The organism is Sulfurimonas sp. HSL-1656, from assembly GCF_039645585.1.
GTDB lineage: Bacteria > Campylobacterota > Campylobacteria > Campylobacterales > Sulfurimonadaceae > Thiomicrolovo > Thiomicrolovo subterrani.
This window is the reverse complement of sequence record NZ_CP147915.1, coordinates 1-113,028: the sequence shown is the minus strand read 5'-3', so window position 1 is coordinate 113,028 and position 113,028 is coordinate 1. Positions and strand designations below refer to the sequence as shown.

At 60.1% G+C, this 113,028-nt stretch carries 112 protein-coding genes and 1 tRNA gene (1 of these 113 only partly in view); 67 read left to right on the top strand and 46 right to left on the bottom strand.

From position 1 onward, the window contains the following. The 4 genes from WCX49_RS00565 to WCX49_RS00550 all read right to left on the bottom strand — a co-directional run. A protein-coding gene (locus WCX49_RS00565) for a hypothetical protein (RefSeq protein WP_345985640.1) crosses the window boundary here: on the bottom strand, positions 1 to 53 show its beginning. Its footprint begins 331 nt before the window's first position; the window shows 53 of its 384 coding nt (coding positions 1-53); the start codon lies at positions 51 to 53; the stop codon falls past the left edge of the window. 38 nt (positions 54 to 91) lie between these two features. After that, complete coding sequence (gene rpsU / locus WCX49_RS00560; protein ID WP_231019645.1) at positions 92 to 304, bottom strand: 30S ribosomal protein S21; 213 nt, start codon at positions 302 to 304, stop codon at positions 92 to 94. Between the two features lie 72 nt (positions 305 to 376). Continuing rightward, entirely contained in the window at positions 377 to 1,249 is an 873-nt protein-coding gene (locus WCX49_RS00555) for a rhodanese-like domain-containing protein (protein ID WP_345985639.1), read from the bottom strand. A 14-nt stretch (positions 1,250 to 1,263) separates the two neighbouring features. Continuing rightward, complete coding sequence (locus WCX49_RS00550; RefSeq protein ID WP_345985638.1) at positions 1,264 to 1,911, bottom strand: ferritin family protein; 648 nt, start codon at positions 1,909 to 1,911, stop codon at positions 1,264 to 1,266. Between the two features lie 207 nt (positions 1,912 to 2,118). Between WCX49_RS00550 and dnaG the strand changes: the two genes are divergently transcribed. The 3 genes from dnaG to WCX49_RS00535 all read left to right on the top strand — a co-directional run bounded on the left by dnaG (position 2,119) and on the right by WCX49_RS00535 (position 4,949). Continuing rightward, a complete protein-coding gene (gene dnaG / locus WCX49_RS00545; RefSeq protein WP_345985637.1) occupies positions 2,119 to 3,777 on the top strand; it encodes a DNA primase in 1,659 nt (552 codons plus the stop codon). 38 nt (positions 3,778 to 3,815) lie between these two features. Then, positions 3,816 to 4,805, top strand: a complete 990-nt coding sequence (locus WCX49_RS00540) for an argininosuccinate synthase domain-containing protein (protein ID WP_345985636.1) — start codon at positions 3,816 to 3,818, stop codon at positions 4,803 to 4,805. A gap of 68 nt (positions 4,806 to 4,873) precedes the next feature. Beyond that, positions 4,874 to 4,949: transfer RNA gene (locus WCX49_RS00535), tRNA-Ala, on the top strand. A gap of 76 nt (positions 4,950 to 5,025) precedes the next feature. On the opposite strand, the gene WCX49_RS00530 is transcribed toward WCX49_RS00535, so the two are convergent. The 3 genes from WCX49_RS00530 to WCX49_RS00520 form a co-directional block, all read right to left on the bottom strand. Continuing rightward, entirely contained in the window at positions 5,026 to 6,246 is a 1,221-nt protein-coding gene (locus WCX49_RS00530) for a diguanylate phosphodiesterase (protein WP_345985635.1), read from the bottom strand. Positions 6,247 to 6,344: 98 nt separating this feature from the next. Continuing rightward, positions 6,345 to 6,797, bottom strand: coding sequence for a hypothetical protein (locus WCX49_RS00525; RefSeq protein WP_345985634.1), 453 nt, complete (start codon positions 6,795 to 6,797; stop codon positions 6,345 to 6,347). Positions 6,798 to 6,912: 115 nt separating this feature from the next. Next, positions 6,913 to 7,401 carry a GNAT family N-acetyltransferase gene (locus WCX49_RS00520; protein WP_345985633.1) on the bottom strand — a complete coding sequence of 163 codons (489 nt, stop codon included), beginning with the start codon at positions 7,399 to 7,401 and terminating at the stop codon, positions 6,913 to 6,915. A gap of 287 nt (positions 7,402 to 7,688) precedes the next feature. Between WCX49_RS00520 and WCX49_RS00515 the strand changes: the two genes are divergently transcribed. The 4 genes from WCX49_RS00515 to WCX49_RS00500 are packed head-to-tail and all read left to right on the top strand — an operon-like array spanning position 7,689 to position 12,874. Then, positions 7,689 to 8,264, top strand: coding sequence for a GNAT family N-acyltransferase (locus tag WCX49_RS00515; RefSeq protein WP_345985632.1), 576 nt, complete (start codon positions 7,689 to 7,691; stop codon positions 8,262 to 8,264). Continuing rightward, positions 8,264 to 10,378, top strand: coding sequence for a TonB-dependent receptor (locus WCX49_RS00510; RefSeq protein WP_345985631.1), 2,115 nt, complete (start codon positions 8,264 to 8,266; stop codon positions 10,376 to 10,378). The genes WCX49_RS00515 and WCX49_RS00510 overlap by 1 nt, the downstream gene beginning before the upstream one ends. Continuing rightward, a complete protein-coding gene (locus WCX49_RS00505) occupies positions 10,378 to 10,938 on the top strand; it encodes a hypothetical protein (protein ID WP_345985630.1) in 561 nt (186 codons plus the stop codon). Before WCX49_RS00510 ends, WCX49_RS00505 begins: the two co-directional genes overlap by 1 nt. Then, a complete protein-coding gene (locus WCX49_RS00500) occupies positions 10,904 to 12,874 on the top strand; it encodes an EAL domain-containing protein (protein ID WP_345985629.1) in 1,971 nt (656 codons plus the stop codon). Before WCX49_RS00505 ends, WCX49_RS00500 begins: the two co-directional genes overlap by 35 nt. Here the strand turns inward: WCX49_RS00500 and WCX49_RS00495 are convergent. Together WCX49_RS00495 and WCX49_RS00490 are read right to left on the bottom strand one after the other, a co-directional pair. Then, positions 12,861 to 13,568 carry an HlyD family efflux transporter periplasmic adaptor subunit gene (locus WCX49_RS00495; protein WP_345985628.1) on the bottom strand — a complete coding sequence of 236 codons (708 nt, stop codon included), beginning with the start codon at positions 13,566 to 13,568 and terminating at the stop codon, positions 12,861 to 12,863. The genes WCX49_RS00500 and WCX49_RS00495 overlap by 14 nt on opposite strands. 30 nt (positions 13,569 to 13,598) lie before the next feature. Beyond that, the gene (locus tag WCX49_RS00490) at positions 13,599 to 16,703 is read right to left on the bottom strand and encodes an efflux RND transporter permease subunit (protein ID WP_345985627.1); all 3,105 of its coding nucleotides are present in this window, start codon (positions 16,701 to 16,703) and stop codon (positions 13,599 to 13,601) included. An 88-nt stretch (positions 16,704 to 16,791) separates the two neighbouring features. Here WCX49_RS00490 and WCX49_RS00485 point away from each other — a divergent pair, with 88 nt between their 5' ends. After that, positions 16,792 to 17,190: a hypothetical protein gene (locus WCX49_RS00485; protein ID WP_345985626.1), complete on the top strand. Its 399-nt coding sequence runs from the start codon at positions 16,792 to 16,794 to the stop codon at positions 17,188 to 17,190. 16 nt (positions 17,191 to 17,206) lie between these two features. Here WCX49_RS00485 and WCX49_RS00480 read toward each other — a convergent pair whose 3' ends face one another. After that, positions 17,207 to 17,467: a DUF6471 domain-containing protein gene (locus tag WCX49_RS00480; RefSeq protein WP_345985625.1), complete on the bottom strand. Its 261-nt coding sequence runs from the start codon at positions 17,465 to 17,467 to the stop codon at positions 17,207 to 17,209. A gap of 147 nt (positions 17,468 to 17,614) precedes the next feature. On the opposite strand from WCX49_RS00480, the gene WCX49_RS00475 reads away from it, so the two are divergent. The 3 genes from WCX49_RS00475 to WCX49_RS00465 are packed head-to-tail and all read left to right on the top strand — an operon-like array spanning position 17,615 to position 20,664. Further along, positions 17,615 to 18,262: a hypothetical protein gene (locus WCX49_RS00475; protein ID WP_345985624.1), complete on the top strand. Its 648-nt coding sequence runs from the start codon at positions 17,615 to 17,617 to the stop codon at positions 18,260 to 18,262. After that, on the top strand, positions 18,255 to 18,899 hold the full coding sequence (locus WCX49_RS00470; protein WP_345985623.1) for a YqiJ family protein: 645 nt from the start codon (positions 18,255 to 18,257) through the stop codon (positions 18,897 to 18,899). The genes WCX49_RS00475 and WCX49_RS00470 overlap by 8 nt, the downstream gene beginning before the upstream one ends. Positions 18,900 to 18,927: 28 nt before the next feature. Then, entirely contained in the window at positions 18,928 to 20,664 is a 1,737-nt protein-coding gene (locus WCX49_RS00465) for a flotillin domain-containing protein (protein ID WP_345985622.1), read from the top strand. A 224-nt stretch (positions 20,665 to 20,888) separates the two neighbouring features. Here WCX49_RS00465 and WCX49_RS00460 read toward each other — a convergent pair whose 3' ends face one another. Together WCX49_RS00460 and WCX49_RS00455 are read right to left on the bottom strand one after the other, a co-directional pair. Further along, positions 20,889 to 21,440, bottom strand: a complete 552-nt coding sequence (locus WCX49_RS00460) for a 6-carboxytetrahydropterin synthase (RefSeq protein ID WP_345985621.1) — start codon at positions 21,438 to 21,440, stop codon at positions 20,889 to 20,891. Between the two features lie 10 nt (positions 21,441 to 21,450). Further along, positions 21,451 to 22,242 (bottom strand): GTP cyclohydrolase I, encoded by a 792-nt coding sequence (locus WCX49_RS00455; protein WP_345985620.1) that lies wholly within the window; start codon positions 22,240 to 22,242, stop codon positions 21,451 to 21,453. Positions 22,243 to 22,349: 107 nt separating this feature from the next. On the opposite strand from WCX49_RS00455, the gene WCX49_RS00450 reads away from it, so the two are divergent. Further along, complete coding sequence (locus WCX49_RS00450; protein WP_345985619.1) at positions 22,350 to 22,916, top strand: NUDIX hydrolase; 567 nt, start codon at positions 22,350 to 22,352, stop codon at positions 22,914 to 22,916. On the opposite strand, the gene WCX49_RS00445 is transcribed toward WCX49_RS00450, so the two are convergent. Genes WCX49_RS00445 through WCX49_RS00435 form a run of 3 tightly spaced genes read right to left on the bottom strand, consistent with a single transcriptional unit; the run spans position 22,917 to position 24,784 of the window. Then, positions 22,917 to 23,315: a thioredoxin family protein gene (locus WCX49_RS00445; protein ID WP_345985618.1), complete on the bottom strand. Its 399-nt coding sequence runs from the start codon at positions 23,313 to 23,315 to the stop codon at positions 22,917 to 22,919. Positions 23,316 to 23,326: 11 nt separating this feature from the next. Continuing rightward, positions 23,327 to 24,034: a cytochrome c biogenesis protein CcdA gene (locus WCX49_RS00440; protein WP_345985617.1), complete on the bottom strand. Its 708-nt coding sequence runs from the start codon at positions 24,032 to 24,034 to the stop codon at positions 23,327 to 23,329. Positions 24,035 to 24,043: 9 nt separating this feature from the next. Further along, complete coding sequence (locus WCX49_RS00435) at positions 24,044 to 24,784, bottom strand: DUF4395 domain-containing protein (RefSeq protein ID WP_345985616.1); 741 nt, start codon at positions 24,782 to 24,784, stop codon at positions 24,044 to 24,046. Positions 24,785 to 24,934: 150 nt separating this feature from the next. Between WCX49_RS00435 and WCX49_RS00430 the strand changes: the two genes are divergently transcribed. The 8 genes from WCX49_RS00430 to WCX49_RS00395 all read left to right on the top strand — a co-directional run bounded on the left by WCX49_RS00430 (position 24,935) and on the right by WCX49_RS00395 (position 30,214). Beyond that, positions 24,935 to 25,393, top strand: a complete 459-nt coding sequence (locus tag WCX49_RS00430; RefSeq protein WP_345985615.1) for an ArsI/CadI family heavy metal resistance metalloenzyme — start codon at positions 24,935 to 24,937, stop codon at positions 25,391 to 25,393. Positions 25,394 to 25,395: 2 nt separating this feature from the next. Then, complete coding sequence (locus tag WCX49_RS00425) at positions 25,396 to 25,722, top strand: metalloregulator ArsR/SmtB family transcription factor (RefSeq protein WP_345986816.1); 327 nt, start codon at positions 25,396 to 25,398, stop codon at positions 25,720 to 25,722. Continuing rightward, a complete protein-coding gene (locus WCX49_RS00420; RefSeq protein WP_345985614.1) occupies positions 25,719 to 26,126 on the top strand; it encodes an arsenate reductase ArsC in 408 nt (135 codons plus the stop codon). Before WCX49_RS00425 ends, WCX49_RS00420 begins: the two co-directional genes overlap by 4 nt. Then, positions 26,127 to 27,071, top strand: coding sequence for a permease (locus tag WCX49_RS00415; RefSeq protein ID WP_345985613.1), 945 nt, complete (start codon positions 26,127 to 26,129; stop codon positions 27,069 to 27,071). 9 nt (positions 27,072 to 27,080) lie between these two features. After that, positions 27,081 to 28,064 (top strand): hypothetical protein, encoded by a 984-nt coding sequence (locus WCX49_RS00410; protein WP_345985612.1) that lies wholly within the window; start codon positions 27,081 to 27,083, stop codon positions 28,062 to 28,064. A 12-nt stretch (positions 28,065 to 28,076) separates the two neighbouring features. Next, positions 28,077 to 28,307 carry a thioredoxin family protein gene (locus WCX49_RS00405; protein WP_231019620.1) on the top strand — a complete coding sequence of 77 codons (231 nt, stop codon included), beginning with the start codon at positions 28,077 to 28,079 and terminating at the stop codon, positions 28,305 to 28,307. A gap of 380 nt (positions 28,308 to 28,687) precedes the next feature. After that, positions 28,688 to 29,284: a hypothetical protein gene (locus WCX49_RS00400; RefSeq protein ID WP_345985611.1), complete on the top strand. Its 597-nt coding sequence runs from the start codon at positions 28,688 to 28,690 to the stop codon at positions 29,282 to 29,284. Between the two features lie 291 nt (positions 29,285 to 29,575). Further along, positions 29,576 to 30,214 (top strand): hypothetical protein, encoded by a 639-nt coding sequence (locus WCX49_RS00395; RefSeq protein ID WP_345985610.1) that lies wholly within the window; start codon positions 29,576 to 29,578, stop codon positions 30,212 to 30,214. A 141-nt stretch (positions 30,215 to 30,355) separates the two neighbouring features. Here WCX49_RS00395 and WCX49_RS00390 read toward each other — a convergent pair whose 3' ends face one another. Together WCX49_RS00390 and WCX49_RS00385 are read right to left on the bottom strand one after the other, a co-directional pair. Continuing rightward, positions 30,356 to 31,090: a phytanoyl-CoA dioxygenase family protein gene (locus tag WCX49_RS00390; protein WP_345985609.1), complete on the bottom strand. Its 735-nt coding sequence runs from the start codon at positions 31,088 to 31,090 to the stop codon at positions 30,356 to 30,358. Beyond that, a complete protein-coding gene (locus WCX49_RS00385) occupies positions 31,087 to 32,889 on the bottom strand; it encodes a menaquinone biosynthesis decarboxylase (RefSeq protein ID WP_345985608.1) in 1,803 nt (600 codons plus the stop codon). The genes WCX49_RS00390 and WCX49_RS00385 overlap by 4 nt, the downstream gene beginning before the upstream one ends. A 143-nt stretch (positions 32,890 to 33,032) precedes the next feature. Between WCX49_RS00385 and WCX49_RS00380 the strand changes: the two genes are divergently transcribed. Beyond that, positions 33,033 to 33,215 carry a DUF2892 domain-containing protein gene (locus WCX49_RS00380; protein WP_345985607.1) on the top strand — a complete coding sequence of 61 codons (183 nt, stop codon included), beginning with the start codon at positions 33,033 to 33,035 and terminating at the stop codon, positions 33,213 to 33,215. Positions 33,216 to 33,257: 42 nt separating this feature from the next. Here the strand turns inward: WCX49_RS00380 and WCX49_RS00375 are convergent, their stop codons facing one another. After that, positions 33,258 to 34,427 carry an MFS transporter gene (locus WCX49_RS00375; RefSeq protein ID WP_345985606.1) on the bottom strand — a complete coding sequence of 390 codons (1,170 nt, stop codon included), beginning with the start codon at positions 34,425 to 34,427 and terminating at the stop codon, positions 33,258 to 33,260. Positions 34,428 to 34,607: 180 nt separating this feature from the next. Here WCX49_RS00375 and WCX49_RS00370 point away from each other — a divergent pair, with 180 nt between their 5' ends. The 32 genes from WCX49_RS00370 (at position 34,608) to WCX49_RS00215 (ending at position 69,701) form a co-directional block, all read left to right on the top strand. Further along, a complete protein-coding gene (locus tag WCX49_RS00370; RefSeq protein ID WP_345985605.1) occupies positions 34,608 to 36,563 on the top strand; it encodes an LTA synthase family protein in 1,956 nt (651 codons plus the stop codon). A 6-nt stretch (positions 36,564 to 36,569) separates the two neighbouring features. Then, positions 36,570 to 37,463 (top strand): cation diffusion facilitator family transporter, encoded by an 894-nt coding sequence (locus WCX49_RS00365; protein WP_345985604.1) that lies wholly within the window; start codon positions 36,570 to 36,572, stop codon positions 37,461 to 37,463. Between the two features lie 57 nt (positions 37,464 to 37,520). Further along, positions 37,521 to 37,877, top strand: a complete 357-nt coding sequence (locus tag WCX49_RS00360) for a hypothetical protein (protein WP_345985603.1) — start codon at positions 37,521 to 37,523, stop codon at positions 37,875 to 37,877. Next, entirely contained in the window at positions 37,874 to 38,695 is an 822-nt protein-coding gene (locus tag WCX49_RS00355) for a hypothetical protein (protein ID WP_345985602.1), read from the top strand. Before WCX49_RS00360 ends, WCX49_RS00355 begins: the two co-directional genes overlap by 4 nt. An 8-nt stretch (positions 38,696 to 38,703) precedes the next feature. Continuing rightward, complete coding sequence (locus tag WCX49_RS00350; protein WP_345985601.1) at positions 38,704 to 39,339, top strand: response regulator transcription factor; 636 nt, start codon at positions 38,704 to 38,706, stop codon at positions 39,337 to 39,339. Next, entirely contained in the window at positions 39,326 to 40,372 is a 1,047-nt protein-coding gene (locus tag WCX49_RS00345; protein WP_345985600.1) for a HAMP domain-containing sensor histidine kinase, read from the top strand. The genes WCX49_RS00350 and WCX49_RS00345 overlap by 14 nt, the downstream gene beginning before the upstream one ends. Positions 40,373 to 40,460: 88 nt before the next feature. Then, positions 40,461 to 41,237 (top strand): TOBE domain-containing protein, encoded by a 777-nt coding sequence (locus WCX49_RS00340; protein ID WP_345985599.1) that lies wholly within the window; start codon positions 40,461 to 40,463, stop codon positions 41,235 to 41,237. A 361-nt stretch (positions 41,238 to 41,598) separates the two neighbouring features. After that, positions 41,599 to 42,933 carry a cytochrome c gene (locus WCX49_RS00335; protein ID WP_345985598.1) on the top strand — a complete coding sequence of 445 codons (1,335 nt, stop codon included), beginning with the start codon at positions 41,599 to 41,601 and terminating at the stop codon, positions 42,931 to 42,933. A 10-nt stretch (positions 42,934 to 42,943) separates the two neighbouring features. After that, on the top strand, positions 42,944 to 44,134 hold the full coding sequence (locus tag WCX49_RS00330; protein WP_345985597.1) for a hypothetical protein: 1,191 nt from the start codon (positions 42,944 to 42,946) through the stop codon (positions 44,132 to 44,134). A 297-nt stretch (positions 44,135 to 44,431) separates the two neighbouring features. Beyond that, a complete protein-coding gene (locus tag WCX49_RS00325; RefSeq protein ID WP_345985596.1) occupies positions 44,432 to 45,004 on the top strand; it encodes a globin in 573 nt (190 codons plus the stop codon). 36 nt (positions 45,005 to 45,040) lie between these two features. Then, the gene (locus WCX49_RS00320; protein ID WP_345985595.1) at positions 45,041 to 45,814 is read left to right on the top strand and encodes an energy transducer TonB; all 774 of its coding nucleotides are present in this window, start codon (positions 45,041 to 45,043) and stop codon (positions 45,812 to 45,814) included. 9 nt (positions 45,815 to 45,823) lie between these two features. Beyond that, the gene (locus tag WCX49_RS00315; protein WP_345985594.1) at positions 45,824 to 46,828 is read left to right on the top strand and encodes an ABC transporter substrate-binding protein; all 1,005 of its coding nucleotides are present in this window, start codon (positions 45,824 to 45,826) and stop codon (positions 46,826 to 46,828) included. Next, positions 46,825 to 49,062 carry a TonB-dependent receptor gene (locus tag WCX49_RS00310; RefSeq protein ID WP_345985593.1) on the top strand — a complete coding sequence of 746 codons (2,238 nt, stop codon included), beginning with the start codon at positions 46,825 to 46,827 and terminating at the stop codon, positions 49,060 to 49,062. Before WCX49_RS00315 ends, WCX49_RS00310 begins: the two co-directional genes overlap by 4 nt. Beyond that, complete coding sequence (locus tag WCX49_RS00305; RefSeq protein WP_345985592.1) at positions 49,062 to 50,078, top strand: iron ABC transporter permease; 1,017 nt, start codon at positions 49,062 to 49,064, stop codon at positions 50,076 to 50,078. Before WCX49_RS00310 ends, WCX49_RS00305 begins: the two co-directional genes overlap by 1 nt. After that, positions 50,069 to 50,857, top strand: a complete 789-nt coding sequence (locus WCX49_RS00300) for an ABC transporter ATP-binding protein (RefSeq protein ID WP_345985591.1) — start codon at positions 50,069 to 50,071, stop codon at positions 50,855 to 50,857. The genes WCX49_RS00305 and WCX49_RS00300 overlap by 10 nt, the downstream gene beginning before the upstream one ends. Further along, entirely contained in the window at positions 50,854 to 51,843 is a 990-nt protein-coding gene (locus WCX49_RS00295) for an ABC transporter substrate-binding protein (protein WP_345985590.1), read from the top strand. Before WCX49_RS00300 ends, WCX49_RS00295 begins: the two co-directional genes overlap by 4 nt. Positions 51,844 to 51,916: 73 nt before the next feature. Continuing rightward, the gene (locus tag WCX49_RS00290) at positions 51,917 to 52,558 is read left to right on the top strand and encodes a class I SAM-dependent methyltransferase (RefSeq protein WP_345985589.1); all 642 of its coding nucleotides are present in this window, start codon (positions 51,917 to 51,919) and stop codon (positions 52,556 to 52,558) included. A gap of 10 nt (positions 52,559 to 52,568) precedes the next feature. After that, the gene (locus tag WCX49_RS00285) at positions 52,569 to 53,615 is read left to right on the top strand and encodes an LLM class flavin-dependent oxidoreductase (protein WP_345985588.1); all 1,047 of its coding nucleotides are present in this window, start codon (positions 52,569 to 52,571) and stop codon (positions 53,613 to 53,615) included. Further along, entirely contained in the window at positions 53,588 to 55,528 is a 1,941-nt protein-coding gene (locus WCX49_RS00280; RefSeq protein ID WP_345985587.1) for a TonB-dependent receptor plug domain-containing protein, read from the top strand. The genes WCX49_RS00285 and WCX49_RS00280 overlap by 28 nt, the downstream gene beginning before the upstream one ends. Positions 55,529 to 55,621: 93 nt before the next feature. Further along, positions 55,622 to 57,592: a TonB-dependent receptor gene (locus WCX49_RS00275; RefSeq protein ID WP_345985586.1), complete on the top strand. Its 1,971-nt coding sequence runs from the start codon at positions 55,622 to 55,624 to the stop codon at positions 57,590 to 57,592. Then, positions 57,592 to 58,410, top strand: coding sequence for a substrate-binding domain-containing protein (locus WCX49_RS00270; protein ID WP_345985585.1), 819 nt, complete (start codon positions 57,592 to 57,594; stop codon positions 58,408 to 58,410). Before WCX49_RS00275 ends, WCX49_RS00270 begins: the two co-directional genes overlap by 1 nt. Then, entirely contained in the window at positions 58,407 to 59,204 is a 798-nt protein-coding gene (locus WCX49_RS00265) for a class I SAM-dependent methyltransferase (RefSeq protein ID WP_345985584.1), read from the top strand. The genes WCX49_RS00270 and WCX49_RS00265 overlap by 4 nt, the downstream gene beginning before the upstream one ends. A 72-nt stretch (positions 59,205 to 59,276) precedes the next feature. Continuing rightward, positions 59,277 to 60,548: a DUF2202 domain-containing protein gene (locus WCX49_RS00260; protein WP_345985583.1), complete on the top strand. Its 1,272-nt coding sequence runs from the start codon at positions 59,277 to 59,279 to the stop codon at positions 60,546 to 60,548. Positions 60,549 to 60,610: 62 nt separating this feature from the next. Then, entirely contained in the window at positions 60,611 to 60,916 is a 306-nt protein-coding gene (locus tag WCX49_RS00255) for a hypothetical protein (RefSeq protein ID WP_345985582.1), read from the top strand. Between the two features lie 76 nt (positions 60,917 to 60,992). Beyond that, positions 60,993 to 62,180: a hypothetical protein gene (locus tag WCX49_RS00250; protein ID WP_345985581.1), complete on the top strand. Its 1,188-nt coding sequence runs from the start codon at positions 60,993 to 60,995 to the stop codon at positions 62,178 to 62,180. Further along, a complete protein-coding gene (locus WCX49_RS00245; RefSeq protein WP_345985580.1) occupies positions 62,177 to 63,223 on the top strand; it encodes an efflux RND transporter periplasmic adaptor subunit in 1,047 nt (348 codons plus the stop codon). Before WCX49_RS00250 ends, WCX49_RS00245 begins: the two co-directional genes overlap by 4 nt. Then, positions 63,220 to 66,291: a CusA/CzcA family heavy metal efflux RND transporter gene (locus tag WCX49_RS00240; RefSeq protein ID WP_345985579.1), complete on the top strand. Its 3,072-nt coding sequence runs from the start codon at positions 63,220 to 63,222 to the stop codon at positions 66,289 to 66,291. Before WCX49_RS00245 ends, WCX49_RS00240 begins: the two co-directional genes overlap by 4 nt. Before the next feature lie 12 nt (positions 66,292 to 66,303). Next, positions 66,304 to 66,741, top strand: coding sequence for a heme-binding domain-containing protein (locus WCX49_RS00235; RefSeq protein ID WP_345985578.1), 438 nt, complete (start codon positions 66,304 to 66,306; stop codon positions 66,739 to 66,741). Positions 66,742 to 66,763: 22 nt separating this feature from the next. Continuing rightward, on the top strand, positions 66,764 to 67,585 hold the full coding sequence (locus WCX49_RS00230) for a DUF4405 domain-containing protein (RefSeq protein WP_345985577.1): 822 nt from the start codon (positions 66,764 to 66,766) through the stop codon (positions 67,583 to 67,585). 103 nt (positions 67,586 to 67,688) lie between these two features. Beyond that, positions 67,689 to 68,138 (top strand): MarR family transcriptional regulator, encoded by a 450-nt coding sequence (locus WCX49_RS00225; RefSeq protein WP_345985576.1) that lies wholly within the window; start codon positions 67,689 to 67,691, stop codon positions 68,136 to 68,138. 125 nt (positions 68,139 to 68,263) lie between these two features. Next, entirely contained in the window at positions 68,264 to 68,971 is a 708-nt protein-coding gene (locus WCX49_RS00220) for a pirin family protein (protein ID WP_345985575.1), read from the top strand. A 67-nt stretch (positions 68,972 to 69,038) separates the two neighbouring features. Beyond that, a complete protein-coding gene (locus WCX49_RS00215; RefSeq protein WP_345985574.1) occupies positions 69,039 to 69,701 on the top strand; it encodes a hypothetical protein in 663 nt (220 codons plus the stop codon). A gap of 6 nt (positions 69,702 to 69,707) precedes the next feature. On the opposite strand, the gene WCX49_RS00210 is transcribed toward WCX49_RS00215, so the two are convergent. The 5 genes from WCX49_RS00210 to WCX49_RS00190 all read right to left on the bottom strand — a co-directional run bounded on the left by WCX49_RS00210 (position 69,708) and on the right by WCX49_RS00190 (position 72,380). After that, positions 69,708 to 70,118, bottom strand: coding sequence for a DUF1566 domain-containing protein (locus WCX49_RS00210; protein ID WP_345985573.1), 411 nt, complete (start codon positions 70,116 to 70,118; stop codon positions 69,708 to 69,710). 131 nt (positions 70,119 to 70,249) lie between these two features. Continuing rightward, a complete protein-coding gene (locus WCX49_RS00205) occupies positions 70,250 to 70,696 on the bottom strand; it encodes a DsrE family protein (protein ID WP_345985572.1) in 447 nt (148 codons plus the stop codon). Further along, the gene (locus tag WCX49_RS00200; RefSeq protein WP_345985571.1) at positions 70,693 to 71,223 is read right to left on the bottom strand and encodes a carboxymuconolactone decarboxylase family protein; all 531 of its coding nucleotides are present in this window, start codon (positions 71,221 to 71,223) and stop codon (positions 70,693 to 70,695) included. Before WCX49_RS00200 ends, WCX49_RS00205 begins: the two co-directional genes overlap by 4 nt. Positions 71,224 to 71,271: 48 nt before the next feature. Continuing rightward, complete coding sequence (locus WCX49_RS00195) at positions 71,272 to 71,871, bottom strand: YeeE/YedE thiosulfate transporter family protein (protein WP_345985570.1); 600 nt, start codon at positions 71,869 to 71,871, stop codon at positions 71,272 to 71,274. Continuing rightward, entirely contained in the window at positions 71,868 to 72,380 is a 513-nt protein-coding gene (locus tag WCX49_RS00190; RefSeq protein WP_345985569.1) for a YeeE/YedE thiosulfate transporter family protein, read from the bottom strand. Before WCX49_RS00190 ends, WCX49_RS00195 begins: the two co-directional genes overlap by 4 nt. Before the next feature lie 91 nt (positions 72,381 to 72,471). Between WCX49_RS00190 and WCX49_RS00185 the strand changes: the two genes are divergently transcribed. Continuing rightward, entirely contained in the window at positions 72,472 to 73,164 is a 693-nt protein-coding gene (locus WCX49_RS00185; RefSeq protein ID WP_345985568.1) for a MerR family transcriptional regulator, read from the top strand. A 37-nt stretch (positions 73,165 to 73,201) separates the two neighbouring features. Here the strand turns inward: WCX49_RS00185 and WCX49_RS00180 are convergent, their stop codons facing one another. Both WCX49_RS00180 and WCX49_RS00175 read right to left on the bottom strand, forming a co-directional pair. Then, complete coding sequence (locus tag WCX49_RS00180; protein WP_345985567.1) at positions 73,202 to 74,572, bottom strand: 4Fe-4S binding protein; 1,371 nt, start codon at positions 74,570 to 74,572, stop codon at positions 73,202 to 73,204. Positions 74,573 to 74,584: 12 nt separating this feature from the next. After that, the gene (locus WCX49_RS00175; protein WP_345985566.1) at positions 74,585 to 76,681 is read right to left on the bottom strand and encodes a TonB-dependent receptor; all 2,097 of its coding nucleotides are present in this window, start codon (positions 76,679 to 76,681) and stop codon (positions 74,585 to 74,587) included. A gap of 253 nt (positions 76,682 to 76,934) precedes the next feature. Between WCX49_RS00175 and WCX49_RS00170 the strand changes: the two genes are divergently transcribed. From WCX49_RS00170 to WCX49_RS00145, 6 genes are read left to right on the top strand one after another with little or no spacing between them, the layout of a single operon-like run. Then, positions 76,935 to 77,144 (top strand): hypothetical protein, encoded by a 210-nt coding sequence (locus tag WCX49_RS00170; RefSeq protein ID WP_345985565.1) that lies wholly within the window; start codon positions 76,935 to 76,937, stop codon positions 77,142 to 77,144. Between the two features lie 60 nt (positions 77,145 to 77,204). Further along, a complete protein-coding gene (locus WCX49_RS00165) occupies positions 77,205 to 79,091 on the top strand; it encodes a mechanosensitive ion channel domain-containing protein (protein WP_345985564.1) in 1,887 nt (628 codons plus the stop codon). Positions 79,092 to 79,129: 38 nt separating this feature from the next. After that, complete coding sequence (pgm, locus tag WCX49_RS00160) at positions 79,130 to 80,833, top strand: phosphoglucomutase (alpha-D-glucose-1,6-bisphosphate-dependent) (protein WP_345985563.1); 1,704 nt, start codon at positions 79,130 to 79,132, stop codon at positions 80,831 to 80,833. After that, a complete protein-coding gene (locus WCX49_RS00155; RefSeq protein ID WP_345985562.1) occupies positions 80,834 to 81,622 on the top strand; it encodes an inositol monophosphatase family protein in 789 nt (262 codons plus the stop codon). Positions 81,623 to 81,646: 24 nt separating this feature from the next. Beyond that, on the top strand, positions 81,647 to 82,468 hold the full coding sequence (locus WCX49_RS00150) for a CorA family divalent cation transporter (protein WP_345985561.1): 822 nt from the start codon (positions 81,647 to 81,649) through the stop codon (positions 82,466 to 82,468). Positions 82,469 to 82,481: 13 nt separating this feature from the next. After that, a complete protein-coding gene (locus WCX49_RS00145) occupies positions 82,482 to 84,305 on the top strand; it encodes a mechanosensitive ion channel domain-containing protein (protein WP_345985560.1) in 1,824 nt (607 codons plus the stop codon). Between the two features lie 4 nt (positions 84,306 to 84,309). On the opposite strand, the gene WCX49_RS00140 is transcribed toward WCX49_RS00145, so the two are convergent. Then, positions 84,310 to 84,789, bottom strand: a complete 480-nt coding sequence (locus WCX49_RS00140; protein ID WP_345985559.1) for a haloacid dehalogenase — start codon at positions 84,787 to 84,789, stop codon at positions 84,310 to 84,312. A 94-nt stretch (positions 84,790 to 84,883) separates the two neighbouring features. Between WCX49_RS00140 and selD the strand changes: the two genes are divergently transcribed. The 4 genes from selD to WCX49_RS00120 all read left to right on the top strand — a co-directional run bounded on the left by selD (position 84,884) and on the right by WCX49_RS00120 (position 88,501). Continuing rightward, positions 84,884 to 85,915, top strand: a complete 1,032-nt coding sequence (selD, locus tag WCX49_RS00135) for a selenide, water dikinase SelD (protein WP_345985558.1) — start codon at positions 84,884 to 84,886, stop codon at positions 85,913 to 85,915. A 123-nt stretch (positions 85,916 to 86,038) separates the two neighbouring features. Then, positions 86,039 to 87,190 (top strand): tRNA 2-selenouridine(34) synthase MnmH, encoded by a 1,152-nt coding sequence (mnmH, locus tag WCX49_RS00130; protein ID WP_345985557.1) that lies wholly within the window; start codon positions 86,039 to 86,041, stop codon positions 87,188 to 87,190. Then, positions 87,162 to 87,809, top strand: a complete 648-nt coding sequence (locus tag WCX49_RS00125; protein WP_345985556.1) for a uracil-DNA glycosylase — start codon at positions 87,162 to 87,164, stop codon at positions 87,807 to 87,809. The genes mnmH and WCX49_RS00125 overlap by 29 nt, the downstream gene beginning before the upstream one ends. Beyond that, a complete protein-coding gene (locus WCX49_RS00120) occupies positions 87,800 to 88,501 on the top strand; it encodes a DUF429 domain-containing protein (RefSeq protein WP_345985555.1) in 702 nt (233 codons plus the stop codon). Before WCX49_RS00125 ends, WCX49_RS00120 begins: the two co-directional genes overlap by 10 nt. On the opposite strand, the gene proB is transcribed toward WCX49_RS00120, so the two are convergent. The 4 genes from proB to WCX49_RS00100 form a co-directional block, all read right to left on the bottom strand. After that, positions 88,488 to 89,249 carry a glutamate 5-kinase gene (proB, locus tag WCX49_RS00115; RefSeq protein ID WP_345985554.1) on the bottom strand — a complete coding sequence of 254 codons (762 nt, stop codon included), beginning with the start codon at positions 89,247 to 89,249 and terminating at the stop codon, positions 88,488 to 88,490. The two genes, WCX49_RS00120 and proB, sit on opposite strands and share 14 nt — an antisense overlap. A 93-nt stretch (positions 89,250 to 89,342) precedes the next feature. Next, positions 89,343 to 91,136, bottom strand: a complete 1,794-nt coding sequence (recQ, locus tag WCX49_RS00110) for a DNA helicase RecQ (RefSeq protein WP_345985553.1) — start codon at positions 91,134 to 91,136, stop codon at positions 89,343 to 89,345. A gap of 87 nt (positions 91,137 to 91,223) precedes the next feature. Next, on the bottom strand, positions 91,224 to 91,562 hold the full coding sequence (locus tag WCX49_RS00105; protein WP_345985552.1) for a ferredoxin-thioredoxin reductase catalytic domain-containing protein: 339 nt from the start codon (positions 91,560 to 91,562) through the stop codon (positions 91,224 to 91,226). 220 nt (positions 91,563 to 91,782) lie between these two features. After that, on the bottom strand, positions 91,783 to 92,793 hold the full coding sequence (locus tag WCX49_RS00100; RefSeq protein ID WP_345985551.1) for a hypothetical protein: 1,011 nt from the start codon (positions 92,791 to 92,793) through the stop codon (positions 91,783 to 91,785). Positions 92,794 to 92,923: 130 nt separating this feature from the next. Between WCX49_RS00100 and WCX49_RS00095 the strand changes: the two genes are divergently transcribed. Then, positions 92,924 to 93,940, top strand: coding sequence for an NAD(P)/FAD-dependent oxidoreductase (locus tag WCX49_RS00095; RefSeq protein ID WP_345985550.1), 1,017 nt, complete (start codon positions 92,924 to 92,926; stop codon positions 93,938 to 93,940). A gap of 307 nt (positions 93,941 to 94,247) precedes the next feature. After that, positions 94,248 to 95,444, top strand: coding sequence for an outer membrane protein transport protein (locus WCX49_RS00090; RefSeq protein ID WP_345985549.1), 1,197 nt, complete (start codon positions 94,248 to 94,250; stop codon positions 95,442 to 95,444). A 36-nt stretch (positions 95,445 to 95,480) separates the two neighbouring features. Here the strand turns inward: WCX49_RS00090 and WCX49_RS00085 are convergent, their stop codons facing one another. From WCX49_RS00085 to WCX49_RS00045, 9 genes are all read right to left on the bottom strand, one after another. Further along, positions 95,481 to 95,732 carry a peptide methionine sulfoxide reductase gene (locus WCX49_RS00085; RefSeq protein WP_345985548.1) on the bottom strand — a complete coding sequence of 84 codons (252 nt, stop codon included), beginning with the start codon at positions 95,730 to 95,732 and terminating at the stop codon, positions 95,481 to 95,483. Beyond that, positions 95,719 to 96,198, bottom strand: coding sequence for an MOSC domain-containing protein (locus WCX49_RS00080; RefSeq protein WP_345985547.1), 480 nt, complete (start codon positions 96,196 to 96,198; stop codon positions 95,719 to 95,721). Before WCX49_RS00080 ends, WCX49_RS00085 begins: the two co-directional genes overlap by 14 nt. A gap of 53 nt (positions 96,199 to 96,251) precedes the next feature. Next, on the bottom strand, positions 96,252 to 96,518 hold the full coding sequence (locus tag WCX49_RS00075) for a hypothetical protein (RefSeq protein WP_345985546.1): 267 nt from the start codon (positions 96,516 to 96,518) through the stop codon (positions 96,252 to 96,254). A gap of 343 nt (positions 96,519 to 96,861) precedes the next feature. Further along, the gene (gene eda / locus WCX49_RS00070; RefSeq protein ID WP_345985545.1) at positions 96,862 to 97,488 is read right to left on the bottom strand and encodes a bifunctional 4-hydroxy-2-oxoglutarate aldolase/2-dehydro-3-deoxy-phosphogluconate aldolase; all 627 of its coding nucleotides are present in this window, start codon (positions 97,486 to 97,488) and stop codon (positions 96,862 to 96,864) included. Next, the gene (gene edd, locus WCX49_RS00065; protein WP_345985544.1) at positions 97,485 to 99,317 is read right to left on the bottom strand and encodes a phosphogluconate dehydratase; all 1,833 of its coding nucleotides are present in this window, start codon (positions 99,315 to 99,317) and stop codon (positions 97,485 to 97,487) included. Before edd ends, eda begins: the two co-directional genes overlap by 4 nt. Positions 99,318 to 99,326: 9 nt before the next feature. Continuing rightward, entirely contained in the window at positions 99,327 to 100,022 is a 696-nt protein-coding gene (pgl, locus tag WCX49_RS00060) for a 6-phosphogluconolactonase (RefSeq protein WP_345985543.1), read from the bottom strand. Then, positions 100,009 to 101,475 (bottom strand): glucose-6-phosphate dehydrogenase, encoded by a 1,467-nt coding sequence (zwf, locus tag WCX49_RS00055; protein WP_345985542.1) that lies wholly within the window; start codon positions 101,473 to 101,475, stop codon positions 100,009 to 100,011. Before zwf ends, pgl begins: the two co-directional genes overlap by 14 nt. 15 nt (positions 101,476 to 101,490) lie before the next feature. After that, a complete protein-coding gene (gene pyk / locus WCX49_RS00050) occupies positions 101,491 to 102,981 on the bottom strand; it encodes a pyruvate kinase (protein WP_345985541.1) in 1,491 nt (496 codons plus the stop codon). A gap of 172 nt (positions 102,982 to 103,153) precedes the next feature. Then, a complete protein-coding gene (locus tag WCX49_RS00045) occupies positions 103,154 to 103,864 on the bottom strand; it encodes a YebC/PmpR family DNA-binding transcriptional regulator (protein WP_345985540.1) in 711 nt (236 codons plus the stop codon). A 73-nt stretch (positions 103,865 to 103,937) separates the two neighbouring features. Between WCX49_RS00045 and WCX49_RS00040 the strand changes: the two genes are divergently transcribed. Further along, positions 103,938 to 105,224 carry a hypothetical protein gene (locus WCX49_RS00040; protein ID WP_345985539.1) on the top strand — a complete coding sequence of 429 codons (1,287 nt, stop codon included), beginning with the start codon at positions 103,938 to 103,940 and terminating at the stop codon, positions 105,222 to 105,224. Here WCX49_RS00040 and WCX49_RS00035 read toward each other — a convergent pair. The 7 genes from WCX49_RS00035 to dnaA form a co-directional block, all read right to left on the bottom strand. Next, entirely contained in the window at positions 105,203 to 105,688 is a 486-nt protein-coding gene (locus WCX49_RS00035; RefSeq protein ID WP_345985538.1) for a histidine phosphatase family protein, read from the bottom strand. The two genes, WCX49_RS00040 and WCX49_RS00035, sit on opposite strands and share 22 nt — an antisense overlap. Next, positions 105,688 to 106,029, bottom strand: coding sequence for a hypothetical protein (locus WCX49_RS00030; RefSeq protein WP_345985537.1), 342 nt, complete (start codon positions 106,027 to 106,029; stop codon positions 105,688 to 105,690). The genes WCX49_RS00035 and WCX49_RS00030 overlap by 1 nt, the downstream gene beginning before the upstream one ends. A 95-nt stretch (positions 106,030 to 106,124) precedes the next feature. Further along, complete coding sequence (gene queF / locus WCX49_RS00025; protein WP_345985536.1) at positions 106,125 to 106,508, bottom strand: preQ(1) synthase; 384 nt, start codon at positions 106,506 to 106,508, stop codon at positions 106,125 to 106,127. A gap of 3 nt (positions 106,509 to 106,511) precedes the next feature. Continuing rightward, on the bottom strand, positions 106,512 to 107,918 hold the full coding sequence (locus WCX49_RS00020) for a GGDEF domain-containing protein (protein WP_345985535.1): 1,407 nt from the start codon (positions 107,916 to 107,918) through the stop codon (positions 106,512 to 106,514). 3 nt (positions 107,919 to 107,921) lie between these two features. Then, positions 107,922 to 110,234 (bottom strand): DNA topoisomerase (ATP-hydrolyzing) subunit B, encoded by a 2,313-nt coding sequence (gene gyrB, locus WCX49_RS00015; protein ID WP_345985534.1) that lies wholly within the window; start codon positions 110,232 to 110,234, stop codon positions 107,922 to 107,924. A gap of 118 nt (positions 110,235 to 110,352) precedes the next feature. Then, positions 110,353 to 111,423: a DNA polymerase III subunit beta gene (dnaN, locus tag WCX49_RS00010; protein ID WP_345985533.1), complete on the bottom strand. Its 1,071-nt coding sequence runs from the start codon at positions 111,421 to 111,423 to the stop codon at positions 110,353 to 110,355. 194 nt (positions 111,424 to 111,617) lie between these two features. Then, a complete protein-coding gene (gene dnaA / locus WCX49_RS00005) occupies positions 111,618 to 112,952 on the bottom strand; it encodes a chromosomal replication initiator protein DnaA (RefSeq protein WP_345985532.1) in 1,335 nt (444 codons plus the stop codon). Between the last annotated feature and the right edge of the window lie 76 nt (positions 112,953 to 113,028).

Genomic DNA, 113,028 nt, shown 5'->3' with positions numbered 1-113,028 from the left:
TCTTCTCTGGCATAAGTGGCTAGGCCCTGTTTGTCGATAAGGAGGAGGTTCATAATGAGAGTGTATCCAAAAAGCCCGGAGGCTTTCGGGATTAGAGGCGTGACTCGTAACGGCGCATCATATACAGACGTTTGAGCATTTTCTTGCGTGCAGCAATTTTCTCTTTTTTCAGCTTTTCGGTCGCTGTTTCATGGAAACGGCGAGCGCGCGCTTCCGTAACGACGAGGTTACGGTCAGTCTGCTTTTTGAAGCGACGGTACGCAGCATCGAAGTTGTCATCTTGACGAAGAACGATACCTGGCATTCACATCACCTACTTTCTTTAAAATTTGGACGCGAAGTATAGCATAACCCGCGCCCGATTGCAACCGCGCGGTTATTCCCAGACGAAAACGCGCATCGGCGTGTCGTCGCGGTTGCCCCACTCTTTCATTGACGCATCGTAAAGTTTCGCCTGCTTGAACCCGAGCACGCGGTGGACGACGAAGTAGTTCATCGACGCCTCCAGCCCGCCGGTGCAGTAGACGATGAGCGGCGCGTTCTTGTCCAGCCCGAGCCCCTTTTCAAGCATACCGGAGAGCTCTGTTTTGGGCTTGAGACGGTTTTGCGGTGTCACGTTGTAGCGCCAGAAGTAGCTGTGCGCCCCGCTGATGTGGCCCGCACGCTTGAGCACCCCCTGTTTCTCGGCCCCGAAGTAGAAGTGCGCCGGGCGCGAATCGATCATCGCGACTTTCCCCTGGGAGGCTTTCACCTCGTCCAGCGTCGCGATCATCCCCGCATCGGTCTTGACAGTGTAACTGCCCGCTCCGTCCGCCGTCGCCGTGGCAGAGAGTTTGCCGCCTGCGGCGGTATAGGCGGGGAGGCCGCCATCGAGCAGGGCCGTCTTCGTGAACCCGGCATACTCCATCGCCCAGAGCACGTAGGTCGCACGCAGCAGATCCTTGTTGTCGAGGTGGTGGGCGTAGACGACGACTTCCGTTTCCTTGCCGATCCCCAGTCGGCGCATCTGCGCCTGCAGCTCCGCGGCGCTGCGTACCTCTGCATGCTGCCCCACGCCCCGGCGCCAAAGCTCGATGCTTGCGTTGCGCGCACCCGGGATGTGCCCCTCTTCGTAGGCTTCCGGCGCGGAAACATCCACGATGACGAGGTTTTTCTCCCCTGCATGCTTGACGAGCCACTCGCCCGTCACCACCGGTTCCATCGCCGCGAGCGATGCCGCCAGCGCCAAAAATATGATCAGATTACGCATCAAGTTTTGCCTTTTCAGTAGAGATGTTCACGCTTGAAATACTCCTGCGGTACCCCGCAGAGCGGACAGGCCTTGGGCGGCTTCTTGCCGCGGTGGATATGGCCGCATACCTCGCAGACCCAGATCTCCTCGTCCGCGCTTTGGAAGAAGCCGTCGTCGATCATCGCCTGTTTCAGCGCGGCGTATTCGCGTTCGTGCTCCACCTCGACCTTGGCGATGGCGTTGAAGAGCCGGGCGAGGGCCTTGTGCCCCTCCTCCTCGGCGATGGCGGCGAAGTTGGGGTACATCTCCGTGTGTTCGTAGTGTTCCCCCTCCATCCCCGTCTCGAGGTTCTTCATCGTCGCTTCGACCTCCTGGCCCTCCATCATCTTGTGATAGGCCTTGTATTCGGCCCGGGCATGCCACATCTCGTTCAGCGCCGCTTCGCGGAAGTGGCGTTCGATCGCGTGCCACCCCTCGTCGCGGGCGATGTCGGCGAAGAGGTCGTATTTGTTGCGGGCCATCGATTCGCCGGCGAACGCTTTCATCAGGTTGACCGCCGTGAGGTTATCGGTCGTGCACGCCATCGCCTGGCCGCAGCAGGTCAGCGTTCCGCCGCCGACGTACTGTACTTCCACTTCGTTTCCACAGACACTGCATCTGTAAGTCTGATACTGTTTCATTTTCTTCTCCTTTGCTCCGGACGTGTCATACCGCCCTGCCGTGTATGCCGGCTCTAACCGCCCGGCATACGCCTCAATTCATGTCAAAACAGCCATCATTATAGGGTGATGCGTCTTGTGCGACACTTACCATTAAAGGAAAATAATTATCTTTTAGATTCGATTCATAACCCTTTGTCCTGGACGACTTTGCGCTAAAATGACACCATGATTTCGCAGGACTCCATCGAAGGGCTCAAATCCCGGATCGACATCGTCGATGTTATCGGTAACTATGTCGAACTGAAAAAAGCCGGCGTCAACTACAAGGGGCTCTGCCCCTTTCACGACGAAAAGAGCCCCAGCTTCTCGGTGAGCCCCTCCAAGCAGTTCTACCACTGTTTCGGCTGCCAGGCGAGCGGGGACGCCATCAAGTTCGTCATGGAGTACGAGAAGCTCACCTACCCCGAAGCGATCGAGAAGCTCGCCGGGCAGTACAACTACAGCCTCGCCTATACCCAGGGCGAGCCCCGTCAGCAGCGCTCCCAGCTGATGGAGAAGCTCAACGACTGGTACCGCAGCCTGCTCGATAAAACGCCGCCGGCGATGCAGTATCTGCAGGAACGCGGCATTTACGCGTCGAGCATCGAGCACTTCGGCATCGGCTACGCCCCCGCCTCGCACCTGACCCTGAATTTCATCAAGCAGAACCAGTTTTCCATGGCCGAAGCGGTCGAATTGGGGGTCGCGGGGATCGGCGAAGGGCGAGAATACGCCCGCTTCATCGAGCGCATCACCTTCCCCATCCACGCCCCCAACGGCGCCATCGTCGGCTTCGGCGGCCGGACCATCACCGGCCACCAGGCCAAGTACGTCAACTCGCCGCAGACGAAACTCTTCAACAAGTCCCGCCTGCTCTACGCCTACAACCACGCCAGGGAGAGCATCCATAAGCGCAGGGAGATGATCGTCACCGAAGGGTACCTCGACGTCATCATGCTGCACCAGGCGGGCTTCACCCAGGCCGTGGCGACCCTGGGGACGGCGCTCACCAGCGAACACCTGCCGCTGCTGCGCAAGGGCGAACCGCGTATCATCATGGCCTACGACGGCGATGCGGCGGGGCGCAACGCCGCCCTCAAGGCCTCCAAGCTGCTCAGCGCCGCGGGCTTCGACGGCGGCGTCGTCCTCTTTGAAGGGGGGCGCGACCCGGCGGACATGGTCAAGGAGGGGCGAGTCGAGGAGCTGGGAAGCATGTTCCGGCAGCCCCGCCCCTTCATCGACTTCGTGCTGGAGACGACGCTCGCACAATACGACCTGGCCAATCCCCGCGCCAAAGAACAGGCCCTCGCGGAGACGACGGCCTATCTCAAAACCCTCTCGCCCCTGATGCAGGAGGAGTACAAACGCCACCTCGCCGCGCGCATGGGCATCTCGCCCGGACTGGTGCGCGTCGGGGGCCAGACCGTGCGTACGGCCGCGCCCACGGCCCCCGTCGCGGCACCCGCTGCCCACCGTGACCTCTGGGAGCTCTCCCTCATCAAGACGGTATTGGAACGCCCCGGCGTCGTCGATGCCATGCTGGACTTCATTTCGCCGCAGATGCTGCGTTTCCATGCCCGGGAGTTCGCCACCGCGCTGCAGGGCGACAGCAATACGCCGGAACTTATGCACATCGTCATGGACGAAAGTATCCCCGTTTTCCCCGACGACGAGACGCTCAAGAACGAACTGCTGATCTTTCTGCGCAAATATTACGAGCACCGCCGGCAGGCCGTGATGCGCGATCCCGCCATCTCCAGCGATAAGAAATACTTCTTAAATCGTCAGATTCTCGGTAAAATTGCGAAACTCAAAAAAGGTGAACTGGTAGGAATAGACGCCTAGGCGCTACCCTGCTCCTGTGCCTTACCAAGGAATTACCAATGTCAAAACGCAAAGCCATCGCGCTTTTCTCCGGCGGGCTCGACTCTACGCTTGCCATGAAGCTCATCATCGACCAGGGGATCGACGTCATCGCCTGTAACATCAACACCGGTTTCGGGGCCACCAAGGACCGCCGTGCCCATATGCAGAACATGTGTGACCAGGTCGGCGCGGAACTGCGCATCATCGATATCCAGAGCGAATACCTCCAGGACGTCCTGTTCGACCCCAAATACGGCTACGGCAAGCACTTCAACCCCTGCATCGACTGCCATGCGAAAATGTTCGAAGTCGCCAAGCGCATCATGGAAGCCGAAGGTGCCAGTTTCCTCATCAGCGGTGAAGTCCTCGGCCAGCGCCCGATGAGCCAGAACAAAGACGCCCTCATCAAGGTCCTCAACGAAGCCAACGTCGACGGCCTGCTCTTGCGCCCGATGAGCGCCAAGCGCCTGGCACCGACCATCGCCGAAGAGGAGGGGTGGGTCGACCGCGACAAGCTTGAAGGGATCCTCGGCCGCAGCCGCGAACGCCAGATGGAGCTCGCCGAACAGTTCGGACTCGTCGATTTCGAGAGCCCGGGCGGCGGCTGTCTGCTGACGGACGCCAACTTCGCCATCAAGATCCGCGACTACATCAAGTACGACGAACAGTTCGACGTCCCGGACATCCCGGTGCTCAAATGGGGCCGCCACTTCCGTCTGCCCGATGGCGCGAAAATGGTAATAGGCCGCGACCAGGAGGAGAACGTCAAACTGCAGGAGATCGACAACGCGAAGTTCATCCACATCCGGACCGAAGGCGTTCCGGGGCCGCACGTCCTGCTGAGCAAGAACGCCAGCGAGAGCGACCGCGATTTCGCGCTTCGTAGCATTCTCACCTACTGCAAGACCTCGCCGGACGAAGAGTACACCCTCGACATCAACGGTGAAACCGTCACGACGACCCCCCTCGCCTCTCGCGCCGAGGCGGCAAAGTATTCGATCCTCTGATCAGAGGGGGTCGTTTCAAACTTCCTTAAGTCTGCGGCAAGTATAATTTTGCCTCTTAAAAATCTCCCGGGCCCTTAGCTCAGCTGGGAGAGCGCGTCGCTGGCAGCGACGAGGTCACCGGTTCGATCCCGGTAGGGTCCACCATCCATCCGAATTTTTCCACTCTTTTTTTTTCGAAACACCAAAAATTTTCAAAACGTATCGCACTTTTCCCGCTGCATCAGGGTATTGTAAAGCGCGTCGGTAGCGCTTCAAATGCCGGTTCGGCCAGCAGGTTCCCCTGGTAGAGTACGATCCCCTCGCTGTGCAGCCACCGGTATTCCCCTACCGTTTCGACCCCCTCGGCGATAATATCGATCCCCAGGTCGAAACAGGTCCGGATAATGCCGCGCACAATCGCCTGCCGTGGGCCGTTGTGTTCGATGCCGCGCACCAGCTCCATATCAAGCTTGATCAGGTCGGGCTGGAACTCCGCCAGGAGGTTGAGCCCGGCATAGCCGGAGCCGAAGTCGTCGATGGCAAAGTGCATCCCGAAGCCCCGGTAGGGATCAAGCTTGCTCTTGAAGGCCTCGAAATCGTCAATGATCTCCCACTCCAGGATCTCCAGAACAATCTGGTCCATGCGCAGACCGCACCGCCGGGCCGTTTCGCGTACGGAAGCGACTGCCGTCGGTGAGATGCCGATGCTCCGGGGAAGAACATTGAGATTCAAGCGGGCGGGCAGCCCCAGCCGGGCCGCCATTTCAATGGCAAGGATACGGCTCTCCTCGTCAAAGCGGTGCAGTCTCTTTGCTTCGACCTGACTGAGAACACTCTCGGCCGTTTCGTTGTTCACGCCGCGCAACAGAGCCTCGTAGGAGAAGATCGTACCGTCTCTGACATCGATGATGGGCTGGAAGGCAAAAGTGTAGTCGGGGTGCGGCGGCAGCCCTTCCAGCGGGGCCGACTGTGAGGCCAAGGTATCTTCCGTCGGCAGGGCAACCTCCGCCGGGGCCGCATCGCTGTCGCTCAGCCTGGCACGCCAGCTTCCCTGCTTGAATGCTTCGAGCAGTTTCATTGCGCGGTCCTGCCCCAGGGCGGTAAAGGAGGCCTCCCGGGCAAAGAAGTCGCTGGCGCCAAGGAGCCTATTCACCTCATCGGGGGTGATATCGGCATACCCCATCGTCCACGCCTCGAACGCACGCCTGGCGATGGGTTCGCGTATAATGAGGGTGACCGCGTTGTGGCGCGGGTCGCGCCGGATCGTCTCAAAGAGCGCTTCGACCGTCGCCGCCTCCCCCTCCAGCACCTGGAAGAAGCTCCCCTCCGCATAGAGCAGCATGCCGGAGACGTCGATTTTTTCATTGTTGCTCCGCGAGGCGGCGAGCAGCTGCGCCAGCTCCGCCCGGCTGAAAGGGTGCGCGGCGGCACTGCAGTAGATCAGTTCTATCAGCTGGGACATGGTCTCTCTCCCCCCTCTTGCGATATAACCACTGATACTACTTTACCATACCGCCCGGGAAACGGTTTTCAAATGCAGGAGAGAACGCGTGCGGCCGGTCAGCGAACTTCCAGGACCGTGACGACCGTCTCTCCTTCGGTCGTATAGCCCGTCGCGTAGGTCAGCGTACTCTTGTCGGTGCTCGTGTCACCCTGCTTCTCCAGGCCGAGCAGCGTGAGGCCTGTCAGGTAGGTGCCGACGTTAAGCTGCTCCGTTATCCCTTTGCCCTCGCTCGCTTTTTTGGCCCCGTCCATAATGACGGGCAGATCCGCTTTAAGGGTGATCGTCGTCGTCAGTACCGCGGTGCAACGCCGCATGTTCCCGTCCATCCCCCCGTCGACGATCTTGGAAAGCTCATACCCTTTGTCGATATAGGTTTCAAGCAGACCGTCGTCCTGCAGCAAATAGGCACGGACCCCCTGTGCATCGCATTCGGGCGCCTTTTTGCTGCAGGCCCCGAGGCCGAACACTGCCAGCAGTACCATGCCTGCCGTTATCACGCTCTTCATCATTCTCTTTCCTTCGCATTCATGCCGTTATTGCGGGGAATTGTAACCAAACGGGCGTTACATTCCGCGGGGATCGGCGATAGGGGCACATTGCTCTCCGCCTGCCGTCGCCCGGGCTTCAGGCGAGCGGCCGCACCATGACGTAATCATCCATAACATAGCCGCCCCCGATCTCCTGGACCAGGGGGCCGGCGTTCGTAAACCCCTCACGCTCGTAGAACGCCACGGAGGGGTTGTGGCGGTTGACCGTCAGCACGAGCCGTTTGAGGCCGCGCGCCTTCGCTTCCGCTTCGCAGTGCTCCAGCATCAGGTGCCCGCCGCCTTTGCCCCGGACCGTTTTGAGGACGTAGAGTTTGCTCACTTTGAGCGCATCGTCTTCGGGCACGGTGGCGCAGTAGCCCACCGCCGTCTCGCCGTCGTAGAGAAAACTGTAGCGGTAGCCGTTTTGGATCTGTTCAGTCATCGCACCGGCCGATTGGAAAGCGCGAAGCATGTACGCCACCTGTGCCTCCCCGATGATCGGCGTATAGAACTCGCGCCAGATCGTCTCCGCCAGCGAAGCGCAAAGGGCGATCTGTTCGGGCGAAATAACCGGGACAATACGCATCGTGTCAGCCTTTTATATCGGTGGATTTTTCAATCGTGCAGCGTCCGGCGGCGCCGACCACGGACAAAATAACCAGCATATCGCGTTACCACTCCTGACGGCGGCTTCGCGGCCTTTTGCCGTTCAAGCATAGCCAATTTAGCGTAAAAAAAGCGCTGTCCGCACAGGGAATCGCCGCTGATATCACTGTTTTGAGAGAGAAATTTGATGTTATTTTATGTTTTTCATATTTGCATGCAGTATGCTATGATACTATTCAGCTGATCATTTGGAAAGCGGGAGGGGAAATGACAACCACTTTTGTCGAAGCAACAACCCAGGAGGAACTGGAAAAGGTGTTTGCATTCCGCTACAAGATCGTCTGCGAAAAACTGGGGGTCGACAGCCTCGATTACTGCGAACCCGGCCGTGAAACGGACGAATACGACGCGTACGCCATGCACTTCGCCGCCTTTGACGAGCAGGGGGAGGTCGCAGCCTGCGTCCGGCTCATCCACAACTCCCCCATCGGGTACCCGACGGCGAACCATATGCGGTGCGACATCGACCAGTCCGCATTCGAACCCCACAAAGTCGCCGAACTCTCACGTATCTTCGTCAACGCGGAAAAACGGGGTATCCAGGAGACAAAACGCCTCTTCCAGGGACTTAAAGAGATCGTTTACCTCAAGGGCAAAGCCCTCGGCATCGAGTACACGTACGGCGGCCTGGAGAAGCCGTTTCTCAAACTGCTGAATATGTTCAAGTACCCCTACAAGCCCATCGGGGAGGAGCAGGACTACGTCGGACGGCGCTACCCCTGCATCATGTACACACGGGAGCTCGAAGCCGAAAATCCCGAGCTGCTGCGGAGGGCCGACTGATGCGCGCCCCTCTCTGCGTCTACCTCGCCCTCTGCCTTGCTGCCGGGGCGTCGGCTGAAGTACAGCCCTCCTCCCCGCTCAGGATCGCCTCCCTGACCGACCAGATCGTCCGCGACCTCGACCGCGTGACCGAGGTGGCGACCGTCACGAAAGAGAATGAGCCCTACCAGCCCTACATCATTACGACCCTTGAGGGCAAAGAGCTCGAACGGCTGGGGATTCAGAACCTCAAAGAGGCGCTGGAACTCCTCCCGGGGGTCGATTTCGGCACCAACCTCCTTGACGCCAAAACCCCGATCTTCCGCGGCTCGAACCCCTTTGCCTTCGGGCAGGTCAAACTGCTGATCGACGACATGGTTGCAAACGATCTCCTCTATGACGGATTCGCCGGCTACCTCTACATGCCGATCGAGACCATCAAACGCATCGAAGTGATCCGCGGTCCCGGGAGTATGACCGACGGCGTGAACGCCTACGCCGGTACCATCCACGTCGTCACCTACGAAGAGGAGTTCGCCGTTACCGGCAAAGTCAACCGCGCCTTCGCCAAAGCCGGTTCGTACGATTCCGCTGCCGCCGGGTTTACGACCTCGCTGACCGAAGGGGACCTGCACCTCCACCTCGACGGCTACGTACTCAACGACAACAGACGCATCAGCAGCGGTCCCGACTCCGCCGCGACGGGGGCGTGGAATTTCACAACCCCCTTCTACACCATCGACAATACCCTGCTGGCGCAGACGGGCAAAGCGCCTCTGCAGACGGAAAGCTATGCGCTCGGGCTGAAGCTCGACTACGACGCGTTCTACCTCAAGGCCAGAGGCACCTCCTTCAAGCACGGCAGCGCCTACGGGATCAACGGAATGCTGCCGCGCAGAGACGACCGTATCTTCATTCCGAGCTACCTTGCGGAAGTGGGCTGGCAGCCGGACATAGGTGCACTCAGTGCCGATATCCGGCTCGGGGCGAAGTACGACGCCTTCGAGAGCGATGCCCTGCTGCTGCCTCCGGGCTTCGAGACCCCGAGCCTCAGCAACCCGCTGCTGACGACAACGACCTACCCCGACGGCTTTACCGGGGTCCACAAAGCGAGCCAGCGCGCCTTTTATCAAAGCAGCTACCTCACCTACAGCGGCTTTGACGCCCACAAGATCACGCTGGGCTACCGCCTCACCCGCGAAGAGACCTACCGCGTCGTCACCAAAACAACCAACCGCGATACCGGCGTGGGCATGGTCGACTACAGCGACTTCCTCCCCTTTATCGACCCGGATGCCAAACGCGATACGGTCATGGCCTCTATTCAGGACCAGATGGAACTGGGACCGAGGGTCAGCATTCTCTACGGCATCAACATCGAAAAGACCTTCCTGACGGACACCCAGTTCGATCCCCGGGTATCGCTCGTCTTCCAACAGGACCGGGAACATATCTACAAAGCCATCTACAGCCATTCCCACCGCAACCCTTCATGGCAGGAGCTCTTTGTCATGAATACGGCCTCGGGCCTCGGCAACCCCGACCTCAAACCGGAGACCGTCGATACCTTCGAACTGGCCGCCATCCGAAGATTCGGCGGGCTCAACTATCTGCAGGCGGATCTCTTCTACCTCATCAACAACAACCAGATCGACAAGAACCAGATCGACGAGGCCACCAGGGCGCATATCTTCCGCAATGCCCATGACACCGAACTCTACGGCCTGGAACTGGAACTGCGGACCAACGTCACCTCCCGCGACCGCCTCTACGTAGGCTACTCCTACGTCAACGGCCACTCCGCCGAGGGCAACGCACTGGCCAATGTCGCCCGGCACCTTGCCAAAGGGAGTTATTTCTATGAGTTCACCCCCGAGATCAGCGCCGCGGCGATCGTCAAATACGTCGGGGCGAAAAGCCGGGTCGACGGGGACCCCAGGGAGGACACGGACCCGTACCTGACGGCCGACCTCTCCCTGCGCTACCACAACCCCGCTGCAAGCTTCTCCCTGACGGGCAGCGTAAAAAACCTCGCCGACGCCACGGTCGTCTACCCCTCGGAACCCTACACCTACGTCAACGATTACCCGCAGGAAGGCCGTACCTTCTTCCTCACTCTGACGAAGGAGTTTTGATGCGTTTGCTGACGCTGCTGCTTCTGCTCTGCACCTCCGGGTTCGCACTGCATTACAACACCCTGCAGCTCAACGCAGAAACCATGATCTTCCCCAAGCTCCTGCTGCTGAAAAAGCATCCCGAAAGCCTGCTCATCGACGGCCGCATCCGCTTTGGCGTCGTCTACGAGGCGGAAGACCGCGACGTGGCGTCGCAGCTCGTCACCCGACTGCAGCGTCTCTACCGCGGCACGATCGAGGGGTACCCCTTTGAAGCGACTATGCTACAATACCGGGAATTAGGCCCGGGGACCAAGACGAGCGCCCTGCTGATGCTGCACTCCGATACCCAGATGCACCAAGCGGCCGCCTTCGCAAAGGCACACGGGATCGTCACCTTTGCCTACAATACGGCATCGCTGAAACACGGGTTGCTTTTCGCACTGGGTATCGAGCGTACCACACGGGTTTACCTCAACCGTGAGGCGCTGTCGGGATACGGCATTGAGTTCTCGGAGTCACTCTATCAAATTGTAAGGTTCGTCGATGGAACAGAAGAAACCGGCCTCGCTCCAAAATAGAGTCGTCGTCTCCGTCGTACTGGCCTTTGTGGTCATCTTCATCTTCGTCTACCTCTTTTTCAGGCAGGCGAGCCATAACGCCCTCTACACGGTCGAAAAAGAGAAGGCCGAGCTGATCGCCGACACGGTTGCGCCGCTGCTCTCCGTCAACCTTTACCTCAGCCTCGACGGCAGCATCAACGAGCTCGTCCGGCAGCTGGCCTCCAACCCCAATATTCTCGCGCTCAAACTGAACCGGGGTGAAACCGTCCTGGCCGATGTACGCAACGACGATCAAAACTGCCGCACCGCCGAAGAGTGTTTCAGCGTCCGCAAACCGCTGCTGCACCCCGTCAGCGGCGAACCCTTCGCCATGCTGAACCTCGTCTATTCGAGCGCCCATTTCAACCAGATGGCCCACCGCTATAACATCATCATCATCTCGGTGGTGGGCGGCCTGGCCTTCCTCAGCATCCTCTTCGCACTTTTCCTGCACCGCAGTTTCATGCCGCTAAGGGCTATTGCCGCCGCCGCGAACCGCTTCAAACCCGGCGAACCGCTATCTATCCCCGCTTCCGAAAAGTACGACGAGATCCGGCACATTTCCGAAGCGCTCCGGGCGATGAACAAACGGATCACCGCGTACGCCAGGCAGCAAGAAGACACGGCGCACCACCTCGAAGAGGAGGTCAACAAAAAAACCGCCCAGCTGCGCCGCCAGCTCTATACCGACAGCCTCACGGGCCTGCCAAACCGCGCCAAGCTTGTCACCGATATCGACGGCTCCAAACCGGGTACCCTCCTGCTCATCAACATCGACGACTTCAAGCAGATCAACGATTTTTACGGCCACATCGTCGGGGACCACGTCCTGATCAAGCTCTCGGGCCTGCTGGCAGAGCTTCTGCCGGGGATGCAGCTCTACAAACTTTCCGCAGACGAATACGCCCTGCTGCAGAACGAAACGATGCAGCGGCACGACATCGAGACACTGATCGCCACCGTCATTACCGAAGTCGAATCCATGGTGATCATCTACGAGGAGGCCGAACACAGCATCCGGATCACTGCCGGGGCCAGCCTGAGCATGGACAAGGGGATGGAGAAGGCCGACATCGCCCTCAAAGCGGCCCGCAGTCAGCATAAGCCCTATGTGATCTACGACGAAAGTCTCAACCTCGAACACCAGTATGAACAGAACATGCGCTGGCTCCGGCGGCTCAAATCGGCCATCGACGAGAAACGGATCGTCTCCTACTACCAGCCGGTCTTCGACAGCGAAACCCGGGAGCTCAAAAGCTATGAATGCCTGATCCGGCTGGTGGAGCCAAACGGCAACGTCCTGCAGCCCAACCACTTCCTTCCTGTTGCCAAGAAGGCGCGCCTCTATCTCCGGCTGACCCAGATCATGATCGAATCGTGCTGCCGCCATTTCGCCGCCCGGGACGATGCCTTCTCCATCAACCTCTCCGTCGACGACATTCTGGACGAAAAAACGGTCCAGTTCATCGAAGAACAGATCGTGGCACACGGCGTCGGCCGGCGGATCACCTTCGAGATCCTCGAATCCGAGGGCATCGAGAACTACCAGGAGGTCTCCGGGTTCATCAAGACGATGAAACAGCTCGGCTGCCGTTTCGCCATCGATGATTTCGGCAGCGGCTACTCCAATTTCGAGCACCTGTTGCACCTCGATATCGACTACATCAAGATCGACGGCAGCCTGATCCGCAACCTCGATACCGATGAAAACAGCCTCCTCATCGTCGAGGCGATCGTCAACATCGCCCAGAAACGGCAGCTCGCCTGTATCGCCGAATACGTCCACAACCAGAAAGTGCTGGAGACGGTGCAGCGCCTGGGGATCCAATTCTCCCAGGGGTACTACCTGGGTGCGCCGCAGCCGGATCTGCTCGAAGCCTCCTCCGGCCCGGAGGCGGGAATTACTGAGGCGTGATCGTCACCGTCATGACGCGCCCGAGCGGTACACTGTCGCGCTTGACGAGATCGACACGGTAATAAGAGACATAGGTCTCGTCCGTGCTCGTTGCCGCCTTTTCAACCTTCCAGCCGCTGCTCCCCTCGACGGTGATCTTTGCTTTTTCCAATACGGCCCGGTCCGCCGCGTCGACATAGAGCACCAGCCGGCCGCCGCCGTGGTCTTCGACCTTCATCAGCTTCGTCCCCGGGGCAACATATTCGCCCTGCCGTACGTAAAGGGTCTTGAGGTACGCTCTGTGCAGCGCGATCCGCTTCTTCGCGATCATGTCCTCCAGCTGTGCGATGAGGCTTTTGAGGTCTTCGGCCTGCATCTTCAGTGACAGCAGCTCCGTCTTGTACTGGTCTTTCGTAAAGCGGTTCTGGCTTGCCAGGTCCTTGATGCTGTCGTACTGTGATTGCTTGACGGCGATCTGCTCCTGCAGCAGCTGCAGTTTCCGGCGGTCGTTGGCGAGCTGCACGTCATCGAGGGCATGGTCGATCTCGATCACGACCTTGTCGAGGGTCTTGAGCTCGTCGCGCTGGTCGAGCTTGACAATGCGTCCCGAAACCTCGGCGCTCACCGTGTGCGCGTCATAGGGCTCCACCTTCGCCTTGTAGTTTCCCGCCGCGAGCGGCAGGGCGGCCATCAGTATCATCAAAAAATATTTCATCGTTTTCTCCTGTCAAATAGTAGCACGTCTCTATGCCTTATGCGCTGTTTTCGGCGTGGGGCTGATCCCGTTGACGACGGCATAGAGCGCCGGGACATAGAGCAGGTTCAGCACCGTCCCCCACAACAGGCCGAAGCCGATGGAGACGGCGATCGGCTGCAGGATCACGGCCTGTCCCGTCGCATAGAAGATCAGCGTAAAGAGGCCGAGGAACGTCGTAATGGAGGTAATGAGAATCGGCCGCAGACGCATCTTCGCGCGTTCGTAGAACGTGCGGGCGTCATGGGTCCCGTGCAGGAAGTCGAGCATAATGATCCCGTCGTTGATGACGACGCCGGCAAGTCCCAACAGGCCGATGACCCCCGGCATGGTAAGGTTCATCCCCATCAGTTTGTGGCCCACCAGCGCCCCGAGGATGGAGAGGGGGATGACGGACATGACGATCAGTGCGTACTTGATCTTCGGGAAGATGAACAGCAGCGTGATCAGCATCAAAAAGAGGGCCGCACCCACGGCACGCTTCATATCCGCGGCCAGCTGCTCGTTGCGCTCCTGCTCCCCGAAGAGCTCCGCTTTCACCCCCGTCTGGCGCACCGCGCCGAGCACCGGGGCGATCTGCTTCAGGACCTGCGACGGGGTCGTCATACGCTTATTCACCTTCGCGAACACGGTTTTCACCACCGTACCGTCGCGCTTTTCGATCTGGTTGAAGTCGCGGCGGCTCTCAAAGGCGACGATATCGCCGAGGTTGACGTAGGTGCCGTCGGAGAGAGGGTACTGGAACCGTTCCAGCGTGCTCAAGCGGTCCTTTTCCAGGGCCCGGGTCTTGATCTCCATGACCCCGTTGTCATTGAAGGTCATCGCCCTGCGGTTATCGAGGAAATAGGCGGCAAGGGTCCGGGCGACCTCCGCTTCGCTCAGGCCCAGCCGCTCACCGTAATCGTTGACGCGCAGCCGGATCTCCCGCATTCCCGGCTCAAGGTTGTTGCTGACGGAGACGACCCCCTTGACCTGTTCCAGCGCCGCCTGCACCTGCTGCATCGCCGCGATTGTTTTCGTTTCGTCGGCCCCGGAAAAGTTGACCTGGACGTCGATGCGCACGACCCCGGCCCGCTGTTCCCGGACGCCCAGCTCCTCGAACGCGTACTGCTGCCGCAGCGGCGCAACCAGCGCCTCGAGATCGTCGACAAGTTCAAAAGTGTGCTTTGTCCGCTGTTTTTCGGGATCGTCGTAGTTGAACGAGAAGTTCAGCAGCGGTGCAAGGTAGCGGTCGAAGACGTTGTCCGGCACCATGTCAAAGAGCTCCATCGTTACCAGGAAAACATGCTCTCCCGACTCCGCGTCCCCGGCCATGGATACCCGCGACCCCGTTACCGTCGAGACCGATTTGAGGGCGTACTGTTCCCCGGCCTGGATAATGCGCCGCTCGATCGCCCGGGCGACTTCGGCCGTTTCCTCGATCGGAGTATTGATGTCAAGCTTTCCGGTGACATAGAGGAACGAGCCGTCATGTTCCGGGAAAAACTGGAACTGCATGCTCTTGACTGTGAAAAAGGTCAGCAGCGGCACCGTGATCAGGAAGAGGGCAAGCACGCTCTTTTTATAACGGATCAGCCCGTGCAGGAGGGTTTCATAGCCGTTCTGGATACGCGTCCAGTCGACCATGTTCTTCTGCTTCCGGAGCACCTCTTCCGCATGCAGCGGCAAGAAGAGGAAACTCTCGATCAGCGAGCCCATCAGGATCATAATGACCATGATGGGGATGAGGATGATGAACTTGGAGATCTCCCCGCTGAGCATGAAGAGCGGCAAAAAGGCGACCACGGTCGTCACCGTCGCCAGGGTCACCGGCAGGATCATCTCCCGCAGCCCCGCCATCACCGCGGCGTGCCGTTCCATCCCCTCGTTGAGGTGGCGCTGGATGTTCTCCGCGACGACGATGGCGTCGTCGACGACGATCCCGATGACGATGAGCGCCCCCAGCAGGGAGACGATGTTGATGGAGTAGCCCAGCACATAGATGAAGGCGATGCCGATGGCGAAGGAGAAAGGTATCCCCATGGCCACGATGGACGCGATACGGACATTGATCAGCAGCGCCATGGAGAGGAAAACGAGGATCAGCCCGAACATGAGGTTTGAGAGCACCGTCTCCAGGCGGCTCTGCACCGGCTTGGAGGTGTCGTGGTAGAAATCGAAATAGATGCCGGGGTAGTCGCCCCGGAGCGATTCGGCAAAGCGCACGAGCTCCCGGGAGAGCGCGATCGCGTTGCCGCTGTCCCCTTTGGAAATATTGAGCGTAATGTTCGGGCGCCCGTTAAACGTTGAGATCGTCGTATCCTGCGGATGTTCGATCACGACACGGGCGATGTCGCCCAGGCGGACGTACTTGCCCCCGACGCCGAGCATCGTCGCTTCCCACGACGCGGCATCGGGCTTGCCGTGGACGGTGGAGAGAAAGACGAAATCCCCCTTCTGCTCGATATCGCCGATGGGGTAGATGTAGGAGAGATTGGCGATCGCCGAGGTCACGGCGCTGCGGCTGAGGCCCAGGGCTTCGATGGCCTGCGAGTCGAGGCGGACGGAGACCTCCTCGTCCGAATCCCCGTACATCACCACTTCGCTGATGTTGGGGTAGCGGGCGAAGCGCGTCTTGATCTCCTTGGCCGCCTCGACGAGCTCACCGTGGCTCAGCGTATCGCTGGAGAGCGAGAGGGAGACGAGGGGGCGGTTATGCACTGCCAGCGTCGCCACCGGTTCGACCATATCCGGGGGGAGGTACTGCCGGCTCTTGGCGATGGCATCCTTGGCCTTGTTGAGCGCGTCGTTCTGGTCCGCCCCCTCCTGCAGCGTCAGGACGATCGCGAAACTGCCGGGTTTGATGACGGTTTCGATCTTGTCGATGCCGTCGATGCTTCCCAATGCATCCTCGATATCGCGCACGGCCATCTTGTCGAGATTATCCGCACTGCTCCCGGCGTATCCCCCGCTGATCGTGATCTGGTCCAGCGTTACCAGAGGGAAAAGCTCTTTGGGAATGGAGATGTAGGCGTTTACCCCCATCACCAGTACGAAAAGCAGCAGCACGTAGTTGAGCCGCTTGTTACGGATAAAATACTCGATAATTTTCAGCATACGCGATTATATCGCCGCCGTTTGCCGCTGGTCAAGCATTTTGGGATATAATCTTCGAAAATTAACTTTACAGTGTAAGGAGTTCCTTATGAAAGTCGCCGTCCCCGTCAAAGACGAGACCCTCCAGTTCTTCGGCAATGCCGGACATACGCCCTTTTTCGCCGTCTACACCGTGAAGGGTGCCGGCATGTTCCGCGCCTTCGAACTCGAAGGGCTGCGGGCCAACCCCCGCACCGACCTCGACCATGATCACGATCATGAGGACGAGCACCACCAGTGCTCCCACGACGACAACGACGAGGCGCACGCCAAGGCGCACCTCGTGATGGGGGAAGCGCTCGAAGACTGCGACTTCATCGTCGTCGGCCGCGCCTGCAAGAACACGGCGGCGGCCATGGCCGAATACGGCGTGCATATCCGCAAGTACAACGGCGACCCCGCCAAGGCCGAAGCCGTCCTGCGCAGCGTCTCCGCCCAGCTCGCCTAACGCGGGCGGGCACCCCTCACTTCACACGGATATCCATCTCCTCGGCATCCCCGGGACTGACCAGCTCCATAGTCGACAATCCGACCACATGCATGAACTGCAGGTAGAACACCAGGGAGAACTTTCCCCGGTCAAGCTTTCCGCGCAGGGCAGGACGCGTATAGTCATACCCTTTGGCCAGAAACAGTTCCGTCAGCTTCGGAACATCCAGCCCTTTTTTCACCATCACCGCCTTGATATGGCGGGAAACAGCCGCTTCCCATTCACTCTCTGACATCATCTCGGCTCCTTGGTTTCATAATCTAATATTTTCATATTTACTCTTAATTAATCATAAATGGTCAAATATGTACATAAATACTATTGACAAAAAAACTCTTTTTCACTACTATTGTCCGTATCACACGACAAGGAGTGGGAAATCATGAAAGACACAATCACACAGCGGGTCTCGCGGATCATAGCCGGCAACATGCATGCCCTGGTGGATATGGCGGAAAACGCCAATCCCAAAGCGATGCAGCAGCAGGCGATCCGGGAGATCGACAATGCCGTCACCGAAGTCCGGACCGAACTGGGTAAGGAAAAAGTCGAACTGCATGCCATCACCAAGCGCATCGCCGAAGCAAAGACCGACCATGCCGAACTGCTCCAGCAGATCGAAACGGCGGTGCGTGAAGAGCGTGACGACCTCGCCGAAGCGGGGATCGCCAGACAGATGGATATCGAGGTACAGCGCGGCGTCCTCGAAGAGGCCAGAAGCCTGAGCGAAGCGGACATCAAAAAGTACCAGGGGTATGTCGATGCCATGCTGGCACGCAAGCGGGAGATCGAGGAGGCATTCGCCCAGAAAGAGGCTGCCGCCAAGGAGGTGCACGGCAGCGGCACGGCGAAGGCAGCCGTTGACCGCGCCGAAAACGCCTACAACAGGATCATGGGCGGGGGCGCACCGGTCACACCGCAGCGCAGCGACGACGAAGCGGCGCTGGATGAGCTGGCGGAGCTGGACCGGAAAAGCCGTATCCAGTCCCGACTCTCCGCCCTCAAATCGACCATGAAACGCCATGACTGAGTTCCTCTTCGCCGGCGGCGTATTCCCCTTCACCGTGGCAATAGGCATCATGTTCGCCATTGCCCTGCTCGAAGGGGTCGGGATGCTCATCGGGGCGGGCCTCTCAGAGGTGATCGAATCGCTCCTGCCCGATATCGATTTCGATATCAATCCACCGGATGCCTCCAGTACGGGGCTTTTCACCAAACTGCTCGGATGGATGTACTACGGGCGGGTCCCGGTGCTGATCATTCTGGTCTGTTTTCTGACGGCATTCGGTCTGACGGGGATGACCATGCAGGCGTTTATCCACGGCCTGCTCGGCTTCTACCTCCCCTCGCTGATCGCCGTGGCGGCGGCCCTTTTCGCATCCCTGCCTTTTACGCGCGGGTTTACCGCGCTCATGGCGCGCATCCTGCCCAAAGATGAAACAAGCGCGATCAGCGCGGAGGACTTCATCGGCAAGAGCGCCGTCATCACCCTCGGTACCGCCAGGCAGGGAGCCCCTGCGGAAGCCAAATTCACCGACCGTTTCGGCCAGACGCACTATGTCATGGTCGAGCCGGATGAAACGGGCGTGGAGTTCACCCCGCAGGACCGTCTGATCCTCTCGGAAAAGACAAGTATCGGCTATCTCGCCATCAAAGACGAACAGTAGCCCAAAAACAAAAAAAAGGAGTTATCTAATGAACCTCGACCTTGATCTTATGTATGTCATCATTCCCTCCGTGGCACTCGTCGCACTGCTCGCGATCGGCCTGATCGTGGCGCGCCTCTATACCCGCGCCACCAAAGAACAGGCTTTCGTACGGACGGGCTTCGGCGGTGAGAAAGTTATCCGCGACGGCGGTGCGATCGTCCTGCCGGTCTTCCACGAGATCACCCTCGTCAATATGCAGACACTGCGCCTGGAAGTCCGCCGCGAAAAGAACGACGCGCTGATCACCGGCGACCGGATGCGCGTCGACGTGCTGGCGGAGTTCTTCGTCCGCGTCAAACCCGATGCGGACAGCATCGCGCGTGCGGCCCAGACCCTCGGTGAACGGACCATGAAACCCGTCGAGCTCAAATCGCTGATCGAAGGGAAATTCGTCGACGCTCTGCGCTCCGTCGCGGCCGAGATGAGCATGAAAGACCTTCATGAAAAGCGTGCCGATTTCGTCCAGAAGGTCCAGGGCAACGTCGCCGAGGATCTGATCAAGAACGGGCTTGAACTGGAAACCGTCTCCCTGACCGGGCTCGACCAGACCAGCAAAAACTTCTTCAACCCCGACAACGCCTTCGATGCCCAGGGTCTGCTGCTGCTGACCAAAGAGATCGAAGAGCGCCGCAAGGCCCGCAATGACATCGAGCAGGACACCCGCATCCAGATCGAGCAGAAAAACCTCGAGGCGGAGCGCCTGAGCCTTGAAATTGAACGCGAGCAGGAGTACGCGTCCATGGACCAGCGGCGCGAAATCGCCGTCCGCAAGGCCGACATTGATGCGCAGACAAAGAAAGAGGAAGCCGACAAACGGCGCCAGGCGGAAAATGCGGAGATCGAGGCCAAAGAGGCCATTGAGCAGACCCGAATCGAAAACGAGAAGATCACCGAATCCAAACGCATCGAGAAAGAGAAGCTGATCCGGCAGGCCGATATCGAGAAGCAAAAAGCGATCAAGATAGCCGAACAGTCCAAAGAGATCGAGATCTCCGAAAAATCCAAGGCGGAATCCAAAGCCCGGGCCGAGGCAGACGAAGCGCGCGCCGATCAGGTCAGGGCCGAAGAGAACGTCGTCACCGTCAAGCAGGTCGCCGAAGCGAACCGCGCCAAAGCCATCGCGATCGTCAAGGCCGAACAGGAAGCGGAAGAGGATGCCGTCGGCATCAAAGTTGCGGCCGAAGCGGAAAAAACGGCGGCGGAAGACACCGCTGAAGCCAAGCGTATCGCCGCCCAGGGTGAGGCCGACGCTATCACGACGGTCGCCAAGGCGAAACAGGCCGACCTTGAGGCCGAGGCAGAGGGACGCCGCAAACTCAACGAAGCGGCCAATATCCTCAGCCTCGATCAGATCACGCTGCAGATCCAGACGAAACTGATCGAGTCGCTGCCGGCCATCATCGCCGAAAGCGTCAGACCGATGGAGCATATCGACTCCATCAAGATCGTCGATGTCAACGGACTTCAGACCGGAGCCTCCGGCGGCCTTCAGGGGGAAAGCAGCAGCGGAAGCCTCTCCGACCAGCTTGTCAGCAGCGCGCTCAAATACAAAGCCCACTCGCCCCTGCTCGATGACCTCATCGGCGGGCTCGGCCTGGGTGCTTTGAATGATGTAGCAGGTATTGCCAAAAAAGCGGGACTGGTCAGCGCAGCAGGCGAAACCGCGACGGCAGACGTTGAAACGGCAGAAACCGTGGAAGCTGAAGGAACAAAGGGCGCATAAGCATCAAAAGCCCCTCTCTTCGGCAGGGGACGGCGCTGAAACCTGAAAAAATATTAATTTTTTTCATCCAACGGAAAAAGCAGGGGCAACATTGCGTCCAAAGCGCTATGATGCCTATAGCTGTATCCGGTTTTTTCACGAACCCTCCTGTTTTTGAAACTCCTTTTTACTCCCGGATACAGTGTTTTTCCTTCTTTGTCGCACCCCCCGGGTGCACCTTTCAACTATGCTTTTATTTCACAGTGTGATTTCGGCGTCTCCCAGAATTCGACGGAGTTCACCCTGATGCCCAGCGGCGCCATCTTTTTCTGTACGATCTTAAGCATCCACGCGGTCAGCTGTTCGCTGGTGGGGACGAAATCGACGATGACCATCCCCTCGTATTTTTCGCGTATCGCGCCGATCTCGCCGTCGACGACTTCCAGCCGCGGTGTCCAGTACCCTTCGTCGTGCAGGAAGAAACGGGCGTCGTCCATTTTGCCCTCCGCGCAGTAATGCGACATCATGTCGGGGAAGAGCGGGTCGTTGCGGTCGATGATGAACTTGTGGTCCAGGGTCGCGTCGAGCCACTGCTTAAACCAGTTGAGATGCTTGAAGTCGGTCACCATCCCGTTTTGCAGCGTCTCCGCGGCGAGGAAGATCTTGATCCGCCCCTGGTGGCCGTGCAGGTGGCGGCACATCAGGCAGTCGTCGAGGCTGTACTCCGTCTCGAGGCTCTGCGACCAGACCCGGTGGCCGTAACAAAAATCGAACTGTTTATCGATAATCCATGTCATACCGTCCGCCTCACTGGAACTTCAACGGGATCAGGCTGCGGTCTTTTTCGAACGCGCCGGTCACGTAGGTCGTGGACGTAGAGGCGTTGATATCACACGCCCCCCGGAAGGCCGTACAGCCGTGTTTGAGGTTGAAAAGGCCGACATAGACGGAGTCCGTCTCGAAAACCTGCAGGATCTTGTTGCCGATATAGCGGGTCAGGTCCTCCTGCAGCCAGCCGCGGCGGGCGCACCAGTTGACGAAGCGGTTGATCTTGCTGATGCCGCCGAGCTTCTCACGCGGGATGTAGCCGACGACGACCACGGAGCCCGTGTCCGCCTGGTCCTGCCCGAACCGGATGAAGTGGTGACTGCAGACGGCATCGAGCTGCGTCGTGACAAAGACGGGCTCGTGTGTCTTCGCGTTATTGGGGAAGGTCGCCATGCGCGGTTCGGGGTTCCAGCGGCCGCTCATCAGTTCGCGCTCATCCTCGGGCATAGCCCCGGTATACATCTTCGCGATGCGCCCCGCCGTCCCGATGTTGCCGCAGGCGGCGTCCTCCATCACGTTGGGGTCTTCGCGGTCGATTTTGAGCGCGTCGAGTACCTGCCCCATATAGAACATCGCATAGAGGCGCATGACATAGTGCCCCTCAACCGAGAGCTTCTGACCGGTCTCATGGATATTCTCGTTGACGCGGAACGCCTTGACGGCTCGGTACTCCTCCACGGCGCGCGCGAGTTTTGTTTCATCCTCGTGGCCGAAGTGGCAGAAAAACCGTTCGCGGACGAATGCGTCAAGCTCCTCTTGTGTCGGGACCATGGCTTCTCCTCTGGAATAATGGGGGCATTGTAGTAGCCAAACGCCAACATGTCTAGCGCTTTTGAAACGCTGGCATCAATTTAAGCTTTGCTTTATATGATTGTAACATGCCATTCAAGATTACCCGCTTTGAGACGATCCCCCTGGAAGCGCCGGCGTTTGTGCGCCCCGTCCGCATCCTCTATACGCAAAACGGCCGCGAGCTGAGCTGGGAGGCCGTCAAGAGCCACGACAGCGTCGCCGTCCTGCTCTACCATACCGAACGTGAGGCCTTCCTCCTCGTCAAACAGTTCCGTCCCCCGGTCCACATGAACCACCCTGAACACTTGTTCACATACGAGCTCTGCGCCGGGATCGTCGACAAAAAGGCCCCCCTGCTCCAGATCGCCAAGGAGGAGATCGACGAGGAGTGCGGCTACGACGTCCCGCCGGAAAAGATCGAGAAGATCACCTCCTTCTTCACCAACGTCGGTATCTCCGGCGGGCAGCAGCACCTCTACTTTGCCGAAATCGACGAGACGATGCGTGTCCACGACGGCGGCGGCATCCATACGGAGGAGATCATCTTGGAGTGGGTCCCGCTCACGGAGGCTAACGCCTTTGTTTTTGATGAAAACAGGGCGAAAACCCCGGGGCTGATGTTCGCGTTTTACTGGTTTTTCGCGAAGGAGTGACTACCGCAGAACACCGAAGCGCGTGAGCGTTTCGGTGAGCTCCTTCGCCGCCGCAGGTCCGATATGCCTATAGACGACCTGCCCGCTGCCGTCGAGGATCACCTGGGTCGGCATCATGCGGACATCGTACTGCACCGCGACGTGGCGTTCGCGCCGGATGTCGATAAAGTAGATGCCACTGCGCGGATGCTCTTTTTTGATTCTGTACAGCGTGCGCGCCATATCTTCACAGCTCCGGCACGACGTCGATCCCAGTTCAAGCAGCACCGGTTTGCCGCGGCCGATCTTCGGAGCGACAAGCTTGTACGGTGTTACATTCAGCATCGTCTCATGGACAGTTTTTTCCTGGCCGCAGCCGCCGAGCAGCAGCGCGAATCCCAGCAAGAACATTCGAAACATATCACTCCCTACTAATAGACAAGATAGGCCTGGTAGGCCAGGTAGACCGCGATGGCGGCGAGCAGCAGGATGAAAAGGGCGTTAACCCCGTTTGCGATTCTCGCCAACAGCGGGCTCGACGCCATCCGCTGGGCGAAACCGAGGGAGATTCCCGCGGCCAGCAGCAATAGACCGTGCCCCAGCGCAAAGAGCAGCACCAGGGCATAAGAGTAGGCCCAGCCGCTCTGTTCCGCCACGGCGATGATGGCCGCCAGCGGCGCCGAAGCGCACGGCGTGCTGACCAGGCCGAAGAGCATCCCGATAATCAGCGCGCCCGCCAGCTTGAACTTCAGCAGCCGGCCGGCAATAAGCGCCTTGTCGATCTGCCCCAGCCACCCCATGGCATAGGCCGCGACCAGGAAGGTCGCCGCGGCAGCGAGCGCGTAGGCCCAGAAGGGCGCGACGCTGAGCAGCGCCCCGGCCTTGGCCACCGTCAGCATGAGCAGGGAAAAACTGATAACGAGTCCGGTGACGAAGAGCAGGGAGTAAAAAAACGTAAAGCGCTGTTTCTGCCTCGGGGTCATCTCCGCGGACAGACCGAGCACGCTGCCGATGAGCAGCGGCAGCGTGATGATGGAACAGGGCGCCAGCGAAGTCAATACCCCGACGCCGAAGGAGGCAACAAGGGCGATAAAACCGTAGTGGCCGACCAGTTCGGCCAGGCTCTGTTCAAGCATCATCCGGCGGGATCAGAAATCGTCGTCGTCGCTGAAGAAGGCGTCCTCTTCCGCCTGATCTTTGGCGGCCTCCAACGCATCGAGCTCCGCCTGGCTCATCATCAGCATTTTCATCTTTTTGACAAAGATGGTCCGGTCGGGCAGCTTGGCGAAATAGGCGTAGGTGCCGTACCCCATGACCAGCACGGTGGCGACGAGGATGAGCTTCTGCGCCGGCGAGAAGGTCTGGATGGGCTCTTTATAATTCATCTCGCAGACGCCGCCCGGGCAGTATTTCGGATCTTTGCGTTTGATCCAGGCGAAGATCTTGCACCCCAGGCAGATGGAGAAGGCCGCTTCAAAAAAGAGCAGCGCCATACAGATGAGACACACCAGTACCTTGAGCGGGTTGGGCTGGAAGTCGATGACGAGGTAGTAGAACATCGGCCATGCCAGCAGAAAGCCCAGGATCCAGGCGAAACGCTTCTGCGCAGCCCCGACGTACTCGGGCTTCTGGTTCCGCACGAAAAAACGCCCCAGCATCAGACTGGGCGCATAGCGCGGCTGGATGATACGCAGCGTAAAGTCGACGGCGAAGAAGGTCACGAAGTACTTCGAAAAGACCGCCGTACCCAGCATCACCCCGTTCGTCAGCCCCAGGAAGGCGCCGACAAACAGAATCGCCGCCGCCGCGCGCGCCTCCCTTTCATTGAGCATGCCCACCTCGTAGCCGGGCACCTTTTCACCGTAGGCGAAGAAGCTTTTAATATCCACGCTTTTCTCCTTGTAAAATAGAGGCATCATGACCGGATGCCTCTTTAATGACGGGAACTATAGCACATTTGGACCGATAAATCAATATATCTTGATATTTGTAAATTGATTGGCTACAATGCTGCTATCCAAACGGCAAAAGGACACAGCATGAAACGTCTCCATATCCATATCTCCGTCGACGATCTCGACAAAAGCCGGGCCTTCTACACCGCCCTGTTCGGTACGGAACCGACGAAGGAAAAAGCGGATTACCTGCAGTGGCTCATCGACGACCCCGCCGTCAACTTTGCCGTCTCAAAAGGCAGAAGCACGCGCGGGCTCAACCACCTGGGACTGCAGTTCGACAGCGACGAAGCCGTCGCCGAGACCGAGGCCCGTCTGATCGCCGCGGGCATTGCGGGCGAGAAACAGAGCGGCGCGCAGTGCTGCTACGCCGAATCGAACAAATACTGGGTGCAGGACCCCCAGGAGGTCATCTGGGAGAACTACCATACGATGGAGCAGATCGAGGTGTTCGGCGGCGACAGCTTTACCGGCGGGGTGGGCTGCTGCCAGCCGACCTTCTCCGAAAACGGCAAGTGGTCGACGGCCGGGGGCTGCTGCTGAGCATGGACGTCTTCCTCAAAAGCGTCGCGGCCCTCAACGACGAGACGCGGGTGCTGATCCTGCGTTTCCTCGACGAACACGGACCGCTCTGCGTCTGCGACCTGCAATCCTCCCTGGAGATGATCCAGTCGCGCCTCTCGCGCCACCTCAAGATCCTCAAAGAGGCGGGATTCCTGAAGGTCGAGCGCAAAGGGACCTGGGCCTACTATGCCATCCGTTTTCCCCTGGACCGCTTCCGCAGCGAAGCGCTGGAGGAGATCCGGCACCTCGGCATCGCCCTGCCGAAACTGCAAAAACTCTCCGAAACTGACCAAGGATGTAAGCTATGAGCAAGAAAAAAGTACTGATCCTCTGTACCGGTAACAGCTGCCGCTCCATTATGGCCGAAGCGCTGATCAACGCCAAGCTCGGCGACTGCGTCGAAGCGTTCAGCTCCGGCGTCAAGGCCAGCGGAAAAGTCAACCCCAACGCGCAGGCCCTGCTTGAATCAAAAGGGTATTGGAAAGAGGAGTACCACTCCAAGGTGATCGAAACGGTTCTGAACAACGCTTTCGACCTCGTCGTCACCGTTTGCGATAACGCCAAAGAGACCTGCCCAATGTTCCCCAAAGCGGTCAAGACGATCCACGTCGGCTTCGAAGACCCCTCGGGTAAAGCCGAAGCGGAGTACGCCAAAACCCTCGACCTGATCGAGCGGGAGCTGCTGCCTATCGTCAAAGCGGAGCTCTGCTAGATGTGGCATGACCTCAGCCGCGCCTTCGTCTACGAAACGCTCCACCTTCAGGGGCGGTTCGCCGACGCGCTCCACTTCTTCCTCTACGATACGGTCAAGATCTGGTTCCTGCTGATCACCATCATCTTCGCCGTATCCTTCCTGCGCACCTGGATGAACACCGAGATGGTGCGGGCCTACCTCGCGGGGAAAAAAGAGTTCACGGGCAACATCCTGGCCGCACTCTTCGGGATCATCACCCCCTTCTGTACCTGTTCGGCTATTCCCCTCTTCCTGGGCTTTCTGCAGGCGCGCATCCCCGTCGGCGTCACCTTCAGCTTTCTCATCTCCGCCCCGCTGAACAACGAGATCGCCATCGCCATGCTCTTCGGGCTCTTCGGCTGGAAGATCACCGCGCTGTACATTGGCTTCGGACTGGCCGTGGCGATCGTCGGCGGCTGGCTGATCGGCCGGACCAAAGCGGAACGGTACGTGCTGCTGGACGTACCGGTGATGCAGGGCGACCTCCATGTGGCGGCGACGTCGCTGAACCTGAGACAGCGCGCCGGCGACGCCTGGAAAGCGACCCTGGAGATCTTTAGAAAGATCTACCTCTGGGTTATGGCCGGCGTCGGCGTCGGCGCATGGTTCCACGGCTTTGTCCCGGCGGAGTTCATCGCCGACTACGCCGGCGGCGACGCCTGGTACGCCGTGCCCGTCGCGGCAGTGATGGGCATCCCGATGTATGCCTCGGCCGCCGGCGTCATGCCGCTGGTGGAGGTCCTGACGGAGAAAGGGATGCTGCTGGGCACCGCGCTGTCGTTTATGATGGCCGTGACGGCGCTGAGCCTGCCCGAAGCGATCATCCTCAAGCAGATCCTGCACACCAGGCTCATCGCCACCTTCTTCGGCATCATCGGCGTCGGGATCATCGGCGTCGGCTATCTGTTCAACATCATCTTGTAAGGAATCATTATGGAGAGACGAAACTTTTTAGGCATGGGTGCGGTCATGGCAGGGGCGGCCATCCTCCCCGCAACGTCGTACGCCGCTACCGCAGAGAAAAAACCCGAGGGGGCCGTGACGCTCTATTATGAGTTTCGCGTCCCGATGCCCGAGAAGAAGAGGGTGCTCGGCAACATCGACGGACTCGCCTCCTTCCTGAAGGGGAAACAGGGCTTTTTGAGCTTCTCGTTCAAACAGATGACGGGGGAATCGACCATGGTGCGCAACTACCCCGCCCACCTCAAAGGGGTGCTCGACCGCGGGTACGCCGACGGCGACGGCCGTCCCACCTCCCCGAAGCTCCCCCTTTTCTATACGCTCTTCATCCGTTTCGACTCTTACGATGCGCTGGTCGCCTCCAAGGTGCAGGCGTGGTTTACCGAACAGATCGTCCCCTCGCTCTTTGCCTACAAACCGGGGACGCCTCCGACCAAGACGCCGATCAAGCTTGACTACCACGAAGGGATCTACACAACCGTCGCCGCCGGGGACCGCCAAAAGCTCTACACGACCCCCGATGAGATCAGGACCTTCCTGCAACACCAGTCCGACGAAGTGAAAAACCGCTACGTCACCGTTGAAAACCACGTCATGATCAAAGACGCGAACCGCGAAGCCTTCAATCAAAAGGTCGCGCGCCTTCTGAGTACCGCGCAGCAAACCTTCCGGCCCGACGTTCACGATGCGGGCTATGACGACCGGTATCCCCACGGCCAGGCCGGAACGGCGCAAAACAGCCATTACCGCAAAGCGGTGACGACCGAAATCCTTCAAAACGCGTTTGCCGACGGCGATGCCCGGAGCTACATTATGCACGGCGTATGGGAGAACATGTACGATCATGAGAATTCGCACCTCGACCCGCGATTCCTCGCCGCGGCCGGCCCCGTAGGCGCCTACGTCGTTTCCGGCCCGGTCGAACCGTTCTACGATACGATCAAACAGAGCCATTAAAGGAGAAGAACCATGAAAATCGAAATTTTGGGCACGGGCTGTGCCAAGTGCAACGAACTCGAAGCGAAAGTGAAGCAGGCGGTCGCCAAGAGCGGTAAATTCCTGCAGGTAGAAAAGGTCAGCGACCTGCAGAAGATCATGGCCTACGGGGTTATGAGCACGCCGGGGCTGGTCATCGACGGCGAGGTGAAGTCGACGGGCCGTGTACCGAGTGTCGACGAGATCCTGGCGATGATCGCCTAAGCCGCTTCCGGTACCTCCCGTCCGGATAGCTTCATTGCCGGACCGCCGGCGTTGACGACGCTCACGCAGGCTAACGTCTCCGTTTTAACGGCAAAACACTCTGCTTGATGCCGGCTGAAACGGTAGTAACGCCTCTTTATCCAATCAGCAACCGCCTTCCACTGACGATTCAACCTTTCGCCCTATTCTTTCGTTGTTACAATCATTCACCTTTTTGCAATGTTTTTTGAATAATTGTCATAAACTGTTTTAATTGTGATACAATGACTTAGGAAACTTTTAATACTATAAAATAGTTATCACAAATGGAACTTATTAAAGGTTTCTGCTTTCCCGGGGCCGACACCCCGGGCCATACCGAACCATGGAGGAGGAAACGTATGAACCATCGCATGAAGCAGTTAGGGTGCCTGTTGGCCGTCAGCATGTTATTCGGCGGCTGTGTCGCCACGAAGAATGCCGAGCCGGCTCCGCAGCCCGCCCCGGCGGAACAGCCGTCTGAAGCACCGGTAGCGACTATGGCCGAAGCACCGGCAGCCGCACCGGCTGTACAACCCAAAGCAGCACCGAAACCGGCCGCGTCGAAAGCAGCCCCTAAAGCGGCTCCAGCGGCAGCACCGGCCGAGGAGAAACCCTGTGACCTTTACGATGTTGAAGTGGCCATGGACGAAACCGCCCTCACCGTCGGAAAGAGCGTCAGCCTTTACGTGCACGTCAAGGCCAACGGCTTCCCGCTGACCGGCCATGAGGCCCACGGGGTCAAAGTCACCTTCAACGGGCTGGGCTTTGCTTCCAACCCGCCGGCATCCGAATGTCTCCGGGTCCACCCGAACGGATCGGACATCATCTACAACGTCACGGCGGCCAATGCCGGCACCTATGACGTCGTTGCGAACGTCGCCTTCTACCCGACCCGCGACTGCAATGCTTCGCGCGTATCGAAAATGTCGGACCCTCTGACGGTCACCGTCAAATAATCAGGTTGCAGAGGCGGCGCTTTGCCCGCCCTGTGCCGCCCAATCCTCTATAAGCCCCCTTTATCGCAACGTCGTGTCTGCACATCAGTATTACTTATTTATCACCTTTCGTTCCAAGCCTTTCAATATTTTTAAAAATTTGCAAGATTTTGTTGCCGCTGTGATATAATAATGACCTTTGGCAACCTTTAAATTATGTATATAGTTACGTATCTGGACAGAGTTCGAAGGTTACCGGAGCGCCCGGGAGGTGAGAGGACCGGGCCCAATTTCATAGAGAAAAGGAAGAACATGATTCAAAAGTATGTGCGGCATGCAGCATACCTTCTGGCCGTCAGCCTGCTTTTCAGCGGATGTCTCAAAAATGCGGAACCGGCAGCACAGAATGAGGTAGCAGAGCCGGAAGTCCTCGGCATCGTCAACGAGCCCAATGCACCGGAAGTCGAACCGGTCCCGCTGCCGATGGCACCGAAACCGGCCCCGGAAAAACCGAAAGCCGTGGCCAAAGCCAAACCGGCCCCCGTCGCCGAGCCTGAACCGGCACCGATGCCGACACTTGCCGCCGCGGCCCCCGTTGCCGACAGCCCTTTTGAAAAATACACGGTGGAACTTGTTCCGGACAAAGAGAAAGTCGTCGTCGGCGAACCGGTCAGCCTGCGTGTCATCGTCAAAGCCAAAAACTTCCCGCTTTCAGGAAGCGATGCCCACGGTGTCCAGGTGACGTTCAGCGGCCTCGGATTTGTCACGGATGCGCCTGCGGTCGAGTGTCTGCGCGCCCATCCGAACGGTTCGGAAGTGATCTATAACGTCACTGCCATGAACAGCGGCACCTACCGTGTCGCCGCCAACGTATCGGTCTACCCGACACGCGAGTGCCACATCTCAAGCGCGCATAAAACTTCCGCACCGATCGTCGTCAGCGTCAAATGACGGCGCGGCGCCCCGGCGCCGGCACCCCTTTTTCCCCAATACCGTCAATCCCGATAGCATCCACCACGAGCGGTCGCACCGATTTGCGCTCAAACACCGCTGCAACGGTTCGCTGCCTCCGAAGCGGAAGGGTGAGACCGGTCAGACCTCGAGCACGACCTCGGGGTACTCGGCGGAGCGGGTACCGGGAATAGGCTTGGTAGCAGCGCCCTTGACCGTATAGACGAAAGCGATCTTGGGTTCGTCGGTCTGGTTGTCGTAGGCGTGGTGCAGCGTCCGGCAATGAAACAGGATAACGTCGCCTTCGTGCAGGTCGTAATGCACCTTCTTCGCGATCAGGGCGTCGTTTTCCGGCAGCCCCGTCATAAAACTGGTATCGGTATCGAACTGTTCCGGCCGGTATTCAAGTTTGTGGCTGCCGTTGATAAACTCCAGCACCCCGTTCTCCATACGCTCTTCGCCCAATGCCAGCCAGACGCTTACGAGGTTGTCGTTCTCAAAGTGCCAGTAGCGGCGGTCCTGGTGCCAGCGGCTCTCCGTGCTCTTGGAGGGCATCTTCGTCATAATGGAGTTGTGGTGTGCCAGGGTTAAGACCGGGGTGTCGTGCAGTACCTGCGCCAGCATCGGGCGGATCTCCTTGTCCGTCATCCACTCGCGGAAAATCTCGCGGCGGTCATAGACCTGGCGCAGGCGGCGCAGGGTCGAGTTGTTCGAACCCGTGTACTCCCCTTCCGTCTCAATCGGCGGCGTGCGCGCCTCGATCTCCTCTTTGGCTGCCGCCAGGATCGCCTCGCAGCGCGCTTTGTCCACAAAGCCGCGCAGCAGGATGTACCCGTCGCGCTCAAACTGCGCCAGCTGCTCCTCACTCAGTTTCATCTGCTCTCTCCCACCAACTGGTATCGGTCGATCGTCTCGTCGTCAAGATCGATCAGGCCCCGTGCGCGCAGGTCGGCAAAGACGTCTGCGTCGCAGACGACGTCGCCGGGCCACTCGCGTGTAAAACCGTCCATCGGGTCCTTGTTGGTCCCGTCGACACCGATCATCTCCTCCAGCCAGACATCGCGCTGCGCATCGATGTTGTTCGTCACCCGCCACACGAGCATGTAGGGGTTGTTCACGTCGTTCTGGCGCGTGTCAACGAACACGGCGATCGCGATGTGTCCTGATAGCGGCTTCAGCGCCTCGAAGAGTTCGCGCGCCGGGCGCTTCTTCTCGTACTGGATCACCGTCACCGGGTTTGCGCTCTGCGTCATGTACTGTTTCAGCGCGACGACGTCGCTGTCGATCGTTTTCACCTTCTTCAGCAGCGCCGTGTCGTCAAGCAGGTCGATGGTGCGTTCCACGGTGTCACCCGTCGCGTCGATGCCGAGCTTCCCGCCGATGAGGGGCCTGCTCGCCGAGTGGTCCAGGGCATCGACGATCCCCGTCGTGATCGTCACGGCCTCCGGGGTGAGGCGGTCGAGGATATGCTTTGTCAGCGCCTCGTATTCCCCCAGCTCCGGGGCCGATTCGTCGACAAAGAGGGCGTGCTTGACGAAGCTCATCTGCCCCACGCCCCAGAGCGCGTGCATGATCTGCAGGCTGTGGCCCGGGTACTGCGGGGCGATCTTGCAGAGGATCAGGTTGTGGAACACCCCGTTCTCCGGCATCTTGTAGTCTTTGAGGTCCGGCGCCTGCGTCTGCAGGAGCGGTAAGAAGATCCGCTCCGTCGGCAGCCCCATGTATTTGTCCTCGAGCGGCGGCTTGCCGACGACGGTCGCGTAGAACACCGGGTCGTTTTTCGCGGTGATACGGCTCACCTCGAGGACCGGGTAGGGCTCTTTGAGGGTGTAGTAGCCGGTATGGTCGCCGAACATCCCCTCGATCTCGGTCACCTCCGGGTCGACCCACCCCTCGATGACGATGTCCGCGTCTTCAGGGACGTGGATCGGGTTGGTCTGGCACTTCACCAGGCGGGCGGGTTTGTTCCGCACGAAGCCGTAGAGCATCAGCTCGAAGATGCCGTGGGGCAGCGGTGCGGTGCCGCACCAGGTGTAGAGCGGGTCGCCGCCGATGGCGACGGAGACGGGCATCTTGCGGCCGGCTTTCTTGTACTGGTGGAAGAGGTGGTTCGAGTCCTTGTGGATCTGCCAGTGCATCCCCAGCCGTTTGTCGTCGTAGACCTGCAGGCGGTACATGCCGACATTGTGGATCTCGCCGTCGAGGCTCTGCGTATAGACCTGTCCCATCGTGATGAACTTGCCGCCGTCGTCGGACCAGGTCTTGAGGATCGGCAGTTCGGAGAGATCTGCGATCTCCCGGGTCTGGCAGGCCCCGGCGGATTTGAGGCGCTTGGGGAAGACGTTGCGCAGGTCAAAAAGGAACTTGAAGGTCTCCAGTTTGTCCGAGAGCGACTTGGGCGGCTTCAGTTTCAGCGCCTTCTGCACCTTGGCCGCGATGGCGTCCGGCGTCGCGCCGAAAATCGTCTCGACGACGGCGTCGTTGGCAAAGATGTTCATCACGACAGGCATATCGTAGGTTTTGCCGAGTGCCTTGTCAACGGGGTGGGTGAACACGAGAATCTTCGGCTCGGCCTTCTTGATCTCCGCATAGGCGATATGCGGGATCTCGAGGTTGACGTCGAGGGGTTCGTCGATAGTCCTGATCCAGGGGGAGAGCGTCTCAAAAATCTTCATAATTCCGTATTGTATCCCAGAGCAACTCTAAAAAACCTACATAAGAACGGGGGATGCACTTTGAAGGCAGTATGACTAATTGAAATAATTAATATTACGGCCGCACCCGCTGCGCTATAATTCCGCAAAAAACGGAGACCTTTATGAACGTTGTCAAGATTCGCAAATTCTGCCGCCCCTTCCGTATTCTCCTCGGTGCCGCCCTTATCGGCTACGGTGCCTACAGCGGCAACCCCTGGTTCTACCTCGGCGTGATCCCCCTCATCGCCGGTATCATGAACTTCTGTCCGCTCTGCAAAATCACCGGGCAGTGCAACATCATCTAACCCCCGATGCCACCGGGGGACGATGATCCGTTCCCCTTTCCTTCACCCCGCAGCAGAACACCCACCCCTTTTCAGAAACGTTTTGACATAAAGCACCGCCGCCGTGGCGAACGACACCCCCGCGATGATCAGGAAAAGCCCCTGGATGCCAGCATAGGCCACAATGGGCTGGAAGAGGATGGGCGAAAAAAACTGCCCCAGGAAAAAACTCATCGTCAGCATCCCCACGGCCCGCCCGCGGCGGTGCGGCGGCACCAGCGAGAGCAGCCAGGCATTGATGTTGACCATCACGAGCCCGAACCCCACCCCCATGAAGGCCGAGGCGAAAAAGAGCTGGTGCGGGGTACTCACCTGCGACATCACCAGCAGCCCAGTGCCGAAGAAGAGATAGATGAAAACGAAGATCTGGGCGTAATCGAAGCGTGCGCGGATCCGCGCGTACTGGCGCGCCGTCAGGGCGTTGATAAGCAGGGCAAAGGCGACGAAGTGCCCGATGCTGCTGGGGGTGCCGTGCAGCTCGTCGATGACGAGGTAGGGCATCTGGGTCGGCAGCATGTAAAACAGCAGCATTGAGAAAAACGCGCTGAGATAGACCGGCAGCAGCTTCGGCGAAACCGCCGCCGCCTCCCCGCTGTGCGTATGGAGCCTTTTCGGCTCGTAGAGCGACCGCAGGAGCAGCGGCAGGAAAAGCAGCGGCAGCAGGTAGATGGCAAAGGGGTAGTTCCACCCCAGCTGGGCGAGGTACCCCCCGGAGATGATAAAGACGATCCCGCCGAGCCCCACGGCCATCCCCTGCATCGACATGAAACGGTGCCGCCCCCTTTCATCGAAGTAGTCGCCGATCAGCGCAGTGGAGGCGGTCATGATCAGCGCGACGGAGAGCCCCAGCAGCGCGCGCCCGGCGAGGACCGCTTCGAAATCCTGCAGGTAAAAGCCGGAACTTCCCCCGACAATAAAGAGTACGACGCCCGTCAGCAGCGGACGCAGGCGGCCGAACCGGTCGACGATCATTCCCGCAAAAGGGGCGACCGCGGCAATCACAAGCGAGGGGATGGTCAGCAGTAGCTTGGAGAGAAACGCGATGTGGGGAACGTCCTCAAAGTGGTGGCTGATCAGCGGCAGGGCCGCGACGATGGAGATCCCGGACATGACGCCCATCGTCGCCAGCAGCAGCAGCGAGAGTTTGACATGGCGGGTGACGGAATCATACATAAGCGGCCTTTTTATGAAGCGCATTATACGCAGGGACGGACAATCCGTTGCCGTGCCCGGCGTTTTTATCCGCCACATAAGACGCCCTTCAGGCGGGGCCGCGGCACCCCTCCGCCCGGCATTCATCTGAATCGGGTATTATTCTATATTTAAAAATGTAACATACCCAAGGGGAGAAGAATGCACCCACCGCTCACCCAACGGCAGGCCATCGTCGCATCGCTGCGCCAGCTGTTCGCCTTTTACCTGCTTTTCATTGCCATTTTCTTTAGCGGACGGGCCCTCTTGTTTGCGCTCTATTACGACCGGATCGCCGATGCGGGTGTCAACCACTGGTTCAGCTTCCTCCTCGGCCTGCAGATGGACACGATCGTCACCTGCATCATCCTGGCCCTGCCGGTCCTCCTGCTCTTCACCGTCCCGCGGATGATCAGCGGCCAGGTACGTACTTTCATCCGTGTCTACCTGCTCATCTTTCTGCTGGCAGCACTCTTCATCGAAAATGCGACCTTCCCCTTCTTCGCCGAATTCGACGTCCGTCCGAACGACATCTTTCTGAACTACCTCGATTATCCCAAGGAGGTCTTCGGCAACATCTGGGCGACCTACAAGCTCAAGCTCCTCGTGGCCACTATTATGATGGCCGTGGCGGGCTACCTCTTCTGGACCCTGACCCGCAACACCTTCACAGTCGTTTTCGAGATCAAATGGCCCTTCCGCCTCCTGATGCTCCTGCCCCTGGTCGCCGTACTCTTCATCGGTATCCGCTCCTCTTTCAGCCACCGCGCGGCCAATATCTCCCTCGCGGTCTATACGGACTCGCACGTCGTGAACGAGATCACGAAGAACAGCCTCTACAGCATCGGCTACGCCTACTATTCGCAGAAGAAGCACGGCGTCGTCATGAGTAAATACGGCAAAATGCCGCTGGACGAAGCCTACGGGCGGGTCTCACGCCAGCTGCGTATCCCCGTCGGGAATATGGAGGACCCGTTCCTGCGGACCCAGAAGACCCACTTCCCCGCCGCCAAACCGAAAAACCTTGTCATTTTCCTGCAGGAGAGTCTGGGTGCACAGTTCGTCGGCGCGCTCGGCGGCGAAAAAGGGATCACACCGAACATCGACCGCCTGGCCAATGACTCCCTCTTCTTCGACCACCTCTACAGCAACGGCACCCGCAGCGTGCGGGGGATCTCCGGCAGCGTTTCGGGCTTCCTCCCGGTCCCCGGCAAGGGCGTCGTCAAGCGCAACAAATCCCAGGAGGGCTTCTTTACCGTCGCCTCGCTGCTCAAACCCTACGGCTACCGCAGCAGCTTCATCTACGGCGGGGCCAGCAACTTCGACAACATGCGCGGCTGGTTCTACGGCAACGGCTTTGACGTCCTGATCGATCAGCCCAAGTTCGTCAGCCCCGCCTTTACCGGGATCTGGGGCGTCTGCGACGAGGACCTCGTCGTCCGGGCCAACGAAGAGTTCGCCAAATGGCACGCCGAGGGCAAACCCTTCGTCTCCGTGCTCTTCAGTACGACCAACCACACCCCCTTCGAATTCCCGGGCGGGCGCATCGACCTGATCCCCGGCAAACCGAAGAACAGCGTCGAAAACGCCATCAAGTTCGCCGATTACGCCATCGGGAAGCTCATCGACGACGCCAAGCGCGAAGGGTACTACGACGACACCGTCTTCATGATCCTCGCCGACCACAACGTGCGCACCTACGGCGACGATCTTATTCCCCTCCCCAAATACCGCATCATGGGGATGATCCTCGGCGGCGGTATCAAACCCCAGCGCGTCGCCAAGCGCTCCACCCAGCCCGACGTCCTGGCCACGGCCCTCGACGCCGTCGGCATCGACCTTACTTATCCGGTCCTCGGCAAATCGATCTTCGAAGACCCCGAGAAAGAGATGGTCCTGATGCAGTTCCATGACATGTATGCCCTGCGCAACGGCGACAAGCTCGCCGTCGTCCAGCCCGACACCCCGCCGCTGACCTTCGACCTCTCCGCGGAGGACCACCTGACCCCCGCGGCGCACGACCCGGAGCTCGAACGGGATACGACGGCCTTTATCCATGTCATCAACGACCTCTACCAGAACAAGCTTTTCAAAGCGGCACCCGGCAGCGCGGAGTAACCTCCCATGAGCGGCCACCACCACACGCACGACATCAGCGGCGCGAAGCTGCTCGTCGCCGTCGTCCTCAACATTCTGATCACCGTCGCCCAGGTGGCCGGGGGCATCATGGCCGGCTCCCTGGCCCTGCTCAGCGACGCCCTGCACAACTTCAGCGACGTCATGGCCCTGCTGATCAGCTGGTTCGCGCACCGTATCTCCCATAAAGCGGCCGACAGCAGCCGTACCTTCGGTTACAAGCGGGCCGAGATCGTGGCCGCGCTCTTCAACGCCTCGGTGCTCGCGGGCATAGGCGTCTACCTCGTCTATGCCTCCGTCATGCGGCTGATCTACCCCGAACCCGTCCTCTCCTCCTGGCTGATCTGGATGGGGCTTCTGGGTATCGTCGTCAACGGCGGCAGCATCTTCCTGCTCGAATCCGACGCCCGTGCCAATATGAATATCCGCGCCGCCTATCTGCACCTGCTCGGCGACGTGCTGACCTCCGTCGCCGTCGTCATCGGCGGCGTGGCCATCGCCCTGTGGGAGCTCTACTGGGTCGACCCGCTCATCTCCATCATCATCGCCCTCTACCTCATTGCCGCATCCGCAGGCCTCATCAAAGAGAGCACGGGAGTCCTGATGCAGTTCGCCCCGCCCCAGGTCGACCTGCAGGCCGTCGCCGATACCGTCTGCGGCGACCCTGCCATCGCCGGGATCCACCACATCCACCTCTGGCGCCTCAGCGACCATGCCATCCACCTCGAAGCCCACCTGGATTTCACCGAGGATCTTCCCCTTTCCCAAACGACCGCGGCGGTCGAAGCCCTGGAAAAGCGGCTGAAAGCCCGTTTCGGCATCACCCATACGACCTTCCAGTGCGAATACGGCCGTGACGACGACAAGCGGCTGATCCGCTGAGCCGACTCACGCGCCGCTCACACTTCTGTGCGATACTACAGTCAAAAAGGAGCAGCTATGCGGTATTTCCTAACGATTCTGGCCCTCTGTACGGCCCTGCTCGCCGCCGAAGCCGAAGAGATCGACGCGATGATCGATGCGGTCATCAACGCGCCCAAAGCGGAGCGGTTCGAGAAGATGAACGCCTTCAAGCTCAAAATGCGCGAGCTCAACCAGCAGCAGCGAAGCGAAGCGCTGGAAGCCCTGCAGCACAGAATGCAGATGGAGGGGGCAGCCGTCGCGGCCGAACCGAAACCCGACGGCAACGAGGCGGCCATTCAGCAGCAGATGCGCCAGCAGCTCAAAACACAGCAGCAGATGCAACAGATGCAGCAACAGCAGATGCAGCCGCGTGCGGGACAACCGGGACGATGAAACGGTTACTCTTCGGCACGGCGCTGCTCGCTGCAGCCCTCTACGCGGCCCCCGCGGAGCGCGACAGCGATCTTGACGGCGTCCCCGACACCCTCGACCGCTGCCCCGGCACTGCCTTTGACATGACGGTGGGCGCGGATGGCTGCGCCCCGGACGAAGGAACCGCCGTCACCTTTCTGGCAGGGATAGGAATGAGCTATGCCACCGGGAAATACGGCGGAACGGAGAGCGTCGACTCCCTCTCGACAGATGCGATGGCAGCCCTCTACATCGGGGACTTTTATGTGACGGGTATCGTCAGCTATTACCATTACGGGACGGCGGATCCGACCGTCGCCGACAGCGAAGACGGCGGTCTCTCCGACACCTTCCTCGGCGCCGGCTACGCCTTCGGCATCACCGAAAACCTCTTTGTCACGCCGGGGGTGCACCTCAAGCTCGCCACCGCCGAGACAGGGACGGGAACCGGCGAGAACGACTGGGGCGGCTCCGTTGTAGGCCTCTACCGTTTTGCGGCGCTGGACGTTTTCGCACAGTACGGCTACACCGTTACGGGTGACAGCAGTACCACCGAGTACCCGGACATCGCTTTCGGCTCCGCCGGCGTCACCTTCTACCCCACGCCGACAAGCAGCCTGAGCTTCTCGTATGATTATTCGGAGTCGTATATCCCGGAGAGCCCGGACCTGAGCTCCGTCTCCGTGCTGGGGATCTTCCCGCTTTATGATACACTCTCGTTAAAGGTGAATTACAGCCTGGGGCTGAGCGATTCGGCCAGCGACCATGCGGCCGGCATCATGATTTTCGCCCGTTTCTAGGAGAGAGAATGGCACGGATTCTGCTGCTCGAAGACGATCCGGTCCTGGGGGAGTCCCTGCAGGACCTGCTGCAGCGGCACGGCCATGAAACCGTCTGGGTCACCGACGGGGAGGCCGCCGCCGACACGGCTTTTGACACCCCCTTCGACCTCTATCTCTTCGATATCAACGTCCCCCTGCTCAACGGTTTCGACCTCCTGGGTGCCCTGCGCGACGCCGAGGACCGCACCCCGGCCATTTTCATCTCCGCCCTGCGCGACATCGACTCGATGACCAAAGGGTTCGCCGCGGGCGCGGAGGATTACCTCAAAAAGCCCTTCGACATCGACGAGCTTCTGCTGCGCATCAGGGCGCGCACCCACCAGCTGGAGCGCCAGCTCCGCTACGGCGAGATCATCTTCAACCCGGCCGACGGGCGGGTAAACAAAAACAACCGCAGCGTCGATCTCGGGGAGATCCGCACGGCGATCTTCCGCCTGCTTATCACCAACGTCGGCCAGACCATCGACAAGGGCGAACTGCTGGAGCTGCTGGAACAGCCCACCGACCAGGCGCTGCGCTTCCACATCAGCCGCCTCAAACAGCAGCTGGGCATCGACATCACCAACGTCCGAGGCGTGGGGTACCGTCTTGAAAGCCTCTGAAAGAGAATCCTTCTTCAAGAGCCTCGCGCTCTACTTCGTTACCATCGAGATCCTGATCGGTTTCCTGCTCTATCACAACTACCGCGAGGACGTCGGCAGCCTCAAACAGCAGCTATTCCTGGAGATGAAAAACTTCAACTTCAACTTCGAGGGGGAGAAGTTCTCCCTCGATTTCGTCCCCTTGCAGACGGAAGCGCCCCTGCTGGAGCTGCGCGAGGACGGCCAGACGCTCTACGCTCTCTTCCCGCTCCCCGCCAACCAGCGCTATCTGCTCAAGATCTACTACCCCAGAGCGGACTTCAGGGAGCAGACCCGGGCGCTGCTGGGCCGCTACCTCCTTTTCATGCTGCTGCTCTCCGCCGTCGTCGGCGTCATGGCGCTCGGGTTCGCCCGCTATACCCTCCGCCCGCTGCGCAGTGCCCTGGAGCTGACCGACCGCTTCATCAAAGATATCATCCACGATCTCAACACCCCCGTCAGCGCTATTCTCATCAACACCTCGATGCTGAGCCGTGAGGACAAAGCCGTCCGGCGCATCGAGAAAAGCGCCAAACTGATCGGCATGCTCTACCGCAACCTCCAGGAGTACCAGGGCGGCCTGCCGCAGCAGCGCGACACCTTCCGGCTCGACACCCTCGTGGCGGAGCGGCTGGCCTTTTTCGAAAGCCTCTATCCCGCGCTCGCCTTTCACGCCGACCTCGCACCGACGACGCTGACCGCCAACCCCGACGCCCTGACGCGGATCGTCGACAACCTGCTCTCCAACGCCTGCAAATACAACATCAAGGAGGGGGAGGTGACGCTGGCGCTCTCGGGGGGCACCTTCAGCATCACCAATACCGCCGCGGTACCCATCCGTTCGCCCCGCAACCTCTTTGACCGTTTCTACAAGGAGAGCGAACGCGGCATCGGAATAGGCCTGCACATCGTCAAAAAACTCTGCGACGAGGAGCGGATCGCCATCGCCGTCACCCAGGCCGAAAACCGCGTCACCTTCACCTGCACCCTGCCGCCTGAACAAACCACGCGTTAGCGTCTGTTATAATAAGCCCCTCAAATCATTCGCCAAGGAACCCCATGCCGCCGATTCCCCTCCCTGTGACCTCTACCAAAGGCATCCCATGCAGATAGACGGGCGCTTCTGGCTGCGAAAAGACGGCAGGAACTTTCTGGGCAACGGTCGCATCGAACTCCTCGAGAAGATCGCCCAGACCGGCTCCATCCACGCCGCGGCGAAGGCGATGAAGATGAGCTACAAGGCGGCATGGGAGCGGGTCAATGCCATGAACGACATCGCCGACCGCCCCATCATCGAAAAGACCACCGGCGGGCGCGGCGGCGGCGGGACGGTCCTCACCGCCCATGCGTATGAACTCATCGCCACCTACAAGCGCTTCGCGGAGCTGCACCGCGAATTCATCAACCGCTTCGCCGAAGCGGGGGATGACCCCGAACGGCTCGCCCGCATCCTCTCGCGTACCTTCCTCACGACGAGCGCGCGCAACCAGATCGCCTGCAGCGTCGGAAGCATCACGCCCCACGCCCTGCGTTCCGAACTGCGCCTGCAGCTTCCCGGCGGCGACACCCTCTATTCCGTCATCACCTCGACGTCGGTGCGCAATATGGGCCTGGAAGAGGGGTGCGACGCCTACGCCATCATCAAATCCAGCGACGTCGCCATCAGTGCCACGGCACCGGAAGCCTCCGACGATGTCAATATCCTGAAGGGAAAGATCACTTCCCTGCAGCGCAGCAGCGAAAACGCGGAGATCACCCTCCAGCTCGAAGGGGGGTCCAAACTGATCGGTGTCACGGACCTCGACGCCAGCGACGCCCTGGAAACGGCGATGGTTGCCTACGCGACCGTCGCAAAGAACCACATCATCATCGGGGCCTGAACCGGCTGCACGGCGCCCCGCACACCCTCTTATCCCCTTACCGTTCGTTTCGGAACAGCCCTTAACACAAAATTAATATCAGTTGATTATTATTTTCCGTTTCCCATATTTCAGAATTGTTTTAAATGAGGAAGCAGTTTTAACCGGATGAAGAAGCATACCCGTCGACAATTTGGCGATGACAGACGGGTATGTTTGTGTTGTGTTACAACATTTTATTGTGCCATATCCCTATGACGAATCAAATGTTGTTTTTTCCAATAGGCGCATTTTGGGCGGCCAGCCCACCCGAGTGCTACCTATGGAATCATCCCGGAGGGGCTTTTTCCCCTGCCGGGATTATCTGTTTGAGGAGAAACGGATGGATTTCATTGGCATGTTTCCACTTTTCTATTTTCCTGATATCGGCTCTGCCTGGTTGATGGGAATCACCGGAACCATTCATATTCTGGCTTCGCACACCTCCGTCGGTGCCGCACTGCTTTTTGCCTTCCTGGCGCACAAGGCGTACAAGGAGAACCGCACCGACCTCTATGACTATATGAAGAAGTACGGCATGTTCCTGCTGATCTTTTCCTACGTCATCGGTTCCATCACGGGTCCGGGGATCTGGTATACGGCCACGGCGGCCAGCCCGCGGGGAATCAGCGCACTGATCCACAACTTCGTCTGGGTCTGGGCTACAGAGTGGGTCTTCTTCATCTATGAGGTCATCGGCGTCTTCGCGCTGGTCTACTTCATCGATAAAATCGACCGCAAAACACACCTGAAGCTGACCTACACCTTCGCACTGGCCTCCGTCGGCACCCTGATGCTCATCATCGGGATCATCAGCTTCATGATGTGGCCGGGCAACGACGCCTTCTACCAGACGGGATCGGCCAGCGACGCCTTCTTCGGGGTCAACACCTTCCCGCACATGTTCCTGCGTATCGGCTTCATGATCATGATGGCCGGTGTCATCGGACTGATCATCTCCAGCGCAATGAAGAACAAGGAGGTCTCGTACGAGCTGACCCGCAAAATGGGCTACGTCAGCCTCCTCGGCGGCTTCCTGGTGCTCTTCTTCTTTATGTGGTACATCAAGACGCTGCCCGAGAGCGCGGACATCCTGCTGGGGATCTACCTCCCGTCCATCCTGACGACGCGAATCATCCTCATCCTGGCCTTCGCGCTCTATTTCCTCCTCGCGATCTTCAAACCGCAGTATATCCGCCGCTCGCTGGCGATCGTCATGCTCTTTGTTATCGCCGTTGTCGGCCTCTGGCCGGGCGAAAAGCTGCGTGAGAGCCTGCGCAAACCCTACGTCGCCGGACGTTATATCTACAGCAACCAGATCATCAGCCGGGACGTCCCGGGCAAAGGGATCAAAAGTGAAGTGGAGGTTATCGCCGACAGAGGGCTTTTGAGGGTCAATCCCTGGATCCCCGACCGGCTGCGCACGATCACCCCGGAGAATCGGCTCGAAGCGGGCCAGCTGCTGACCAAGCTCGCCTGTTCCAACTGCCACGCACTGGAGCCGGGTGCCAAGTTCCGCCCGCTCATGCTTCGGTTTGCCGGCCAGGACAAAGAGACGATCAAAGCCTTCATGCAGGGCTCGCTGGCGACGGGGGCCATCCCCTATATGCCCAGAATCGACCTCCCCGACGCCGAGTTCGACGCCATGGCCGCCTGGATAGCGACCCAAATCAACTAAGGAGATGCCTATGGATGCTACACTGTTAAATACCCTCCGCGACCCCGCGGGGGTCCCGTTCTACCCCGTCGTCTTTCAGGCGCTCTACGTCCTGACGTGGGCGCTGCACGCCGCTTTCGTCCTGCTCGCCATCGGCAGCATCACGCTTTCGCTCGCCGGCCACGGCAAACAGAAGCAAAGTGCTGACTGGAAGCTCCTGACGGGACACATGATCCAGACCGGAAAGATCAGCATCTCGCTGGCGATCCTGCTCGGCATCGCGCCGCTGCTCTTTACGCAGGTCATCTATGACCCCAACTGGTACGTGACCAACGCGCTATCGGGCATCTGGGTCTTCACGTTCATCTACGCGCTGATCGTCGGCTATATGCTCTTCTACTGGTTCTATTACGCCAATAAAAAGGGCGACGGCAAGCTGATCGGCCTGGTCAGCTTTGCGTTTATCGTCTTTGCCGGGGTACTGATGCACGTCTTCTCCGTCGAGTCCATCCAGCCCAACGAGTGGATGGGGTGGTATGCGCCGGGCGGCACGGTCGACACCTCCGGACTCAGCTTCCACATGCATCCGGTCCGGCTGCTCTTTATGGTCTCGCTCAGTGCCCCCGTCGTCGGCATTTTCCTGCAGAACTACAGCGATTTCCTGAGCACACGCAACGATTTCACGAAGGAGTACATCGCCTTTGCCCGCAGCCTCGGCACGACCATCGCGTCCATCGGTCTGCTCGCGAGCGCCGCGCTCTTCGTCGTCTGGATGTTTATGGAGGGGCTGCTGCTCAACCCGCTCTCCCTTGCCATCGTCGTCTCCGTGCTGCTCCTGCTCGTGATGATCCACTTCGTCAAGCGGAGCTACCTGACGACCCTCTGGCTCGTCGTGGTCGCCCTGCTGATCTCCGGCATGCGCGAACTGATCCGCTTCCAGATCATGGGCGACCTGGGCTACTCCGTCTACGACTACCCGATGAACATCGACTGGCCCTCCGTCGTCATGTTCCTGCTCACCTTCGTCTTCCTCGGCTTCACCGGCGTCGCGTTCATCGCGACGCTGGCGTGGAGAGCCGGAAAGTCCGAAGGGGTCTTCGATGCCAGCAAAGACGCCCTCGTCTCCAGGCTGGCCAACTCCACCTTCGCTATTTTGATCGTGTGGTGTCTGGTCTATTTCGGCTGGGGCATGTTCACCGTCTTCAAAAACAGCTTCGCGTGACACCCACACTTCCGGGCCCGCGCCCGGGAGAACCTTCCTGCAGGACAGTCCATTGCTTCCGGGGCACTCCACATGCCCTGCCTCCTTGTACTTTCAAAGCGTACCGACACGATGCGGCTGTCCGGCCGGAGGGTTTGCCGCCCTCGCATGACAAAAGTCCTACCGTTTAAGACAAAACAAGACATTTTCGTTATATCATTCCAAAAACAACGCAAAATGTACCGATTTGCATGGAATATCAGCTGCATCTATGGCTGAAATATCGTTATATCATTTAAAATATAATGGAGCGAGAACATGAACGTCTTTACCGAAGAGGGGACGCCGATCCAGGGGTTTAACCAGTGCGGCACCCGGCCGTTTGAAGGGGCCGGTGCCCTCCCGCGTACGGTCGATGCGAAGATCGACTTCATCTATCCCGAGGTGACCTTCCCCTCCGATGCACTCTACCGCGCCTGGGGGGAACCGAACATCCGTGCCCTCGTGCGGTACCACCACGCTCTACTGCGCAAGACGGTACTGGGCGAGATGTTCCCCGCTGACGACAACGCCTTCGCCGCCGCCACCGAAAAAGCCGCCGATTTCTTTATCGAGGCGCTGGGCGGTGCGAAAGCCTTCAGCGATGCCCACGGCCACCCGGCGCTGCGGATGCGCCACCTGCACCTCATCGTTGACGAGAAAGCCCGCGATATCTGGCTCATGATGTACCGCAAGGCGATGGCGGAGTGCGCCATGCCCGCCGAACACGCCCGGGAGTTCTGGGAGTGGATCGAAGCCCTCTCCATCCGCATGATTAACCGCCGCACCACGGTCACCCCCATCACGCGCCACCCCTATGAACCCCTCGCAGGGCGCAAGGCGGCGGAGTAGACGATGCATTCGCTTTCGCCTGTCGTTATATCAAATATGATACACGAAAACGACCACCGTCACCGCCTGCTGGCAATGGGCGCCTCCGTACTGATGCACGGGGCACTGCTGGGCGCGTTCCTCTACGCGCCGCGCCCCGTCCTGCCCGCACCGGCAGCCGAACGGCAGACGGTGGCGATCTCCCTGGCCGCCTATACCCCGCGTGCCGCGTCGCCGGCAGCGGCCGCCGCCCCGCAAGCAAAACCCCTCCCGGCCAAACCGGCTGCACGCCCGAAATCCGCGGTGAAATCAGCACCGAAACCGGCGCCGGTCACCGCAAAACCCGCCCCGGTCACGCTGCCCATTCCCCAACACAAAACCCCTGAGATAAAGGCGTCCGACGACGCGTCTTTATCTGAGGCGTTTGCCTCCCTTCCGTCCCCGCCCGTCGCTCCGGCCTCACACGCGGAAACTTCTCCTCACACACCAGACAATGCGTCAAGCGCTACACCGCTTGCAAACAACAACAAAAAAGCTGACCCAACCGGGCCGGACGCAACGGTGCTGGGACGGATACGTGCCATGATCGAATCCGCCATCACCTACCCCGCCGCCGCAAGAAGGCTGCGGCTCGAGGGGGTGGTGACGCTCTCGTTCAAACTTGCTTCCGATGGTACGGTCGCTACTGCAGAAGTCTTGCGCAGCAGCGGCAGTACCGTTCTGGACCGTAAAGCGTTGCAAACGCTATGGGATCTCAGCGGCGATTTTCCCTCTCTCGAATCGCTGACCCATCTGACGATCCCGATCACCTTCTCACTTTCACACTCTTAGGAATCCACCATGAACAGACTTCTGCTTACCCTCTTCATATCGGTGCTCGTCTCGGTGCCCCAGGCGCTTAGCGATATGAAGGATGACCAGGCGACCGTCAGCAGGGTCTTCGGCTCATCACCGCCGATGAACTACCTGCTCTATGCCCTCGACCCCGCCAAGATGATCGGCCTCAACTTCAAAGCCAAGAACCCCTTCAACGGCGCCGATCCCGCCTACCTCGACAAGCGCTTCCTGGCCCTGCCCGTCATCGGGTCGTTCCACGGCAGCGGCAGCCGCATCAACCTCGAGACCCTCGTCGCCGCCCACCCCGACCTCGTGCTGATCTGGGAGGATGACATGCTTGTGCAGACCGTGACCGACCAGATCAAAAAACTCGGCGTCCCGACGCTGACGGTGCCTTTTAGGCAGATCGCGTCGATGCCCGGCGCCATGGAGCGCGTCGGCGACGCCGTCGGTGCAGGCGAACGCGGCCGGCAACTGGCCGATTACACCCGCACGGTTATTGACGAGATCAACGCCTCGCTGGCCGGCACCAAACCGACACGCTATTACTATGCCGAGGGGCTGGACGGCCTCTCGACGGAGTGCGACACCTCCTTCCACGTCGTCGCCATGAACTTCGCCGGCGGCGAGAACGTCCATAAGTGCCGCCAGAGCAACCTGCGCGGGCTGGAGAAGATCAACTTCGAGACCCTGCTGGCCTATGACCCGGAAGTGATCATCGTCCAGCACGCCATGGTCTACGGCGACCTCGTGGAGGACCCGATGTGGAAACAGCTCCGCGCCGTCAAAGCGGGGCGGATCTACCTCGTGCCGACGGTGCCGTTCAACTGGGTCGACCGTCCGCCCTCGTTCATGCGCGTCATCGGCATCCAGTGGCTCGCTTCCCTCTTCCATCCGGAGGCATACGATGTCGACCTGAAAATGCGCGTCGCCGCGTTCTACAAACTCTTTCTCAACGTCGACCTGAGTCCCCGCGAGATCAATACGCTATTAGGAGATTCCCTTTGAAACCCGCTTACACCTACCCCCTTGTCGCCGTCATGGCCGCCTCCGCCCTCTGGGCCGGCCCCGTCAATATCGAGCACATCGTCGTCTCCGACACTGCCCTGGACGACACCCTCTACCTGGGCGACGTCAACGGGTCCGACCAGCGCTTCGAGAAAAAGAGCATCACGACCCTCGGGACGCAGGCCAACATGAACCCCTTTACGATCATCCAGTACTCCCCCTCGGTCAACTACACCCCCGCGGACACGGCAGGCTCCAACGAACCCTCCTACCACGACCCCATCCGCATCCGCGGCAAATCCCAGTCCGGCCCGGGGGGCGTCTACATGATCGACGGCATGCCGATCTCCAGCAACCCCGGCGGCGGTAAACAGATGCTCGACATGGAGAACGTCGCCTCCATCGACCTGCTCAAAGGGTACCTGCCGCCGGAAAAGAACATCGGTTTCTCCAGCCTGATCGGCAAGGTCGACATGAACGTCAACGCGCCGCGGCAGCAGACGAATGCCATCCTCTCGCAGTCGTTCGGTTCGGACAGCTTTACGCGCTCCTTTGGACGCTTCGACAGCGGGAAGATGGGGGACGTCCGCCTCTTCGGATCGATCTCCCACCTCGGATACGACAAGTACAAGGGCGACGGGGACCTCGAACGCTTCAACGCCATGGCGGGGATCGCCTATACCCCCTCGGAGATGTTCAGCGCGGAAGCCTACGTCATCTACAACAAAGACGACCACCACAACTACTACGCCCTCTCCTATACCGAGACCCGGGACCTGGAGAGCTTCTGGGACAAGGATTACGCCGCCGCCCGGCCGACGGCGAACAACGACGTCGACTACTACGACTGGAACAAGCAGAGCTTCGATACGACGGCCGTCCTCTCAACCCTGCAGTTCCGCCCGAGCGCCAACGACACGGTGACATTAAAACCCTACTACAAAACGGACAAAGGGGAGTACTGGAACTCCAGCGTCAACGCGGACCCCGCGAAAAACCGCGTCATCCAGTGGCGGATCGACCATGACCTCTACGGGGGCGTCGCCGAGTACACCCACCGCTTCTCCAAGGCCCTCAAGACGACGCTGGGCTACTGGTACCACAAGCAGCAGCCTCCGGGACCGCCGACGGACCGCCTGAAGTACAAGTCTGTCGGCGGCGACCTCGTCTTTGACGGGTACGCCTCCCTGGCCAAAACCGGCTACCACACCCTCCAGGCCCCCTTCGCGGAGCTCTCCGGCAGCCTCGGCAGCTTCGACTACAATGTCGGGCTCCAGTACCAGAGCTTCGAGATCGGCTCGCTCGAGAGCTACACCTTCGGCACCGACCTCAACACGAGCCAGAACTACGACACGGCGATCGCCGAGGGGACGCTCGATCCGTGGGCCAGCGTCAAGGCGAAGACCTTCTATACGTGGATCCCGTCGCTCTACGCCGGCTACCGCTTCGATGAGCGCAATACGCTCTACGTCTCCTATGCCCGGACCTACGGCTTCGACGTCAACCTCTTCCCGACCTACATCAAGAACCGGGCCAGTTTCGTCGCCAAGAACGTGACCCTGCAGCAGCTGTGGAACAAACTCGAACTCGAGACCTCCGACAACATCGACCTGGGCTACAAGACGATGGTCGGCGGCATCGCGCTGAACCCGGTGCTTTTCGTCTCCTACGTCAAGAACAAGCAGGCCAACGTCTACGACCCCGAATACGGCGTGAACTATCCCGCCAACGTCGGCGACGCGATGGGCTACGGCGCAGAGTTCTCCGCCTCGGGCCCGGTCAGCGAATCGCTGGAGTTCATCGCGGGGCTCTCCTATAACAAGTACGCCTTTACGCAGGACTTCAAAAGCTCGCCGACGACGACGATCGACACCGAGGGCAAACAGGTCCCCGACGCGCCGGAGGTCCTGGCCAAGGCGGCGCTCTCCTACAGCGTCGGCGGCTGGATGATCACCCCGAGCGTGCGCTACACCTCCAAGCGCTACGGCGACCTGCAGAACAGCCAGACCGTCGACGCTTACACCCTCTTCGACCTCGACGTCGCCTACCGCATCAACGGCTTCCTCGGCAGCAAAAGCGCCGTCTTCCGCCTCAGCGGTACGAACCTGACCGACGAGAAGTACGTCGCGACGATCATCTCCGCGGACAACGTCCTGGCGACGACGGGGACCTCATCGACCTACATGACCGGCGCGCCGATGCAGGTGTTCGGCTCGCTCACCGTGAACTTCTGATGCAGCGCCGCTACGCCCTCTCCCTCTCGGCGGCACTCATGGTGCTTCTGCTCGTGGCCACGCTGACGCTGATGTGGGGCCAGTACCCCGTCGACGCCCGGACGCTTGCGGGCTTCCTGGAGTACAAGCTCCTCGGCGGCGAGGCCCTGCCGCAGTACGCGCTGCTGGAGAACATCATCGTGCAGATCCGCCTGCCGCGCATCCTGCTGGCGATGCTCATCGGCGCGGCGCTCGCCACCTCGGGCGCGGCTTTCCAGGCGATGTTCGTCAACCCCCTCGTCTCTCCGGGGATCCTGGGCGTCCTCGCCGGGGCCTCCTTCGGCGCGGCGCTGGGGATGCTCGTGAGCGAGCAGTGGTGGATCGTGCAGGCGCTGGCCTTCATCTTCGGTTTCGTCGCCGTCGGTTTTGCCGTGATGGTCGGCGGCATGGTCCGCGCCGGACGCTCCTCGATCATGCTCGTGCTCGGCGGGGTCATCAGCGGTTCGCTCTTCACGGCCCTGCTCTCCGTTGTCAAATACGTCGCCGACCCCTACAGCACCCTCCCCGCCATCGTCTACTGGCTGATGGGATCGCTCAGCATGGCGGACCTGGACGGGGTCGCCCTCGCCGCCGTTCCGATGCTGCTGGGTATCGGCGGGCTGATCGTGCTGGGGCGCTATTTCGACCTGCTCAGCCTCGGCGACGAAGAGGCGCGCGCGCTGGGAATCAACGTGACGCGCATCCGCTTCATCGCCATCGTGCTCGCCACCCTGGCCAGTGCGCTCTCCGTCGTTATGGCGGGGATCATCGGCTGGGTCGGCCTCATCATCCCCCACATCGTCCGGATGGCCTTCGGGCCTTCCCACACCCTGCTGATGCCGCTGTCGGCCATTACGGGAGCCGCGTTTCTGCTCCTGGCCGATTCGGTCTCGAGGCTGGCGATGAGCGTGGAGATCCCCATCGGGATCCTCACCTCGCTCATCGGCATCCCCGTCTTTATCATCGTACTCAAACACGCGAGGGCCGCATGGAACTGAAACCGATCATCGAAGTCAAAAACCTCACCTTCTCCTACCCGACGCACCAGGTGCTCAAAAAGATGAACTTCGCCCTCTACCCCGGCGAAGTCGTCAGCCTGCTGGGGCCCAACGGCTGCGGCAAAAGTACGCTGATCCGCCTGATGCTCGGCCTGCTGCGCGGCAGCGGCGACATCCGGCTGGACGGCGCGCCGCTCGCACGCTACTCCCACCGGGAGATCGCGCAGCATATCGCCTACATTCCCCAGTACCACAGCGTCCCCTTCAACTACACGGTCGCGGAGATGGTCATGATGGGGCGGGCGGCGAAGCTCGGCTTCTTCGCCCAGCCCGGCGCGCGCGACCGCGAGGTCGCCATGGAGGCGCTGCGGACCGTCGGCATCAAGACGCTGGCCTCCCGCCCCTTCGGGCAGCTCAGCGGCGGGCAGAAGCAGATGGTGCTGCTGGCGCGCGCCCTGGCCCAGGAGGTCTCCACCTTTATCATGGACGAACCGGTCACCGGGCTTGATTACGGCAACCAGATGCGGCTGCTGGAGATGATCGCACACCTGGCGGGGCAGGGGAAGACCTTCCTCAAAACGACACACTACCCCGACCACGCCCTGCTTGTCTCCAGCCGCGTCGCCGTCATGCACGACGGCCACATGATCGACCAAGGCGTGCCCGACGCCGTCATCACCCCCGAGATGCTGCGCCGGGTCTACGGTGTCGAGGCCGATATCGTGGAGCACCGCGACAAGAACTGGTGCCTGCCGCACTTCCGGAGGGTCTCCGCATGAGAACAGGCATCTTTTTTCTTTTGGCCCTCTGCCTCCTCGCAGGCACGCTACAGGCACGGAGCCTCACGGACGATTACGGCCGGACGGTCGATCTCCCCGAGACGGTGACGAGGATCTACGCGGCGTCGCCGCCGCTGACGATGAGCGTGCTCGCCTTCGACCCCGCGCTCATCGCGGCGCTCAACTTCCCGTGGAGCGATGCGCAGCGCCCCTACGCCGGGGCCGCCGACGGCCGACCCGTCGCCGGGGGGTTTTTCGGGCAGGGGCAGACCCCGAACTTCGAAGTGCTGGCCCTGACGCGCCCCGACGTCATTCTCGTCTGGGGCGGGATGCCGGGGGTGGAGAAGATCGTCGGCAAGTTCGACGCGCTCGGCATCCCCGTCCTTCTCGTGCGTAATTCGTCGATCCGCGACCTGCTCACCCAGTTCGCACTGCTGGGGCGTCTGACCGGCAACACCCAGCGCGCCGACGCCCTGGTCGCCTACACCGAGCAGACCCTCGCCCTCATCGATGCACTGCAGCCGAAACTGGCCGAGCGTAAACCGGTGCGCTACTACTTCGCCGAGGGCCCCGACGGGCTCTCCAGCGAATGCGACGGCTCGTTCCACCTCGAACCCTTCACCTACGCCGGGGCGAAGAACGCCCTGGAGTGCCGGATGAGTTCCAACTACGGGATGGAAAAAGTGAGCCTGGAGACGGTCATGCTCGCCGACCCGGACGTCATCGTCGCGATGGAGCCCGTTTTCGCCGACGCCGTCGGGAAAGATCCCCGCTGGCAGGCGCTGCGCGCCGTCCGCGAAGGCAGGGTCCTCACCGTGCCGTCACTCCCCTTCAACTACATCACCCGTCCGCCGTCGTTCATGCGGCTGATGGGGATCCGGTGGCTCATAAACCACTTCTACCCGGAGTGGCTTGAAGGGGAGGAAGAAGCGCGTTTCGAGGCGCTCTTTTTCCCCGCCTACGACACCGCGGCCCCTGCCCGCTGACACGCAAAAGGTGCTGCGGAAGAAGCGGCGGCATCACTACCGTTATATCTATATTGATACAAAGGAAAAACCCATGAACAGACTGAAGCAAAAAACGCACAAAGGCGCCCATGACCCGTTGGGGTTCGACGCCATCGTCAGAGAGGTGTTCGCCCCCATCTACCCGGTCATCGCGTCGCAGATCATTCAGCAGACGCAGATGACCCGCGGCGTCTGTCTCGATGCCGGCTGCGGCACGGGTGCCCTGGGGCGGGCCATGGCCCAGCAGAGCGGATGCGACGTCACCTTCTTCGACCAGAGCGAAAAGATGCTCGAACTCGCCCGCGGTTACGCCGAAGAAGAAGCCATCACGGCGCGCAGCCGCTTTGTTCAGGGCGACATCCACGATATCCCGCTCCCCTCCGAGAGCGTCGACCTCGTCGTCAGCCGCGGCTCCTCCCCCTTCTGGGACGACCAGAAACGGGCCTACGGCGAGATCCTCCGCGTACTGCGCCGGGGCGGCCGCGCCTACGTGGGGGGCGGTTTCGGCAACGCGGCGCTACGCGAACAGATCGTCAGCACGATGCTCGAGCGCGAACCGAACTGGGAAGAGCGTTTCAAGAACCGCTCACGGAGCATGCGCAACGCGCTGCCGGAGATCCTCGAAGCGCTGCACCCGGCCTCCTTCGAGATCATCAACGACGAGAGCGGCTTCTGGGCCCACATCACCAAATGAGGGAGTCATCATGCAGATAGGACTCTTCTGCCTCGCCGAACACTACGGCAACGATACGGCCCAGAGCCTGCACGACCAGCTGCGCCTGGTGGAGACCGCCGACCGGCTCGGCTTTGACGAGGCGTGGTTCGGCGAGCACCACTTCAACGCCTTCAGCGTCCTGCCCGACCCCGCGGTCATGCTCGCCTCTGCCGTCGCGCGCACGCGCAGCATCCGTCTCGGTACCGCCGGCTTCCTCGCCCCGTTCCACCACCCCGTCCGCCTGGCCGAGAGCATCGCGGTGCTCGACAACCTCAGCGGCGGCCGCATCGACGCCGGCTTTGCCAAGGGGGGATTCGCGCCGGACACCCGCCACTTCCTGCGGAGCAAGGAGGAGCTGCGCAGCATTATGTTCGAGACGGTCGAAGCGGTCGACCTCCTCCTGCACCGCAGGGCCGTTGATTTCGAGGGCAACTACATTCAGATCCGCAACAGCACGGTGACGCCGCGACCGCTGCAGCAACAGCTCCCCTTTTACGTGGCGACCTTCGCTTCGGAGGAGACGATCCACTACGCCGCGACCCGCGGGTACGGGCTGATGATGTCCCAGGGAGCGTCGCTGCGCGACTGCGTCGAAGCGCAGAACTTCTACCGCAGTATCGCCGGGCACGATCCGCAGATGGTGGTCATGCGTGTCTTCGGCGTCGCCGACAGCGCCGCCGAGGCTCAGCGGGCGGCGCTTCCCGCCATCGACCACTTCGTCAAATGCATGCGCGCCGCCCAGCGCGAACAGCCCCAGCCCGGTTTCGACGCCGAAAACTACGAGGCGCTGCTGCGGGAGCGCACCGCCTTTTTCGACGGGAAACCGTTTTTCGACAATGCGATCCTGGGGACGCCGGAAATGTGCATCGAGCAGATCAACACCCTCTCAGACGCACTGACCCACCTCCATATCGCCCTGAAACCCGCCGCCGTGCATGTCGAAGCGAACGTCGCCATGCTCGAACGGTTCCACCATGAAATCCGACCCTACATTGCCAAAGGAGCATTATGTCCAAAAACCCTCTGCACCTGCTGATCGGCCTCACCGCGTCTGCGGCGGCGCTTCATGCCGGAAACGAAGCGGCGCTCGACGCCATTACCGTCCACGAAACACCCATTACCGTCGCATCCGAGGGCATTGAAACCGCCCGGCCCACGTCGCTGCCCCGCAGCGCGGCGGACCTCGAGGAGGTGATCACCCGTGACACCATCGAAGCGCTCAACCCCTCCGACATCTACGACGTCCTGCAGTACGCCAGCTCCGTCTTTATCCAGCGCCAGGGGCGCAAAGCCCCCGCCTTTGTCAAAGTGCGCGGCAACCGCGCGCTGGGCATCATTATCGACGGGGTCTACATCCCCGCCGCGGTCACGAGCCGCATCCTCGCCGTCCTGCCCGTGGAAGCGATCGAACGCATCCGCGTCGTCCGCGACTCCGCCACGCTCAACCTCGGACCGCTGCCCAACGGCACCGGCGGCCTGCTCGGCGGCGACGATGCCGGCTACCTCGTGATCGAAACCCGCAACCCCGGTGCGCCGCTTGAAGGGCTGGCCGCCGTGCAGGTGGAGAGCTTCGGGCGGGAACACGTCACCGCCATGGCCGGAGGCATCGGGGAGTACGGCTACCTCAACCTCCTCGTCGACTACGACCGGAGCGACGGGGAGCCCGATGAGACGACCGGGTTCGAAAAAACGACCCTCTATGCCAAAGGGGGCCTCTTCTACGACGCGTGGAGCCTGGACCTGCAGGGGTTCGTAACCCGCGGCTCCAAGGAGCTGCAGCGCAGCACCACCCCGGGCGTCAGCGACGCCAAGTGGGAGTACGACCCGATCAAAATCGGGGAGTTCTCCGCCAAAGCTTCCTATGACTGGGGACAGGGCGTCACCTCCCTCTCCTACGCGCGCAGCGACCTGCGCATGGAGCTGCAGCAGCGCTCCTGGAGCAACCCCGACGCCTACACCCTTGAAGTCCAGGAGGAGAACTTCAGCGACCTGCGCCTCGACCATGCCCACCGCCTCGGCGAGCATACCCTTCGTACCGGCGTGGAGGGGATCTGGTGGCACACCCCGACCGGCGAGTACTTTTATACCGGCTGGGAGAAAAAGGAGCGGACGGCGGGCGCCTTCGTCCAGGACGAATGGCACCGCGGCCGTCTCAGCCTGGACGGCGGCGTGCGCGTCGACAAGACCTGGATCGACAAGGGGTACGAGCAGGTCGGGAGCCAGAAGGTCCTGATCGAAGACGAAGCGATGGAGCCGGTCGCCGCGGCGGCGATTGGTGCGCGCTGGCAGGCCGCGCCGAGCTTCGCGCTCTATACCCGCGCGCGCGCCAGCACCCAGAACGCGCCGGAGGTCGAGACCGTCGACGGGGTGTCCCTCTCCGCCAGCAGCCGGCTCGGGGCCGAAGCAGGCTTCGATGCCGCCCCCGCCCCCTGGTTCAAACCGCGGCTGTCGCTCTATTTCCTTGATGTGCGCGACGCCCCCTACGTCGCCGCCCAGTGGACCAACCCCAACGACCCGACGGACATCGTCAACCTCTACGGCAGCAAGGACTGGCACGAATACGGTGCAGAAGTGACCCTGGCCGGGGTACTGGACGCCCTGACGTACCAGCTCTCCTACAGCTACAACCGCAACAACGACGATACGCTGGACAACCGTATCCCCGATTCGACCTTCAACGGTATCGTCACCTACACCTACGCCGGGCTCAAAGGCACGGTCGGGGTCTATTATGTGGACAACTTCGAAGCCGTCAACAAGGCGGGCACGGGCGAAGCGGGCGGCTATACGAACATCGACTGCTCCCTCGGTTACGACTTCAGCGCGATGCAGTTGCGCCACAAAGCGACGCTCTATGCCCGCAACCTCACGAACGACGACTACGAGTCCGTCTACGGCTTCCCGAGCCTCGGACGAGTGATCGGCGCCTCGTACCGGATCGCATTTTGATCCGGCCGCCGTGCGCAGAGAAGAAACAGGTTTCGCCTCTGCGGACCGCGGTCCCAAGCGGACACCCGAATCCATTTCAATTCAGGAGTAACAATGCATAAACCTCTACGCATCTCTTCACTTTTATCCGTTGCCGTGCTCTCCGCCTCGCTGCAGGCGGAGAGCTTCGAGCTCGGCCAGGTCTCCGTCACCGCCGACCCGCTGCTCTCGGAGATCTTTAGCGACCGTGTGGATGCCGAACAGATCGACATCTACGGCGACACCACGGTTTCCGAAGCCCTTACCCGTATGACGGGGGTGGCGTTCTACTCCCGGGGCGGCCGTGCCGAGACGGATATCAGCATCCGCGGTTTCGATTCGCGCCGCATCGGCGTCTTTTACGACGGCGTGCCCATCTACGTCCCCTACGACGGCAATATGGACTACACCCGCTACCTCACGACCAACATCGCTGACATTGACGTCTACAAAGGCTTCTCCTCGACGGCCTTCGGCGCCAATACGATGGGCGGGGTCGTCAATATCGTTTCCAAAAAACCGAGCCGCCCTTTCGAGGGCACCGTCTTTGCCCAGGGCTCGATCGACAGCAGCGGCGACCAGACGGGTACCATGTACGGCGGGAACATCGGCATCCGCGAACCGCACTACTACCTGCAGCTCTCCGCGACGGGCAAGCACCGTGATCACTCCCGTCTGCCCGAAAGCTACGACGCGACCCCGGTCCAGCCCGAAGGCGACCGGCTAAACTCCGCCTCCGACGACCGCCAGGTCAGCGCCAAATACGGCTACCTCCTGGACGGCGGCGAAGTCGCGCTGGGCTACATGTACCAGCACGCGACCAAGCAGCAGCCTACTGTCACCGACCCCGTCTACGGCCGTGAAAAGTACTGGGACTGGCCGAAATGGGATATGCAGAGCCTCTACGCCGTCGGGAAGCACACCCTCTTCGGCGGGCTCTTCAAAGCGACGGCCTACTACACGGAGTACGAAAGCAAGCTCTACTCCTACGACGACATCAACCTGACGACGATGAACAAAAAATTCGCCTGGAAATCGAACTACAAGGAGTCTACTTACGGCCTCCGGGCAGAGTACACCGTCGATGCGGCGGGCAACCGGTTCACCCTCTCTTCGAACTACAAGCATGATCACCACAAGGGGTACGACATCGACAAGGTGACCAACGTCAGCACCCTGACGGAGGAGTTCGAAGATACGACCCTCTCCTTCGGCCTGGAGGACAGCTACCGCTTCGCGGAGCGCTTCACCCTTGTCGCGGGCATCGGCTACGACGTCAAATCCTCCGACTACATCAGCGACCCGACGATCGACGACAAGAAAGACGAATCGGCCTGGAACCCGGAGGCGGCCCTTATCGCGGAGCTCGCCCCCAAACAGACCCTCCGCCTCAGCGTCGCCCAGAAGACCTATTTCCCCTCGATGAAAGAGCGCTACTCCTACAAGCTCGGCTACGGGGTACCCAACGGCGACCTGAAACCGGAGATGACGGGCCACAGCGAACTCGCCTACAAGGGGGTCTTCAACGATGCATGGATCGCGGAGGCGGCCGGCTTCTACCTGGTGACGGAGGATTACATCCAGGCCGTCTACTACGACACCTTTGACGGCGTCGACCGCACGCAGAACCAGAACATCGGCACCTTCTACCGTTCGGGGGCGGAGCTCGCCCTCTCCTACATCGCCGACGTTTACGAAGCGGGGGCGAATGCCACTTTCCTGAAAATCGGCAGCGCCTCTTCCGACAAGCCCATCGGCGTACCGACGCGCGAATACAACCTCTTCACCCGCGTCTTTTTCGCCCCGAATCTGAGCGGCCTCATCACCCTCCACGGCCAGAGCGGCGCATACGGGCAGCTGGCCGACAGCAGCTACGAGAAACTGGGCGACGTGCAGACGATCGACGCGAAGGTGACCTACCTGCCGATCGCCTCCGTCGCGGTCGAAGTCGGCGTCAAAAACATGGCGGACAAACTGAACTATTACGACGACGGCTATCCGGAACCGGGGCGGGAGTTCTACGGCAGACTCACGTACAGCTTCTGATGCGCCGCCTTTTCCTGACACTGCTGTTCTCGGCGGCGCTGCTCGGCGCTGAACCGGTGCCACCGCTGCGCGTCGCCGTCATCGGCGGAATGACGATGAGCGGCATGTGGCAGCGGGTCGCCGCCGCCTTCGAGGCCACACACGGCATCCCTGTCGACGTCGTCGTCAGCGGCCCGAAATCGGAACTCGACGCCTACTGCAGGGAGCACCCGGTCGACCTGGTGACGATGCATGCCAGCGACACCATCACCGACCTTGCCGCCGACGGCCTTTTTGAACGGCTCGCCCCCTGGACGCGCAACGCACAGATGCTCCTGGGCCACCGCAGCGACCCCGCAGGACTGACCGGCGCGGGGACCCTGCAGGAGGCGCTGGCGAAGCTCGCTGCCTCGGAGGCCCCCTTCCTCATCCATGCAAGCGGCGGCACCTTCGAAGTGTTCAACGCGCTGCGCACGAAACAGGGGTGGCGCATGCCGCCGGAGCAACTCCGTTTCACCCCCGCCAAACGCGGTTTCTTACGGGAGACGGCGGCACTGGAAGGGTACACGCTTTTCGGCGTCATCCCCTTTTTGATGCAAAAACAGCACCACCCGCAGATCCGCGGCTTCTATTTCGAAGACCCCGCCCTTATGCGCCCCTACCTGGCGGCCATCGGCAGCGAAGCGCGTATCGGCACCGCCCGCCACGCCCGTGCCGAGGCCCTCCTGGCCTTTCTGACCTCGCCGCAGGCGCAGCGCATCGTGCAGGATTTCCGTATCGACGGCCACCCGGGCACCCCGGTCTTTTACCCCCTCACCCCCAACCAAGGAGAAAAATGATGTTTCTGGAACCCATCGATTTTGCCACCATGTACAAGGCCCACAAACTCGCCACCGATTTCAAAGGCAAAAGCGCCGACGAATGGAACGCCAAGGCCGCGGACATGGCACCGCGCATGGTCAACAGCCCCTACGTAGATACCTTCCTCTCCAAGATGGCGCTGGACCCCGGCGACGTCGTGCTCGACATCGGCTGCGGGCCGGGCACCCTGGCACTCGCCCTGGCCAAAAAGGTCAAAAAGGTGATCGCCGTCGACTACGCCGAACAGATGCTCGAACAGCTGCGCCTCTACGCCGAACGCGAAGGGATCACCAACATCGAGACGCACCGGCTGAGCTGGGAAGACGACTGGAGCGCGCTGCCCGAGGCCGACATCGCCGTCGCGTCGCGCAGCCTGGAAGTCGGCGACATCGAAACGGCCCTCTCGAAGATGACGCACCACGCCGCAAAGGCCTGCTACCTCACCTACAAGGCCGGGGGCAGCTACGTCGACCTGGAGATCCTCGAGTTCATCGGCCGGCAGATCACCCCGAAGCCCGACTTCTGGTATATCCCGCTGATCCTTTACCAAAAAGGGCTGCTGCCGCGCGTCGACTACATCGAGACCGAACAAGGCAGCATCAAAAGCGGCAGCGCCGACGCCTTCGTCTCCTCCCTGCGCTGGAGCCTCGGCACCCTCAGCAGCGACGAGGAGGAAAAGGCGTACCACTACTACGACAAGGTCGTCGCCAAATCCAACCGGCACCCCCGTCCCTTCAACTGGGCCTTCGTCGCCTGGGAGACAGCGCGCTGATGCGCCGTCTAACACACCCCTAACACTCTTTGCGTACACTGGCACGACGATTTCAGCTTCCAAGGATTGTGTATGAAACCCCTCTTTTACTCCATTGTCGCCGGCGCGGCGGCCCTCTGGCTCGGCGGCTGCGGCAGCACCGGCGGAAGCAGCGCGACCGACGTCACCGCCGAACGGGGCCCGATGCTCTACGCGCTCGTCACCGATGCCTCGGGACAGCAGGCGACGAAGCTCTCAGGCGGCCGCTACCGTTTTGCCAACGACCCGGTCTACCCCGTCACCAGCCGGGGCGGTGTCATCGACATCAACCGCAACGGCTTGATCGACGCCGGCGACCTCGCCGCACCGGAACTGACACTGCAGACGCCGCAGGGACTCGCCCTCACCCTCGTCACCTCCCTGGCGCACAAGGCCCAGATCGCGACGATGCTGCAGAACGATTTCAACCTGAGCGAAACGCGCATCTTCAATGCGACGCCCTCCGGCGACAGCGCCATTGCCGCCATCAGCGACGAGCTCTTCAAATACTGTGTCGAGCACAATGTCAGCGACCCCTCCACCCTGACGCTGAAGGTGATGCAGAGCCTGCAGGCGCAGATCGCCGCGCGGATCGGGGAGTATGCCTCCGCAGAATTCAACGCCACCAAACGCGAGCGCTACCTTGTCAAAAACGAGCTGGGACTCCGGACGATGACCCAGGACGAGGCCGATGCGATAAACCGCCAGCTCGGTGAGGGTGAGGGTGACGGCACGCCGCAGCTCTCCGAGCTCAACAGCACCCTCAGGGGGACACTGGCATTTATGTGGAACGAGGAGAAAATGGCCAAGGAGCTCTACCTCGCACTGCATGCGCTCTGGCCGCACAAGGAGTTCTATAATATCGCGATGATGTCCGAAAGCCAGCACCAGGCCGCCATCGAAAGCCTGCTGCAGACCTACGACATCAATGTCACCGACATCGACGGGGAGGAGGCGCACTACAGCGCTGAGGAGCTCCAGGCCTACGGTGCAGGCATTTTCCCCGAGCCCGCAGTGCAGTCGCTCTACGACGAACTCTATGCGAAGGGTGTGCAAAGCGACCAGGATGCCCTGGAAGCGGGCTGCATGGTCGAAGTCACCGACGTCAATGACCTCACGGCCAATATCGCCCTCGCAGCGGCGGCGGAGGCCGACGACCTTACCGCGACCTTTACTACCCTCCGCAAGGCCAGCTACAACCACTACTGGGCCTTCGACGGCGCGCTGAAACTCATCGGTGTGACGGAAGGGTGCTGCGTCCTCGGCGGGACGTTCTGCAAAACGCCCGAGGAGTATCCCGATACCCGTGGCGGAGGCGGCGCCTAAAGATTTTGCCTAAGCGTGATTCTTCAGTTTCGGACAGGCTTGTTTGGCTAGAATCCTGCACAATGAAAACACTGCGCCAGCTCCTGCTCTCGGTTCTGCTGTCGGCCTTCTCCTTCTTCGTGGTCCACGACTACGTCATGGCGGATGTGGATACCGACACCCAGTACGAACTCTGCCTCGCGCAAAGCGACACCGGCGCACTCGATCTGCCCACCAAGATCCATGAACACATCCACTCCCTGATGAGCATCCCGGAGGCCGCGCCCCTGCCCTCTTCCGACCGGCCCGTTGCCCTCCGCAGCCACGTGGCGCCGCAGCAGCTCCACTCCCATATTTCACCCGTCCCTACCAAGCCCCCTTTAGCCTAACCATTTTTTCATCCCTATTCAAAAATTCCCATGGGATGGCACACACCTGTGCCGACCCGCATAAAAGGCAATGTCAATGACCCCTTTACGAATTCTGGCCCTCTGTGCCGCCGCGTCGCTCTCGGCGGCCCCAGTCTCGCTGCAGACGTTTCTCGATGCGAGCGCGCACTCCGACGCGGCCCGCGCCGGGCAGTATGCCGCGGAATCGTATACACTGCAGCAGCGCAGCGAACTGCTGACCGACGGCCCCTCCCTTAACGCGCAGGCGGGCTATACCGACGCCAAGTCCGTGTCAAAGAGTGCCATGGAGTACCACGTCAGCGTTGAAAAGCCCTTCCGCACCGCCGGGACCGGCAGGCTCGAGCGCCTGCTGGACAACGGTACCGGCCTGAGCAGCGCACTGCAGACGGCCCGCCTGCAAAACCGCGTCTATACCTACTATATCGACGCCTGTACCCTCCAGGAGGAGCTCTGGCTGCTCCAGGACGCCAAAACCCGCGGTGTGCAGATGGAAGCGCTGATCCGCACCGGGATGGAAGGAGGCGAGTTCGACCGCAGCGCCTGGCTGCGCAGCCGGCTGAACGTCGAGACCCTCACCCTGCAGATCGACGATCTCAACAGCCGCTACGAAGAGACCTTCCGTCTGCTGCAAGCCACGGCGCAGACGGAGGCCGAAAGCCTGCTGTGCCACGACCTCCCCGATACCATTGCCCTGCCTTCGGAGACCCTGCTCGCCGACGCGCCCCTGCTGCACCTGCTCGAAAACCGCCACGGCAGCGCGAAAGCCCTCGCTTCCTATCGCAACAGCTGGCTGCAGGAGGTCACGCTCGCGGCAGGCTATGACGACGAGATGGACGTCCAGCGCGCCAACCTCTACGTCTCCCTCCCCCTCGGCCTGGGAAGCCGCCGTGCCAACGACCGCGAGGCCGCCCACCGCGACGCCCTGGCCGCCGGCGCCGAACTGCGCGCGATTCGCAGCGAGCTCGACGCACGGGTCGCCGCGTTTACCGCGGCCCAGCAGACCCGGCAGCAGAACCTGAAACGGCTGAACGACGAGATGATCCCCGAGGCCTACGAGACGACCGTACTGCTCGAGGAGCGCTTTATGGGCTCCGAGGCGAGCTACCTCGAATACATCGACAGCCAGAAGATGCTCTTCGCCCTGCTGATGCAGGGTGTCCAGCTCCGCGCCGATGCGCTCAAGGCCGAAGCCGGCCTCTTTGCCGACCTCGGCATCACCCCCGCTACCAAGGATAAAAAATGAAATACATTATGCCCCTGCTCATCACCCTTATGCTGCCGCTCGCCGCAGCCGACCGGATCGATCCCGGCACCCTGCAGGTCGCGCTGAGCGCACCCAAAGCCCAGACGGAACTCCCCCTCGGCAACTACCTCGGTACCTATAACTACCCCCCCGCGTCCCGCTTTACCGTCAGCGCCAACACCGAGGGGTTCGTCACCCGCGTGGCCGTCAAGCCCTTTGCCCATGTGAAAAGGGGGCAGACGCTCTTCACCCTCAAAAGCCCGAAACTCCTTGATATGCAGTCCGAGTACATTGCGACCCTGCTGGAGCTGGAGTACTACGACAAAGAGGTCAAACGCCTCGAACCGCTGGCAAGCAAGGGAGTCGTCGCCTCCAAGCAGCTCACCGAGAGCCGCAACCGCCGCCAGAAACTCGACGCCTCCACTGCGTTCCAGCGCGATGTCCTGCTCGCCTACGGCCTGACACCCTCGCAGCTCAAACGGATTGCCGCGCAGCATAAGCCCGACCCGGTTCTCACCATTTCCGCCCCGGCCGCGGGCAGTATCGCGTCAATGAACGTGCAAAAGGGTGCTTACGTCGCCGAGGGTGCCGTCCTGGCCCAGCTCGTCGATACGACCGAGTGCCACTTCGAGATCGATATGCCGTGGGAGACTGCCGATACCCTCGCCCTGGGGGAGAAACTGAGCGCCGGAACACGCAGCTTCACCGTCTTCGCCAAGGCGCCGCAGATCGACCCCGTATCGCAGACCCGCGCCATCGACCTCCACGAGGGCGGCGAATGCGGCGAGCGGGGCGGGGCGAGTATGAACCTCGCGCTTTCGCGCGCCGCGAAGGCGTGGAAGGTCCCGGCCGCTTCGGTCACCGAGCTCGACGGGCACAGCGTGGTCTTCGCCAAACGCAGCGACGGCTTCGAACCCCTCCCCGTCACCGTCCTCTCGCGACGTGAAGGGTTCTGCTACGTGACCGGCGCGTTGCATGCGGACGACCGCGTTGCCGCCTCCTCCGTCCTGGCCCTGCGCAGCGCTGCCGCCGGGGGTGAATGATGGACGCGTTGCTGCGTTTCGCGCTCTCGCAGCGCATCATCATCCTCCTGCTGGCCGCCGCCGTCGCCATCTACGGGGTGCTCTCCTACGGGAAACTCGTCATCGACGCCTTCCCCGACGTCTCCTCGACCCAGGTGAAGATCATCATCAAGGCCCCGGGCATGACCCCGAGCGAAGTGGAGCAGCAGATCACCATCCCCGTCGAGCTGGAGATGCAGGGCATCCCCCACCAGACGATGGTCCGCTCCATCTCCAAGTACGCCCTGGCCGACATCACGATCGACTTTGAAGAGGGCACCGACCTCTACTGGGCCCGCGACCGCGTCTACCAGCGTTTTACGGCCGCCAAGAACGAGCTGCCCGAAAATATCGGCGGGGGGATCGCCCCCATTACGACGCCACTGGGCGAGATCCTGATGTTCACCATCGAATCGGAAAGCCTCAGCCTGATGGAGAAGCGCACCCTACTCGACTGGACGATCCGTCCGGCCCTGCGCAGCGTCCCCGGCGTCGCCGACGTCAACGCCCTGGGCGGCCTGGTCAAAAGCTTCATCGTCAAGCCCGACTTCGCCCGCCTCTCCGCCTACGGCATTCCCGTCTCCCAGCTCATTGAGGTGATCGAACGCAACAACGCCAACTACGGCGCCGGGCGGGTCGAGCAGGGCGACGAGGCGATGATCGTCCGGGTGCTTGGCAAACAGACCGGCATCGAAAGCATCCGCGAACTCGTCCTCGCCCAGCGCGAAGGGAGCACCGTCTATGTCGGCGACGTCGCCGACGTCAGCGTCGGGGCCGTCACCCGCTACGGCTACGTCACCAAAGACGGCAAAGGCGAAGCGGTCGAGGGGCTGGTACTGGGCCTCAAAGGCGCCGACGCCTCCCGGACCGTTGCCGCCGTCAAAACGCGCCTGGCCGAACTGGAGAAAAACCTCCCCGAGGGCACGAAGCTGAACGTCTTCTATGACCGCAGCGACCTCGTCGGCAAAGCCGTCAACACGGTCCAGAAGGCGCTGTTGGAAGCCGTCGTGCTCATCATCGTCATCCTGCTGCTGATGCTCGGCGACATCATCTCCGCGCTCACCGTCGCGCTCATCCTGCCGATGGCGATTCTGAGCGCCTTCATCCTGATGCACCTCTTCGGCATCAGCGCCAACCTGATGAGCCTCGGGGGGATCGCCATCGCCATCGGGATGATCGTCGACTCCGCCGTCGTCATGGTCGAGAACATCGTCGCCTGGCTGGGGCATCCCAAATACGCGCACGAACCGCGTACGCGCCTCATCTACCTGGCGGCCAAGGAGGTAAGCCTGCCGATCGTCTCGGGTGTCGTCATCATCATCACGATCTTCTCGCCGCTGCTCATGCTGCAGGGGCTGGAGGGCAAACTCTTCGCCCCGGTGGCGCTGAGCATCGTCTTCTCCCTGGCCTCCTCCATTCTCTTCGCCCTCTACCTCATCCCCGTCATTGCCGGGATGAGCATCAAGAAGGCCCACGACGAACCGACCTGGCTCGTACGCAAGCTCGAGAACCTTTACATCCCGACGCTCCTGCGCGCCTTCCGGTTCGAAAAGCCTATTTACGTCCTGCTGGTACTGCTTGTGCCGCTCTCCGTCTACATGTTCGGCAGCGTCGGCAAGACCTTCATGCCGACGATGGACGAAGGCAACATCGTTATCGGCGTCGAGTCCGACCCCGCCATCAACATCCCGGCGGGGATCATGCTCAGCACCCAGATCCAGCAGCAGCTCATGGCGGCGGTACCCGAGATCAAGTCCATCATCGCCCGCAGCGGCTCGGACGAGATCGGGCTTGATCCCATGGGGCTCAACGACACCGATACCTTCTTGGTGCTGCACCCCAAGTCCGAGTGGCGCACGCCTGACCCCGACTGGCTCCGGGCGCAGATGCGCACGGTGCTTGAAGGGATCACCGGGATCGAGTACGGTTTCACCCAGCCCATCGAGATGCGCACCTCCGAGATGCTGACGGGTGCGCGCGGCGACGTCGTCGTCAAACTCTTCGGCGACGATCTCGAGACCCTCAATACCCTGGGGACAAAGATCGCCGACCTTCTGCGGGCGACCGTGGGGAGCGAAGACGTCTACATGCGCCAGAACGAAGGGGTGAGCTACCAGCAGGTCGTTTTCGACAAGAAACAGCTCACCAAGTACGGCCTCAACCTCGACGAGGCGGCGCAGATCCTCGCCATCGCCGTGATGGGTGCCGAGGCGGGCAAGATCTACGAGGGGATGAAACAGTTCTCCATCCTCATCCGCGGCGACTACGCGCAAAACGACCTGCCGCTCTCGTCGATCTACCTCACGACCCCGGCGGGCGAGCGCATCGCCTTCTCCAACATCGCGCACATCGAGCGCACGGCGGGGAGCGTCGAGATCAAGCACGAGGGGGCCCAGCGCTTCGTCTCCATCCAGACCAATGTCAGCGGGACCGACCTTACCACCTTTGTGGCGGCGATCGCCGCGCAGATCGAACAGGAAGTCTCCCTCCCGGCAGGGTACCGGCTGGAGTACGGCGGGGAGTTCAAAAACCAGCAGCGTACCATGGCGCGCCTCTCCATCGTCGTGCCCATCGCCCTGGCGGTGATCTTTATGATCCTCTTCTTCACCTTCCGCTCCCTGCGGCAGGCCGCCGCCGTCTTTGCGATGATCCCGCTGGCGCTGACGGGCGGGATCGCGGGGCTGATGGCAAGCGGCCACTACCTCTCCGTCCCCGCCTCGGTCGGTTTCATCGCCCTCTTGGGGATCGCCGTGCTCAACGGGGTCGTCATGGTCAGCTACTTCAACGAGTTGGTCAAAACGATGCCGCTGGAAGATGCCGTGATCGAAGGGGCGAAACGGCGCCTCCGACCGGTCCTGATGACGGCGCTCATCGCCGCCTTCGGCCTGGTACCGATGCTCTATGCCACCGGTCCCGGCTCCGAGATCCAGAAACCCCTCGCCATCGTCGTCATTACCGGCCTGATCAGCTCGACCCTGCTCACCCTGATCATCCTGCCGATCCTCTACCGGCGGATCGAAGCGAAGAACGAGTTACAATATACTGTGTGAAAAGGAACGTTGATGAAAACGGAACTGCTCATCGGTGCCCTGGCGTTTGCCACGGCCATCCAGGTCATCCCCTTCGGCCACAACCACGTTAATCCTCCGGTCATCGCCGAACCGACGTGGGACAGCCCACAGACGCAGGTACTCTTCAAACGCGCCTGTGCCGACTGCCACTCCAACGAAACGGTGTGGCCGTGGTACAGCCATGTTGCCCCGGTCTCCTGGCTCGTCGTCCACGACGTCGAGGAGGGGCGCGAACATTTCAACGTCTCCGCCTGGGGCGCACAGAAGAAGAATGAGGGCGACGACGCGGCCGAAGAGGTCGAAGAGGACGAGATGCCGCCGCTCGTCTACCTGCCGACCCACCCGGAAGCGCGGCTCTCTCCGGAGGAGAAAACACGGCTGATCGCCGGTCTGAAGGCGACGTTCGGCAGCGAAAAACACCGACACTGATCCACACGGGAAAGGGGATAGAATGGAAGAAAAGTTCTCGCTCAAAAAAACGGTCTCGCTGACCCTTGGACTGTCGTTCCTGGTGATGAGCTACACGGGGATCATGCTCTTCATGACCCCCAAAGGCAAGATCGCCTTCTGGACCGACTGGACCCTGCTGGGGCTCACCAAGACCCAGTACACCGACCTGCACATCACCTCGATGTTCCTCTTTCTCGCGGCAGGCATCTGGCACATCTACTACAACTGGAAACCGCTGGTGAGCTACCTCAAGAACCATCTGCACCGGCTCACACCGCTGAAAAAAGAGTTTCTCGCCGCGCTGGTACTCAACCTCTTTTTCGTCGGTGCCACCATGCTGCACCTGCCGCCGATGCAGAGCATCGTGAACCTCAATACGGCGATCAAGGACTACTGGGAGCGGCAGGTGGGCGCCCCGCCGTTCGGCCATGCCGAAGAGGCCACCGTCGCCTCCCTCGCACCGCAGGGCGGCATCGACACGCCGACGGCAATGATGCGGCTGCGCGACGCCGGTTTCCATGTGAAAAACGGCCAACAGACCTTGGAGCAGATCGCCATTGAGAACGGCGTCTCCGCGCAGAAGGTCTATGACGCCATGCTCCCGCAGACCCGGGCGCAGCAGAGCGCAACACCGCTCAGCGGCATGGGACGCCGGAGCATCGCCTCCCTTGCCGACGCAGGGCATATCGACCTTGCAAAGGCGCTTGCCTATCTCGAAGCCGAAGGCGTCGACGCCACGCCGCAGAGCACCATGCGCGATGCCGCAGGCCAGCTCGGCACCACCCCCTACGAACTCTTCGAAACCCTCAAAGACCTGCCATAACCCTTTTCCCCGCAGGGGGATACTTTGGGGATCAGCGGCTGCCGTTGACATTATTACTAATTAGTAATATAATGCTCTTAACCGCTGATGAAAAGGAGGTACCATGAAACGCACGAAACCGTACGGACCGCGCGAAGACGCCGTACTGCGGACGCATATCGAACTGTCGCGCGCCTTCAACAAACTCCGTGCCAAGGAGACGGCAACCATCGCCGAGCACGGCATCACGATGGCACAGTTCGCCATCCTCGAAGCCCTCTACCACCTCGGGACGCTGCGGGTCGGCCAGATCACCGAACTGGTCCTCAGTACGCCGGGCAACATCACCGTCGTCATCAAAAACCTTGAAAGCAAGGGGTGGATCCGCGTCTACCCCTGTAAAACGGACCGGCGCATCCGCATGGTGGAGATCACCGAAGCGGGGAGCGGCCTGATCGCCTCTCTCTTCCCGGACCATGTCCGCAATCTGACGGCGTGGTATGGTTCTGCGCTGGAGACCGAGGAGCTCAGCACCCTGTCGCGCCTGCTGCGCAAACTGGAAAAGGCACAGTAGACCGTTTGCCTTTTCATCCCGACGCATAGCGATTGGAGGATGCCATGCAACGCCGCACGTTTATGGAGCTGCTGTTTTTGTCGCCTCTGATGCTTGATGCCGACACCGACTCAAAGGAGACCATCATGTCAAGAATGTTTGTCCACCGCGCCTCTGACAGGGGCGTTGCCGAACACGGATGGCTGCACAGCCGCTTCAGCTTCTCGTTTGCAGAGTACTACAACCCCGCACGGATGGGCTTCGGGGCCCTGCGGGTGATCAACGACGACGTCATCGAAGCCGGGCAGGGATTCGGCACCCACCCCCACCGCAACATGGAGATCGTCTCCATCGTCACGAAGGGTGCCCTGAAGCACCGCGACTCCGCGGGGAACGCGGGCGTCATCCGCGCCGGGGAGATCCAGTACATGAGTGCTGGTGCAGGCATCGCCCACTCCGAGTTCGCCTCCGAAACGGAGAAGACCGCCCTCTTCCAGATCTGGATATACCCCAGTGAAGAGGGGGGGAAACCCCGGTACGAACAGCGCGATTTCAACGCCTTTTATCACCCCAACCGCTGGACCCTGCTCGTCAGCGGAGACGGCCGGGAGAATTCGATCCGCATCAAACAGGATGCCGCCATCCATGTCAGCGACATCGAGGAGGGCCACACCCTGGCAATGCCGACAGTCGCACCGGGTCACGCCCGGCTGCTCTTTGTCATCGAGGGGGAGGTCGCGGTCGAGGATCTGCGCCTCGGTGCCCGGGACGAACTGCAGATCATGGATGACAATGTCCATGATCTCACCGCCGTACGCGAGGCGAAGGTGCTCCTTTTCGACGTGCCGCTGTGACGGGGACTCACGGTTTACTCACAATGCAGTATTATTATTGAAGTAACGCACCCCAAAGGAGAATAAGATGAAACGTATGAGTCTCGCGGCAACACTGCTACTCGGAGGAACCCTGTTCGCCGCACAGGGGATGATGTCCTCTTTCAACGATTTTGACGCGAACGGCGACGGCATGATCACACAAGCCGAGTTCGAAAACACCCAGCAAGCACGGATGACGAAGCAGGCCGAAAGCGGCAAGATGATGCGCAACGCCGCCAATGCACCCGCTTTCGGCGACATCGACGCCAACGCTGACGGCAATATCGATGCTACCGAATTCCGAAACCACCAGATGAACCGGATGCAGCAGCGTCCGGCCGGCATGGGCCAGGGCGCCGGTATGGGAACGGGCAAAGCGCAGAACAACGTTCAGGGCAGAATGATGTCCTCATTCAACGATTTTGACGCAAACGGCGACGGTGCGATCACCCAGATCGAGTATGAAAACGCCCAGCAGGCGCGGATGGCGAAGCAGGCCGAAAGCGGCAAGATGATGCGCAACGCCGCCAATGCACCCGCTTTCGGGGACATCGACGCCAACGGGGACGGTACGATCGATGCTACCGAATTCCGGAACCACCAGATGAACCGGATGCAGCAGCGTCCGGCCGGTCAGGGAATGGGTAAAGGGATGAAGTGCGGCGGCGGTAAATGCAGCGGGGGCGGTATGGGCGGTCCGAACCGCTAGAGGCCTCTAGCGCTGGCGGACGCAGCGCACATGCGCTTCGTCGCAGCGGTCCGTATCGAACATGTGGCCGTTGCCCCAGTAGACGGCCCAGGCATTGATGGGCATTTTGCGGTAGATCTCCGAGGTCCAGTAGGCGTTGGAGACCGTGTTTTTCAGCCCCACCTTCTTCGCGGCGGCAGCCTTGCGCAGCGTCTGAAGTTCCGCCCGTGTCGGCAGGCGCCAGTCACTGAAGCCCTCAAGCTCCAGGTTCGCGCAGTAGCTGCGCGCATCTTTCCAGACCGTATCTTTCTTGGCCGCCATGGCATTGTCCTGCCACTGCAGTTTGGCCGTCGTATCGATGACCGTGTCACCGCTGCGCTTCCAGCCGGCCCAGGCCAGTGCGGAAACCATGAGCAGCAGAGAAACTACTCGAATCATTTACCCTCCTTTTCATCACCGGCGCGGCAGACAATTACCGCCGCCGGGGAATGCTCCCGTCCTCTCTCACGGGAACGCAATGACACATCACATCTTAAACGGATTGTGCGAACGCTCAATAAACACCGCCGCTACTTGAGCGGCATCAGGGCGTAGCCCCTGTTCTGGTACGCAATGGTGTCGAGATAACTGTTTTCCGAGATGCGCAGGTAGGGCAGCACGTCTTCGCGGTCGATCCCGTTGCCCTCCAGCGCGATGGCGCAGACAACCAGCTCCACCGTCTTGGCTTTGGAGAGACGCTCCAGACTCTCCTGCGCCTTCTTGACATAGAGCACTTCCTCCTCGGGAACGAGGTAATCGGCGCTCTCCGAGGCCACCTTGGCGCAGCCGCCGTGCATCGTCACGGCGAAACGGACCGTATCGCCCTGGGCCTCGATCATCTGCATGGTCTTCTCAATAAGGTTGAAACGCGAAAGGATATAGCGCGGGTTGGAAGAGCTGCAGTCGAAAACGGCCTTGTACTCCTGGGCCGATGCCATCACCCCCAGCAGGGCAATGAGGGCCGGAAACCGTTTCACTGCCCCAGACCGAAGACGTTGGAGAGGGTATTGATGTAGTTGAAATACCCGGTGATGGCAACGGCCTCGATGATCTGCACGTCGCTGTAGCCCACTGCCTTGAGGGCATCGATATCCTCCTGTTGCATCTTGTAGTTGTCTTTCTTCGATGCGCGGACGCAGAAGCGCAGCAGCGCCTTCTCTTTCTCGTCGGTGGTGATGCTGTCGATCCCCTCGAGGATCTGGGTGATGCGCTCCTCGCTCAGTCCCAGCATTTTCGCGATGTTCTTGTGCACGTCGACGCACATCTTGCAGCTGTTCTCCTTGGAGATCAGCAGGGCGATCGCCTCTTTGATGTCATAGGAGAGCTCCGTCGGCTCCAACAGGAACTTCTGGACCATCATATCGGTCGCGAAATAGACCTTTTCGTCCAGTGCCAGCAGTTTGAAAATCTCGCCGAGGTTTCCTGTCTTCTCCAGGATGGGGCGCGCCTTCTCCTGGATTGCCGGGGACATATCCTCGAATTCGGGTAGTGCTATGTATGCCATCTTCTTCTCCTTTGCGACAATTCTAATTGAAAAAGCGTTAAGTCGTACTTAACGCTTTGGGTTCTCATCGGCCGGGTCGTGGTAGTCGACGGTCGGGATCAGCAGGGCGACGACGAAGAGCGTCAGGCTCAGCACCAGCACAATGGTCAGTTCATAACCGCCCAGCACGTCGCTGAGCCGGATCGCTCCCAGGTCCGGCCCCATGAGCTGATTGATCCAGGGGAAGGTGAGGGTGAATACCGCGCCGCCGACCATCCCGCCGATCACCCCCACCAGCGCATCGACGCGCCCTTCGGAAACGGAGACGAAGAAGGCCGAGGGGCATTTGCCGAGGATCACCAGCCCCATGCCGAACAGCACCGCGCCGACCAGCAGCCCGCCCAGCAGGGTCGGTTTCACCTGGTACTCTGCAAAGCCGCCCTGAACGAGCGCATAAAAACCGACCCCGGACAGCGCAACCGTCATCATCGCCATGCGCGGCGCCAGGGTATCCTCGAAGATCATGAAACCCGCCATCTTCTCGAATTTGTCGAGCCGGCTGTAGAGGATGATCGCCCCGAAACAGAAGCCGATGAAGAGCACCGTCCAGACGGAACCGTGCCCCTGCGCCGCAACGACGTCGAACATATGCACGATACCTTCCGTCATGAACAGCTCCCTTTGCGTTTATAGAAGAAGCGGCCGGTGATCATGCCGGTACCCAGGGCAACGACGGTAAAGATCATCCCGCTGACGGCGGTTTGGCTTCCCCCCGAGAGGATATGCCCCGCGTTGCAGCCGCCGGCGAGCCGCGCCCCGAAAACGAGGAGGAAACCGGCGATGAAGCTCCAGACCATCCGTGAAGGGACCGAGCTGTTCTTACGCGCTTTCCAGAGTGTCGGGATAAAGCTGATGTGAAAGGTCTTCGTTACGAAGAGCGACATGAAGAGGCCGCCGAAAAAGACGCCGATCAGCATCACCCCCTCCCAAGCGCCCGACGTTTCGATCAGGGCCGTATATTCATGGCTGTCGGCATCAAGGCCGAACAGCACTTCGGAGAGGTAGGCCATGCCCGTCGAGGCACCGATCGGCCGCCCCGCTCCCCATTCGGAAAAGGTGAAAAAGAAGAGCAGGCTCATCAGGATACCGCCGGCCCACCATGGTATTTTACGAGGCATGAAGACCTCCTTATTTTGTAAATCGTCAAGTTATACTTTACGTTTTGAATTCTATGCTATAATGCTTAAACTTTCTTGAACAAGGAACACGGTGGAGTATAAGATCTCGGAAGTCGTCGCCAAGACCGGAGTGCCAAAATCGACCATCCTCTACTACATCAAAGAGGGGCTGCTGCCCGAGGCGCGGAAGCTCAAACCCAACGTCCACCGCTACAACGACGAACATGTGGAACGGCTGCGCTACATCCGGTATATGAAAGAGGAGGTGGGGAGCAGTATCGAGCAGATCAAAGCGGCACTGGGGAACCCGAACCGTTCGCTTTCAAGCTCGCTTTCGATGATCGAACCGCTGATGAATACCCTCAGCCGCGTCCCCGCCGAGGCGGAGCACTATACGCAATCGGAATTTGCGGAGGCGTTCGGGCTGGACGCCGGCGTCGTCGCGCGGCTGATAGAGACGGGGATCCTCCTGCCGACGGGAGAGGCGGACTTTACCCATAAAGACGCGGCCATCGTCAACCTGGCCGCCGCGTTCGAGAGCGTCGGGGTCGCCCCCGATATCCTCAAAGCCTACGCCGAACACGCCAGGGGGCTCGCCAAATTGGAGCGTCAAATGCAGCAGAGCCTCTGTGCCGCCCGCACCGACGACAACTTCTCAACGCTGTGGAAGATCCTCTTCGAGACCCTCTTTACCGCCAAGCCCTACCTCTTCGACCGGAATACCTACAAGGTCTTCGTCTCCGCCCTCAAAGAGGAGCTGAACGCGGACGAGATGCGCTCATAGGGTTTCCGCACTACGGCGGATCATAACGTGGGCCGGGTCAGTGTGACCGGACGGCCATCGACAGCAGCAGCAACCCGATATAGAACCAGATCATCGCCCCCGACACCACAAAAGCCGCCAGGCGTTTGGCCGCAGAGACCTCGTACATGCCCAGGCGGCTGTAGAGAATGACGGCGCTCCAGATGGCCCCGACGTAGCCGAAGAGCGAAAAGAGGTGGACCCAGCCGTCGCGCATGGAGGCCAGCGGCCGCATCGTTTCCGCACTGCCGATCAGCCAGAACCAGGCGTTGGCGAGATCGGAGGCGTAGTGGATGAAGAAGAACGACCCCACGTGCGAAAGTGAGCCTATGATCATCATCGGGGCCAGGGCGTAGCTGTTGCGGTGCAGGAAGCTCTTAAAGGGCTTCTTCACCAGCGCAGCGGCAACGGCAAAACCGCCGAAGACGAGCACGCCGGTGGCGGCCAGCGCCATACTGAGCGCCGCGAACCCGACCCAGTCCACGCCGGCAGGCAGGAACGATGCAAGCCACTGCCCCGCCGCATACCACGGCGTCTGTGTCTTCACCGGCGAGTGCCCCAGACCGTGGTGGAAATGCATCGTGATCGTAATGATCGCCAGCAGCAGGATATAAACATAGGTGTGGATATTGTGGCGGTCGTTGACCTCGCCGAACATCCCCTTGGAGGGTTTCACCAGCTGCAGCGACACCGCCTCGCAGGATTGGGCGCAGTCCATGCAGAGCGTACAGTCGCGCATGGAGTTCTTCTTATCGAAGAGGTAGGGCTGCAGCCCCGTCTCGCAGGCCTTCGCACAGTCAAACGTCGTACACGAATCGCAGGCGTCGCGGTAGGTCTGCAAGCGCACCATCCCCAGTTTGCCGTAGCTTTTGGTGACGCTGCCGATCGGGCAGAGGTAGGTGCAGTAGGCCATATTCTTGTAGCGGGAGAAGACGGCGAGCGCCAGCAGCGTCAGCCCGGCAAAAAGCAGTGCGGCGACCCAGGGAGTCTTGAGCAGGCCCGGGAAAAGGTAGGCCGGTACCCAGTAGGCTGCGATCAGGATCCCCAGACCGATACCGCGGTGCTTCATCCACTCGGGTACCTCTTTTTTCGTGCCGAACTTCGAGAGGAAGCGGCCGAGCACGCCGTGGGGGCAGACCCCGCAGAAGCCCGGACCGACCAGCACGATGCTGACGATCATGAAAAAGGGCCAGAAGAGCGACCAGAAAACGGCAGACGTATAGGGGTTCTCCGCCAGTGCCGGATAGCGCAGGCCGAACCAGATCGCGGAGATGAAAAGCAGTGCCGCGACCGTCCGTACGATGAAAAGGACACGTTTGTTTTTAAACAGTGCCGCGACCAGCGGCCAGCCCAGCAGGTCGTTCCTGCTCCGCGTAATTTGATCGACCATCTGTTCCTCCTTTTAGAACGAATAGGTGTAAGTCAGCATCGCAAACTGCGGCATGCCCGGCGTATAGTAGTACTTCGGCGCACCGTAGCCGGTCGTTTTGTCCACTTCCGTCGCGTAGCGCTGATCGAAGAGGTTGTTGACGTTGAACTGGTAGCGGTGATGTCCGGTCGTGTAGGCCAGGCTCAGGTTCGTCACCAGCGTGAAACCGTCATACTTCTCCGTATTGAGGTCGTCCATGTAGAACGGACCGTAGCTGATCCCCTCGATGCGCGCGGAGAGGCTGCCGTCATGGTAAGCGGCAAAGAGCGAGTACTGGTAGTCCGGGATGTAGCGCTGCTTGTTGCCCGAATAGTCCACCCCGCTGTCGACGTAGTCGTCGTAGCTGTAATCGTACCAGGAACCGGTCGCACCGAGATCGGTCGTTTCGGTGACAAGGTAGTTGAGGCTCAGCTCCGCCCCCAGACGCTTCGTCTTCCCGGCATTGGTGTAGTAGGTCGTATTATCCGCCCCTTTGACCGCGACGATCTCGTCACGCACGTCGTTGTAATAGAGCGAGAGGTCCATGCTCCAGTCGCGGCTGCGCTGTTTGAGGCCGACCTCGTAGTTGATCGAAGTAGAGGATTTGAGCGACGGCGAGCTGCCGTAGGAGAGGTTGGCACGCACTTCGCTGTCCGTCGGGGCCTGGTTTGCCGAAGCCACGAGGCCGTAGAGGTTCAACGTCTCCGTCAGTGCGTAGGTCGCACCGATTTTCGGCGAGAAGAGGTCGTAGGACTCGGCGACGCTGTAATCGCCCTCGCCTGTCGTATAGTTGCCGTCGGCATAGTCGTAGGCCAGGTACTCCGTGCCGTCGATGTCAAACGAGAGGTGGTCATAGCGCAGCCCCACGTCGACGAGCAGTTTTTCCGCAGGCGAGAACGACTCCTGGACGTAGAAACCGTAGAGCGTACTCGTACCGTCCTCGACCCCGGCCAGGTCCCCCTTCTCATCCGAGGTCACCTTAATAATGCGCGTGCTCGGTCCCGGAACGTCGATATAGTCGCGGTAGGTGTACTTCTTGCTGTTATCGCGGATATCGCTGCGCGCCGTCAGGCCGAAGACCAGGGAGGCGTCGCGGTCAAAGAGCGTGTGTTTCGCGTCAAAGGCGAGGTCCGTCCCGACGACGTAGTTGTCCGGCGCGTCGTTGATCATCCCCGTGACCGGGTGGTAGTGGCCCCACTTCGTGAAGTAGGCCTGCGGTTTGAAAGTCAGGTCACCGAAGCTCTTCTCGTACTGCACGTTGAAGAAGTAGGTGTCGGAGTAACGGCCGCTCTGCTGCCACGCACCGTTGGTATTCGTCGTCTCTCCCGTCTCTTTATAGGCGGCGAACTCGTCGGCGCTGAGCGACTGGGGCAGCTGCAGGTTCGCTTCGGTATAGGCGAACTCCATCTGCAGCGATGCATCATCCTCGAAAAGGTGACCGTATTTCAGGCTTGCCTGGGTCGTATCGAATTCGTTCCACTCCCGCCAGCTGTTGTTGGACTGGCGGCGGGAGACGCTGACGCCGACATAGTTGCTCTCATCGATCGCGAAGGAGCCTTTGATGTTGGCATTGAGGGTGTCAAAGGTGCCGTACCCGATCTTGACACGGTTGTTGTCGGTGTCGAAAACGGATTTGGATTTGATAAAGACGACGCCCCCGCTGGCATTGGCTGCCGCGATGGAACCCGGCCCTTTGAAGACCTCGACGCTCTCCATGTCGTCCACGTCGATGAAGTCCATCCGCGTAAAGCTGTCAGGGTCCGTCATCGGGACCCCGTCGCGCATGACCATGATCTCCCGGATGCCGTAACGCGCTTTGAGCCCTGCGCCGCGGATGATGAGCCGGCTGTCGTAGCCGTTGTTCTTGCTCATCGTGATCACCCCCGGGATCGTTTCGATGGCATCTTTGACGTTGAGCACGTTGCGGTCTTCGATCTCCTCGTTGTCGACGACCGAGACGCTCTGCGGTACCTCTTTGGTCTCACGTTCAAATTTTGTTGCGGTCACGCTCACGGCATCCAGGGAGTACTCTTCCGCCCCCATCAGCATCGTGAGTGCCGCCGGGATGCTTAGCAAAATCCCTTTTTTCATACACACTCCTTAAATACGATATGTAATATTATGAAAATAGTGTTACCTAAGTGTTAAGTGGAGGAACTCCCTGCAGTGCGGCGTTGCAGGGGAATAATTCTTTTGAACAAAAATAAATGATTCTAATGAATATCATTTCATTTTTTTAAACTATGGACGTTGTTTCGTCCAAAAACACCCCCAGCCGTACGACGGAAGATTTTTAACGCGATTCTCGCTATGATTAGTGAAACCACCCTCACAGGAGACGATCATGTCCAGTCATAAAAACCGCGAACACCTTGAAGTGATCCGCGACAATATTACCGCCTCCCCGGAACTCAGCGATGCCGAAAAGAGCGACGGCGTCAAACTCGTCGAAGAGTGGATCGCCGAAGACAAAGGGTTCGGCCTGCTCTATGACGCGCTTGTCGGCCTCTCCTCCAAGTTCGACCCGCTGCTCAAGGAGCTGGGGCTCGACTAGGCCCTGCCGCCGCTTTACCCCCCGGACGCTATACTGTCGTCACCAAAAAGGGGGATACGTATGAAATATTTTTTGGTTCTGATGCTGCTCGGTCTGCAGCTCGCCGCGGCCGAACCGTTCTGGCAGCAGGTTGTTGCCGTCGAAGCCGAGCTTTACGCGCCGAACAGCGACGCGAATGATTCCGAAGCCGCCGGTGTCGATGCAAAACTCGACGCCTTCGCAGGCCTGGTCTCGGCCCTGAAAGCGGCCCCCTACAGCGTTGAAAACCCCGTTAACCCCTTTTTCCACCCCTCCGAAGCGGACGCCCGGCTCTACCGGCTCTCGGCGAAAATCCGCGCCAACCGCGACCAGGGAAACAGCCTGGCCGAAACCCGCGACCGCCTCGCCGTCGCGACGCTGAAGCTGCAGCAGCGCATCTTTGTCTTTTTCGCCTCCCTCGCGGCGGAGTGGACCACCCTCGATACGGAAGCGCTCTCCAAACGGGTCCAGGACGAAATCGACCAGCTCCAAGCGACCGGCATTGAGGGTGACGTCCGCACCGCCGCCGAAGTAACGGAAGCGGGGGAGGTCGCCGACGCCCTGCGCCGAAACGGCGCCGCACTGCAGGCACACTACCTTTTCTACAAGGAGCTGCTGGACTACCTCCAGCTCCACCCCCAGAGTCTCCAGTACCGCTCGCTGTTGCAGCGTATCAGGCTCGACAGCCTGCTCACGCTCCTCAATGACAACGCCGTTGCCGCCGAGATCAATACGGGCCTGCGCTATGTCAACACCGATGTCGGCCGCCTCACGCTCTTCGCCGCCAGCCTGCTGATCGCCTGGATGGTTGCCGCACTGCTCTACTACCGCGTCTACCGGCTGATGCAGCACCTCATCACCCGCAAGCAGGACCTCACCGACGAGATGATGCTCAACAACATCGCGAGCATCCGGCGGCCGCTCTTTATCATGATCCTCGCCTACGGCCTGCAGGTCGGTCTGGAGATCCTCAAACACCCGAGCAGCTCCGAAGAGGAGAGCACCCTCTTCTTCTTTGTCTACCTGGCGACGTTCAGCTACATCGTCATCCGCCTGGTCGACAACCTCTTCTACCACTTCCTGCATCAGCGCACCGCGCTCAAGAACCGGCAGATGCGCAGCGAACTGGTCAACCTTATCCTCTCGATCATCAAGATCGTCATCATCATCACCGCCCTGCTCTTCTTCCTGGTGCATATCGGCGTCAACATCACCGGTCTCGTCGCCTCGCTGGGTATCGGGGGCCTGGCGGTCGCCCTGGCGGCCAAGGATACGCTGAGCAACTTCTTCGGCCTGCTCAAGATCCTCTCGGACAACGCCTTCTCCCAGGGTGACTGGATCGCCGCGGGGGACGTTGAAGGGACCGTCGTCGAGATCGGCTTCATCAGCACCGATATCCGTACCTTCGACAACGCCCTCATCACCGTGCCGAACGAAAAGCTCGCCAACGTCCCGCTCAAGAACTACAACCGCCGCAAGGTCGGCCGCCGCATCAAGATGCATGTCGGCGTCACCTACGGTTCGGACAGGGAAGCACTGTCCAGGGCCATCGACGAAATCCGCCAGATGCTGCTGGAGCACCCCGACACCGTCGTGCCGGGCGAATATGACACCGAGATGTACAACCGCCTCAAAAAGCGCGAAAAACGCCTCATCTCCGTTGAGGACAAGTTCGGCATCAAAACGAGCCTCATGGTCTACCTCGACCAGCTCTCCGCCTCGTCGATGGATATCCTCATCTACACCTTCACCAACACCGTCGACTGGGAGGAGTGGCTGCGGATCAAACAGGACATCATCTTCAAGATCTGGGAGATCCTCGACGCGAACGGCCTCGCATTCGCCTTCCCGTCGCAGTCGCTCTACTTTGACAAAGATAACATCCGCGATACGGTGGAGCCGATGTTTAAAAATCAACCGGAAAAATAACCCCCGACAACAAAAAAGGGACTATAATATAGGCATTCATGAATGAGGAGAACCCTATGGCCCATCCCGATGCCGGCACCCAGGCCACCGATGCCCAGTTGATCGACCTGACCGATCTGATCGCCCGATACTATGAGCTCAAACCCAACCCGTCCGACGCGACGCAGCGGGTCGCTTTCGGGACCTCCGGCCACCGTGGAAGCTCCCTCAAGTCCAGTTTCAACGAAGAACACATCCTCGCCATCACCCAGGCCGTCTGCGAATACCGAAAAAGCGCGGGCATCACCGGGCCGCTCTTTATCGGCCGCGACACCCACGCCCTCTCCGACCCGGCCCAGATGACCGCCATCCGCGTCTGCGCCGCTAACGAGGTGCAGGTACGCATCGCCGAAGCGGAGGATGTCTTCACCCCGACCCCGGTGCTCTCCTTCGCCATCCTCGAATACAACAAGACCCACGCGGATAAGGCCGACGGTATCGTCATCACCCCGTCTCACAACCCGCCCACCGACGGCGGCTTCAAGTACAACACGCCCAACGGCGGTCCCGCGGACACCGACGTCACCGCCGTGATCGAGAAACGGGCCAACGAGATCCTCGAACACCGTCTCGAAGCGGTACATGCCCTCAGCCTGGAGACGGCGATGGCCAGCGAGTACGTCGAGACCTACGACTTCATCACCCCCTACGTCCAGGCCCTGCCGCAGATCGTCAACATCGACGCCATCAAGACGGCGAAACTGCGCATCGGCGTTGACCCGATGGGCGGAACGGCCCTGCCGGTCTACCGCAAGATCAACAAGCTGCTCGACCTGAACCTCCTGATCGTCAACGAGAAGGTCGATCCGAGCTTTGCATTCATGACCCTCGACCACGACGGCAAAATCCGCATGGACTGTTCGTCGCCCTACGCCATGGCCTCCATGATCAAACTGCGCGACAAGTACGACATCGCCTTCGGCAACGACGCCGACGCCGACCGCCACGGTATCGTCACGCCCCACAGCGGGCTCATGAACCCCAACCACTACCTCAGCGTGGCCATCTGGTACCTCTTTACACACCGCCGCAAAAAAGGGGTGCTGAAGTTCATCCCCTTCCTCGAAGGCAAAGCGTGGAAGGACACCGACATGGGCATCGGCAAAACGGCCGTTTCCAGCTCGATGATCGACCGCATTGCAAAGAGCCTCGGCGCGAAACTCTATGAAGTCCCCGTCGGCTTCAAGTGGTTCGTCGACGGCCTTTACGGCGGCGACCTCGCCTTCGGCGGGGAAGAGAGCGCGGGGGCAAGCTTCCTGAGGATGGATTCGACCCCGTGGAGCACCGACAAGGACGGCATCATCATGAACCTCCTTGCCGCCGAGATCCGCGCCGTCACGGGTAAAGACCCGGGGGCCGTCTACGAGGGCTTCGAGGCGGAGTTCGGAAAATCCTACTACGCCCGCATCGACGCCGTCGCGGACCCGGAACAGAAAGCGAAACTCAAAGCGATCACACCCGAGGACATCACCGCCGAGACCCTCGCAGGCGAGCCGATCGTACAGCGCTTCAGCAACGCCCCCGGCAACGGTGCCGCCCTGGGCGGGCTGAAACTCGTCACCGAGAACGGCTGGGCCGCCATGCGCCCGTCGGGCACGGAGGATATCTACAAGATCTACGCCGAGAGCTTCATCTCCGAAACCCACCTCCAGAGGATCCAGGAGGAGGCGCAGGCAATCCTCTCGGACTTCTTCGCCAGATAGATGCCGCGCTACGACCGCCTGAAAGCCATCGCCCAGGAAGCGGGGAGCCTCTTTCTTGAGGGGTATCACGCCCCCAAAGAGGTCAGCTACAAGAGCGACATCGACCTCGTCACCCAGTACGACGTCGCCGTCGAGGAGCTGCTCAAAGCCAAGCTTGCCGAGGCCTTCCCCGACCACACCCTCGTCGGCGAGGAGAGCAGTGACGACCATACCTTCCCCGAAAAAGCGATCTACATCGACCCCATCGACGGCACGACCAATTTTGTGCACGGCATCCCCTTCTGCGCCATCTCCATCGGGATCTGGGAGGATCAACAGCCCGTGGCCGGCTGCGTCTACAACCCCGTCCTCGAGGAGCTCTTCTATGCCGAAAAGGGCAAAGGTGCCACGCTCAACGGTGAACCGATCCGTGTCGGCGACGCCGACACGCTGACTGCATCCCTGATTGCCACAGGATTCCCCTACACCAAGATCGAAAAAGGGCTCGATTACCACTGGGTCATGCAGACGATGGAACGGCTGCTGCCCTGCACGCGCGATATCCGCCGTCTCGGTTCGGCGGCCATCGACCTCTGCTACACGGCCAGAGGCACGTTCGCGGGCTTTTACGAGATCAACCTCAAGCCGTGGGACGTCGCGGCGGGGATCCTGATCGTCCTCGAAGCCGGCGGAGCGGTCAGCGGCTGCGACGGTACTCCCTACACACTCGATCAGCGCATTATCGTCGCCTCGAACGGCACGATCCACGCCGAACTGGTCGGGAAGCTGGGGGAAGCGCCCGCAACGTAGCCGCCTTTGCGCTACAATGACGGTATGCCAACCCAGGAGCCGGCCATGGACGGTATCAACGTCACCATCAACCCGCTGCACCTCGAAGACCTCCGCAACGATCAGCACCCCTCCCTGTTCGACATCAATCCGGACTATGACATGCTGATCGTACGACTGCCGGTGCTCGGGGAGGGCGTCCAGATCCTCTCGACCGGCTTTATCCTGACGGAAGCAGGCAGCTACCGGTTCGACAGGGAACACAACGATTTCGAAGCCCTGGAGAGCCGTTTTGAAGGCCCCCACCGCATTATCGACCAGATCATCGACCGCCTGCTCAAAGGGTTTAACGGCTATCTGGAGCGTGTCGCGGACATGGAAGAACGGCTCTATGCCGACAGGGCGGAGTCCGATTTCATGACGCAGTGGCTGGGGCTGAAGCGGGACATTCTCCGCGTCGAACGGGTCCTGGCGCGCACCACCACCGTCCTGGCCGAGGTGACGGAGCATTACGAACCGCTGGAGCACTTCCCCGTGGACCACTACGCCGACCTGCACGAGCACACCGACCGCCTGCTGCGTTCGGCCGTGCACCAGCTCTCCAAGCTCGACTACATCTACAACTTCCACAATGCCCGTACCAACGAGAAGATGAACCGTCTCATCTACCTGCTGACCGTTATCTCGGCGATCTTCCTGCCGCTGAACCTCGTCGTCGGCTTCTTCGGAATGAACACGGGCGGGCTTCCCTTTGCGGACGCCCCTGCGGGAACGGGGTACGCCGTGCTGTTGATGGCCAGCCTCTTCCTTCTGACGTCGATCGGACTGCTGCTGTGGCATCGGCGGCGGGTCACACCACACCACTGACAGGAGCCTGACGATGCGAACCCTTCTCCTCTTTTTCCTGCTGATCGGTGCCCTTCAGGCCGCCGACGTCAACGCCACCCTCTACGAGAGCAGCGACAAACCCGCCCTCTACAAGGCGCTGCGCCTGCAGATCGATTCGGCGCAGAGCGCAGGGACGCTGACGCAGGCCCAGGCCGACGCCGAGCGGGCCGAACTGGAGCGGCTGCGCCGCGCCGCCGCCCAGACACCCGCCCCCGAAGAGGACCCGGACGCCCTCCTGTCAAAAACCGGCCCGACGCTGGCACAGGGGTATGAAGCCCTCGCCGCAGCGGCGCTCGCCTCCGTCAAAAAGGAGAGTGCAGAGCGTAAACTGCGTGACATCCAGTCAAAACTCACCTTTTTGAAGCAGACGATCGAGCAGATCACGACCGAGGAGAAGTTCCGGCTGCGCGCCTACCAGCTTCAATTCGCCTACTATAAAGTCCAACAGCAGAATCTCGAAACCAGACGCGACCGCCTCGAACGCTACGGCAAAGCCGTATCGGGCACCCTCTCGAAGCGGCTCAAGGAGATCCGCTGCACCGATGCCGACCTGCAGACGGAGATGCAAACGGCCGATGGCGCCATCGACAAGAGCCTGCAGCGCAAGCTTGCCGCCGAAATCGCGCTGGAGGGGGCCGAACTGGAGGAGGCTGCGCGCAGCGAACGCCTGACGGCCGCCCTGGAGAAGGCCGGCGGGGATTACAGCAAGGCGCTGCAGACCAAACTGGAATCGGCTGCCAAACTGGCGCTCTGCATGCTTATCGAGGCGAAGAACGACACGTTTTTTGCCCTGCTCGATACGATGGATGCGGATGCCACACGGCTCTCAGGAGAGGTCCGCAGCCGTTTCCGCGCCCAGAATGCCCAGCTTCGCGCGCTCGCCAAGGCACACTTCGGGGTCACGGCCCTCGTGGTCGGCGACACCCTGCACGAAACGAAAGTGCTGCTGCAGCGCGCCGGCGACACCCTGACCGCCCCGCTCTTCATCTTTAACGAACGCCCCATCAGCATCCTCAGCCTCCTCAAGGCGCTGACGATCCTGATCGCGGGCTTCTTCCTGGGCGCCTTCTACAAGCGCTGGATCGTACGGCTGGCACGGCGCTGGCCGGACATGAGCCAGATGTCGATGCGCCTGGCGTCGAACATCGGCTACTACCTCATCGTCTTTATCGCCGTCATCATCGCCATGGGCAGCCTCGGCATCGATATGACCTCCATCTCCCTCATCGCCGGGGCCCTCTCCATCGGGGTCGGTTTCGGACTGCAGACGGTGGTCTCCAACTTTATCGCGGGGATCATCCTGATGTTCGAGCGCACCATCCGCATCGGGGACACCATCGAGATCAGCGACGTCCTGCGCGGGCGCGTCACCGACATGCGTATCCGCTCTACGACGGTCAAGACCTTCGACAACATCGACATCGTCGTCCCCAACTCCTCGTTCATCCAGAACAACGTCATCAACTGGACCCTCGAGGATGCAACCCGGCGTATTCACATCCCCTTCGGCGTCGCCTACGGTACGGAAGTCGATGCGGTAAAAAAGGCGGTGCTTGAAGAACTGAAAGAGAGCAGCCTGACCTACATCCGGCACGATCCCGAGAAACAGCCCGAGGTGTGGATGGTCAATATGAACAGCAGCAGCGTCGATTTCGAGCTGATCGTCTGGGTCGAGTGGGCGAACAAGAACCGCCCCAGCGCGCTGCGTTCGGACTTCCTCATCCTCATTTACAACGCCCTGAACAAACACGGCATCCAGATCCCCTTCCCGCAGCTCGACCTCTACGTCAAACAGCTGCCCAAAGACGGTTTGTAGCGCGTCAGCGGCGCAGGGTGGCGATCAGCCGCTTCTCGTTGAGCAGCAGCCCCAGGGCATCTTCGATATGCCTGCAGACGACATCACCCGCCATCAGGGTCTCCGTCGCGCACCCCTCGTCCCCGACAAGGGCGATGCCCAGCGCGGCGGCTTTGAGCATCTGCGCATCGTTGCCGCCGTTGCCGACCGCCGCGCAGTGCGAAGCGCCGAGTTCCCAGATGTAAGCGGCCTTTTCTCCCGTATGGTCGCTGCTGTGCAGCACCTTGACCGTGACGTCGTAGGGCGCGACCGCTTCGGCGACCGTGCCGAAGGTGTCGGAGGTGATGACATGGACGGTGAAGCGTTCGCAAAGCGGCCCCAGCAGGGCTGCCGCGGCCTCCGTCAGCGTGCCGTCCAGGGCAAGGGTCCCGTTGTAATCGAGGACGACGTGGCGCAGGGCGAGCGTCGCGTAATGGGGGATGTCGATCTGAACTTCTTTGGGCATAGCGGCTCCTTTGGCAGCATCATACCACGACACCTCTAAAGTGCATTCTTATCGAAAGGGGACTATCATTCGGAAAAAGCGGAAAGGCTTGCGCATGAACGACATCCGACTGACCCAATACAGCCACGGCGCCGGCTGCGGCTGCAAGATCTCCCCCAAGCAGCTCGACAACATCCTCCAAAGTGCGCGCGAAAACATCAGCTACCCCGCCCTGCTCGTCGGCAACGCCAGCAACGACGACGCGGCGGCTTTTGACCTCGGCAACGGCACCTCGGTCCTCTCCACGACGGACTTCTTCATGCCGATCGTCGACGACCCCTTCACCTTCGGGCGCATCGCCGCGACCAACGCCATCAGCGACATCTACGCCATGGGCGGCAAACCGCTGATGGCCATCTCCATCTTCGGCTGGCCCATCGCCAAACTGCCCGACGAGGTTGCCCGCGAGGTGATCGAAGGAGGGCGTTCTGTCTGCGAAGCGGCGGGCATCCCGCTGGCGGGAGGCCACAGCATCGACTCCCCCGAACCCATCTTCGGCCTGGCCGTCACCGGCATCGTCGATAACGAGCACCTCAAGCGCAACAACGCTGCCGAAGCGGGCTGCGAGCTCTTCCTGACCAAGCCGATCGGCATCGGGATCCTCACGACGGCGCAGAAACAGGGCAAGATCGCACCAGGCGACATCGACCCGGCCGTCGAAGCGATGACGACGCTCAACGCCATCGGCGCCGCTATCGCCCACATGGAGGGCGTCACCGCCGTCACCGATGTCACCGGATTCGGACTGCTGGGCCACCTGGCCGAAATGGTTGAGGGCAGCGGAATCGGCGCCGTCGTCCGGTTTGACGACGTGCCGCTGCTGCCGAAAGTCAAGGAGTATCTCGCCATGGAGTGCGTCCCGGGCGGCACCCGCCGCAACTTCCAGAGCTACGGCCACAAGATCGGCCCGATGACCCCCGAGCAGCAGGATATCCTCTGCGACGCCCAGACCTCCGGCGGGCTGCTCTGTGCCGTGCGCCAGGAAGCCGTCGCCGATTTCCTGGCCCTTGCCGAAGCGGAAGGGCTCTCCCTCAAAAGCATCGGCGAGACCGTTGAACGCGGAACGCACCTGATAGATGTCGTCTGATATCATCTTATTTAAAACGCCAAAGGAGCAAAGCCCCTCTGCCTACGCTAACGCTATGTTTGCTTCGGCAGCAGGCCCGCACACCTTTGGTGCTTTTACCATTTCCCACAAAAAGATAATTTAATGTCTCAGGAAATTAATATCGGTACAGTCGACGAGATCGAGGCGATAAAGCGCAAGAACCTTCCCCTCACCGACGCCTTCCGCAGCATCGTGCTGGAGAACCGCCCGCTCATCGACGTGCGCGCGCAGGTCGAATTTGAAAAGGGGGCCTTCCCCGGTGCCGTCAACCTGCCGCTGATGACCGACGAGGAGCGCCACCTTATCGGCATCCGCTACAAAGAAGCCGGCAACGCGGCGGCCGTGTCCCTTGGCAAACAGCTTGTCGGCCCGCACAAGCAGGAGCGGGTCGAAGCCTGGGCCGACTTTGTCAATGCGCACCCCGACGCCTGGCTCTACTGCTTCCGGGGCGGCCAGCGCTCCCAGATCGCCCAGGCGTGGCTGGAAGAGGCCGGCGTCACCCTGCCCCGCCTCAAGGGGGGCTACAAGGCGTTCCGCCATTTCCTGATGACCGAGAGCGAACGTATCAGCGGCGAGGCCGACACCCTCATCATCAGCGGCCGGACCGGGACGGGCAAGACCCTGCTGATCCACCGGCTGGAGAACGCCGTCGACCTTGAAGGCATCGCGAACCACCGCGGCTCCTCCTTCGGGCGGCACATCACCCCCCAGCCCTCCCAGATCAACTTCGAGGACCGCCTCGCCTATGCCCTGATCCGCCACGAGGCCGCGCACCACCGCCACCTCGTCATCGAACACGAAAGCCACAACGTCGGACGGGTCTACATCCCCAAGCCGGTCTATGACAACTTCCTCGAAGGGGGGCTTATCATCCTGACGGCCACGCTGGACGAACGGGTGGAGATCACCTTCGACGAGTATGTCACCCACGCCCTGGAGGAGTACCGCCAGATGTTCGCCGAACAGCCGGAGCGCCACTGGTTCGATGACGCTAACTCGGGCATCGACCGCATCAAACGGCGGCTCGGCGACGAGCGCTTCCGGCAGATCAAACAGCTCTTCGCCGGTGCCTTTGCCGAGCAGTTGAGCAGCGGGGAGACCGAACAGCACAAACCGTGGATCAGGATGCTGCTGCGCGACTACTACGACCCCATGTATGACTACCAGATCGCCAAAAGCCCCGTGCCCGTCCTCTTCCGCGGCAATGCCGATGAAGTGATCGACTATGTCCGCAGCCGTGAAGATCGACGCTGACATAAAACGCTTCGGCAAACATCTCCAGGACGCCGCCGTCGGTGCGGACGTCACCAACTTTTACGCCGCCAAGCGCACCAACACCCAGCGCCACAACCTGCAGTGCTACCTGCAGCAGATGCGTGCCCTGCAGCCCGAAGTGCTGCTCGTCGGCGAAGCCCCCGGCTACAACGGCTGCCGCCTGACGGGCATCCCCTTCAGCTCCGAAGCGCTCGTCGCGGAGGGGGTGCTGGAGGGTGCCCTCTTTACGGCGCGCCACGGCTACCGCACTGCCAAACCTCCCTTCACCCGCGAACAGAGTGCGGGGATCGTCTGGGAGGTGCTGCAGCGCCACCATACCGCCGCGCTCTGCTGGAACGCCTTCTGTTTCCACCCGCACGTCACGGGAAACCCGGATTCCAACCGCAAACCGACAGGCAGGGAGATCGACAGCGCGGTGTCCTTCCTGCGGCGTCTGCTGGATCTTTTCCCCTCCGTCACCACCGTCGTTGCCGTCGGCAACAGCGCGGAAGCGGCGCTGACGCAGCTGGAGATCCCCCATGTCAAGGTCCGACACCCCGCCCGCGGAGGCAAGCCCGCTTTTACGACGGGCATGGAAGCGGTGCTGGCATGCCGCTGACCCCTGCACCGTTCTACATCGGCATCGATCTCGCCTGGGCGGAGGGCAACCCCAGCGGCGTTGCCGTCATCGATGCGGATGCCCGCCTGGTCGCTTATTGCTATGCCGATACCGTCGAAGCGATCCTCGACATCGTCCGCGCCTACCCGGGCTGCCGCGTCGGCGTCGACGCCCCGATGATCATCCCCAACGCCACGGGGCACCGCCCCAACGAGCGGCAATTCCTCAAAACCTTTGCCCGCTACGGCCTCGGGGTGCACGCCGTCAACACGCAGCTGTTTGAAAAACGTTTTAGACGTTATGCGGGGTTTGCCCTCTACGAAGGGCTCAAAGCGGAAGGGATCGGTTTTGAAGAAGGCACGCTCTTCGAGGTCTATCCCCATGCCACCATTCTTGCGCTGTTCAACGACAGCAAGGTCCTGCGCTACAAAGCCTCGGTGCCGAAAGAAGCACGTCTGGGGGCGATGGCGAAGCTGCAAACGGCCCTGTTTGAAGTCCTAACAGTCCCAAACGGCCTTAAAACACCGCTGGGGACGCTCAGGGGCAAAGCGCTCAAGGCCGAAGAGGATTTTCTCGACAGCCTCGTCTGCGCCTACACACTCTATTACGCTACAGAGAAAAGATGTCTGAAGTTCGGGGATGCGGAAATCGGTGTGCTGCTGACGCCGCCACCGGGGGTCACTCCGTCGTAAAGAGGGTCCCCGACGTCTGTTTACCGTCCAGCAGATAGTTGCGGGCCGCGGTCAGGTCGAAACCGTTGCACAGGAACATGTCGATCCCGCGCCGCATCACGAAATCGGCGGCTTTCAGTTTGGTCACGATGCCGCCGGTCGCGAAGAAGCTGCTGGGGGTCGCTTCATCCATCAGCTCGCCGGGGGTCAGGACCGTCACCTTTTTGCGCAGCTGTGCATCCGCATGCTCTTTGGGGTTCATGTCGTAATACCCCTCGATATCGCTGAGAATCACCAGCTCTTCCGCCCCGATCGCAAAGGCGACATTGGCGGAGAGCTGGTCGTTGTCGCCGAAAAGCTGGTCAGGCGTGGAAGTGATGTCGTTCTCGTTGACGATAGGCAGAATGTCGTTTTCCAGGTGCGCGTCGATGATCTCCTGGAACATCTTGGTGCGTTTGCGGGAGTCGAAATCGTCCTCGGTCAGAAGGATCTGTGCCGTATCGATATTGTAGATATCGAATTTCTTTTTGTAACTGGTCATCAAAATGGGCTGCCCCGCCGCCGCCAGCGCTTTTTTGCCGATCTGCTTGCGCTTGTCGAGCTTGAGGGCGGAGTAGCCCGCCGCAACGGCACCGGAACTGACCAGAACGACATCATATTTTTTCTTCAACTCGGCAATGAGCGAGACGAGGTTGAGCATCCGCTCCTTTGCGATGTTGTTGTTTTCGGTCAGCACGGCAGTTCCGACCTTGAGTACTATTCGTTTCATGGTCCTCTTTCTAAATAACGTTCTTCATTTTATCGGCCATATCGGTATGGCAAAGCACCTCTAAAGTAGCAGAAATTCGTAAAAAAAGCAAAATCAGCTCTGGAGCAGCAGCAAAAACTGCGCCCCGTAGCGCTCGAATTTCACCTCGCCGACACCGCCGACTTCGAGCATCTGCGCTTTCGTCTGCGGCCGTGATGCCGCCATCTCCTTGAGGGTTTTGTCCCCGAAAACGACGTAGGGCGGCACCCCGTGCTCCTGGGCGATCTCGAACCGCAGTGCCCGCAGTGCCTCGAAAAGCTCCGTATCGTAGTCGAAATGCTCCGGCGCGGCTTTTTGGACAGTCTTGGCCCGGACATTGAGGCGGTCGGCGCGGATAAGGACCTTTTCCTCGCCTTTGAGCACGGCCAGCCCCGCCTGGGTCAGAAAGAGGCCGTGGTGTTCGTTCAGGTCCACCGCCCCGATCTCCAGCATCCGGTCGATGACGACGAGCCACTGCTTCTTGTTCAGGGCTTCGCCCACCCCGTAGACCGAGAGTTCGTCATGGCCGTTGGCAAGAAGCTTCTGCTCCCGCGAGCCGCGCAGCACGTCAATGAGGTAGCTTTTGCCGAACCGCTGCCCGGTACGGTAGACACAGGAGAGCAGCATCTGCGCCTCGGTCGTGATGTCGCGTTTGTCGTACTCGGGCTCCAGGCAGTTGTCGCAGTGCGTCCCGCAGGGCGCGATGCGGTCGCCGAAATATTCGGCCAGCTGCTGGTGGCGGCAGGTCTCGGCCGAAGCGTAGCGGTGTACGGCGCCGAGCTTCTGCATCAGGTGCGCCTTGTAGGTTTCATCCTCGTTCATCTCGACGAACCGCTTCTGCTGGATCAGGTCCTGGGCCCCGAAGAGCATGACGACGTCGGCGTGGTCGCCGTCACGCCCGGCCCGGCCGATCTCCTGGTAGTAGTTCTCCACCGTCTTGGGGAGGCTCATGTGAAAAACGTAGCGGATGTTGCTCTTGTCTATTCCCATCCCGAAGGCGATCGTCGCGACGATAATCCGGACCCGGTCGTGGACGAAGTCATCAAAAACGGCATTGCGCTGTTCCGTCGGCATTCCGGCATGGTAGGCCGCAGCCGCATACCCTTTCTGTTGCAGGAAATGCGCGACGGCCTCGACGCTTTTGCGGGAGAAGGCGTAGACGATCCCGCTCTCCGTTTTGTGGTCGTCGAGGAAATCGCGGAGCTGGTCATACCCGTCCTTGATCCGGTGGCGGACGGTGATCTGGAGGTTATCGCGGTAGATCTGCCCCTGCAGGACGTTGGGATCGTTCAGACGCAGCAGGCGCAGGATGTCCTCGCGCACATGCGCCGTCGCCGTCGCGGTAAAGGCGGCGATGGCGATCCCGGGAAAGAAATCCCGCAGCTGCGAGAGGGCACGGTAGTCGGCCCGGAATTCATGCCCCCACTCGCTGATACAGTGCGCTTCGTCGATGACGAAGTAGTTGAGCCTGATGTTTGAGAGGATCGTGCGCATCCCCTCGGTGTTGAGGCGTTCGGGGGAGAGGTAGAGGAAGTCGATCTCCCCGGCATAAAGCCGCCGTACGATCTCGCCGCTCTCCTCCGCCGTCTGCATCGAGGAGAGCATCTCCGCGCGCATCCCCTGGGCTTTGAGACTCTGGACCTGGTCGTGCATGAGGGCGAGCAGCGGGGAGATGACGACGGTCATGCCTTCCATCAGCAGGGCGGGCAACTGGTAGGAGAGTGATTTCCCGCCGCCGGTGGGCAGGATCATCAGCAGGTCGCGGCCGGCAAGGATGGTGTCGACGGCCTCCTCCTGCAGCGGACGGAAGCCGTTATGGCCGAAGCGGTCTTTGAGAACGGAATATTTATCGGTAGCGTGATCGGGCATGTCAAAACTTTTTCACATCATAGCCAAATCGCGGCGGCAACGTGAAAAAAGCGGCAGCAGTGTCATCCGCGCAGGGCGGACGACGGCTTACATATCGTGGGTAGAAGCGTATTCGGGGGTACAGAAGATCCCGCAGTGGCACTTGCCCTCTTCGGGGACTTCGTGATCGATGGCGGGTTTGCAGGGACAGATGCGGTCATCGGCACTTTTGTGCTTGCCGTTCTCATCCTCGAGGACCATGAAACAGGGGCAGAAGCGCTTTCCGTAGAGCATCTTGTGACGGGCAAGCCCCATCAGGACCCCCTCGTTGACATCATGATTGGGGTTGTAGACCCATCCGAACTGGGCGTTGACTTTGTCGGTGAATTTTTTCGTTTTTTCGAGCTCCGCGAGGAACTCCGGGGAACTCATATCGACCATCTGCATCATCGTTTCCTTGTTGTTTGGGGACTGTATGACCCTCTTTTTCGATGCCACAAGTATAGGAAGAGGCGACTTAAAGGCACCAAACCCTTTTCCCGAATCGCGAATCCGTAAGGTTGATGTGTCACCGTTTGAAATAGTTAACCGCTTCGGAGAGGCAAAAAAGGTGCCGCTTGGCAGGCACGTTTCGGTTGTGATGGGCAGGAAAAACGGAGGGCAGCCACTACAGGCCGAGCCCGCCCAGCAGTCCGCCGCCGATATCCGTGAGCGTATCGCCGATATCGCCGATCAGGGTGGTAAGATCCGTATCGCCGAGCGATCCGAGGGCGGCGGTTAATGTGCCGTTGATGTCATTAAGCAAAACCGTGACGGCCGCCTCGTCGATGTTGACGCTGCCCTCGTGCAGGGTCTGGTTGACATCTTCAAGCAGGGCGGCGATATCCCCGGCGGTGAGCGTACCGCCGAGCGCGCTGAGAGTGCTGTTGATATCTTCAAGGATCCCCGCCAGGTCGTTGAGCAGGCTGACATTGATCGCGCGCGCCGCGGTGGCGATGGAGCGGTACCCCTCGCCGCCATCGGTGCCCAACGCGGTAAAGGTCACGGTGTAGTTTCCCTCCCCCGGGTTTGCAAAGGTTTCGTTGACGTCGATGCGGCTCAGGTTGGTGTCGGGGTAAACATAAAGCGTTTCAAGTGCCGTGGCGTCTCTCAATATCGCCACCGCGACCAGGTGCATCCCGTCAGGGTCCATCGCCGTCGCCGTCACAGTGACCCCCGGTTCCAGCACCCCCGCACTGGCCGGCACGTCAACAGCCTGCAGCGCCGTCGCGGCATCGTCCGCGGTGTCCGTGATCTCGAATGAGGCATTGAGCTCCAGCGTTTTACTGCCACTGACGCCGGCGAGCGCGCATGCAACGTGCGTCGTCGTCTCCACATTCCCCGCCGTGTAGTGGATATTTGAGCCGTCGACGGTCATATTGAGCTCGGGGGAGACAAAGGCCGCCCCTCCGTCCGTCACAACGGTCTGCACCTCGCCGTCCGTATCAATGAAACGGTACGAATCCGCACCCTCGAAATACGCCGCGGCATCCAGGGTCCCACTGCTTTTTTCGACGACGGAGACCGCAATCCCCTCCACCAGTGCCGACACCCCCGAAGCACCGCCGCTGCCGCCGCAACCGCCCAGCAGGGCGAGCAGCGGCAGTGCGAACGTCACAGACACCTTGCTTTTTGTCATGCTATTTTCCTTTGACACCGACGCGGAACGTTTTGTGCAAACATCCGGTAAAGATCATTAAAACATAAATTATTTAAAGAAAAAATACGCCAAAGTATCGGGTCAACCGGGAAGGACTATACTGTCGGCCATGAAACCGGAACTCATCATTGTAGGCGCAGGCCTGAACGGTCTGCTGCTGGCCCATCTGCTGCAGGGGCACTACCGCATCACGCTGCTCGAAGCGCGGCCGCGCATCGGCGGCAGGATCCTTACCGTCGAGGAGGCGGGGGAGCGTTTCGACCTCGGACCGACCTGGGTCTGGCCCCACCAGCCCCACATCCGGCACCTCATCGATGCCCTGGGCCTCACCCTCTTCCGCCACTATGACCAGGGCGCCTTTGCCTATGACGCTCCCGAAGGCGTGCAGTACTTCCGCACCGGGCAAAACGCCCCCTCATACAGGATCGAAGGGGGTGCCGGGATGCTGACATCCTCCCTGGCCGAACGCCTGGACGATGTCGACATCCGGCTGGAGACCCCGGTACGCACGATCGTCTCGGACGGCGGAGGCATCGCCGTCCACACCGACGGGGAGACACTGCGCGCCGCACACTGCATCGTCACGCTGCCGCCCCGGCTCTGCGCCGACACCATCGCCTTCGAACCGCCGCTGGCGGCACCGGTGCGTGAAAAGATGCTCGCCATCCCGACCTGGATGGGCTTTTCGTCCAAGTGCATCGTCACCTATGCCGAACCCTTCTGGCGGGAACGGGGACTGAGCGGGTTTGCCACCAGCCACCGCGGTCCCCTCTCCGAAGTACATGACGCTTCAACCCGGAACAAGGGGGCGCTCTTCGGTTTCTACCATACCCGTTCCGCCGATGATGCACAGGCTGAGCGCGTCATCGATCAGCTCACCCGCCTCTTCGGACCGGAGGCACGCGATTACGAGGTTTTCCGCTACCACAACTGGCGCAGCGACCCCTACACCTCCGTCCCCGCCGACCGCGAACCCCTCGATGCCCATCCCCGTTACGGGATGGAAACGGCAGTATCGGCGTGCCTGCATTTCTGCGGGACCGAAACCGAATCGCAGGAGGGGGGCTACCTCGAAGGCGCCGTCATTGCGGCGATGCGACTGGCCAAAACGCTGATAGAAGCCTAGCCTTCGCACCTCACCGATCTGACGGCAATTCCATGCCGTTTTCGGAGCATGAGCGCTCCGGGCGACTCCCACAACATTGAAACCTAACTGTGACCAACCTTGATATATATTAAATATTTATTTTTTAAATCAATTTTCAATTAACTGTTTTTTCTATCAAAAAAACCCTTATTTATAGTAATAGGCAAATAATTGACAGAAATACCTATTCATTTTACATGGGCATTAAACTATTATGCAATAAAAAATTGTGACGGGTAGACGCGCTCTTTTTTTGAATTTTTATTAACTATATTCAGGAGAACATATGAAAACATCAGCACGTTTGGCACTGGCAGCCGTAGCGGCCCTTGGGGCAACCTCAGCATACGCGACCAACGGCGACCACCTCATCGGGCTCGGTGCAAAAGCACGCGGCATGGGCGGCATCGGTATCGGCATGAGCCACGGGGCGGAATCGGCGCTGGCCAACCCCGCGATGATCACCGAAGTCCCGGCCACGGAGATCTCCTTCGGCGGCACGGTGTTCATGCCGGATGTCAAATACGACGGGGGTACAGGTTACCGCCAGAGCGATGCCGACCTGAACGTCATTCCGGAAGTATCGATCGCGGCCAAGATCAATGACAACCTCTACCTCGGCGTCGGGATGTGGGGTACCGGGGGTATGGGAACGGATTACCGCGAAGATACCTCGGGGACCACGATGCAGATGGTGACGAACCTGCAGCTGATGCAGTTCGGCGTCCCGGTAGCATATACTACCCACGGCTTCAGCATCGGCGCGACGGCGATTGTGCAGTACGGGGCACTGGATATCAACTATAACAACGGGACCACGGTGGGCTCGGGCATTGCGCAGGATATCGCGCTGGGGTACACCCTGGGGGCGTCGTACGACCTGGGCGAAGCCGGCATTACGGGTGCGAAGGTGGGCTTCGTCTACAAATCAGCTATCACGATGGATTACAAAGACCAGCTGACGAATGCAACGGCCCCCTTTGCGTCCGCGGGCGTTACCGGCATCTCTTCCGAGCTGGAGCAGCCGGCCGAATACGGCGCGGGACTCTCCTACACTCTGGGCGGCCATACCGCCGCGTTCGACTATAAACGTATTGCCTGGAGCGACGCCACAGGGTACAAGGATTTCGGCTGGAAAGATCAGGACGTCTTTATGGTCGGCTACCAGTTCACGTCTGACCTGGGGCAGCTCAGAGCGGGATACAACTACGCGAAAAGCCCGATCAGAGAGCTTGACTGGATGAGCAACGGCGGCGCGGCACTGAACATGTTCAACCTGCTCGGTTTCCCGGCCACCGTGGAACAGCACTTCACCCTCGGGGGGACCTATAACCTCAATGAAACGCTCGCGTGCGACCTCGCCTTCGCCTATGCGCCGGAAACGGAAGAGCGGTTCACCTCCGCCAATCTCTCCGGTCCCTACGAGATCGGATCGAAACACAGCCAGACCAGCGTCAGCATGCAGGTAACGTACACCTTCTGATCCCCGCCGCCATTGAGTGCCGGCGGCGCTCCACACTTACGGCAGCGTGGCCTTCTCGATAAAAGCGATCACCTTCTCCGCGGGCATCTCGCAGGGTTTGAGCAGGGGGGCGGAAGCAGTCTCATAGTAGTTCAGGCTCACGAAGTCATTGCCTCCGAGCTCTTCGGCGTAGAGCTTGATGAGTCTGCCTTCCAGGTGCGTCTCCTTGCGCATGAGCCAGCGCTTCCCTTCGTAAAGCACCTCTTGCGCCCCGTCCGGAAAGGCGCGCAGTTTTTCACGGTAGGACATAAAGAGCATCCCCTTCACTGATCGTCCCGCCCGTTTCGATCACGGCGCGGATACCGCCTATCCCCTTGAGTCCAATCATCATATCCTCGCCTGTCAGCCGTGAAAGGTAGCGGCAGGGCGGCGCGCTCCGCACCCACCGCAGCGTCACTTCCCCGATACGGAAGCGCTTTTGCTTGAGCAGGGCCAGGTCAACCCCCTCCGTGACGATGTTGCGCCGGAAGTCGGGAGGCGAAAAGGCCGTAGCGAGCCTCTCGTTGCACTCGGCGATCGCTTCGGCGGCGATCAGCGTCACTTCCCGCACACCCGGGTCGAACTGGGGCGCATTGAAACTGCCGCAGCCGAAATAGTAGCGGTCGCCGACAAATCCCCTGCCGGCAACGGCAGTCACGGAGGGAACACGTGTAAGCGGCTGCTTTGCTTCGGGACCGATAAGAAGGGATGTGACCCTGCCCTGTATTTCATTCATCACTGAAATCATACCCTAGAAGGGCCGGGCGGGGAGAGGAGAACGCGGGGATATTACGCGGAGAGGTCAGCTCTGAGCGGCGTGCTTACCTTGTACTGTTTGAGCTTGGCGATATGCGGGAAAAACTCGCGTTTGAGTGCATCGCTGTGCATCTTGATCTTGGAAAAATCCATTGCCTCGTCTATGTTGAAACGTATCGTATTTTCAGAACCCTGTTCGATAATGCAACTGATCGGCGAACTCGTGCGCAGCCATTCGCACAGGCGGTCCGCCAGCTCTTTTCCAATGACGTTTTCAACCTCTTTTGACGTGATGAACATCTGATAATTCCTTAATGATAAAATGCGTAAGTCTACTGCGCTGCCGACTCAACAGCGTCTCAGGCTCGTCACATAATTATTACAAAAATTCATTTTCGCTACGTATTAAAACTGCGCTAAATTTCATCACTCTCGTTCACAATTTCAATATTGTTACTGTTAGATACACCGGGGCGGCAGGCAAGATGCACCTTAAGGCCGATATATTCAAAAATTTAATAAAAAAAGAAAGAAGAAAGTATAGGTATTAGTAATAATTTAATTTGCCTGCTCTCGTCAGTGAAAAGTCTGGGAAAAACAGCGCTTGGTAAAGCGCCGCATCTTTCACGATGGAGACGAAACGTCAGCTCCGTACACTGCCGAGCGCCTCTTTGCAAAGCGCCGTGATCTTTTCGAACTCACCTGCGCCTACTGCCGTTTTGGGAACGATCCAGCTGCCGCCGACGCAGGAGACGTTGGGGAGGGAGAGGAAGTCGTTCATATTCGCCAGACTGACACCGCCGGTGGGGCAGAAACGCATTTCCGGGAAAGGCCCCGCGAACCCCCTGAGCAGCTCGACGCCGCCCACGGCGGTGGCGGGGAAGAGCTTGCACCCGCTGATACCGGCATTGATGGCCGCCATCAGCTCGCTGGCCGTCGCAACGCCGGGGATGAAGGTGATCCCCTCCTGCGCACTCGCCGACAGCAGCTCCGGGCTGATGCCGGGACTGAACGAAAACCGCCCCCCCGCATCGCGGACCCGCAGCAGGTCGCCGGCGTTGATGACGGTGCCCGCCCCGACGTTCATCTCCGGTACCACTTTGGAGATCGCTTCGATGCATTCAAGCGCCGCGTCGCTGCGCAGGGTGACTTCCATAATGCCCACGCCCCCTTCGAGCAGCGCTTCGGCCAGCGGCACGGCATCCGCCACACGCTCAAGTACGACGACCGGAACGACCGGCGAGATCTTGAAAAGTTCCAGAGTTGTCATGCCCGCTCCTCTCCGACCGCATCAAAGATCGTCGCACCCTCTTCGGCGCTGCCGACGTTCTGGCGCATCAGGGCAAAGAGCTCCCGCCCCATGCCGTGCCGGTTGTGCAGGAGCGACGGCGCGGCGGGCTCACGCTTGGCCAGCTCCGCCGCGTCTACCAGGAGCTCCAGCTTTTTTTCATGCACGTCGAGCACCATGCGGTCCCCGTCGCGCACCTTGGCCAGCAGGCCGCCGTGGGCCGCTTCTGGCGTCATGTGGATGGCTGAGGGCACCTTGCCCGATGCTCCCGACATCCGGCCGTCGGTGACGATGGCGACCTTGTACCCCTTGTCCTGCAGCACGCCCAGCGGCGGCATCAGGCCGTGCAGCTCCGGCATGCCGTTGGCTCCGGGCCCCTGGAAACGGACGACGGCGATGAAGTCGCGTTCGAGCTCCCCCGCCCTGAACGCGCTCTGCAGCGCCTCCTGGGAGTCGAAGACCCGCGCTTCCCCCTCGATATGCATCAGTTCCGGCTTGAGCGCCGAGATCTTGATGACGCTGCGGCCGAGGTTCCCCTCCAGCAGCGCCAGCCCCCCTTCGTGGGAGAAAGGCTCCTCCACGGTCGAAACGACGTCGGGGTTGCGCGATACCTCCGGCGCGGACACAAAGGCCAGTTTCCCCGCGTCGAGCAGCGGGGACTCCGTGTAGCGGCGCAGTCCCGGCCCCATCACGGTCTGGACCCCCTCGTGCAGCAGCCCCGCGTCGAGGAGTTCGCGGATGACCAGGCCCATGCCCCCCGCGTCGCGGAAGTGGTTGACGTCCGCCTGGCCGTTGGGGTACATCTTGCAAAGCAGAGGGGTCACGGCGGAAAGGGCGTCGAAATCGTCCCAGGTCAGCACGATCCCTGCCGCCTTGGCCATGGCGATGAGGTGGAGAGTATGGTTCGTCGACCCCCCCGTCGCCATCAGGCCGATAATAGCATTGACGAAACTGCACTCGTCGATCATCCGCCCGACGGGCAGGTAGTCGTCTCCCAGCTGGGTCAGTGCCGCCGCCCGCTGCGCCGCCGCCGACGTCAGCGCGTCGCGCAGCGGCGTGTTCGTATTGACGAAGGCGCTGCCGGGAATGTGCAGCCCCATGATCTCCATCAGCATCTGGTTCGAGTTGGCCGTGCCGTAGAAGGTGCAGGTCCCGCTGCTGTGGTATGAAGCGGCCTCGGTCCGCAGCAGGGCGTCCTTGCCGACCTTGCCCTGGGCGTACTCCTGGCGTACCAGCGCCTTTTCGGCGTTGCTGATCCCCGAGGGCATCGGCCCTGCGGGGACGAAAACGGCGGGCAGGTGTCCGAAGGTCAGCGCCCCGATGAGCAGCCCCGGCACGATCTTGTCGCAGACACCGAGGTAGAGCGCCCCGTCGAAGACGTTGTGCGACAGGGCAATGCCCGTCGCCATCGCGATGGTGTCACGGCTGAAAAGCGAGAGCTCCATCCCGGGCTGCGACTGGGTCACCCCGTCGCACATCGCCGGGACCCCGCCGGCGACCTGTGCTGTCGCACCGACGTCCATGAGAGCCCGCTTGATCAGCGGGGGATAGGTGGCATAGGGCTGGTGCGCGGAGAGCATGTCGTTGTAGGCGGTGACGATCCCGATATGGGGTGTCGCCGTTCCCGCCAGTTTGCTCTTTTCATCGTCGGACTCCGCCGCCATGGCGTGGGCGAGGTTGCTGCACCCCAGCACTTCGCGGTTGGCGCGGTGTGCGTGGTGCGCCGCCTCGATCCGCTGCAGGTAGCGTTCGCGGGTCGGCAGGGATCGTGTTCGGATCCGCTCGGTCACTTCAAGGATAACAGGATGCATCATCTCCTCCTATGCGTAAAAGACTTCCAGGGCGATGTCAGGATGGTTCAGTATAGCCCTCACCGGCATTGTATCGACTTCGTCGCTGTCGAGGGCGGCTTCGTAGACGGCCAGTTTCGCCCCGCCCTCGATGTGCAGGTAGCAGTGCGCTGCCGAGGCGATCGCATACAGCGAAAGCGACATCCGCTCTTTCGGATCCACCGGCGCCTCGGCGGCCCCGCAGAGTACAGTATCGTTCAGCAGCGTCTGCAGTTCGGGCCGCCCGGGAAAGAGCGATGCGGTATGGCCGTCACCCCCCATCCCCAACACCACGACGTCGAAGGGGAAAAGGGCCCTGTAATCGGCTTCGACCTCGGATACCGCCTCCGCCGTCGTCTCGCCGGAATGGTACATGCCGACGAAAGTCGCCGCACCGGCCCCGTTGGCCAGCAGCTCGCTGCGGACAAGGTTCTCGTTGCTCGCCCCCGACTCCGGGTCGACCCAGCGTTCATCCACGAGCCCCACGGTCACCCGGCTCCAGTCGATATTCTCGGCGGCGAGCTGGACGAGGAAAGGGCGCGGCGTATTGCCGCCCGAGAGCATCAGCGACGCGCTCCCCTTCGCCGCAATGGCCGCTTCGAGGTCCCGTGCCACCTTGTAGGCCAGCATCTTGTGCAGGGTCGGGAGCGAATCGTAGATGTGAAAAACGTTCTCAGTGCTCTTCATACCAGCTCCTGCCGTCTCGCTCGATCATCGCGATGGCCGCGGTCGGGCCGTCGGTGCCGGCGGCGTAGTTCTTAAGACCGACCGTGCCCCCTTCCCACTCTTCGAGGATCGGGTCCGCCCATTTCCACGCGGCTTCAACCTCATCACGCCGCATAAAGAGCGTGGCGTTGTTCCGGATGACGTCGAGCAGCAGGCGCTCGTACGCCTCGGGAGTACGGGGGGCGTTTTCGGGGATGTTCAGATCGAGCGCCATCTCCCGCAGGTGCATCTGCTCGGAGAGACCCGGGATCTTCGTCATGATCTTGAGCTTGATGCTCTCCTCGGGCTGGAGCATGATGACCAGCCGGTTCGGGGAGATGCAGCGCCCCTTGTTGGCGAAGATCTGGTACGGCACCTCCTTGAACTGGACGACGATCTCCGTATAGCGCTTGCTCATCCGTTTGCCGGTCCGCAGGTAGAAAGGCACCCCCTGCCAGCGCCAGTTGTCCACTTCAACCCTCACCGCCGCGAAGGTCTCGGTCGTCGAATCGGGCGAAACCCCCTCTTCGAGGTACCCGGGGACTTTTTCGGAGTTGATCACCCCCGCCGTATAGCGGCCCCGGACCGTTTTGTCCCGGACATCGTCCGAACCGAAGGGGCGCAGCGACCGCAGCACTTTCACCTTTTCGTCACGGATGCTGTCGGCTTCGAGCGAACAGGGCGGTTCCATCGCCACGAGGCAGAGCAGCTGCATGAGGTGGTTCTGGATCATGTCCCGGAAAGCACCGTAATCCTCGTAATAGCTGTGCCGCCCCTCCAGACCGACGCTCTCGGCCGCCGTGATCTGGACGTGGTCGATATCCTGGCCGTTCCACAGCGGCATGAAGAGCATGTTCGAAAAACGCAGCGCGAGAATGTTCTGCACCGTATCTTTGCCCAGGTAGTGGTCGATACGGAAGATCGCCTGCTCTTCGAAGTAGCGGGCGACCTCATTGTTGATCTCCCGTGACGATGCCAGGTCGCGGCCGATCGGCTTCTCCAGGACCACGCGGCTTTTCGGTGTGATCAGCCGCCAGTGGTTGAGCGACTTGCAGATGGGTCCGAAAAAGGTCGGGGCGGTCGAAAGGTAGTTGACGCGGTCCCGGTCCGGGTATTCGCCGAGCATCGCCGCCAGCGCGCCGTAGCTCTCCTCCACGCCCAGGTCGACGGTGACCACTTCGAGCTGCTGCGCGAAGGTCTCCCATTTAGCCTCTTCAAAGCAGCCATCCTTGAGGAAAAACTGCAGCTTCTCCTTGACCAGGGCGAGGTGTTCTTCGCGCGGTACGTCATGGCGGCTCGTGGCGATGATGCGGCTCGTCGGTGCGACGTAACCGTCGCTGCAGAGATGGTAAAGGGCCGGGATCAGCTTCCGAAGGGAAAGGTCCCCGTGCCCTCCGAAAATAACAATATCGCAAACGTTGGCGGTTTCACTCATAATGGTCGTCCTTTGTCAAAAGAGGGTTGCGGCACCCTCGGGCATCTTTTTGGAGCGCTTTTTGAGCGCCGCCGAAGCGAAATACTCCATCTCGCTCTCACGCAGGATACGGATGGCGTTCGTCGTGCCGGGGACACCGACGGGGTCTCCCGCGGTGACAATGTACATGGCGTGACGGCTCAACACCTGACGCGCCAAGCCGCTCTGGATCACTTCAATCAGCATCTTGTCCACACTCGTCGTGCGCGTCAGGAACGCCGGAACGACCCCCCAGACCAGGGTCAGCATCCGTGCTACGCGGTCACTGTGCATCACGGCAAGTATGGGGTTTTCGGGGCGGTATCGTGCCAGTTTTTTTGCCGACTGGCCCGAGGCCGTCAGCGCAATAATGGCCTCGGCATCGATCTTCTGCGACAGCAGCACCGCCGATTCGTCGATGACGTCCATCTCGTCGAAACAGATGAACTGCGCGAACTTATGATACGGGTAGATCTTTTCCGTTTCGCGGATCGTCTGCGTCATCGTTTCGACCGCTTTAACCGGGTAGGCCCCCACGGCGCTCTCCTCAGAGAGCATCACGCAGTCGGTACCGTCGAGTACGGCGTTGGCGACATCGCTGATCTCCGCCCGCGTCGCCCGTTCGGCCTGGGTCATGGAGAGGAGCATCTGCGTCGCGGTGATGACGGGTTTGCTCTTTTCGTTGGCTTTGCGGATAAGCATCTTCTGCAGCGTCGGCACTTTGTAGAAAGGCACTTCGATGCCCAGATCGCCCCGCGCCACCATCAGCCCGTCGCTGGCTTCGAGGATGGCATCGATGTTTTCGACGGCATCAAACTTCTCGATCTTCGCGATAAGCTGGGGGGTTCCGCCATGGCGTTCCACTTCGGCGCGCACGTCTTCCATATCCTTCGCCGTCTGCACGAACGAGATCGCCATGAAATCGACGCCGTTCTTTACCCCCCAGGCGATATCCTCGCGGTCCTTCTCCGTCAGGACCGCGAGTCCCAAAGAGGTGTTCGGGAAATTAACACCCTTTCGGGAGCTGAGCTTCCCGCTGTTCTGCACTTCGCAGACGACGCTCTCGCCCGCTTCGACGACCGTGGTGCGCAGAGAGCCGTCGGCGAAATAGATCGCCTCCCCTGCCTGGACTTTGGAGAGCAGTTCCGGATGGTTGAGGCTGAGGCGCAGGCGACCCGGTTCGACAAAGCTGCCGACGGTCTCTTCGGTCACAAACTCGATGACATCGCCGGGGGAGAGTTCCACGGTGCCGTCGATCTCGCCGATGCGTACTTTCGGCCCGCTGATATCCTGCAGGACGCCGACGATGAGGCCGCAGCGGCCCGCCGCTTCGTAGATGCGCTTGAGGTTTGCTTCGTGGTAGTCGTGGGTTCCGTGGCTGAAATTGAGACGGAAGACGTTCACGCCCGCGCGGATCATCCGCTCCAGGGTGTCGACGTCCTCGCAGGCCGGGCCGACGGTCGCCAGAATTTTGGTATGTTTCTTCATCGCAATCCTTCCGAGTCCTTCCGGACATTGCGCCAAAACACGTTCCCGGTTCACAGACCGGAAATGGCATTCAAACAGCTATGATAACCAAAATCGTATCGCGGCAGTGTGGCAGAATGATTACAAATAAGGCAGTGGGTGGACAGCAGGGAGGCAGTTGCCCCGCCGGAAGTTATTCGATGTTCGTGTAGACGGCCTGGACGTCATCGTCCTCTTCGAGCTTGTCGATGAGCTTTTCGACCTCTTCCATCTGCTCCTCGGTGAAGCTTTGCGGATTGTTCGGAACCCGCTGCAGGGAGGCCTTCTTCACCTCGATACCCATCCCCTCCAGGGCCTCCTGGAGTGAACCGAAACTGGTGTAGTCGCCGTAGACGTAGACCGTACCCTCATTCTCATCCAGTTCGTCAAGACCGGCATCGATCAGCTCGAGCTCAAGCTCTTCGAGGTCCGTCCCTTCGGGCGCGTCGAATTCGAAGACCGCTTTGCGGTCGAACATAAACTCGAGCGAACCGGTTTTGAGCAGTTCGCCGCCGCTTTTGTTGAAGTAGCTGCGGACGTTGGCGACGGTACGGTTGTTGTTGTCCGTCGCACACTCGACGAAGATCAGGGCGCCGTGCGGCCCCTTCCCTTCGAAGTTGACCTCGGCGATGTCGGCGGCATCCTTCCCGCTCGCACGCTTGATCGCCGCCTCAATGTTGTCCTTGGGCATGTTCTGCGCTTTGGCAGTCTGGATCGCCAGACGCAGCTGCGGGTTCATATCGGGGTCAGCTCCCCCCGCTTTGGCCGCCATCGTAATCGTCTTGGCCAGTTTCGGAAAAATCCGGGACATAGTGCCCCAGCGCTTCTCTTTCGCCGCGCGGCGGTACTCGAACGCTCTTCCCATCGTATCCTCTTTACTAGGGGGTCTCCCCTTTGGTTTCCGCAATTATAGCAAAAGCCTTTGATACAATAACGGTATGAAGCCGATGCCCGCACTCCCCGACGCCCTCGCCCCGCTTATCGACGCCCTCTCCGCAGGGGGAGTCCGTCCCGTGCTCGTCGGCGGTTATGTGCGCGACGCGCTGCTGGGACTCCCCGGCAAGGACATCGACATCGAGTGTTTCGGCGCCGGCTCCCTGGAGGCCCTGACCCCGCTGCTCGCACCCTTCGGCAGCGTCAACAGTGTCGGCAAATCCTTCGGCGTCCTGAAGCTGAACCTGGGGGGCTACGACCTCGACCTCTCCCTTCCCCGCACCGAGACGAAAACCGGGCCGGGCCACACGGGGTTCGCCGTTAAGACGTTTGAAACGTTTGATTTTAAAACGGCAGCCAAACGGCGCGATTTTACCGTCAATGCCATCGGCTACGACCCCATCGCCCGTCAACTGCTCGACCCCTACCGCGGAGAGACGGACCTGGAAAACAGAACCCTGCGCTGCGTCAATGAAAGTACCTTCGTCGAAGACCCGCTTCGGCTGCTGCGTGCGGTGCAGTTCAGCGCCCGTTTTCATCTCGTCCCGGATGCGCAGCTCCTGCAACTGTCGCAAAAGATGATGAACGCGGGGGCGCTGGCCGAACTCCCCAAAGAGCGCATCTTCGAAGAGTTTAAAAAGCTGCTGCTCAAATCGGAGGCCCCCTCGGTTGGGTTCGAGACGATGACCCGGCTGCACATCACACCCTTTTTCCCGGAACTTGCAACACTGCAGGCGACCGATCTGTGGAAAGTCGTACTGCGCGCCCTGGATACGATGGCAGAAGTGCGCTACCGCGTCGACACGGATCCGCTCGCCCTGATGCTCGCACCGCTCTGCATCGGCGTTCAAGACCCTAACGCGTTCCTCACAACACTCACCGACGACAAACGGCTTGTTTTGGACACGCTTGAGTATGTCCGGTATCACGGCGAACCGGAACGGCTCTACGCCGAAGCCGCGTCGGATGCCGACGTGATGCACCTGGCGAAACGGGTCCGAATCGATGCCGTCGCCGCCGTCGCCGAAGCCTGCTACCGCGGCCGCCACCCCGCCGCCGAAACAAGCGATGCCGTGACATGGCTGCTGCAAAAAGCGGAAAGACTGGACGTACTGACAGGCCCAAGGGTCCCGCTGCTCGGCGGGGAGGCACTCATTGCCGCCGGACTGGAACCCTCCCCCCGTTTCAAGACGATCCTGGATGCGGCCTATGACGCCCAGCTCGAAGAAGCATTCAACGATGAAGCAGGTGCAAAGATGTGGCTGGAAAATTATTTGTCGGATTTGGGATAGTCGTACGCCAGCGTTTCAAAACGCTCAAAACGAAACTCTGACCAGCTGCAGGGGACACGGAACCGTATGTAGGATGCGGTCGGCATATGGTAGGCCCTGCCCCCCATCGCTTCAGCCATCCACTCCATCGTCGGGTTGTGCCCGATGATCATCAGCGACTGTACGTCATCATCAACGCGGCGGATCACGTCGGCATATGTCCCGGAACCTGCCTCGTACAGTAACGGTTCGGTTTGCAGGACCAGCCCGCCGTCATAGGCTTTCTGCAGGGCCGCGGCCGTCTGCTGCGTACGCAGGGCGGATGAGACCAGAACGAGATCAGGGGTATAGTGTTCGGCATAAAGACGCTGCGCCATGGTTTTGGCCGCTTTCCTGCCGCGGGGATTAAGGGGGCGTTCATGATCACCGAGGGCAGGGTCCTCCCAGGAGGACTTCGCATGCCGCATCAGTGTCAGGGTGCGCATCAGAGGGGCTTGATATGTTTCTTCACGAGCACACCGATGCCGGTTTCGGAACTGGCACCGATGCACGAGAGCGCATAATCGAGACGGCTGCGGTATTCATTCTCATCGATGGGAAGCCCCGTACCGTCCGCAGCCTGCATCGTAAAGGACCCCTCGGGGGATTTGAAGTACCGGATGCCCCGGCAGAAGTAACAGAGCGGTTGATCCTGCTTGAGAACCGCATAAAAATCGATGCCGTCGTCCCGCATATCCATCATAATCGCTTCCGTGCCTTCACTGCTGCGTTTGGCCAGTTGACGCTCCATCTGCGTCTGAAAGTAATCCGCCAGTGACTCTTGCATTTTTCTCCCTTGGTTCCTCATGGAATACTGGGTCGGATTTTACCACAGAATCGTTAAATATTATGGCATCATAATATTAATATTATTTATATGATTTATTTTGTTATCCGGCTGCTGTCGATCTCGATCACCGTGTGAACATTCCCGCGGGGATTGTAGTCAGCCGTGATTTTCATCCACTTCGGTTTAAGTTTGCGCTCCAGGACCTCATAGATCTCGTTCGCGCTGTTTTCATGGGAGATGTGCCGGTCGCGGAACGCGTTGATATAGAGTTTGATCGCCTTGAGTTCGACGACCCATTCGTCCGGCGTATATTCCAGGTAGATGGTCGCATAATCCGGGTAGCCGCTGCGCGGGCAGAGACAGCTGAACTCCGGCAGGGTCATCTTGATCACATAGTCGCGTTTGTGTTCGTTCGGCCAGATCTCCAGATCTTTTTCCACATCGAAATTTGCAATAATCTCTTCACCGTATTTCATTCGTTACTCCTTGATAGTGTCTATGGGACTGAGGTAGTTCCCCTGGATCAAATCGATCCCGACCGCCTTGGCAGCGTCGTAGGACTTTTCATCTTCGATCATCCGGATCCAGCTGCGGTATCCCAGGGTTTTGACCGTCTGCTGCAGCCCCTCGAGCAATGCCCGCACTTTCGGTTCGCTCGCCCCTTTGCCGAGCGAACTCTCATACCGGATCATATCCACGTCGAGGTCCTGCAGATATCGCATGGAAGCATGCAGGCCGCCCAGGCGATCGAGCGCTATGTCCACACCCGCACGCCGAAAGGCCTGCAGGCGGGTATTGAACTGCTGCGTCTGGTGGTAGAAGTTGCTCTCGCTGATAACGAATACGAGGCGGGAGCGGAGTCTCTCATTGTTGGAGAGCAGCATCATGACATGCTCCAAGAAGAGCGGGTTACGCAGCGAAGAGGGCGAGACGTTGACGGCGATCTTCTGCTCCCCGACAAGCGTCGGGACTTCCGCCAGTGCCGCCTCAGTCTGGATCTCGTCGAATCGGCGCGACAGCCCCAGGCGGTTGATCACCGGCATAAATCGCTTCTGGTGGACGAGTTTCCCCTCGCCTGTGACCAGCTTGAAGGCCTGTTCGAAAAGTACCGGCCTGCCCTCTTGGTACACCGCCTGGTAGGCGTAGGAGAAGGCGCGTGCATTGACTGCCTCAAGAACGAGATGCTCCACCGTATCGGGGTCGATCTCCTCCTCGTCCGCCTTGAGCATCTTCGCATTTTCGCCCTGCAGTTCATAAAGCCAGTCGACCAGTTTGTCAATGGAACGCGAATGGTTCGTATCCGTCATGGAACCGACGATATCGATCTCGATCTCCTCGAGGCTGTAGTGCTGGAATTTCACGCAGAGCAAGTCCATCATCGAACCGTACTCCTCCTGCGTCCCCTCCAGTGCGACAATAAAATCCCCCCCTTTGAAGTGGGCGATCGGTACTCGGACCATTTTATGCTCGTTCAGGTATTCGGCAATTCTGTTGGCCAGGTTGTAGAGGATCTTGTCCCCGTTGGCAAAGCCGTATCGCTGGTTGATATCCCCAAGATTGACGACACTGAGCAGGAATAAAGTGTAATCTTTTCGCTTCAGTTCGCGCTGCATCATGGTACTGAAGTATTCGCGGGTGAAGGCGTGGGTTATGGGGTCGGTAATCCGTTCGTTAAAGCCCTGGTAGATCAGGTAAAACAGGTAGTAGACCATAATACCGAGCAGACTGAAAGCAACGATGATGAAGGTGGTCGGAATCGTATTGAAATAGCGGAACATCACCGACGCCGTGGTGATCACCGCCAATGCAAATACGGGGAGCCCCATCCGCAGGGCTAGTTTGAAGCGGTTTTCGCGCTCCTTGGCTTCGGGGTAGAGCAGACTCATCGGTTATACGTCAAGGTGTTTGACGTCCTTGGCGTGGGTTTCGATGTAGTTCCGGCGCGGCTCGACTTCATCCCCCATAAAGAGGTTGAAAGCATCGCTCGCCGCTTCGGCATCCTCGATGTTTACGCGAAGCAGCACGCGGTTTTCCGGTGTCATCGTCGTCTCCCACAGCTGTTCAGGGTTCATTTCACCAAGCCCTTTGTAGCGCTGGATGTAAGAACCTTTGCGTGCATACTCCTTGATCTCCTCAAGGATCACGAGCGGATCGCCGCCGACGTCGATGCCCCACTCTTTCATCTTGTCAAAAACGAACTGCGCCTCGTTGAAGTGCGGAGCACTGAAGAGTTCGTCGTTGATGCGGAGCTCTTCCATCCCCTCTCCCGTCTGGACGAAGAGGTGGATCTCCTCTTCGGAGACCAGTTTGGAGAGGATGTTGTTGCCGCGTTCGGCGAGGAAACGTTCGACCTCGGCGTACATCTTTTCCGATTCCAGCCCAATGATGTCCGGATTCTCGATAAAGTGGCGGATCAGGCTGACAAGGGAGTAGCGGCGCTCCAACGCTTCGAGGCTGCTGTTGTAGTGGTCCACCATCTTGAAATAGGAGACCAGGTCGTTATGGCCGATGCCCTCGATCTCCAGCGACTCGACGCCGTTTTCGATGAGGAAGTCGTTCATGACGCGGTCGTTTTTGAAGTAGATCTCTTTTTTGCCTTTCTTGTAACGGTAAAGCGGCGGCTGCGCCAGGTAGAGGTAGCCGTTCTCGACAATGGTCGGGAAGTAACGGAAGAAGAAGGTCAGCAGCAGCGTCTGGATGTGCGAACCGTCGACGTCGGCATCGGTCATGATGATGATCTTGTGGTAACGCAGCTTCTCTTCGTCGAACTCTTCGCCGATTCCGCAGCCCAGCGCCGTGATCATATTCGTGATCTCGTCGGATTTGAGGATCTTGTCCAGGCGTGCTTTTTCGACGTTGAGGATCTTACCTTTGAGCGGCAGGATCGCCTGGAAGACGCGGTCACGCCCCTGCTTCGCCGAACCGCCCGCGGAGTCGCCCTCGACGAGGTAGAGTTCGCTGATCGTCGCATCTTTGCTCTGGCAGTCGGCGAGTTTCCCCGGAAGGGTACCGACGCTCATGGAGTCCTTGCGGCGGGTCAGGTCGCGTGCTTTTTTCGCCGCTTCACGGCCTCTCGCCGCCATCAGCGCTTTCTGTACGATCGCCTTGGCCTCGATGGGATTCTCTTCAAAATACTTGGAGAGCTGCTCGTAAGAAGCCTTTTGGACCAACGGGCGGACATAAGTGTTCCCCAGTTTGCCCTTGGTCTGACCCTCGAACTGCGGTTCGGGCACCCGGACGGAGACGACGGCAATCAACCCTTCGCCGGTGTCTTCGCCGCTGAGTTTGACGTCTTTCTCTTTTGCATTCCCGTTTTGGCTGTTGTAGGTGGAGATGACACGTGTGAGCGCCGCGCGGAAACCGGCTTCGTGCGTTCCCCCGTTGGGCGTGCGGATGTTGTTGACGAAGCTGTAGACCTTCTCTTCGTAACTGTCGTTGTACATCAGGGCGATATCGAGTTCGATATCTTCGATCTTTGCATTGTACTCATACGGTGAGGCGACCTGGGTCTTTTTGTTGAGATCGGAAACGAACTGGGTGATACCGCCTTCGAAATGGTAGGTTTCGCTTCTGCCGTCGCGTTCATCCTTGAAGATGATCTTGATCTTCGGGTTGAGATAGGCGAGCTCTCTGAAACGTCTGGCAAGGTAGTCGTACTCGAAGATAACCGTTTCGGTAAAGATGGACGGGTCCGGAGCGAATTCGATTGTCGTTCCGTGTTTGCGCGTATTGCCCGTTACTTCGAGAATCTCCTGGGGAATCCCCTGTTTGAAATCCTGTTCATGAATCTTTCCGTCGCGGTGGATCGTCATGTGGAGGTTGCTACTGAGCGCGTTGACGACGGAGACACCGACCCCGTGCAGACCGCCGGAGACTTTATAGGTGTCCTTGTCGAATTTCCCCCCGGCGTGCAGGACGGTCAGAACGACGGTAGCGGCGGAAATATTCTCGGTCGGGTGCATATCGGTCGGAATCCCGCGCCCGTTATCGCCGATGATCGCGGTACCGGCTTTGGTGAGCGTTACGGTGATGGTGTCACAGTATCCGGCCATTGCTTCGTCGATGGAGTTGTCGACGACTTCGTAGACAAGATGGTGCAGACCGCGATGGCCCGTATCACCGATATACATCCCCGGACGTTTACGTACGGCCTCGAGTCCTTTGAGGACTTTAATATTGCCAGCACCGTAATTTTGTTCCATGATCGCTCCAGTAGGCTAAATGGGTTTAATTTTATCCAAAAAGGGCTAATAAATTTATTTTATGGGCTGAGAAGTAAAGGAGCAGGCAATGCCTGCGGAAAAAAAAGAGAAGGTCGGGTCAGATGACGATCGGCATGACGATCGTTTTGAACTGTTCTTCTTGCAGCATGAAAGGCATGTTGGGTTCGTTCAGGCCGATCGTGAACTGGGTCTGATCGATTTGCCCGAGGAAGTCGAGTATATAACGGCTGTTGACAGCAAAGACGAACGTCGAATCGATCCCCGTATCGACATTGATCTCCGTCGAGGCCTTGTTGTTCTCGTCGCTGAGACTTTCAAAAAGGATACGGCCGCTTTCCAGGGTCAGTTTCATGTCATTGGAGATCGTCGTGATCTGTTTGATGGCGTTGACGATGTCGCTTTTGGGGAGGGTGAGGTTGTAGCGTGTCGATGCGGGGATGATACGGTTGTAGTCGGGGAACTTTCCGTTGATCAGTTTCGTAAAGAAGGTGTACTGGTCGGATTTGATCAGCAGATGGGTGGCATCGTAGAAGATGTCGATATTGCTGGTAAAGAGCTTCTGGATCTCTATGATCGCTTTTTTGGGAATGATCAATGAGAGTTCGCTGCCGTTGTTCTGGGAGAGGCTGATGATGGCCAGGCGGCGGGTATCGGTAGCGACGAAGTTGATCTGATCGGCTTTGATATCGATCAGGGCACCGTTGAGCTCGAATTTCGGGTTGTTAGTGTCTGCGGCCGGAGTGATCTTTTTCAGGGAGTTGATCAGCAGACCAGAATCGATCTCGACCCCGGGTTTGTTCTCGATGCTTGCAAAAGCAGGGAACTCCTGGGCGTTATACATGGGAAGCTGGAAGTCAGAGTGGCCCTGGGTGATATCGAGCATACCGTCTTTGGTCGTAAGGTTGACGTTGCCGTCGCTGAGAATACGGACGATATCAAGGAGTTTCTTTCCGTTGGCGGTGGCCATACCGGGTTCGGAGACATGAATGTTTTCGGCTTCGATGACAAGACCGATCTCATAGTCGGTCGCTTTGACGGTCAGGGTATTCGATGCAGTCGCTTCGAAGTAGAGGTGGGAGGTGATCTGGGAGAGATCTTTTTTCTCCAGAAACGGCTGGGTGTGGATCAGGATATTTTCCAAAACGGATTTGGCGATCTCGAACTGCATCGAAACTCCTGTTATATATTTAAATTTTTAGTAGATGATAGTAGTCTGCCGTTTTTTTGTGAAAAAGCAGAAAACGTCCCTACTTTTGGGGCTCTTCCCATGTGAATAAAGCCGGAGAGCTTCTTCACATTTGTTCACTTGGCACATTATATCTTTTTTTATTTGCAAAGAAAATATAGGTTCTGGCCGCTTTTTTAGACACTCTCCGGCGGCATGGCGGTGATTTTGTTATGCAGCTCGTTGATCTTGACCTTGAAGTTCTCATCCTCTTCGAGAAGCTGGTGGATCTTTTTCATCGTATGGCTGACGGTGCTGTGGTCTTTCATCCCGAAATACTGGGCGATCTGCGGCATGGACATGGGGGTCAGTTCCCGGGCGAGGTAGATGGCGACGCGGCGGGCGGCGACGATGTTGCGGCTGCGGCTTTTGGAGCGGATCTCGCTGGGTTTGACGTTGAGCTCTTTGGCGATGGTTTTCATGATGCCGTCGATGGAGATATTGTCGCTCTTCTCCTGGAGCTGTTCGCGCAGGGCGTTTTTGGCGAAGTCCAGGGTGATCTCCTGGTGCATCAGCTGGGAGTAGGCGTGCAGCTTGGAGAGGATCCCCTCGATCTCGCGGGTGTTGTTGTCGATGACGGTGGCGATATAGTTGACGACGTCGTCTCCGAGGATAACACGGTTGATGTCGCACTTTTTCCGGATGATGGCGATCTTCGTTTCCAGTTCCGGGGGCTGGATATCGGCGACGAGGCCCCATTCGAACCGGCTCTGCAGCCGCGCTTCGAGGCCCGCGATGCGCTTGGGGGGTTTGTCGGCGGTGAGGACGATCTGTTTGCCTTCGCTGCGCAGGGTTTCGAAGGTGTGAAAAAACTCCTCCTGGGTCTGGATCTTGTTGCTGAGGAACTGGACGTCGTCGATCAGGAGCAGATCGCACTGGCGGTATTTCTCCTTGAAGCGGTCCATGGTCTGGTTGCGCAGATGGCGCGTAAAGTCGTTGACGAACTGCTCGACGGAGGTGTAGACGACGGTTTTGCCCTGCAGCAGCCCCACGTTGCCGATCGCCTGCATGAGGTGGGTTTTACCCAGACCCACCCCGCCGTAGATAAAGAGGGGGTTGTAGACCTGCCCCGGACGGTCACTGACGCTCTTGGCCGCGGCATAGGCGAACTGGTTCGAGCTGCCGGCGACGAAGTTCTCAAAGGTGTAGGCGGGGTTGAGCATGGAGTGTTTCGGTGCTTCGACCGGAGCCGATGTAACCGAGCCGCCGCTTTTGCCGGTGGCCCCTTTGGGTTTTTTCACCCTTATGATGACCTCCCTGGAGGTGCCGGTTTTGAGCTCGAACAGGTGGGCGATCTTGTTTGTATAGCGGTTCTTGATCCAGTTGGCAATGAGGGGGTTGGGCACTTCGAACACGGCAAGGTCGCTGCGCGATGCCTTGGAAAGGAAGCTCATCTGTTTGACGTAGCGGTTGTATTCAACTTCGCTGATCTCTTCTTTAAGCATCTCCAGAATCGTATCGCCGATCGTCATCGCAGCTCCCGTTCGCTATAATTTCCACAATGTGAATAATGATGTGAATTATAGCAGACAATTTGAAGCAGAATGC

Bases quoted from the DNA above. Each gene is read 5' to 3' on its own strand.
- rpsU (WP_231019645.1), bottom strand. From the start codon at position 304: ATGCCAGGTATCGTTCTTCGTCAAGATGACAACTTCGATGCTGCGTAC.
- WCX49_RS00555 (WP_345985639.1), bottom strand. From the start codon at position 1,249: ATGCGTAATCTGATCATATTTTTGGCGCTGGCGGCATCGCTCGCGGCG.
- WCX49_RS00550 (WP_345985638.1), bottom strand. From the start codon at position 1,911: ATGAAACAGTATCAGACTTACAGATGCAGTGTCTGTGGAAACGAAGTG.
- dnaG (WP_345985637.1), top strand. From the start codon at position 2,119: ATGATTTCGCAGGACTCCATCGAAGGGCTCAAATCCCGGATCGACATC.
- WCX49_RS00540 (WP_345985636.1), top strand. From the start codon at position 3,816: ATGTCAAAACGCAAAGCCATCGCGCTTTTCTCCGGCGGGCTCGACTCT.
- WCX49_RS00530 (WP_345985635.1), bottom strand. From the start codon at position 6,246: ATGTCCCAGCTGATAGAACTGATCTACTGCAGTGCCGCCGCGCACCCT.
- WCX49_RS00525 (WP_345985634.1), bottom strand. From the start codon at position 6,797: ATGATGAAGAGCGTGATAACGGCAGGCATGGTACTGCTGGCAGTGTTC.
- WCX49_RS00520 (WP_345985633.1), bottom strand. From the start codon at position 7,401: ATGCGTATTGTCCCGGTTATTTCGCCCGAACAGATCGCCCTTTGCGCT.
- WCX49_RS00515 (WP_345985632.1), top strand. From the start codon at position 7,689: ATGACAACCACTTTTGTCGAAGCAACAACCCAGGAGGAACTGGAAAAG.
- WCX49_RS00510 (WP_345985631.1), top strand. From the start codon at position 8,264: ATGCGCGCCCCTCTCTGCGTCTACCTCGCCCTCTGCCTTGCTGCCGGG.
- WCX49_RS00505 (WP_345985630.1), top strand. From the start codon at position 10,378: ATGCGTTTGCTGACGCTGCTGCTTCTGCTCTGCACCTCCGGGTTCGCA.
- WCX49_RS00500 (WP_345985629.1), top strand. From the start codon at position 10,904: ATGGAACAGAAGAAACCGGCCTCGCTCCAAAATAGAGTCGTCGTCTCC.
- WCX49_RS00495 (WP_345985628.1), bottom strand. From the start codon at position 13,568: ATGAAATATTTTTTGATGATACTGATGGCCGCCCTGCCGCTCGCGGCG.
- WCX49_RS00490 (WP_345985627.1), bottom strand. From the start codon at position 16,703: ATGCTGAAAATTATCGAGTATTTTATCCGTAACAAGCGGCTCAACTAC.
- WCX49_RS00485 (WP_345985626.1), top strand. From the start codon at position 16,792: ATGAAAGTCGCCGTCCCCGTCAAAGACGAGACCCTCCAGTTCTTCGGC.
- WCX49_RS00480 (WP_345985625.1), bottom strand. From the start codon at position 17,467: ATGTCAGAGAGTGAATGGGAAGCGGCTGTTTCCCGCCATATCAAGGCG.
- WCX49_RS00475 (WP_345985624.1), top strand. From the start codon at position 17,615: ATGAAAGACACAATCACACAGCGGGTCTCGCGGATCATAGCCGGCAAC.
- WCX49_RS00470 (WP_345985623.1), top strand. From the start codon at position 18,255: ATGACTGAGTTCCTCTTCGCCGGCGGCGTATTCCCCTTCACCGTGGCA.
- WCX49_RS00465 (WP_345985622.1), top strand. From the start codon at position 18,928: ATGAACCTCGACCTTGATCTTATGTATGTCATCATTCCCTCCGTGGCA.
- WCX49_RS00460 (WP_345985621.1), bottom strand. From the start codon at position 21,440: ATGACATGGATTATCGATAAACAGTTCGATTTTTGTTACGGCCACCGG.
- WCX49_RS00455 (WP_345985620.1), bottom strand. From the start codon at position 22,242: ATGGTCCCGACACAAGAGGAGCTTGACGCATTCGTCCGCGAACGGTTT.
- WCX49_RS00450 (WP_345985619.1), top strand. From the start codon at position 22,350: ATGCCATTCAAGATTACCCGCTTTGAGACGATCCCCCTGGAAGCGCCG.
- WCX49_RS00445 (WP_345985618.1), bottom strand. From the start codon at position 23,315: ATGTTTCGAATGTTCTTGCTGGGATTCGCGCTGCTGCTCGGCGGCTGC.
- WCX49_RS00440 (WP_345985617.1), bottom strand. From the start codon at position 24,034: ATGATGCTTGAACAGAGCCTGGCCGAACTGGTCGGCCACTACGGTTTT.
- WCX49_RS00430 (WP_345985615.1), top strand. From the start codon at position 24,935: ATGAAACGTCTCCATATCCATATCTCCGTCGACGATCTCGACAAAAGC.
- WCX49_RS00425 (WP_345986816.1), top strand. From the start codon at position 25,396: ATGGACGTCTTCCTCAAAAGCGTCGCGGCCCTCAACGACGAGACGCGG.
- WCX49_RS00420 (WP_345985614.1), top strand. From the start codon at position 25,719: ATGAGCAAGAAAAAAGTACTGATCCTCTGTACCGGTAACAGCTGCCGC.
- WCX49_RS00415 (WP_345985613.1), top strand. From the start codon at position 26,127: ATGTGGCATGACCTCAGCCGCGCCTTCGTCTACGAAACGCTCCACCTT.
- WCX49_RS00410 (WP_345985612.1), top strand. From the start codon at position 27,081: ATGGAGAGACGAAACTTTTTAGGCATGGGTGCGGTCATGGCAGGGGCG.
- WCX49_RS00405 (WP_231019620.1), top strand. From the start codon at position 28,077: ATGAAAATCGAAATTTTGGGCACGGGCTGTGCCAAGTGCAACGAACTC.
- WCX49_RS00400 (WP_345985611.1), top strand. From the start codon at position 28,688: ATGAACCATCGCATGAAGCAGTTAGGGTGCCTGTTGGCCGTCAGCATG.
- WCX49_RS00395 (WP_345985610.1), top strand. From the start codon at position 29,576: ATGATTCAAAAGTATGTGCGGCATGCAGCATACCTTCTGGCCGTCAGC.
- WCX49_RS00390 (WP_345985609.1), bottom strand. From the start codon at position 31,090: ATGAAACTGAGTGAGGAGCAGCTGGCGCAGTTTGAGCGCGACGGGTAC.
- WCX49_RS00385 (WP_345985608.1), bottom strand. From the start codon at position 32,889: ATGAAGATTTTTGAGACGCTCTCCCCCTGGATCAGGACTATCGACGAA.
- WCX49_RS00380 (WP_345985607.1), top strand. From the start codon at position 33,033: ATGAACGTTGTCAAGATTCGCAAATTCTGCCGCCCCTTCCGTATTCTC.
- WCX49_RS00375 (WP_345985606.1), bottom strand. From the start codon at position 34,427: ATGTATGATTCCGTCACCCGCCATGTCAAACTCTCGCTGCTGCTGCTG.
- WCX49_RS00370 (WP_345985605.1), top strand. From the start codon at position 34,608: ATGCACCCACCGCTCACCCAACGGCAGGCCATCGTCGCATCGCTGCGC.
- WCX49_RS00365 (WP_345985604.1), top strand. From the start codon at position 36,570: ATGAGCGGCCACCACCACACGCACGACATCAGCGGCGCGAAGCTGCTC.
- WCX49_RS00360 (WP_345985603.1), top strand. From the start codon at position 37,521: ATGCGGTATTTCCTAACGATTCTGGCCCTCTGTACGGCCCTGCTCGCC.
- WCX49_RS00355 (WP_345985602.1), top strand. From the start codon at position 37,874: ATGAAACGGTTACTCTTCGGCACGGCGCTGCTCGCTGCAGCCCTCTAC.
- WCX49_RS00350 (WP_345985601.1), top strand. From the start codon at position 38,704: ATGGCACGGATTCTGCTGCTCGAAGACGATCCGGTCCTGGGGGAGTCC.
- WCX49_RS00340 (WP_345985599.1), top strand. From the start codon at position 40,461: ATGCAGATAGACGGGCGCTTCTGGCTGCGAAAAGACGGCAGGAACTTT.
- WCX49_RS00335 (WP_345985598.1), top strand. From the start codon at position 41,599: ATGGATTTCATTGGCATGTTTCCACTTTTCTATTTTCCTGATATCGGC.
- WCX49_RS00330 (WP_345985597.1), top strand. From the start codon at position 42,944: ATGGATGCTACACTGTTAAATACCCTCCGCGACCCCGCGGGGGTCCCG.
- WCX49_RS00325 (WP_345985596.1), top strand. From the start codon at position 44,432: ATGAACGTCTTTACCGAAGAGGGGACGCCGATCCAGGGGTTTAACCAG.
- WCX49_RS00320 (WP_345985595.1), top strand. From the start codon at position 45,041: ATGATACACGAAAACGACCACCGTCACCGCCTGCTGGCAATGGGCGCC.
- WCX49_RS00315 (WP_345985594.1), top strand. From the start codon at position 45,824: ATGAACAGACTTCTGCTTACCCTCTTCATATCGGTGCTCGTCTCGGTG.
- WCX49_RS00305 (WP_345985592.1), top strand. From the start codon at position 49,062: ATGCAGCGCCGCTACGCCCTCTCCCTCTCGGCGGCACTCATGGTGCTT.
- WCX49_RS00300 (WP_345985591.1), top strand. From the start codon at position 50,069: ATGGAACTGAAACCGATCATCGAAGTCAAAAACCTCACCTTCTCCTAC.
- WCX49_RS00295 (WP_345985590.1), top strand. From the start codon at position 50,854: ATGAGAACAGGCATCTTTTTTCTTTTGGCCCTCTGCCTCCTCGCAGGC.
- WCX49_RS00290 (WP_345985589.1), top strand. From the start codon at position 51,917: ATGAACAGACTGAAGCAAAAAACGCACAAAGGCGCCCATGACCCGTTG.
- WCX49_RS00285 (WP_345985588.1), top strand. From the start codon at position 52,569: ATGCAGATAGGACTCTTCTGCCTCGCCGAACACTACGGCAACGATACG.
- WCX49_RS00280 (WP_345985587.1), top strand. From the start codon at position 53,588: ATGTCCAAAAACCCTCTGCACCTGCTGATCGGCCTCACCGCGTCTGCG.
- WCX49_RS00275 (WP_345985586.1), top strand. From the start codon at position 55,622: ATGCATAAACCTCTACGCATCTCTTCACTTTTATCCGTTGCCGTGCTC.
- WCX49_RS00270 (WP_345985585.1), top strand. From the start codon at position 57,592: ATGCGCCGCCTTTTCCTGACACTGCTGTTCTCGGCGGCGCTGCTCGGC.
- WCX49_RS00265 (WP_345985584.1), top strand. From the start codon at position 58,407: ATGATGTTTCTGGAACCCATCGATTTTGCCACCATGTACAAGGCCCAC.
- WCX49_RS00260 (WP_345985583.1), top strand. From the start codon at position 59,277: ATGAAACCCCTCTTTTACTCCATTGTCGCCGGCGCGGCGGCCCTCTGG.
- WCX49_RS00255 (WP_345985582.1), top strand. From the start codon at position 60,611: ATGAAAACACTGCGCCAGCTCCTGCTCTCGGTTCTGCTGTCGGCCTTC.
- WCX49_RS00250 (WP_345985581.1), top strand. From the start codon at position 60,993: ATGACCCCTTTACGAATTCTGGCCCTCTGTGCCGCCGCGTCGCTCTCG.
- WCX49_RS00245 (WP_345985580.1), top strand. From the start codon at position 62,177: ATGAAATACATTATGCCCCTGCTCATCACCCTTATGCTGCCGCTCGCC.
- WCX49_RS00240 (WP_345985579.1), top strand. From the start codon at position 63,220: ATGATGGACGCGTTGCTGCGTTTCGCGCTCTCGCAGCGCATCATCATC.
- WCX49_RS00235 (WP_345985578.1), top strand. From the start codon at position 66,304: ATGAAAACGGAACTGCTCATCGGTGCCCTGGCGTTTGCCACGGCCATC.
- WCX49_RS00230 (WP_345985577.1), top strand. From the start codon at position 66,764: ATGGAAGAAAAGTTCTCGCTCAAAAAAACGGTCTCGCTGACCCTTGGA.
- WCX49_RS00225 (WP_345985576.1), top strand. From the start codon at position 67,689: ATGAAACGCACGAAACCGTACGGACCGCGCGAAGACGCCGTACTGCGG.
- WCX49_RS00220 (WP_345985575.1), top strand. From the start codon at position 68,264: ATGTCAAGAATGTTTGTCCACCGCGCCTCTGACAGGGGCGTTGCCGAA.
- WCX49_RS00215 (WP_345985574.1), top strand. From the start codon at position 69,039: ATGAAACGTATGAGTCTCGCGGCAACACTGCTACTCGGAGGAACCCTG.
- WCX49_RS00210 (WP_345985573.1), bottom strand. From the start codon at position 70,118: ATGATTCGAGTAGTTTCTCTGCTGCTCATGGTTTCCGCACTGGCCTGG.
- WCX49_RS00200 (WP_345985571.1), bottom strand. From the start codon at position 71,223: ATGGCATACATAGCACTACCCGAATTCGAGGATATGTCCCCGGCAATC.
- WCX49_RS00195 (WP_345985570.1), bottom strand. From the start codon at position 71,871: ATGACGGAAGGTATCGTGCATATGTTCGACGTCGTTGCGGCGCAGGGG.
- WCX49_RS00190 (WP_345985569.1), bottom strand. From the start codon at position 72,380: ATGCCTCGTAAAATACCATGGTGGGCCGGCGGTATCCTGATGAGCCTG.
- WCX49_RS00180 (WP_345985567.1), bottom strand. From the start codon at position 74,572: ATGGTCGATCAAATTACGCGGAGCAGGAACGACCTGCTGGGCTGGCCG.
- WCX49_RS00175 (WP_345985566.1), bottom strand. From the start codon at position 76,681: ATGAAAAAAGGGATTTTGCTAAGCATCCCGGCGGCACTCACGATGCTG.
- WCX49_RS00170 (WP_345985565.1), top strand. From the start codon at position 76,935: ATGTCCAGTCATAAAAACCGCGAACACCTTGAAGTGATCCGCGACAAT.
- WCX49_RS00165 (WP_345985564.1), top strand. From the start codon at position 77,205: ATGAAATATTTTTTGGTTCTGATGCTGCTCGGTCTGCAGCTCGCCGCG.
- pgm (WP_345985563.1), top strand. From the start codon at position 79,130: ATGAATGAGGAGAACCCTATGGCCCATCCCGATGCCGGCACCCAGGCC.
- WCX49_RS00155 (WP_345985562.1), top strand. From the start codon at position 80,834: ATGCCGCGCTACGACCGCCTGAAAGCCATCGCCCAGGAAGCGGGGAGC.
- WCX49_RS00150 (WP_345985561.1), top strand. From the start codon at position 81,647: ATGCCAACCCAGGAGCCGGCCATGGACGGTATCAACGTCACCATCAAC.
- WCX49_RS00145 (WP_345985560.1), top strand. From the start codon at position 82,482: ATGCGAACCCTTCTCCTCTTTTTCCTGCTGATCGGTGCCCTTCAGGCC.
- WCX49_RS00140 (WP_345985559.1), bottom strand. From the start codon at position 84,789: ATGCCCAAAGAAGTTCAGATCGACATCCCCCATTACGCGACGCTCGCC.
- selD (WP_345985558.1), top strand. From the start codon at position 84,884: ATGAACGACATCCGACTGACCCAATACAGCCACGGCGCCGGCTGCGGC.
- mnmH (WP_345985557.1), top strand. From the start codon at position 86,039: ATGTCTCAGGAAATTAATATCGGTACAGTCGACGAGATCGAGGCGATA.
- WCX49_RS00125 (WP_345985556.1), top strand. From the start codon at position 87,162: ATGTCCGCAGCCGTGAAGATCGACGCTGACATAAAACGCTTCGGCAAA.
- WCX49_RS00120 (WP_345985555.1), top strand. From the start codon at position 87,800: ATGCCGCTGACCCCTGCACCGTTCTACATCGGCATCGATCTCGCCTGG.
- proB (WP_345985554.1), bottom strand. From the start codon at position 89,249: ATGAAACGAATAGTACTCAAGGTCGGAACTGCCGTGCTGACCGAAAAC.
- recQ (WP_345985553.1), bottom strand. From the start codon at position 91,136: ATGCCCGATCACGCTACCGATAAATATTCCGTTCTCAAAGACCGCTTC.
- WCX49_RS00105 (WP_345985552.1), bottom strand. From the start codon at position 91,562: ATGCAGATGGTCGATATGAGTTCCCCGGAGTTCCTCGCGGAGCTCGAA.
- WCX49_RS00100 (WP_345985551.1), bottom strand. From the start codon at position 92,793: ATGACAAAAAGCAAGGTGTCTGTGACGTTCGCACTGCCGCTGCTCGCC.
- WCX49_RS00095 (WP_345985550.1), top strand. From the start codon at position 92,924: ATGAAACCGGAACTCATCATTGTAGGCGCAGGCCTGAACGGTCTGCTG.
- WCX49_RS00090 (WP_345985549.1), top strand. From the start codon at position 94,248: ATGAAAACATCAGCACGTTTGGCACTGGCAGCCGTAGCGGCCCTTGGG.
- WCX49_RS00085 (WP_345985548.1), bottom strand. From the start codon at position 95,732: ATGTCCTACCGTGAAAAACTGCGCGCCTTTCCGGACGGGGCGCAAGAG.
- WCX49_RS00080 (WP_345985547.1), bottom strand. From the start codon at position 96,198: ATGAATGAAATACAGGGCAGGGTCACATCCCTTCTTATCGGTCCCGAA.
- WCX49_RS00075 (WP_345985546.1), bottom strand. From the start codon at position 96,518: ATGTTCATCACGTCAAAAGAGGTTGAAAACGTCATTGGAAAAGAGCTG.
- eda (WP_345985545.1), bottom strand. From the start codon at position 97,488: ATGACAACTCTGGAACTTTTCAAGATCTCGCCGGTCGTTCCGGTCGTC.
- edd (WP_345985544.1), bottom strand. From the start codon at position 99,317: ATGCATCCTGTTATCCTTGAAGTGACCGAGCGGATCCGAACACGATCC.
- pgl (WP_345985543.1), bottom strand. From the start codon at position 100,022: ATGAAGAGCACTGAGAACGTTTTTCACATCTACGATTCGCTCCCGACC.
- zwf (WP_345985542.1), bottom strand. From the start codon at position 101,475: ATGAGTGAAACCGCCAACGTTTGCGATATTGTTATTTTCGGAGGGCAC.
- pyk (WP_345985541.1), bottom strand. From the start codon at position 102,981: ATGAAGAAACATACCAAAATTCTGGCGACCGTCGGCCCGGCCTGCGAG.
- WCX49_RS00045 (WP_345985540.1), bottom strand. From the start codon at position 103,864: ATGGGAAGAGCGTTCGAGTACCGCCGCGCGGCGAAAGAGAAGCGCTGG.
- WCX49_RS00040 (WP_345985539.1), top strand. From the start codon at position 103,938: ATGAAGCCGATGCCCGCACTCCCCGACGCCCTCGCCCCGCTTATCGAC.
- WCX49_RS00035 (WP_345985538.1), bottom strand. From the start codon at position 105,688: ATGCGCACCCTGACACTGATGCGGCATGCGAAGTCCTCCTGGGAGGAC.
- WCX49_RS00030 (WP_345985537.1), bottom strand. From the start codon at position 106,029: ATGCAAGAGTCACTGGCGGATTACTTTCAGACGCAGATGGAGCGTCAA.
- queF (WP_345985536.1), bottom strand. From the start codon at position 106,508: ATGAAATACGGTGAAGAGATTATTGCAAATTTCGATGTGGAAAAAGAT.
- WCX49_RS00020 (WP_345985535.1), bottom strand. From the start codon at position 107,918: ATGAGTCTGCTCTACCCCGAAGCCAAGGAGCGCGAAAACCGCTTCAAA.
- gyrB (WP_345985534.1), bottom strand. From the start codon at position 110,234: ATGGAACAAAATTACGGTGCTGGCAATATTAAAGTCCTCAAAGGACTC.
- dnaN (WP_345985533.1), bottom strand. From the start codon at position 111,423: ATGCAGTTCGAGATCGCCAAATCCGTTTTGGAAAATATCCTGATCCAC.
- dnaA (WP_345985532.1), bottom strand. From the start codon at position 112,952: ATGACGATCGGCGATACGATTCTGGAGATGCTTAAAGAAGAGATCAGC.